This is a genomic window from Burkholderia mycopellens, assembly GCF_964265025.1.
Classification (GTDB): domain Bacteria; phylum Pseudomonadota; class Gammaproteobacteria; order Burkholderiales; family Burkholderiaceae; genus Burkholderia.
The window spans coordinates 341,317-451,617 of the sequence record NZ_OZ183802.1; the positions used below are offsets into that span (position 1 = coordinate 341,317).

Here is a 110,301-nt window from a genome sequence, read left to right on the forward strand (position 1 = left end):
GATCGTCGAAGACCAAAGCAAGTCGGAAGAAGAGCGCTACGAAGCACGCCTTGAGCTGCAGCAACTGCCCCGCAACGCAAACCCGACCCGCCAGCGTAACCGCTGCGCGATCACGGGCCGTCCGCGTGGCACGTTCCGTAAATTCGGCCTCGCGCGTAACAAGATTCGTGAAATCGCATTCCGTGGCGAGATTCCTGGCCTGACCAAGGCGAGCTGGTAATAGGAGAAACGTAAATGAGCATGAGTGATCCTATCGCCGATATGCTGACTCGCATCCGCAACGCGCAGATGGTCGAGAAGGTATCGGTTGCGATGCCCTCGTCGAAGGTCAAGGTTGCAATCGCGCAAGTCCTGAAGGACGAAGGTTACATCGACGATTTCGCTGTCAAGGCGGAAGGTGCGAAGTCCGAACTGAATATCGCGCTGAAGTACTACGCGGGCCGCCCGGTCATCGAACGCCTCGAGCGCGTGTCGAAGCCTGGTCTGCGCGTGTACCGTGGCCGTAACGACATTCCGCAGGTCATGAACGGCCTCGGTGTGGCAATCGTGTCGACGCCGAAGGGCGTGATGACCGACCGCAAGGCGCGCGCTACCGGCGTCGGCGGCGAAGTCATCTGCTACGTCGCTTAAAGCCGAGGAGAGAGAAACATGTCTCGAGTAGGTAAGAGCCCGATCGCGCTGCAAGGCGCGGAAGTCAAGCTGGCCGACGGTGCAATCACCGTCAAGGGCCCGCTGGGCACCATCACGCAAGCGATCAATCCGCTCGTGAACGTGGCGAACAACGACGGCACGCTGAATCTGTCGCCGGTCGACGAAAGCCGCGAAGCAAATGCACTGTCGGGCACGATGCGCGCGATCATCGCGAATGCCGTGCACGGCGTGACCAAGGGTTTCGAGCGCAAGCTGACGCTGGTTGGCGTCGGTTACCGTGCGCAAGCGCAAGGCGACAAGCTGAACCTGTCGCTGGGTTTCTCGCACCCGGTGGTGCACCAGATGCCGGAAGGCGTCAAGGCCGAAACCCCGACGCAAACCGAAATCGTGATCAAGGGGATCAACAAGCAACAAGTCGGTCAAGTAGCTGCGGAAGTGCGCGGTTACCGTCCGCCGGAGCCCTATAAGGGCAAGGGCGTGCGTTATTCCGACGAGGTTGTGATCCTCAAAGAAACGAAGAAGAAGTAAGGGTGCGCAATCATGGATAAGACTCAATCTCGCCTGCGCCGCGCTCGCCAGACGCGTATCAAGATCGCTGAGCTGCAGGTCGCGCGTCTCGCCGTGCATCGCACGAACACGCACATCTACGCTCAAGTGTTCTCGCCGTGCGGCACCAAGGTGCTCGCCAGCGCGTCGACGCTCGAGGCAGAAGTGCGTGCCGAGCTCGCCGACAAGTCGGGCAAGGGTGGCAACGTTAACGCCGCGACGCTGATCGGCAAGCGTATTGCCGAGAAGGCCAAGGCCGCCGGCATCGAATCCGTCGCCTTCGACCGCTCGGGCTTCCGCTACCACGGCCGCGTGAAAGCGCTGGCTGAGGCAGCTCGCGAAGCTGGGCTCAAGTTCTAAGGAAGGAATTCGTCATGGCAAAGATGCAAGCGAAAGTTCAGGCTGACGAGCGCGACGACGGCCTTCGTGAAAAGATGATTTCGGTCAACCGCGTGACCAAGGTCGTGAAGGGTGGCCGTATTCTCGGCTTCGCCGCACTGACCGTGGTTGGCGACGGCGATGGCCGCATCGGTATGGGCAAGGGCAAGGCGAAGGAAGTGCCGGTCGCTGTCCAGAAGGCAATGGAACAAGCTCGCCGCAACATGTTCAAGGTGCCGCTCAAGAACGGCACGCTGCAGCACGAAGTGCACGGCAAGCACGGCGCGTCCGCCGTCCTCCTCGCTCCGGCGAAGGCAGGTACGGGCGTGATCGCCGGCGGCCCGATGCGCGCAGTGTTCGACGTGATGGGCGTTCAGAACGTTGTGGCGAAGAGCCACGGTTCGACGAACCCGTACAACCTCGTTCGCGCCACGCTGGACGGTCTGCGCAAGCAGTCCACCCCGGCAGACATCGCGGCGAAGCGCGGCAAGTCCGTCGAAGAAATTTTGGGCTAAGCCCGGGTGGTCACCATGTCTGAAAAAACTGTCAAGGTTCAGCTCGTTAAGAGCCTGATCGGGACCCGCGAATCGCACCGCGCGACCGTGCGTGGCCTGGGCCTGCGCCGACTCAACTCGGTCAGCGAGCTTCAGGACACGCCGGCGGTCCGCGGCATGATCAACAAGGTCTCGTACCTCGTTAAGGTCATCGCGTAAGCGGCCCTACGGATCAAGGAGTTGATATGGAATTGAATAACCTGAAGCCGGCAGCTGGCGCCAAGCACGCCAAGCGTCGCGTCGGCCGTGGCATCGGTTCGGGCCTCGGCAAGACGGCTGGCCGTGGTCACAAGGGTCAGAAATCGCGTTCGGGCGGCTTCCACAAAGTCGGTTTCGAAGGCGGTCAGATGCCGCTGCAACGTCGTCTGCCGAAGCGCGGCTTCACGTCGCTGACGAAGGAATTCGTCGGTGAAGTGCGCCTGGGCGACCTCGAGAAGCTGCCGGTCGATGAGATCGATCTGCTCGCACTGAAGCAAGCCGGCCTGGTCGGCGAGCTGACGAAGAGCGCAAAGATCATCGCGACGGGCGAACTGAAGCGCAAGATCGTCGTGAAGGGTCTCGGTGCCACCAAGGGTGCGCGCGCTGCGATCGAAGCGGCTGGCGGTTCGTTCGCCGAGTGACACGCGTAGCGCGTCGTCACTTGCATTCATCGGAGAAGGTACTTGGCTAACAGCCCGAGTCTTGCAAAACCCGGTCGAAGCACGGCGAAATTCGGCGATCTGCGCCGGCGAGCAATGTTCTTGCTCCTGGCGCTGATCGTCTATCGCATCGGCGCGCACATCCCCGTGCCGGGCATCGATCCGGATCAACTGGCTAAGCTGTTCCAGAGCCAGGCGGGCGGCATCCTGGGCATGTTCAACATGTTCTCGGGTGGCGCGCTTTCCCGCTTCACGATCTTTGCGCTGGGGATCATGCCGTACATCTCGGCGTCGATCATCATGCAGTTGCTGGCGATCGTATCGCCGCAGCTCGAGGCGCTGAAGAAGGAAGGGCAGGCAGGGCAACGGAAGATCACGCAGTACACGCGGTATTTCACCGTGGTGCTCGCGACCTTCCAGGCGTTCGGTATCGCGGCTGCGCTGGAAAACCAGCCGGGCCTCGTCACCGATCCCGGCATGCTGTTCCGTCTGACGACGGTCGTGACGCTGGTTACCGGCACGATGTTCCTGATGTGGCTCGGCGAGCAGATTACCGAGCGTGGTCTGGGCAACGGTATCTCGATCATCATCTTCGGCGGGATCGCAGCAGGGTTCCCGAATGCCGTCGGTGGGTTGTTCGAGCTGGTGCGTACGGGTTCGATGAGCATCATTTCGGCGATCATCATCGTCGTTCTGATTGCCGCGGTGACTTACCTGGTCGTGTTCATCGAACGCGGTCAGCGCAAGATCCTCGTGAACTACGCGAAGCGCCAGGTCGGTAACAAGATCTACGGTGGGCAGTCGTCGCATCTGCCGCTGAAGCTGAACATGTCGGGTGTGATTCCGCCGATCTTCGCATCGTCGATCATTCTGTTCCCGGCAACGATTCTCGGCTGGTTCAGTACCGGTCAGCCGACGGGAAGCTGGATTTCCAATACGTTGCATAACGTTGCGGAAGCGCTGAAGCCGGGCCAGCCGGTCTATGTGCTGCTGTACACGCTGGCGATCGTGTTTTTCTGCTTCTTTTACACCGCACTGGTGTTCAACAGCAGGGAGACCGCAGATAACCTGAAGAAGAGCGGCGCGTTCGTTCCGGGTATCCGTCCGGGCGATCAGACCGCACGATATATCGACCGCATCCTCACGCGTCTGACGCTGGCTGGTGCGATCTACATCGTCTTCGTGTGTCTGCTGCCGGAGTTTCTGGTGCTGCGCTGGAACGTGCCGTTTTATTTTGGTGGAACGTCGCTGCTGATCATTGTCGTCGTCACGATGGACTTTATGGCGCAGGTGCAGTCGTACGTTATGTCGCAACAGTATGAGTCGCTGCTCAAGAAGGCTAACTTCAAGGGCGGCAACATCCCAACGCGTTAATAAGGACTATGGCCAAAGACGATGTAATCCAGATGCAAGGTGAGGTGATCGAAAACCTCCCGAATGCGACCTTCCGTGTGAAGCTGGAAAACGGCCATGTCGTGTTGGGGCATATCTCCGGAAAGATGCGGATGCACTACATCCGCATTCTCCCGGGCGACAAGGTGACGGTTGAATTGACGCCTTACGATCTGTCTCGTGCGCGGATCGTGTTCCGGGCGAAGTGATTTGAAAAAAGGGTATTATCATGAAAGTGATGGCATCGGTTAAGCGCATTTGCCGCAATTGCAAGATCATCAAGCGCAAAGGCGTCGTTCGCGTGATCTGCAGCTCGGATCCGCGCCACAAGCAGCGCCAAGGCTGACCGCGCGTTTGTTTGCGCTTTTTGTTTGAGGAAAAACAATGGCTCGTATCGCAGGGGTTAACATCCCGAATCACCAGCATACCGAGATCGGCCTGACGGCTATCTTTGGTATCGGCCGCACCCGTTCGCGCAGCATCTGCGTGGCAGCTGGCGTCGATTTTTCGAAGAAGGTCAAGGACTTGACCGACGCAGACTTGGAAAAGCTGCGTGAAGAAGTGGGCAAGTTTGTCGTCGAAGGCGATCTGCGCCGTGAAGTGACGATGAACATCAAGCGCCTGATGGACCTCGGTTGCTACCGTGGTGTTCGTCATCGCAAGGGCCTGCCGATGCGCGGTCAGCGTACGCGTACGAACGCACGTACTCGCAAGGGTCCGCGTCGTGCAGCGCAAGCGCTGAAGAAGTAAGCGGAACTGACAGTTACAGGAAAACGTAATGGCTAAGGCTTCGAACACCGCGGCGCAACGCGTTCGCAAGAAGGTTAAGAAGAACGTCGCTGAAGGCGTGGTTCACGTTCACGCGTCGTTCAACAATACGATCATCACGATCACCGATCGCCAAGGCAACGCTCTGGCATGGGCGACGTCGGGCGGTCAGGGCTTCAAGGGCTCGCGCAAATCGACGCCGTTCGCTGCCCAGGTCGCAGCCGAGTCGGCTGGTCGCGTCGCGATGGAATACGGCGTGAAGAATCTGGAAGTGCGGATCAAGGGCCCGGGCCCGGGTCGTGAGTCGGCAGTGCGCGCACTGCACGGCCTCGGCATCAAGATCACCGCGATTTCGGACGTCACCCCGATTCCGCACAACGGCTGCCGTCCGCCGAAGCGTCGTCGTATCTAAAGATGTGCTGGCACGTTCGTGCTAGCACATTGCCTGTCGCCGCTCAGCGTCGACGGGCGTTGCTTTTTTGATTGACTAAGCCCACCGTTCGCCCCAAAGGGAGCGGACTAGCGCGGATTTCGATCCGCGTGACTGATTGATAAAGGAATGCAAAGTGGCACGTTATATCGGCCCCAAAGCCAAGCTGTCCCGCCGTGAAGGCACCGACCTGTTCCTGAAGAGCGCACGCCGCTCGCTCGCCGACAAGTGCAAGCTCGACAGCAAGCCGGGTCAGCACGGCCGTACCTCGGGCGCACGTACGTCCGACTACGGTACGCAGCTGCGCGAAAAGCAGAAGGTCAAGCGTATCTACGGCGTGCTGGAGCGTCAGTTCCGCCGCTACTTCGCTGAAGCCGACCGCCGCAAGGGCAACACGGGTGAAAACCTGCTGCAACTGCTCGAGTCGCGCCTCGACAACGTCGTGTATCGCATGGGCTTCGGCTCGACCCGCGCGGAAGCGCGTCAGCTGGTGAGCCACAAGTCGATCACCGTGAACGGCGTCGTCGCGAACGTCCCGTCGCAGCAAGTGAAGGCAGGTGACGTCGTCGCGATCCGCGAAAAGGCGAAGAAGCAGGCGCGTATCGTCGAAGCGCTGTCGCTGGCCGAGCAAGGCGGCATGCCGAGCTGGGTTGCAGTCGATGCGAAGAAGTTTGAAGGCACGTTCAAGCAAATGCCGGAACGCGCTGAAATCGCAGGCGACATCAACGAAAGCCTGATCGTCGAATTGTATTCGCGTTAATCCGATTGACGGCCGAGGTACCCCGATTGCGTTGCGCAAGGAGGGGCCTCGGCTGTTTATTTTCTGGTTGTTACCGGTCAGCCTTATCGGTGTAACGAGCCGAGGGTATTGAAGAGGAAAGCCCATGCAAACCAGTTTGCTGAAACCCAAGATCATCGCCGTGGAATCGCTTGGCGAGAACCACGCGAGGGTGGTCATGGAACCGTTCGAACGCGGTTACGGCCACACCTTGGGCAATGCGCTTCGCCGCGTGCTGCTGTCGTCGATGGTTGGCTACGCGCCGACCGAAGTGACGATCGCGGGCGTGGTGCACGAGTACTCGACGCTGGATGGCGTGCAGGAAGACGTCGTCAACCTGCTGCTGAACCTGAAGGGCGTGGTGTTCAAGCTGCATAACCGCGACGAAGTGACGGTTACGCTGCGCAAGGAAGGTGAAGGCGTTGTCACGGCCGGCGATATCGAGCTGGCTCACGACTGCGAAGTCATCAACCCGAATCACGTGATTGCGCACCTGTCGAAGGGCGGCAAGCTCGACGTTCAGATCAAGATCGAAAAGGGTCGCGGCTACGTGCCCGGCAACGTCCGTCGCTACGGCGAAGACACGGCCAAGATCATCGGCCGCATCGTCCTCGACGCATCGTTCTCGCCGGTTCGCCGCGTGAGCTACGCTGTCGAAAGCGCACGGGTCGAGCAGCGTACCGACCTCGACAAGCTCGTGATGAACATCGAGACGAGCGGCGTGATCACGCCGGAAGAAGCGATCCGTCAATCGGCCCGCATCCTGGTCGACCAGCTGTCCGTGTTCGCGGCGCTGGAAGGCACGGAAACGGCAGCCGAAGCGCCGTCGCGTGCACCGCAGATCGATCCGATCCTGCTGCGTCCGGTGGACGATCTCGAGCTGACGGTTCGTTCGGCGAACTGCCTGAAGGCCGAGAACATCTACTACATCGGCGACCTGATCCAGCGCACGGAAAACGAGCTGCTGAAGACGCCGAACCTCGGTCGCAAGTCGCTCAACGAGATCAAGGAAGTGCTCGCTTCGCGCGGTCTCACGCTGGGCATGAAGCTCGAGAACTGGCCGCCGGCTGGTCTCGACAAGTAAGCCCGGTTGTTGCTGTAGTTGGCAAAGATGCGGATTTTCCTTTAAAATCCGCATCTTGCTTTTTTCGTTACCGGCCCGTGCACCCTTCGAGGTGCGATAGAAGAGCTGGATCAAAACTTTGAATCAAGGAAACTGAAATGCGCCATCGTCATGGTTTGCGGAAACTGAACCGCACGAGCAGCCACCGTCTGGCTATGCTCCGTAACATGTCCAACTCGCTGATCGAGCACGAAGTCATCAAGACGACGCTGCCGAAGGCGAAGGAACTCCGTAAAGTCGTCGAGCCGCTGATCACGCTCGGCAAGAAGCCGTCGCTGGCAAACCGTCGCCTGGCGTTTAACCGCCTGCGCGATCGTGACTCGGTGGCGAAGCTGTTCGACGTACTCGGTCCGCGTTTCGCGAACCGTCCGGGCGGCTACCTGCGCGTGCTGAAGTTCGGCTTCCGCGTGGGCGACAACGCACCGATGGCACTGGTCGAGCTGCTCGATCGTCCGGAAGTCGACGAAACGGAAAACGTGCAAGAAGCTGAGTAAGCTTCCGGTACGCAGCAGCATCTGAAAGGGGCCGAGCAATTGCTTGGCCCTTTTTGTTTTTCCGGCGCCGGCTGCGATCGATTGTCGCAGGGCGGTGCCGGCAGCGTTGCGCGGGCTGCGCTACGATACGGGGCAGCCGGCGCGCTCCCCAGGTGGGCAATCCGCGTCGGCAGGAGCCGATAGACCAGCCAGGAGGGCGCGGATGATAGTGGTGCTGATGCTGACGACGGTGCCTGATGCCGAGACCGCCAAGGTGCTCTCAGACGGTGCGCTCGATGCGCGGCTTGCCGCGTGCGTGTCGGAGCTCGGTGCGATCAAGTCGCGCTATCACTGGCAGGGCAAGGTCGAAACGGCCGACGAGATCCAGTTGCTGTTCAAGACGAGCCCCGTGCGGGCGCTCGAACTGGAGCGATTTATTCTCGCGCATCATCCTTACGAGACGCCCGAAATCGTCTCGTGGCAGACGACGGCATCGGCCGCGTACGGTCAGTGGGTGACGAGCGAAACTCAACGTCTATTTCATGTTTAACGGTATGACGCTTCCCGTGCGCGTGCGCGCGCTGCGGTTCCTCGCAGTCCTGTTGTCGTTCATGCTCGTGCTGGGCGGCATGTCGTTCGCGCGCGCGGCCGACGATTTCCTCGATCCGTCGGTTGCGTTCAAGTTCAGTGCGAGCGAATCGCCGGGACAGGTGGACGTCCGCTTCAAGGTTGCCAACGGCTATTACCTGTACCGCGAGCGGTTTGCGTTCGCGGTGAAGAACGGCCAGGCGACGCTCGGCGATCCGCAATTCCCGGCCGGCCACGTGAAGTTCGACCAGACGTTCCAGAAAAACGTCGAGACCTACCGTGACGAAGTCGTCGTGCACGTGCCCGTCAAGCAGGCGTCGGGCCCGTTCGAGCTCGCGGTGACGTCGCAGGGGTGCGCGGACGAAGGCATCTGCTATCCGCCGGCCGAGCACGTCGTGAAGGTCGATGGCGCCGCGCTGGGCGCCGCCTCGTCGTCCGGCGATACGGCTGCCGCGGGCAGCTGGTTCGACAAGGTCACGAGCGCCGATTTCGCACAGTCGCTGCTTGAAGGGCATGGTTTCTTCACGATCGTCGCACTGTACTTCGTCGCAGGCGTCGTGCTGAGCCTCCTGCCGTGTTCGTACCCGATGATCCCGATCGTGTCGGCGATCATCATCGGCCAAGGGACGCGCGCGACGCATGCCCGCGGCTTCGCACTGTCGCTGACCTATGTGGTCGGCATGGCGCTGGTCTACACGGTGCTCGGCATCGCCGCGGCGCTGGTCGGCCAGAGCCTTGGTGCGTGGCTACAGAACCCATGGGTGCTCGGCGCGTTCGGCGTGCTGCTGACAGCGTTCGCCGTCTCGCTGATTTCAGGCAAGGACATCGCGCTGCCCGCGCGCTGGCAGAACGGCGCGGCCGAGGCATCGAGCGCGCGCCAGGGCGGCCATTTCGTTGCGGTCGCTGCGATGGGTGCGCTGTCCGCGCTGGTCGTCGGCGCATGCATGACGGCGCCGTTGTTCGCGGTGCTCGCCTTCATCGCGCACACGGGCAATGCACTGCTCGGCGGCGCCGCGCTGTTCGCGATGGGGTTGGGGCTGGGCGTGCCACTGCTGGTCGTCGGCGTCGGCGCCGGGACGGTGCTGCCGCGCGCCGGTGCATGGATGGATGGCGTGAAGGTGTTTTTCGGCATCGTGCTGCTCGCTGCCGCGTTGTGGATCGTGTGGCCGGTGCTTGCCGGTGGCCTGAAGATGGTGCTCGCTGCGTTGTGGCTGCTGATCGCGGCGGCTGCGCTCGGGCTGTTTACGCCGAATGCCGGCGCCACGTCCATCTGGCGTCGCCTCGGCCGTGGCTTGGGCGCCGCGCTCGCGATCTGGGCGGCCACGCTGCTCGTCGGCCTGGCTGCGGGGTCGACCGATCCGGTGAAGCCGCTGGCGGTGCTGGCGGCACGCACGGTTGCGTCGGGCGGCGCTGCGGCGGCAGGTGCGGCTGCCGCGCAGGATGGCCCTGCATTCGCATCGGTGCGCTCGAGTGGCGAACTCGACGCGCTGTTGAAGACGTCGAGCCAGCCCGTGATGCTCGACTTCTATGCCGACTGGTGCGTGAGCTGCAAGGAGATGGAGCATCTGACGTTTACCGACGCGCGCGTGCAGGCGCGGCTCGCGCAGCTTCACCTCGTGCGCGCGGACGTCACCGCGAACAACCCGGACGACCAGGCGCTGCTGAAGCGTTTCAACCTGTTCGGGCCGCCGGGCATCATCTTCTTCGATCGCAACGGCAACGAGATCGGGCGCGTGGTTGGCTATCAGGCCGCTGAGACGTTCCTGCGCAGCCTCGACCGAGCTGCGGTCCCGACGGTATGACCCTGCGTAGGGTGCGTGTCGCGGTGGCGAACCGGTGTGCTTGCGTGGCATGAGCTGACGATCGACAAGGGCAGGCGGCCCCGATCGAAGGAAAAAAACGGCGGGACACCGAAGTGTCCCGCCGTTTTTCTTTCCGCCTGCCGGCGGGCAATCAGCGTTGCGCTTTCAACAGACGCGCCGCGTCGAGTGCGAAGTACGTGAGCACGCCGTCGGCGCCCGCCCGCTTGAACGCGAGCAGCGATTCCAGCACGACCTTGTCGTGGTCGAGCCAGCCATTCATCGCGGCGGCCTTCAGCATCGCGTATTCGCCGCTGACCTGGTACACGTAGGTCGGGAAGCGGAACTCGTCCTTCACGCGGCGCACGATGTCGAGGTAGGGCATGCCGGGCTTGACCATCACCATGTCGGCGCCTTCGTCGATGTCCAGGCGCACTTCTCGCAGCGCTTCGTCGCTGTTCGCCGGATCCATCTGGTAGGTCATCTTGTTGCCCTTGCCCAGGTTGGAGGCCGAGCCGACCGCGTCGCGGAACGGGCCGTAGAACGCCGACGCGAACTTGGCCGAATAGGCCATGATTCGCGTGTGGATATGGCCGTCGCTTTCCAGCATTTCGCGGATCGCGCCGATGCGGCCGTCCATCATGTCCGACGGCGCGACGATATCGACGCCGGCTTCCGCCTGCGCGCGCGCCTGGTCGATCAGGATCTCGATCGTGTCGTCGTTGATCACGTAGCCGTTCTCGTCGAGCACGCCGTCCTGGCCGTGGCTCGTGTACGGATCGAGTGCGACGTCGGTCAGCACGCCGAGTTCGGGAAAGCGCTTCTTCAGCTCGCGCACCGCGCGCGGGATCAGGCCTTCCGGATTGGCCGCCTCGCGGCCGTCGGGTGTTTTCACCGACGGCTCGATGGCCGGGAACAGCGACAGCACGGGCACGCCGAGTTCGACGCACTGCTCGGCGACCTGCATCAGCAGATCCACGGACACGCGTTCGACGCCGGGCATCGACGGCACCGGCTGCCGTTCGTTGGTGCCTTCGACGACGAACACCGGATAGATCAGGTCGTCGGTGGTCAGGCGGTTTTCGCGCATCAGGCGGCGGGAGAAGTCGTCGCGGCGCATCCGGCGCGGACGATGAAGCGGATGGAAGCTCATGGCGATTGGGTAGAAATCAGGGCAGTAAGACCTTACGGAACCCTTAGGTCATTTTCGGGAGCGTTGGTATATGATAGCGATCGAGCGGCACGCGTCGCGTGCAGCTCCCCGCTTCTCCTCCCTGAGCGGGTGCCTGTCGTTTTTCGATTAGGCTGTTTGACCCGCCGTTCAACGGCGGGTTTTTTTATGAGCCGGCCGAAACCGCAGGCGCCGTCAGGTACGCGCCGCCGATCCCGGCCGCGCGTTGCCCGATCATTGTGCTACAGGCTCGCTTTTTTCGTCGGCGGCGGACGGCCGCACCCAGCTCTCGATCAGCTCGTGCGCCTCGTCGAGCCCCGTGCGCTTCATTGCCGAGAACAGCTGAACCGTCAGCTTGCCCTGGACACCCTGGTCGCGATACGCATCGAGCCCCTTTTGCGTGGTCCGCAGCGCGTTGATGCTTTCCTGGCGTGTCAATTTGTCGCACTTCGTCAGCAGCGTGTGGATCGGCTTGCCGGTCGGCACGAACCACTCGATCATGCGGCGATCGAGGTCGGTCAACGGACGGCGCGAATCCATCATCAGGATCAGGCCGCAAAGCTGCGAGCGGGTCGCAAGGTAGGACGACAGCAGCATTTCCCAGTGCGCCTTGGCGGCACCGGGCACCTCCGCATAGCCGTAGCCGGGCAGGTCGACGAGATTCGCGACGGGCTCGGCGGCCGGGCCGACGGAGAAGTAGTTGATATGCTGCGTGCGGCCGGGCGTCTTCGACGCGAAGGCGAGCCGCTTCTGGTTGCACAGCACGTTGATCGCCGTCGACTTGCCGGCATTCGAGCGGCCCGCGAACGCGATTTCCGGCTGGACCGTCGGCGGCAGGTCGCGCAGATGGTTGACGGTCGTGTAGAAGCGGGCTTGATGGAGCAGAAAGGCCATGGGAACCGGAAGGACGGGCGGCGCGAGCCGCTTGGTGGAGGCGGGGTAGCCCCGATAGGCGCGGGAGCTTTCAACACGATATTGTACAATACGGCGGTTTTACCGAAGGCTACCGGGCGCCTGCCTCGCGCTTTTATGTAGCTTCTGCGGTAGACTGAACGCCGTCGTTTTTTGCAGAACCTCAAATTCCCACAAGACGAAACAGGGTGTGCGAATGAATCGACTGTGCAAGTCTCTGATGGTGCTTCAGGTTGCAGCAGGGTTCGTAGGTTTCGTAGCGGAGGCAAACGCGGCGGATGCGGCAAAGCCGGATCTCGACCGTGGCAAGGCAATTGCCGGGCAGGTTTGTGCGTCGTGTCACGGCGCCGACGGCAATAGCGCGTCGGGCAGTTTCCCGAAGCTTGCCGGCCAGCATCCCGAATATCTGGTCAAGCAGTTGAACGACTTCAAGACGCAGCCGGGCGCGAAGGGGCCGGCGCGGTCCAACGCGGTCATGGTCGGATTCGCGAGCGCGCTGAGCGCGGACGACATGCGTAACGTCGCCGCGTACTACGGGTCGCAGACGACGAAGCTCGGCACCGCACGCGATGCGGCAACCGTGCCGATCGGCCAGAAGATCTATCGCGGCGGCATCGCGGAGAAGGGCGTACCCGCCTGCGCGAGCTGCCACGGGCCGACAGGGCAGGGGATTCCGGTCCAGTACCCGCGCCTGTCGGGGCAATGGGCCGATTACACGGTCGCGCAGTTGACCGCGTTCCAGCAGGGTGCCGGCGCGCGCAACAACAACGAGGCGATGCATCAGATCGCATCGCGGCTGTCGGACAACGAGATCAAGGCCGTCGCGGATTACATCGCGGGCCTGCGTTGAGCGGTCAGCCGCGAATGGAATGACCGGGCGCCCGAAGGGCGGCCGGAGTCAGAACAAGAAAAGGGTGGGGCGCCGCACTGTTGCGGTCGCCTTGCCCTTTTTTGTTGTCAGCACTCGCCGGGCCGAGCCAAGCCGAGCCTGGACGACGAGGCATGCTGGAAATGGGGGGCTGCGCCCCCCAAAGCGAACATAGAGAGCGTTGGGGGCTGTTTCCCCTTAGTCGGAGTTTGAATGAGCGTTACCACGTCGGGGTTGCAGTCGAAGTCGGGTCAGGGTGTGTCGAAGCGTGCGGTTGAGCTGCTGAGCTCGATGCGCTTCGCGATTGCACTGCTGGTGGTGCTGTCGATTGCGAGCATCATCGGCACGGTCCTGACCCAGGATGACCCGTATCCGAACTACGTGAACCAGTTCGGGCCGTTCTGGGCGGACATCTTCCGCTCGCTCGGCCTGTACAGCGTGTACAGCGCGTGGTGGTTCATGCTGATCCTGATCTTCCTCGTCGTGTCGATCTCGCTGTGCGTGATCCGCAACGCGCCGAAGATGCTCGCCGATGCGAAGAGCTGGAAGGACAAGGTTCGCGAAGGCAGCCTGCGCGCGTTCCACCACAAGGCCGAATACACCGCTTCCGGCACCCGCGCGAGCGTCGCGGCGACGCTCGCCACGTTCGTCACCAAGGCCGGCTACAAGCACATCGTGCGCGAGAACGACGGCGCGACGCTGATCTCCGCGAAGCGCGGTGCGATGACCAAGTGGGGCTACATCTCCGCGCACCTGGCGATCGTCGTGATCTGTATCGGCGGCCTGCTCGACAGCAACCTGCCGATCAAATTCCAGATGTGGATGTTCGGCAAGAGCCCGGTCAACACGAGCGCGACGATTAGCGAGATCTCGCCCGACCATCGCCTGTCCGCGTCGAACCCGACGTTCCGCGGCTACGCGTGGGTGCCCGAGGGCCAATTCGTGTCGACCGCGATCCTGAACCAGCCGAGCGGCTCGCTGATCCAGGATCTGCCGTTCTCGATCCAGCTCAACAAGTTCATCGTCGACTACTACACGACGGGCATGCCGAAGCTGTTCGCGAGCGACATCGTCGTGATCGATCGCGAGACCGGCCGGAAGATCCCGGCGCGCGTCGAGGTCAACAAGCCGTTCACGTACAAGGGCGTGTCGATCTACCAGTCGAGCTTCCAGGACGGCGGCTCGCAGATGCAGATGACGGCCTATCCGATGACGGGCGGCAACGCGAAGACCTTCCCCGTGAAGGGGACGATTGGCAGTTCGGCGCCGCTGCAGATGCCGGGCAACGACGGCGACACGATCGAGTTCTCCGATTTCCGGGCGATCAACGTCGAGAACATGGCTGACGCGAACGGCAAGCCGGACGTGCGCGGTGTCGCGACGACGAGCTCGCTGAAGGAAGTGTTCGACGAACGCCTCGGCTCCGGCGCGAAAACGTCGAAGCCGACGCAGCTCCACAACATCGGCCCGTCCGTGCAATACAAGATCCGCGGCAAGGACGGCCAGGCGCGCGAATTCAACAACTACATGCTGCCCGTCGACATGAACGGCGAGCGCGTGTTCCTCGCCGGCGTGCGTGCGAGCCCGAACGACCCGTTCCGCTACATGCGGATTCCGGCCGACAGCCAGGATTCGATCGGCGAATGGATGCGCCTGCGCGCCGCGCTCGAGGATCCGTCCGTGCGCGCCGAAGCCGCCGCGCGCTTCGCGCAGCGTTCGCTGCCGGGCACGGACGCATCGCTGCGCAGCCGCCTGCAGGACAGCGCACTGAAGGTGCTGACCCTTTTTGCGGCGAGCGACGACAGCGTCGGCCGTGGCGCCGACGGCCAACCGATCGGCGGCTTCCAGGCCGTGGCGACGTTCATCGACCGCTCGGTGCCCAAGGCAGAGCAGGAGAAGGCAGCGAGCCTGCTGCTGCGCATGCTCGAAGGCTCGATGTGGGAGGTCTGGCAGATCGCGCGCGAGCGTACGGGCGAGCCGGCCGCGCAGCAGGGCGCTGACACGATCCGCTTCGTGCAGAACGCGATCAATGCGCTATCCGACAGCTTTTTGTATGGATCGCCGGTCTATTTGCAGCTTGACTCATTCAAGCAGGTGCAAGCTTCGGTATTTCAGTTGACGCGCGCACCCGGCAAGAATCTGGTGTATCTTGGCAGCCTGCTGCTGGTCGCCGGCATCTTCTCGATGTTCTACGTGCGCGAGCGGCGCCTCTGGTTCTGGCTGAAGGACGCCGGCTCGGGCGTCGATGTGGTGATGGCAATGTCCACGGCCCGCAAGACCTTCGATTTCGAGAAAGAATTCGTGCAGACGCGCGACGCGGCCGGTGCCGCCTTGCACGCCGCACCTCGCGACGCCGCGCCGGCCGGTGCGGCATCGACGGCCCGCCCGCCGGCCGGCGGCGGTTCCGATTCCGAGAATTCCACCCGGTAACATCATGGATCTCACGCAAGTTTCCTCTTCCCATCGGGCGTCGGCCCAGGCTCCGGTGACGGCGCCGCTGTTCGACGACCGTCCGTTCCTCGCGCGCCTGTCGTTGCTCGACTGGCTGTTCGCACTGGCGCTCGTGGTGGGCGCGGGCTATGCGCTCGTGCACTACAACGCGCACATGGATTACTACGACAAGGCGGTGATGATCGGCACCGTGCCGGCGCTCATCACACTTGGCTGGCGCTGGAAGCCCGCGCGGCTGATGATGGCGTCGATCGCCGTGCTGGCGCTGCTGTCGATCCAGATCTACCAGGGCGATCTGGCGCGCGCCGATTCGGCGTTCTTCCTCAAGTACTTCCTGTCGAGCCAGTCCGCGATCCTGTGGATGAGCGCGCTGTTCGTGCTCGCGACGACCTTCTACTGGATCGGCTTGCTCGCGCGCTCGGAGTCGGGCGCCGCGATCGGCCAGAAGCTCACGTGGGTCGCCGTGCTGATGGGCTTCACCGGCCTGATGGTGCGCTGGTACGAGTCCTACCTGATCGGGGCGGACGTCGGGCACATTCCGGTGTCGAACCTGTATGAAGTGTTCGTGCTGTTCAGCCTGATCACCGCGCTGCTCTATCTCTATTACGAAGGCCATTACGGCACGCGCGCGCTCGGCGCGTTCGTGCTGCTGGTGATCAGTGCGGCCGTCGGCTTCCTGATGTGGTACTCGGTCGCGCGCGATGCGCAGCAGATCCAGCCGCTCGTGCCGGCGCTGCAGAGCTGGTGGATGAAGATCCACGTGCCTGCGAACTTCATCGGCTACGGCAGCTTCGCGCTGTCGGCGATGGTGTCGGTCGCGTACCTGATGAAGGAACGCGGCGTGCTCGCCGATCGCCTGCCGACGCTCGAAGTGCTCGACGACGTGATGTACAAGTCGATCGCGGTCGGTTTCGCGTTCTTCACGATCGCGACGATCCTCGGCGCGCTGTGGGCCGCCGAAGCATGGGGCGGCTACTGGAGCTGGGACCCGAAGGAAACCTGGGCGCTGATCGTGTGGCTCAATTACGCGGCGTGGCTGCACATGCGCCTGATGAAGGGCCTGCGCGGCACGGTGGCCGCATGGTGGGCGCTCACGGGCCTGCTCGTGACGACCTTCGCGTTCCTCGGCGTCAACATGTTCCTGTCCGGGCTGCACAGCTACGGCAAGCTGTAAGATTTCCGCTGTTCGTCCGACTATGAGACCGCCGGCGCACTGCGTGCCCGGCGGTTTTCTTTTGTAACGGGCGGGCGATCCGGGCGTCGAACGGCGCAAGACGGGGCCGGTCGAACGCTCATGAAGCTGCGCGCGGCGCATGCAGGAGGAGCAGCACGATGTGGATCAAACGCCCTTTGCGGAACGTACTGACCGGCGGCGATATTGCGCCCGGAGAAATCACGCCGCGCGCGGTGTTCGAGAACCGGCGGCGCGTATTGCAGGCGGCCGGCCTTGCGGCGGCGGGCGGGCTGCTCGGCGGCAGCGGCGCGGCGCTTGCCGCCTATACGTCGCCCGACGCGCGGGCCGCGAAGCTCGCGGCGAAGACGAATCCGAAGTTCGTCGTGACCGACACGGTGACCCCGTTCAAGGACATTACCTCCTACAACAACTTCTACGAATTCGGCACCGACAAGCGTGACCCTGCGCAGAACGCCGGTACGCTGAGGCCTCGCCCGTGGCGCGTGAGCGTCGAGGGCGAGGTACTGCATCCGAAGGTGTTCGATCTCGACGAACTGCTGAAGCTCGCGCCGCTCGAGGAGCGCGTGTACCGGCTGCGCTGCGTCGAAGGATGGTCGATGGTGATCCCGTGGATCGGCGTGCCGCTGTCCGAGCTGATCAAGCGCGTGCAGCCGACCGGTAACGCGAAGTACGTGCAGTTCATCACGCTGGCCGATCCGTCGCAGATGCCCGGCCTCTCGACGCCCGTGCTCGACTGGCCGTACTCGGAAGGGCTGCGGATGGACGAAGCGATGAATCCGCTGACGCTGCTGACGATGGGCGTCTACGGGGAGGTGCTGCCGAACCAGAACGGCGCGCCGGTGCGGATCGTCGTGCCGTGGAAGTACGGCTTCAAGAGCGCGAAGTCGCTCGTGAAGATCCGCTTCGTCGACAAGCAGCCGAAGACGAGCTGGAACACGTATGCGTCGAACGAATACGGCTTTTATTCGAACGTGAACCCGAACGTCGATCATCCGCGCTGGAGCCAGGCAACCGAGCGGCGCATCGGCGAGGACGGCTTTTTCACGCCGAAGCGCAAGACGCTGATGTTCAATGGCTACGGCGACCTGGTCGCGTCGATGTATCAGGGCATGGACCTGAAGAAGAATTTTTGAGGGCGGCAATGAGAAACGACATGCCCCCTTCGACGCTGACCCAGGTGCCCACCGCCGGCGCGGGCCCGGCAGCACGTGCCGCACGGCGCGGCGCCGTCCGTCCCGCCGCCGCGCCGGGCTGGCTCGCACCGGCCAAGGTGCTGGTTTTCGCGGCCGGCCTTTATCCGCTCGCGCGTCTCGTGCTGTTCGGGCTGACCGACCGGCTCGGCGCGAATCCGATCGAGTTCATCACGCGCTCGACGGGCCTCTGGACGCTTGTGATGCTTTGCGTCACGCTCGCCGTCACGCCGCTTCGGCGCATGACGGGGTTCACTGCGCTGCTGCGCTTTCGCCGGATGATCGGGCTGTTCGCGTTCTTTTACGCGACGCTGCATTTCACGACCTACCTGTGGTTCGACAAGTGGTTTGACGTCGTCGCGATCCTGAAGGACGTCGGCAAGCGCCCGTTCATCACGGTCGGGTTCGCCGCATTCGTGCTGCTGATTCCGCTCGCGGCAACCTCGCCGCGTGCCATGGCGCGCCGGCTCGGCCGCCACTGGGCGACGTTGCACAGCGCGATCTATGCGATCGTGCTGTTCGGCCTGCTGCACTTCTGGTGGATGAGGGCCGGCAAGCACAATCTCGCGCAGCCGAGGCTTTATGCGGCAATCGTGGCCGCGCTGCTCGGCTGGCGGCTCATTGCATGGGGATGGCGGCGCGTGCGCGCATGATGGCGCAGCCTGAAAGAACAAAAGGCGATGACCGGGAAGTCATCGCCTTGTTTCGTGGGCCGTGCAGGCGGCGCGTCGTTACTTCGCGACGGCCGGGCTCGACGCCGGTGCGGGCAGGGTCGATGCCCCGCTCGACAATTCGGGTGACAGCGTGAGCGGCGTGCCGGACGAATCGGGCACACTGTCGGACGACGCGTTTTCATCGGTCGGCTTCACGTCCGACGGCGGCGTGTCCTGCTGCTGGAGTGGCTTGGGCATCGGAGGCACGGTGGGCAGATAGAGCGCGCCGCTTTGACCGCAGCCGGCAAGAATCGCCAAAGCCGCTACAATCGCGCTCATCCGGAAAACGACTCGCATGATCGTCCCTGAACAATTGAACCGATAGAGTTTAGCATGTCCGATACCGAATACCTGACCCGTGCCGAGGCCGTGCTGGCGGCCGTCGAGCGTACCGTCGACGACGCCAACGACGGCGATCACGACATCGATCTGGAGCGCAACGGCAGCGTCCTGACGCTGACGTTCGAGAATGGCTCGAAGATCATCGTCAACCTGCAGCCGCCGATGAAGGAAGTGTGGATTGCCGCGAAGGCGGGCGGTTTCCACTACCGTTTCATCGACGGCGAATGGCGCGATACACGCACGGGCACCGAGTTTTTCTCGGCCCTCACCGAATACGCGACGCAGCAGGCCGGCCTGCCGATTACGTTCAGCGCGCCGTAACAGCTCAGCTCGAAGCCGGGGCCGTGCCCCGATGCGTCGTACCAAAGAAAAAGCGCCCCGCAGGGCGCTTTTTTCATGTCCGGGCCGGCGGTCAGTGCGCGAACAGGTTCATGATGTCCTGCTTTTCCTGCTCGTCGACGTGCGGCACGGTGGCGTCGACGTTCTGCGCGGCCGGTGCCTGCGGCACGCCAACCGTCGACACGAAGCCGTGACCGGGCGTGAACTCGGTGAAGTACAACTCGCCGCCAAGCGACTCGACGCCGTCAGGCACCGCCGGCTTGAACTCGGGCACGCCCTTCAGCGCGGCGCCCATGTAGTCGATCCAGACCGGTAGCGACAGGCCGCCACCCGTTTCGCGATCGCCGAGGCTGCGCGGATTGTCGTAGCCGATCCACGCGATCGCGGCGAGCGTGTGCTGGTAGCCGGCGAACCACGCATCGTGCGAGTCGTTCGTCGTGCCGGTCTTGCCCGCGAGGTCGGTGCGCTTCAGCACGTTGGTCCGGGCGCCCGTGCCGCGCTGCGCGACGCTTTGCAGCAGGCTGTTCATCACATATGCGTTGCGCGCGTCGATCGCGCGCGGCGCATTCTGCTCGGCGACGAGCGGCTGCGCGCGCACGACGATCGCGCCGTTCGGATCGGTGACTTCGGCGATCAGGTATGGATTGACGCGGTAGCCGCCGTTCGCGAAGACGGAGTACGCTCCCGCCATCTGCAACGGCGTGACCTGGCCCGCGCCGAGTGCCATCGGCAGGTAGGCCGGATGACGTTCGGCGTCGAAGCCGAAGCGCGTGATGTACTGCTGCGCGTACTTCGTGCCGATGTGGTTCAGGATCCGGATCGACACGAGGTTGCGCGAGCGCTGCAGCGCGGTACGCATCGACATCGGGCCTTCGAAGCCGCCACCGTAGTTCTTCGGTTCCCACGGCTGGCCGCCCGTTTCGGCCGCGCTGAAATACAGCGGGCCGTCGTTGATCACGGTTGCCGGCCCGAGGCCCTTGTCGAGCGACGCCGAATAGATGAACGGCTTGAACGACGAACCCGGCTGCCGCCATGCCTGCGTGACGTGGTTGAACTTGTTCTTGTTGTAGTCGAAGCCGCCGACGAGCGAGCGGATCGCGCCGTCCTGCGGGACGATCGACAGGAACGCCCCCTCGACCTGCGGCAACTGCGTGATCGACCATGTGCCGGTGTCGTTCTTGACGACGCGGACGATCGCACCCGGGCGGATGCGACGATTCGGCTGCGCGTTGGCCGACAGCGCGCCCGACGCGAAGCGCAGGTTGTCGCCTTCGATCGTCGCATTGCTGCCGTCGATGAACGCAACCGTGATCTGGCGCGGACTGGCGGCCGTGACGACCGCGGCAATCAGCTCACCGTTGTCGGGGTGTTCCAGCAGCGCATCGTCGATCGCCTGTTCGCGGTCGTCGGCACCGGCCGGCAGCTCGATGAAGCCTTCCGGCCCCCGATAGCCGTGCCGGCGTTCGTAATCCATGATGCCCTTGCGCAGCGCGGTGTACGCGACCTGCTGGTCCGCGGAGTCGATCGTCGTGACGACGTTGAAGCCGCGTGTGTAGGTTTCCTCACGGTACTGCGCGTACATCATTTGCCGGACCATTTCCGCGACGTACTCTGCGTGCACGCTGAAATCGCGGCCCGGGCCCTTGACGACGAGCGGCTGTGCGACGGCCTCGTCGTACTGCTCGCGCGAGATGAAGTTCAGCTCGAGCATCCGTTGCAGGATGTATTCCTGGCGTACCTTCGCGCGCTTCGGGTTCACGACCGGGTTGTACGCGGACGGCGCCTTCGGCAGCCCCGCGAGCATCGCCGCTTCGGCGAGCGTGACGTCCTTCAGGTCCTTGCCGAAGTAGACCCGCGCGGCGCTCGCGAAGCCGTACGCGCGCTGGCCGAGATAGATCTGATTCATGTAGACCTCGAGAATCTGATCCTTCGTCAGCGCACGCTCGATCCGGTACGCGAGCAGCATTTCGTAGATCTTGCGCGTGTAGGTCTTCTCGCTCGACAGGAAGAAGTTGCGCGCGACCTGCATCGTGATCGTGCTCGCCCCCTGCGATGCATGGCCGTTCGTCAGCGCGACGAAGCCGGCGCGGACGATGCCGGTGAGGTCCACACCGCCGTGATCGTAGAAGCGCGCGTCTTCGATCGCCAGGATCGCTTTCTTCAGCGAGTCGGGCACGTCCTTGAAATGGACGACGTCGCGGCGTTCTTCACCGAATTCGCCGATCAGGACGTGATCGGACGTATAGATGCGCAGCGGCACCTTCGGCCGATAGTCGGTCAGCGCGTCGAGCGACGGCATGTTCGGCCACGCAACGACGAGCGCGTAGCCGAGCACGAGGCCGCCGGCCACGACGAGCGCCACGCACATCGTGGCGAATCCGAGCAGGACTTTTTGCCACCAGGGACGCTTCTTCGGCTCCGGGGCAGGAGGCGGGGACGTAGGAGTCGTGGATTGCATAGGCATACCGGAAAACAGTCCCGCGATTATAGCCGCCCGGTAAGACCGGTCCTGACGCGGGGGCCGCCCGCCGCGAAGACACGGCTTGGCGCACTTCCAGCATAGCCCGCGCGAGGCCGTCGCGAGCGGATGCTGGCCGTTAGGCCGACTGTCGGCCGCCCGCGCCGCTTTGCAGAATCAGGTCTCGGAAACGCGGCACGGGCCGCGACGATTTCGGGAGGCTGGGATGGCGGGACGATGGGGCGCGCGGCTTGCGCGGGGCGGGCACCGGTCGACGGGAATCGACGTCGGTGCGGACGAGGTGAGGGTGGCCGTGCTGAGCCGGCGCGGCCGGGGCGCTCAGGTGTACGTCGAGGGACTCGAACGGGAGCCGGTCGGGTTGGCGGGCGGGCCTGAGGATGCGCGCTGGGCGGCGGTCGCGCGTGCGCTGGCCGCGGCCGTGTCGAGACTGTCGGCGGCCGGCGTGCGGTGCGACACGCGTGGTGTGATGGCGTTGCACGATGACGAGATGCGCACCGCGACGCTGGATCTGGCCGGGCGGGACGACATCGAGGACGCCGCGCGGCAGGCGGCCGAACGCATCTCGGGGCTGGCGCCGGACGGGTTCGCGTTCGACTGGCGGCAGGATGGCGGAGTGGGGGCGGCCGAGATCGAGATTGCAGTGGCCCCGCTGGCGCTGCTCGAACGGCGGATCGACGTAGCCGCGCAGGCCGGTATCGACCTGACGGTGGTCGACGGCGAGTCGGCCGCGGCGCTGCGTGCGTTGCGCTATGCCGCGCAAATCGAACCCGACGCGCAGGCGGGGCCCTGCGCGGCACTCTGGTTTCATGACTCGGGCGTGCATGGCTGGCGCATCGACGGCCCGTTGGCCGTACCGGTGCTGACGCTGTCCGGCGCCGTGCCGGGGGCGATTTCCGATGCATTGCGCAGGCGGGCGCTCGGGGCCTTGTGTTGCGTACTCGTGGCCGGGGACGAGCGGTGCATCACCCGTTTCGATACGTCCATCGCCGAGATCGGCGACGTACTCGGCGCGGTTGCGGTGCCGTTCGACTGCACGGGCTGGAACGGGCAAGCGTGCCCGCCCGCCTGCACGCCGGGCGGCCCGGCATGGGCTGTCGCGTTCGGACTGGCATTGCGCGGGGCGTGGGAATGACGGTCCGTCATGCGGGGCCGGGGGGCTTCAACCTGCTGCCCTACCGCGAGCGGCTGGCGCAGGCGTTGCGACATCGTCGCGCCATGCAGTGCGGTGCGGCGATTCTGCTCGGCGTGCTCGGCGCCGGCCTGTGGACAGGCGCCGCCGCCGGGGCGCGGTGGCGTGTGGATACCGAGCGCGCAAGCGTGGAGGCGCGGCTGCGGCAGTTGCAGCCGCAGGTGGGCGCCGCGACGCGCGCTGCCAATGCAGCGGCCGTTGCCTCGCAGCGTGACGCGCAGGCGGACGCGCTTGCCGCTCCCTACCGGCACGTCGCGGGGCTGCTGGCCATGTTGGCGGAGGTGCGCGACGGCACCGTGCGGCTCGACGCGCTGCGCACGACGTCGGCCGGTGCCGTGCTCGATGCACGCGCCGCGAGCTACCGGGCGGCCGCGCGATGGCTCGCCGGGATGGCGCGCGAGCAGCGTGGCTGGCGGATCGACATCGATGCGTTGAAGCCTGCCTCGGATGCGCCTGTCGCGACGGGCGGGATGCCTTTCCGGTTCTCGGTTCAACTGCGCTGGCACGACGCGATGCCGCCTCGAAAAGCCCCGGGAGGTGGCGCATGACGACGGCGTTCGCGCATCGGCCCGCACGGCGTGGCGATGAATGGCTGGGGGGCATGCGGCGCGTGTCGCCGGCGGCGGCACACATCGCGGGCTGCATGCTCGCGTTCGCGGCCGTGCTGGCGGGTGGCATTCATCTGGCGAATGCCGCCGACTGGAGCGGGCTTGCGCACAGCCGCACGTTGCTGGCGGCGGCGCAGATGCGTGAGGCCGACGCGCAGCGTGTTCTGACGGCGGCTGTCCGGCAACGCGACGGGCATCCGGCGGCGGCACGCGGCGATCGCTCGTCGCATGCGCCGGAATGGGCCGCGTTGATGCTGGAACTGGCGGATCGCGCCGCGTCGAGCGGGCTGCTCGGCGTATCGATCGAGCCGTTGCGCGCCGATGGTGCGGGTCCGGACGGCCGGCGCACGGTGCGCATCGTCGCGGATGGCGGCTTTCGCGCATTGCTGCAGATGGTCGGCGGCCTGGCGCGTTTCCCGGTGCTGGCGGTGCCGACCGCGCTGCGCGTCGAACGGGGAAAGGAGGCCGCGCGCGTGGAAATGTCTGTCGACGTGTTTCCGGGGTTGCCGGCGGTAATGTCCACGGGCGGGGAGGCGCCGGTTCTGGCCGATGCGTCCGGTGCCGATCCGTTCGGCGAGGCTGATTCGTCTGATGTGGCGGGAGCGGCTGCTCGCCTGGCCGGCACGATCCGCGATGGGCGCACCGGTCTCGCATTGTTCGACGACGGTGACGGCGCGTTCACGGCCGTGGTGCCCGGCGAAACCCTCGGGGCAGCGCGAGTGGTGCGAGTCGATCCCGTCGCCGTGACGCTCGCGACGGCGGACGGCGCATACCGAGTCACCCTGAACGAACGGAGGCGGCCATGATGAAACCCGGATGTCGGGCACTTGCCGTCTGGGCCGGATTGAGCGCGGCCGGTGCAAGCGCCGCGTTGCCGCCGCTGCCGGCCGTCTGGCCCGCAGCATCGACGGATACGCCGGTGCCGGGCCTGCCGCTGCCGCAAGGTGCGGTGGACGGTGCGGACAACATCGTATCGACGGCAGCCGGCCAGCCGCCGTTCGACCAGGCGGCTCGCGCGGCGCTTCAGGCGGAGGCCGCCACCCCGGCACCCGGGCTGGAGGGGCCGCCGATCCCGTTGGCGCCGCCGGCCCGGATGGCCGACGCTGCTGCCCGACACCCGGGCGATGCGGACGACGCACGGCGGATCTCGCTGAATCTGCAGGGTGCGGGGCTCGCGGCCGCATTCGACGCGTTCGCCCGGTTCACCGGACTCAATATCGTCGTCGGCGAGCAGGTGCGTGGCACCGTCACGTTACGTCTGAACAATGTGCCTTGGCGCGATGCCTTTGACACGCTGATCGATACGCACGGGCTCGCGATGTCCCGGCGGGGCAACGTGATATGGGTCACGCCGGCGGCCGAGCTGGCCGCGCGCGAACGCGAGCGCTTCGAAATGCACGCGCGGGCCGCTGATCTGGAGCCGCTTGCGAGCCGTACGTTCGCGCTGCACTACCCGCGCGCGCAGGACGTGCAACGGCTGCTGGCCGGCGCGACCGGCCAGCGCCTGCTGTCGAAGCGCGGCGCCGCGGCGGCCGATCCGCGCACGAACCTGCTGTTCGTCACCGATCTCGCGCCGCGTCTCGGCCAGATCGCGAGCCTGATCGATGCGATCGACCGGCCGTCGCGGCAGGTCCGGATCGAGGCCCGCATTGTCGAGGGCGAGCAGGGTTTTTCGCGCAATTTAGGCGCACGCGTCGCGCTGCGGGCGCAGGAGCGGCCGCCGTCGGGCGAGAGCGGCACATTCACGACCGGCGCGCGCAACGCGCTCGACCTTGCCGCGCGGCCGCTCGGCGGCTTCGAAGCGGCAACCGCCGGCTTCACGCTGTTCGCCGCGCCGCTCAGCCGCGTGCTCGATGTCGAACTGAGCGCGCTCGAGGCGCAGGGGCGGGGCCAGATCGTTTCGAGCCCGCGCGTGGTGACCGCCGATCGCGTCAAGGCCATCGTGGAACAGGGTTCGGAGCTGCCGTACCAGGCGAAGGTCGGCAACGGCGTGAGCGGCGTGCAGTTCCGCCGGGCGACGCTCAAGCTCGAGGTCGAGCCGCAGATCACGCCGGACGGGCGCGTGGTGCTCGACCTGGACGTGACGAAGGACAGCATCGGCGAGCCGACGGCGGCCGGTCCGGCGATTCATACAAAGCACGTCCAGACGCGCGTCGAGGTTGAGAACGGCGGGACGGTCGCGATCGGCGGGATCTATGAGCAGCTGAACCGGAACGATGTGACGCGCGTGCCGCTCTTGGGCAAAATACCGTTTTTGGGCGCGCTTTTCCGGCATCGCGCGCAGCGCGACCAGCGCAGCGAACTGGTCGTCTTCATCACACCGACCGTCGTCGATGCGCGCTGCGATGCGCGCGGCGCGGGCGGCGCGGATGTCGAAAAAACGGGGCCGGAAGCCGCCGGCGCAGGCTCGACAAGGCAGCCGCTTTGCCAGTAAGCTGCGCCACACACCAGCAAGATTGAAGCAGAGGAAGCCGTTGCAAGCGCGGGACCCACATGCAAACGTATTTTTCGTCGGCCTTATGGGAGCGGGTAAGACCACCGTGGGCCGTGCGGTCGCGCGTCGTCTCGACAGGACGTTCTTCGACTCCGACCACGAAATCGAGGCCCGCACGGGCGCACGCATTCCGGTGATCTTCGAGCTGGAGGGCGAGGCCGGGTTTCGCGATCGCGAAACGCAGGTGATCGCCGATCTCACGCAGCGCGAGAACATCGTGCTCGCGACGGGCGGCGGCGCGGTGCTGCGCCCGGAAAACCGCGACTGCCTGAAAAGCCACGGCATCGTCGTCTACCTGCGCGCCAATCCGCACGATCTGTGGCTGCGCACGCGCAAGGACAAGAACCGCCCGTTGCTGCAAACCGAAGATCCGAAAGGGCGTCTCGAAGCGCTCTACGAGGTACGCGATCCGCTGTACCGCGAATGCGCGGATTTCGTCATCGAGACCGGCCGTCCGTCGGTCAACGGTCTCGTCAACATGGTGTTGATGCAACTCGAACTGGCGGGCGTCATCGCCAAGCCGCTACAAGCATGATTACTGTCAACGTCGATCTGGGCGACCGCGCCTATCCGATTCACATTGGCGCCGGCCTGATCGGCCGCGCCGAACTGTTCGCGCCTCATATCAAGGGCTCGTCCGTCACGATCGTCACGAACACGACGGTCGATCCGCTCTACGGCGACGCGCTGCGCGCGGCGCTCGCGCCGCTCGGCAAGCGCGTATCGACGGTCGTGCTGCCGGACGGCGAGGCGTACAAGAACTGGGAAACGCTGAACCTGATCTTCGACGGCCTGCTGACCGACCGCGCGGACCGCAAGACGACGCTCGTCGCGCTTGGCGGCGGCGTGATCGGCGACATGACGGGCTTTGCGGCCGCGTGCTACATGCGCGGCGTGCCGTTCATCCAGGTGCCGACGACGCTGCTGTCGCAGGTCGACTCGTCGGTCGGCGGCAAGACGGGCATCAACCACCCGCTCGGCAAGAACATGATCGGCGCGTTCTACCAGCCGCAGGCCGTGATCGCGGACATTGGCGCGCTGACGACCCTGCCCGATCGCGAACTGGCGGCCGGCGTCGCCGAGATCATCAAGACCGGCGCGATTGCCGATGCTGAATTCTTCGACTGGATCGAGGCGAACGTCGACGCGCTCAACCGTCGCGACCCGGCTGCGCTCGCACATGCGGTGAAGCGCTCGTGCGAGATCAAGGCGAGCGTGGTGGCGGCCGACGAACGCGAAGGCGGCCTGCGCGCGATCCTGAACTTCGGCCACACGTTCGGCCACGCGATCGAGGCTGGGCTCGGCTACGGCGAGTGGCTGCACGGCGAGGCGGTCGGCTGCGGGATGGTGATGGCGGGTGACCTGTCGGTGCGGCTCGGCCTGCTCGACGAAGCGTCGCGGCAGCGCCTCGACGCGGTGATCGCGGCCGCGCACCTGCCGACCCGCGGGCCCGCGCTCGGCGACGCGCGCTACATGGACCTGATGCGCGTCGACAAGAAGGCCGAGGCCGGTGCGATCAAGTTCATCCTGCTGAAGCGATTCGGCGATACGCTGATCACGCAGGCGCCGGACGAAGCCGTGTCCGCTACACTGGCACAGACGACCCGCTAACGGCCGCCCGGATGCCCCGGCGCCCCTGACCTGGAGGAGACGTGAGCGAGACATCCAGCAGCACACTGCCCGAAGCCGGCCGCGCATCCGCTGCGCCGGTGGCCGAGCCGCCGACGCTGGCGGCGCTGGAAGCCCATCTCGCTCCGTATGCCGCACACGCGTCGCAGTCGCGCGGCCGCCGCCATCCGGAAACACCGCCGGCGGCGCGCACCGAATTCCAGCGCGACCGCGACCGCATCGTTCATTCGACCGCGTTTCGCCGTCTCGAATACAAGACGCAGGTCTTCGTCAATCACGAAGGCGACCTGTTTCGCACCCGCCTCACACACAGTCTCGAAGTCGCGCAGATCGCGCGCTCGGTCGCGCGCAACCTGCGCCTGAACGAGGATCTCGTCGAGGCGATCTCGCTCGCGCACGATCTCGGCCATACGCCGTTCGGCCATGCCGGGCAGGACGCACTGAATGCCTGCATGCGCGAGCATGGCGGTTTCGAGCACAACCTGCAGAGCCTGGCAGTCGTCGACGAGCTCGAGGAGCACTACGGCGCGTTCAACGGGCTGAACCTGTGCTTCGAAACGCGCGAAGGCATCCTGAAGCACTGCTCGCGCGAGAATGCGCGCAAGCTCGGCGCGCTCGGCGAGCGCTTCCTGCAGGGCCGCCAGCCGTCGCTCGAAGCGCAGCTCGCCAACATCGCGGACGAGATCGCGTACAACAACCACGATGTCGACGACGGCCTGCGTTCCGGCCTGATCACGATCGAGCAACTCGCGGAAGTCGAACTGTGGCAGCGCCACTACGAGGCGGCGCTCTCCGAATTCCCGCACCTCGAAGGCCGCCGTCTCGTGCACGAGACGGTGCGCCGGATCATCAACACGCTGATCGTCGACCTGATCGACGAGACGACGCGCAATCTCGTGCGCGTCGCGCCCGCGTCGCTCGATGACGTGCGCGCCGCGCCGCCGCTCGTGTCGCACAGCGAGACGGTTGCTGCGCAGGCGGCCGCCCTCAAGCGTTTCCTCTTCAAGAACCTCTATCGCCACTACAAGGTCATGCGCATGGCGAGCAAGGCGCAGCGCGTCGTCACCGGGCTGTTCGATGCATTCATCGACGATCCGCGCCTGCTGCCGCCGCCTTACCAGTCCGACGACACCGCGCAGCAGCCGCGCCTCGTCGCGCACTACATCGCCGGCATGACCGACCGCTTCGCGCTGAAGGAGTATCAGCGCCTGTTCGTCATCAACGACAACTGACTGTCACAAACGATCACTAGACTTCGCCGGTTCAATGGCGACGGGAATGTTGCACACGCTGTTGGTAACGTTTTCATAGGAGAGAGGTCGATGAAGAAGAAGCCTGCGGGGACACTGGTTCGTTCTATCGCGCTCGGCGGCGCGCTGATGTTCGGGGTGCAGCACGTGGCGCTCGCCGCGACGGAAATCCAGTTCTGGCACGCGATGGAAGCCGCGCTCGGCGAGCGGGTCAACGCGATTGCCGACCAGTTCAATGCGTCGCAGAGCGACTACAAGATCGTGCCGGTCTTCAAGGGCACCTACGACCAGGCGCTCGCGGCCGGCATCGCCGCCTATCGGAGCGGCAACGCGCCGGCGATCCTCCAGGTCTATGAAGTCGGCACGGCCACGATGATGCAGGCGAAGAAGGCCGTCGTGCCTGTCTACGACGTGTTCAAGCAGGCCGGCGTGCCGCTCGACGAAAAGGGGTTCGTGCCGACCATCGCGAGCTACTACAGCGACGCGAAGACGGGCCACCTCGTATCGATGCCGTTCAACAGCTCGACGCCGGTGCTGTACTACAACAAGGACGCGTTCAGGAAGGCCGGCCTCGACCCGAACCAGCCGCCGAAGACGTGGGCCGACGTGAAGGCCGACGCCGAGAAGCTGCGCAAGTCGGGGATGGCATGCGGCTTCACGACCGGCTGGCAGGGCTGGATTCAGCTCGAGAACTACAGTGCCTGGCACGGGCTGCCGTTCGCGAGCCGCAACAACGGCTTCGACGGCACCGACGCGGTGCTCGAATTCAACAAGCCGCAGCAGATCGCGCACATCTCGTTCCTGCAGCAGATGGCGAAGGACGGCACGTTCACTTACGCGGGCCGCAAGGATGAAGCGTCGGCGAAGTTCTACAGCGGCGACTGCGGGATCATGACGACGTCGTCGGGCGCGCTCGCGAACGTGCAGAAGTTCGCGAAGTTCAGCTACGGCACGGGCATGATGCCGTACGATGCGAACGTGAAGGGCGCGCCGCAGAATGCGATCATCGGCGGTGCGAGCCTGTGGGTGCTGGCCGGCAAGGATCCGGCGACCTACAAGGGCGTCGCGAAATTCCTCGCGTACCTGGCCTCTCCGGCGGTCGCCGCGAAGTGGCACCAGGACACGGGCTACCTGCCGGTGACGACCGCGGCGTACGACCTCACGCGCCAGCAGGGCTTCTACGCGAAGAACCCGAGCGCCGAAACCGCGATCAAGCAGATGCTGAACAAGCCGCCGCTGCCGTACACGAAGGGGCTGCGCCTGGGCAACATGCCGCAGATCCGCACGGTGGTCGACGAGGAGTTCGAACAGGTCTGGGCGCAGAAGAAGTCGCCGAAGGACGCGCTCGATTCGGCCGCGTCGCGCGGCGACGAACTGCTGCGCCGCTTCGAGAAGTCGGGCGGCTGAGCCCGCATCGCACCGTGCCGCCGGCCGCGTCGCATCCTGTACGGATGCGCGCGCCGGCCGGCGGCACAGCCCCTTTCCGTTGCGCCTGACCGGATATCCGCGATGCAATCCCGTTCCCGTTTCGGTACGAGCCTGTTGCCGTACCTGCTGATCGCGCCGCAGCTCGCGATCACCGCCGTGTTCTTCCTGTGGCCGGCTGGCGTTGCGCTGTGGCAGTCGACGCAGATGCAGGATGCGTTCGGCACGTCGAGCGAATTCGTCGGCCTCGCGAACTTCACGCACCTGTTCGCCGATCCGCTGTATCTCGATTCGTTCCGCACGACGCTCGTGTTCAGTTCGCTCGTCACGGTGAGCGGGCTCGTCGTGTCGCTGATCCTCGCCGCGTGCGCCGATCGCGTGATCCGCGGCGCGCGCGTGTATCGCACGCTGCTGATCTGGCCGTACGCGGTCGCCCCGACGATCGCCGCCGTGCTGTGGGCGTTCCTGTTCAACCCGAGCATCGGCCTGATCACCTATGCGCTCGCGAAGAGCGGCATCGTGTGGAACCACGCGCTGAACGGCGGCCAGGCGATGTTCCTGGTCGTGCTCGCGTCGGTATGGAAACAGGTGAGCTACAACTTCCTGTTCTTCTACGCGGGCCTGCAGGCGATCCCGCGCTCGCTGATCGAGGCGGCGGCGATCGACGGCGCCGGGCCGGTGCGGCGCTTCTTCAACATCGTGCTGCCGCTGCTGTCGCCCACCAGCTTTTTCCTGCTGGTCGTGAACCTCGTCTACGCGTTCTTCGACACGTTCCCGGTGATCGACGCCGCCACCGGCGGCGGCCCGGCGCAGAGCACGAAGACGCTGATCTACAAGATCTTCGCGGAGGGCTTCCAGGGGCTCGATATCGGCAGCTCGGGCGCGCAGTCGGTCGTGCTGATGATCATCGTCGTCGGGCTCACGGTGATCCAGTTCCGCTTCGTCGAACGCAGGGTGCAATACGCATGATCGAAAATCGCAAGGGCTTCGACCTGTTTTGCCACGCGGTGCTGATCGCGGGCGTCGTGCTGGTCGTGTTTCCCGTGTACGTCGCATTCTGCGCGGCGACGATGAACGCGCAGGAAGTGTTCACGGTGCCGCTGTCGCTCGTGCCGAGCACGCACCTGTTCGAGAACGTCGCGTACATCTGGGGGCACGGCAGCGGCGGCACGACGGCGCCGTTCGGTCGCCTGCTCGTGAACAGCTTCGCGATGGCACTCGGCATCGCGGTGGGCAAGATCGCGGTGTCGATCCTGTCCGCGTACGCGATCGTCTATTTCCGCTTCCCGTTCCGCAACACGGCGTTCTGGCTGATCTTCGTCACGCTGATGCTTCCGGTGGAAGTGCGGATCTTCCCGACCGTGCAGGTCGTGTCGACGCTGCACCTGACGAACACCTACGCAGGGCTCACGCTGCCGCTGATCGCATCGGCGACCGCGACGTTCCTGTTCCGCCAGTTCTTCATGACGCTGCCCGACGAGCTGATGGACGCCGCGCGCATCGACGGTGCGGGGCCGCTGCGGTTCTTCTGGGACGTCGTGCTGCCGCTGTCGAAGACGAGCATCGCGGCACTGTTCGTGATCACGTTCATCTACGGCTGGAACCAGTATCTGTGGCCGATCCTGATCACGACGGAGGCATCGCTGTCGACGGCGGTGGTGGGCATCAAGACGATGATCGCGAGCGGCGACGCCGCGACCGAATGGCAATACGTGATGGCGGCGACGCTGCTCGGGATGATCCCGCCGCTCGTCGTCGTGCTGGCGATGCAGCGCTGGTTCGTGCGCGGCCTCGTCGATTCCGAGAAATAAATGACGGACGGCAACCGGGAGAAAGACCAAGAATGGCTGCGCTGAGCTTGAAGGGCGTCAGGAAATCCTACGACGGCAAGCAGCACGTGCTGCATGGCATCGACGTGGAGATCGCCGACGGTGAATTCATCGTGCTGGTCGGCCCGTCGGGCTGCGGCAAGTCGACGTTGCTGCGGATGATCGCGGGGCTCGAGAGCGTGACGGACGGCAAGATCGCGATCGGCGAGCGCGTCGTCAACGCGCTGGAGCCGAAGGATCGCGACATCGCGATGGTGTTCCAGAACTATGCGCTGTACCCGCACATGACGGTCGCGCAGAACATGGGCTACGGGCTGAAGATCCGCGGAATCGAGCGAGCGACGATCGATTCGCGGGTGGCGGCGGCCGCGAAGATCCTCGAACTCGAGCCGCTGCTCGCGCGGCGGCCGCGCGAGTTGTCGGGCGGCCAGCGGCAGCGTGTCGCGATGGGTCGCGCGATCGTGCGCGAGCCGTCGGTGTTCCTGTTCGACGAGCCGTTGTCGAACCTCGACGCGAAGTTGCGCGTACAAATGCGGCTCGAGATCCAGCGGTTGCATGCGCGGCTCGCGACGACGAGCGTCTACGTGACGCACGACCAGATCGAGGCGATGACGCTCGCGCAGCGCGTGATCGTGATGAATCGCGGCTACGCGGAACAGATCGGTGCGCCGGTCGACGTGTACGAGAAGCCGGCGACGGTGTTCGTCGCCGGCTTCATCGGCTCGCCCGCGATGAACCTGATGCACGGCCGGCTGTCGGACGACGGCGCGACGTTTACGGTCGCGGGTGGCGGCCCCGCGCTGCCGGTCGCCGGCGCCCCCGGCATCGGCACGACGATCGCCACCGGGCGCGACTGGGTGCTCGGCGTGCGTCCCGAGCACATGACGCCGCAGCCGGGCGTCGCGCAGGCGACGCTGCCGGTCGACTCGTGCGAACTGCTCGGCGCGGACAATCTCGCGCACGGCCGCTGGGGCAATCACGATGTCGCGGTGCGCCTGCCGCACGCGGATCGTCCCGCGCGCGGCTCGGCGCTGGCGGCGGCGCTGCCCGCGCACCGGCTGCATTTCTTCGATCCCGAGACCGGCAAGCGTGCCGGTTGAACCTGCTGACCTTGGCGAGAGACCGACGATGACGACCCGTACCGACTGGTGGCCCTATCCGCGCGTCGTCGCCCATCGTGGCGGCGGCACGCTCGCACCGGAGAACACGCTCGCCGCGCTCGACGAGGGCGCGCGCCGCGGCCACCGGATGGTCGAGTTCGACGCGAAGCTGTCGGCCGACGACGTGACGTTCCTGCTGCACGACGACACGGTCGACCGCACGTCGAACGGTCACGGCGCGGCGGCGGGCATGCGTTATGCGGCGCTGGCCGCGCTCGACGCGGGTGCGTGGCTCGACGCGCGCTTCGCCGGCGAGCGGATGCCGACGCTCGAGGCGGCGGCGGCGCGCTGCCTTGCCCACGGGCTGGCAGCGAATGTCGAGATCAAGCCGTGCCCGGGGCGCGAGCGCGAGACGGGGCAGCGCGTGGCGGCCGACGCGGCCGCGTACTGGCGTGATGCCGCGGTCCCGCCGCTCCTGTCGTCGTTCTCGTTCGAGGCGCTGCAACAGGCGCGCGCGACGGCGCCTGCGCTGCCGCGCGGGATGCTCTACGAGGCGGTGCCGGACGACTGGCATGCGCAAGTCGTCGGCGCGCTCGGCTGCGTTTCGTTGCATGCAGACCACAAGCAGCTCGACGAAGCGCTCGTGCGCGTGATCAAGGCGGCCGGGCTGCGCATCCTGGTGTACACGGTGAACGACCTCGAACGGGCGCGAGAACTCGCGCGCTGGGGTGTCGACGCGGTCTGCACGGACCGGATCGACCTCATCGCCCCCGATGCGCTGGACGATATCGCGTAGCGGCCGGTCCCGCGCGATGGTGGATGCGGGAAGACCCTGAGACAAAAAAACGACGCCCCGACGGGAATCCGCCGGGGCGTTTTGCATCGTGGAGACGTTACGTCACGAAAATTCCGCTACAAATTGCAGCAGGATTAACCATTCCCCAAATATTCGACTACGCTTAGAAGCGGTAACCGACGTTCAGGTACGTGACGATCGGGTTCAGCGAGATGTGGGCCTTCGACGTTTCCGTCAGCGTACCGACCGGCGTCCGGCGGGCCGTCGTGAAGGTCGCGGTCACGCTGACCGGGATGTACGACATCGAGAAGCCGGCGAACCAGTGTTTCGTGAAGTTGTACGTGAAGCCGGCGTTGAACACGGGCGCCCACTGGTTGCTGGTCTGCGCGCTGGTCGGGCCGCCGAGCACGCCGTTCTCGAACGCGCTGTTCGTGATCTTCGCGCCGGTGAACCAGATATACGTCGCGCCGACGCCGACATACGGACGGAACTTCGCGTTGGCGTCGTTGAAGTAGTACTTGAGGAGGAGCGCGGGGCTCCATTGGTACGCGCGGCCAAGCGTACCAAAATTCGAGAACTGGCCCTTGCCGGTGATGTCGAACTTCGGCGGAATGCCGGCGATGAACTCCGTGGCGATGTGGTCGGTCACGAAGTAACCGGTCGCCAGCGCAAGCGTGTCGGCGTCGCTGATGCCGGCGCCCGTGTTGGGTACCGATTGGTTGATGGGTGTGCCGCCGACGCCGTAGAGGAACAGCGGGTCGCTGCTGTCCTGCGGCGCAAGGTGCAGCCAGCCGGCGCTGACGTAGAAATCACCTGCGGATTGTGCATGTGCCGTACCGCCCGCAAACGTGAATGCGAGCGCTGCGGCCCCCGTAATGGCCAGTTTTCGTTTCATTGTGTCTCCTCCGATCTAAGGCGTGCTCATTATGACGACTGCGTTTAAAACCAAACAAGCTCGTAAGTTAGAGTTTTCACCCTAGGATTAGTACGACCGTACGCATTCGCGCACCGATAGGACGGGCATTCTACGTAGGTGCGCACTTTCGGACCTCCGGGTATTTCCTAACGCGTTCAAACGGACATTCAGCATGGCACGGTTAGCACGACTCTACGTTCCCGACCAGCCGCAGCACGTGATACTGCGCGGCCTGGATCAGCAACCCGCGTTCGTCGACGACCAGGACTACGAACTCTTCATCGACTGCCTGAAGGCCGCCGCGCGCGATCACCACCTGTCGGTGCATGCCTACGTGCTGCTGCCGCGCCAGGTGCAACTCCTCGTGACGCCGAGCGACGAGGCGAGCCTGCCGAAGGCGATGCAGGCCGTCGGTCGCCGCTACGTTGCGCATTTCAACCGGCGCTATTCGCGGCGCGGCACCCTGTGGGAAGGCCGCTATCGCGCGACCGTGATCGAAGGCGAGCGCTATTTCCTGCTCGCGAGTCGCGTGGTCGAGATGAGCCCGGTGCGCTCGCAGCTCGTCGCGACGCCCGAGGCCTATCGCTGGTCGAGCTACCGGCATCACGTCGGGCTCACCGTCGACAGCCTGATCACCGACCATCCGCTCTACTGGGCGCTCGGCAACACGCCGTTCGACCGCCAGCGTGCGTACAAGGAGCTGTGCGAGCAGCCGCTCGACGAGCGGCAAGCCGACCAGTTGCAGCAGGCGACGCTCAAGGGCTGGGTACTCGGCGGCGAGAACTACCGCGAGTGGGCGGCGCGCACCGCGAACCGGCGCGTATCGCCGCTGCCGCGCGGACGCCCCAGAAAGGTGCGTGAAAACACGCCGCCGATCCAGCAGTAACGCCGGAACGACGGCTCGGGAGGCGGCGCTGCGAGCGCCGCTTCTTTTTGCACCAAAACGATACGACCCCAATAAAACGGCACCAGATAGAAGCATCCATTTAATTGGGGTTCGATCGAGCGGTTTTTGTTGCTATTCCTTTGATTCGTCGCGTATATTCCGAATTCCGGTGGCCCGGGCGAAGCATGCCCATCCACCGTCGGCCGCGCCGTCTCCCGTCGGGAGCGGGATCGACGGCAACAAGAAAATGGTTCAACGGCCTCCAGGCCCCCTTTACGACGGTGTCCCCATGAACGACCACCAGCAGCCGCTCGCCGCGGTGCCCGCCGCACAAGGTCTGTATGACCCGCAAAACGAACACGACGCCTGTGGCGTCGGCTTCGTCGCTCACATCAAGGGCAAGAAGAGCCACGAGATCATTCAGCAGGGTCTGAAGATCCTCGAGAACCTCGATCACCGTGGCGCGGTCGGCGCCGATCCGCTGATGGGCGACGGCGCGGGCATCCTGATCCAGATTCCGGACGCGTTCTATCGCGAGGAAATGGCGAAGCAGGGCGTGATGCTGCCGCCGGCCGGCGAATATGGGGTCGGCATGATCTTCCTGCCGAAGGAAAACGCGTCGCGTCTCGCGTGCGAGCAGGAGCTCGAGCGCACGGTGAAGGCCGAAGGCCAGGTCGTGCTCGGCTGGCGCGACGTGCCGGTCGACCATGCGATGCCGATTTCGCCGACCGTGAAGGCGAGCGAGCCGTTGATCCGCCAGATCTTTATCGGCCGCGGCAAGGACATCATGGTGACGGACGCGCTCGAGCGGAAGCTGTACGTGATCCGCAAGACGGCGAGCCACCGCATCCAGGCGCTGAAGCTCAAGCACGGCAAGGAATACTTCGTGCCGTCGATGTCGGCGCGCACGATCGTCTACAAGGGGCTGCTGCTTGCGGGCCAGGTCGGCGTGTATTACCGCGACCTGCAGGACACGCGTGTCGTATCGGCGCTCGCGCTCGTGCACCAGCGCTTCTCGACCAATACGTTCCCGGCGTGGGAGCTGGCTCACCCGTACCGGATGATCGCGCACAACGGCGAGATCAACACCGTGAAGGGCAACGTGAACTGGCTGAACGCGCGTACCGGCGCGATCGCGTCGCACGTACTCGCCGACGATCTGCCGAAGCTGTGGCCGCTGATCTACCCGGGCCAGTCGGACACCGCATCGTTCGACAACTGTCTCGAGCTGCTGGTGATGGCCGGCTACCCGCTCGTGCACGCGGTGATGATGATGATTCCGGAAGCGTGGGAACAGCACACGCTGATGGACGAGAACCGCCGCGCGTTCTACGAATACCACGCCGCGATGATGGAGCCGTGGGATGGTCCGGCCGCGATCGCGTTCACCGACGGCCGCCAGATCGGCGCGACGCTCGACCGCAACGGCCTGCGCCCGGCCCGCTACATCGTCACCGACGACGACCTCGTCATCATGGCGTCGGAAGCCGGCACGCTGCCGATCCCCGAATCGAAGATCGTCAAGAAGTGGCGCCTGCAGCCGGGCAAGATGTTCCTGATCGACATGGAACACGGCCGCATCATCGACGACAAGGAACTGAAGGACAACCTCGCGAACGCGAAGCCGTACAAGAGCTGGATCGACGCCGTGCGCATCAAGCTCGACGAGATCGAGCCGAAGGCCGAGGACGTCGCGGCCGGCCGCACGCAGGGCGCCGCGCTGCTCGATCGCCAGCAGGCGTTCGGCTATACGCAGGAAGACCTGAAGTTCCTGATGGCGCCGATGGCGCAGCAGGGTGAAGAGGCCGTCGGTTCGATGGGCAACGACTCGCCGCTCGCGGTGATGTCGAACAAGAACAAGACGCTCTATCACTACTTCAAGCAGCTGTTCGCGCAGGTCACGAACCCGCCGATCGACCCGATCCGCGAGAACATGGTCATGTCGCTCGTGTCGTTCATCGGCCCGAAGCCGAACCTGCTCGACACGAACAACATCAACCCGCCGATGCGTCTCGAAGTGTCGCAGCCGGTGCTCGACTTCAAGGACATCGCGAAGATCCGCGCGATCGACCAGTACACGGGCGGCAAGTTCAGCGCGTACGAGCTGAACATCTGCTATCCGGTGGCCTGGGGCAAGGAAGGCATCGAGGCGCGCCTCGCGTCGCTGTGCGCGGAAGCCGTCGACGCGGTGAAGTCGGGCTACAACATGCTGATCGTGTCGGACCGCAAGACGGACGCCGAGCATGTCGCGATTCCGGCGCTGCTCGCCACGTCGGCGATCCACACGCACCTCGTCCAGCAAGGGCTGCGCACGAGCACGGGCCTCGTCGTCGAGACGGGCTCCGCGCGTGAAACGCACCACTTCGCGCTGCTCGCGGGCTACGGCGCGGAAGCCGTGCACCCGTATCTCGCGATGGAAACGCTCGCGAAGATGGCCGAAGGCCTGCCGGGCGACCTGTCGCCGGAGAAGGCTGTCTACAACTTCACGAAGGCAGTCGGCAAGGGCCTGCAGAAGGTGATGTCGAAGATGGGCATCTCGACGTACATGTCGTACACGGGCGCGCAGATCTTCGAAGCGCTCGGCCTGTCGAGCGACCTCGTCGAGAAGTACTTCAAGGGCACGGCGTCGAAGGTCGGCGGCATCGGCCTGTTCGAAGTGGCGGAAGAGGCGATCCGTCTGCACCGCGACGCGTTCGGCGACAGCCCGGTCCTGCGCGACATGCTCGACGCGGGCGGCGAGTACGCGTACCGCGTGCGCGGCGAAGACCACATGTGGACGCCGGATTCGATCGCGAAGCTGCAGCACGCGACGCGCAGCAACTCGTATCAGACGTACAAGGAATACGCGCACCTGATCAACGACCAGACCAAGCGTCACATGACGTTCCGCGGCCTGTTCGAGTTCAAGGTCGAGCCAACCAAGGCGATCCCGATCGACGACGTCGAGCCGGCGAAGGACATCGTCAAGCGCTTCGCGACGGGCGCGATGTCGCTCGGTTCGATCAGCACCGAAGCGCACGCAACGCTCGCGATCGCGATGAACCGGATCGGCGGCAAGTCGAACACCGGCGAGGGCGGCGAGGACGAGAAGCGTTATCGCAACGAACTGCGCGGCATTCCGATCAAGTCGGGCGAGACGCTGAAGTCGGTGATCGGCGACGAGATCGTCAGCGACATTGCGCTGAAGGACGGCGATTCGCTGCGCTCGAAGATCAAGCAGGTCGCATCGGGCCGCTTCGGCGTCACCGCCGAGTACCTCGCGTCGGCCGACCAGATCCAGATCAAGATGGCGCAGGGCGCGAAGCCGGGTGAAGGCGGCCAGCTGCCGGGCCACAAGGTGTCCGAATACATCGGCAAGCTGCGTTACTCGGTGCCGGGCGTCGGCCTGATCTCGCCGCCGCCGCACCACGACATCTACTCGATCGAGGATCTGGCGCAGCTGATCCACGACCTGAAGAACGTGAACCCGAGCGCGAGCATCTCCGTGAAGCTCGTGTCGGAAGTGGGCGTCGGCACGGTCGCGGCCGGTGTCGCGAAGGCGAAGGCCGATCACGTCGTGATCGCCGGCCATGACGGCGGCACGGGTGCGTCGCCGCTGTCGTCGGTCAAGCACGCGGGCACGCCGTGGGAACTCGGCCTCGCCGAAACGCAGCAGACGCTGGTGCTGAACCGCCTGCGCGGCCGTATCCGCGTGCAGGCCGACGGCCAGATGAAGACGGGCCGCGACGTCGTGATCGGCGCGCTGCTCGGTGCGGACGAATTCGGCTTTGCGACGGCGCCGCTCGTCGTCGAAGGCTGCATCATGATGCGCAAGTGCCACCTGAACACGTGCCCGGTCGGCGTCGCGACGCAGGACCCGGTGCTGCGTGCGAAGTTCAAGGGCCAGCCCGAGCACGTCGTGAACTACTTCTTCTTCGTCGCCGAGGAAGTGCGCGAGATCATGGCGCAGCTCGGCATCGCGAAGTTCGACGACCTGATCGGCCGCGCCGACCTGCTCGATACGCGCAAGGGCGTCGAGCACTGGAAGGCGAAGGGCCTCGACTTCTCGCGCGTGTTCTACCAGCCGGAAGAGTGCGAGGACGTCGCGCCGCGTCACGTCGACGTGCAGGATCACGGCCTCGAGCGCGCGCTCGACCACGTGTTGATCGAGAAGGCGAAGGCCGCGATCGAGAACGGCGAGCATGTGTCGTTCATCCAGCCGGTGCGCAACGTGAACCGGACGGTCGGCGCGATGCTGTCGGGCGTGATCGCGAAGAAGCACGGCCATGAAGGCCTGGCCGACGACGCGGTGCACATCCAGCTGAAGGGCACGGCCGGCCAGAGCTTCGGCGCGTTCCTCGCGAAGGGCGTGACGCTCGACCTCGTCGGCGACGGCAACGACTACGTCGGCAAGGGCCTGTCGGGCGGCCGGATCATCATCCGACCGACCAACGACTTCCGCGGCAAGTCCGAGGAAAACATCATCTGCGGCAACACGGTGATGTACGGCGCGATCGAAGGCGAAGCCTTCTTCCGCGGCGTCGCGGGCGAGCGCTTCTGCGTGCGCAACTCGGGCGCGACGGCGGTCGTCGAAGGCACGGGCGACCACGGCTGCGAATACATGACGGGCGGCACGGTCGTCGTGCTCGGCGAGACCGGGCGCAACTTCGCGGCCGGCATGTCGGGCGGTCTCGCGTACATCTACGATCCGGAAGGCACGTTCGCGGCGAAGTGCAACAAGTCGATGGTCGCGCTCGAGCCGGTGCTGCAGCAGGCCGAGCAGGAGCGCACGGTCGACCGCGCACTCTGGCATGCGGGCACGACGGACGAAGCGCTGCTCAAGGGGCTCGTCGAGCGTCATTTCCAGTTCACGGGTTCGCCGCGCGCGAAGTCGCTGCTGGAAAACTGGGACGCGGCGCGCCGCCAGTTCGTGAAGGTGTTCCCGCACGAATACAAGCGCGCGCTCGGCGAGATCGGTGCGAAGAAGGCGGCGAAGGAAGAACTGGCCGCCTGAGCGACGAACGACATAGCGACTGCCGCGCGCGCATGACTGCCGCGCGCGGCTCCCCCACTCGATATACCGAACAGAAGAGCACCTTATGGGCAAGGCAACCGGTTTTCTGGAGTTCGAACGCCGCCACGAGGCGTACGAAGCACCGCTCACGCGCGTGAAGCACTACAAGGAATTCGTCGCGGCACTGACCGACGCGGACGCGAAGGTCCAGGGCGCGCGCTGCATGGATTGCGGCATTCCGTTCTGCAACAACGGCTGCCCGGTCAACAACATCATTCCGGACTTCAACGATCTCGTTTACCGCCAGGACTGGCAGCAGGCGATCGAAGTCCTGCATTCGACCAACAACTTCCCGGAATTCACGGGCCGCATCTGCCCGGCGCCGTGCGAAGCGGCGTGCACGCTCGGGATCAACGACGACCCGGTCGGCATCAAGTCGATCGAGCACGCGATCATCGACAAGGCCTGGGCGGAAGGCTGGGTGAAGCCGCTGCCGGCCGAGCACAAGACGGGCAAGAAGGTTGCCGTCGTCGGCTCGGGCCCCGCAGGCCTCGCCGCCGCGCAGCAGCTCGCGCGTGCGGGCCACGACGTGACGGTGTTCGAGAAGAACGACCGCGTCGGCGGCCTGCTGCGCTACGGCATTCCCGACTTCAAGCTCGAGAAGTGGCTGATCGACCGCCGCATGCGCCAGATGGAAGCGGAAGGCGTGACGTTCCGCACCAGCGTGTTCATCGGCAAGGATCCGCTGCCCGAGTCGATCGGCAGCCTTGCGAAGGAAACCATTTCGCCGGACACGCTGAAGGAAGAATTCGACGCGGTCGTGATCGCCGGCGGGTCGGAAACGCCGCGCGACCTGCCGGTGCCGGGCCGCGAGCTCGCGGGCGTCCATTTCGCGATGGATTTCCTGCCGCAGCAGAACCGCGTGAACGCGGGCGACAAGCTCGTCGACCAGTTGCTCGCGAAGGGCAAGCACGTGATCGTGATCGGCGGTGGCGACACGGGTTCGGACTGCGTCGGCACGTCGAACCGCCACGGCGCGAAGCAGGTCACGCAGTTCGAGCTGCTGCCGCAGCCGCCGGAAGAGGAAAACAAGCCGCTCGTGTGGCCGTACTGGCCCATCAAGCTGCGCACGTCGTCGTCGCACGAGGAAGGCTGCGAGCGCGACTGGGCAGTCGCGACGAAGCGTCTCGAAGGCAAGAACGGCAAGGTCGAGAAGCTGATCGCGGTGCGCGTCGAGTGGAAGGACGGCAAGATGCAGGAAGTGCCGGGCTCCGAATTCGAAATGAAGGCCGACCTCGTCCTGCTCGCGATGGGTTTCACGCAGCCGGCCGCACCCGTGCTCGAGGCATTCGGTGTCGCGAAGGATGCGCGCGGCAACGCGCGTGCGGCGACCGAAGGCGATCGTTCGTACTACACGTCGGTCGACAAGGTGTTCGCGGCGGGCGACATGCGCCGCGGCCAGTCGCTCGTGGTGTGGGCGATCCGCGAAGGCCGCCAGTGCGCGCGCTCGGTCGATGCGTACCTGATGGGGCATTCGGAGCTGCCGCGCTGAGTTGAATAGCGCGAGCGGGTTTCGATGAAAGCCGGGCGTCCGAAAGGGCGCCCGGTTTTTTTCATTGCCGACAATGCTCACATGCGGACAGCATGTTCGCTGTCACCGCAGCGCCTCGCCATTTTCCCGAACCGTCGCCTAACCTGATCGCATCGGATATCGATTTTCCGCGATCCTGCTTTCCTTTCGTTTTGTAATGATCCTTGCAAACTGTCATATCATATGGCCCCTTCGACCGCGTGCGCGCGGCTGCCTCATATGACCGACCCCATTTACAAGGACTCTGGATGGAAGCATTCGTGCAAGGGCTGATCGACGCCGTCAACGGCGTGCTGTGGAACTACGTGCTGATCGCGCTGCTGCTCGGCGTGGGCGCGTGGTTCACGCTGCGGTTCCGGATGATCCAGCTGAAGGCGCTGTTGCTCAGCATCAAGCTGGTCGGCAGCAAGGGCGAGCCGGGCAGCATCTCGTCGTTCCAGGCATTCGCGACCGGGCTCGCAAGCCGCGTCGGCACCGGCAACATCGCCGGCGTCGCGGTCGCGCTGACCGTCGGCGGGCCAGGCGCGATCTTCTGGATGTGGATGACGGCGCTCGTCGGGATGTCGTCCGCGTTTGTCGAGGCGACGCTCGCGCAGATCTTCAAGGTGTCGCATCCGGACGGCAGCTATCGCGGCGGCCCCGCGTACTACATCCAGACGGGCCTGCGTTCGCGCGGCTTCGGCGTGCTGTTCTCGCTGTCGCTGATCCTCGCGTTCGGCTTCGTGTTCAATGCGGTGCAGGCCAACGCGATCGCCGATGCGTTCGACACGTCGTTCGGCTGGAGCCGCGCGACGGTAGGTCTCGGGCTCGTGCTGCTGACCGCGCCGATCATCTTCGGCGGGATTCGCCGGATCGCGGCAGTTGCGCAGGTGATCGTGCCGCTGATGGCGATCGGCTATCTCGCGCTCGCGGTCTACGCGGTCGCGACGCATATCGCGCTGGTGCCGGGCGTGATCGCGCTGATCGTGAAGAGCGCGTTTGGTCTCGAGCAGGCGGCGGGTGGCCTGACGGGCTATGCGGTCAGCCAGGCAGTCGCGATGGGCGTGAAGCGCGGGCTGTTCTCGAACGAGGCCGGCATGGGCAGCGCGCCGAATGCGGCGGCCACCGCCAGCACGCGGCATCCGGTCGTGCAGGGGCTGATCCAGATGCTCGGCGTGTTCGTCGACACGATCGTGATCTGCAGCGCCACCGCCTTCGTGATCCTGCTGTCGGGCCAGTACGAACTGGGCACCGGCATGGAAGGCGCGGCGCTCACCCAGCGCTCGATCGCGAGCCACGTCGGCGATTGGGGCGGCATCTACATGGCATTCGCGATCTTCTTCTTCGCGTATTCGTCGGTGATCGGCAACTACGCGTATGCGGAGGGCAACGTCGAGTTCATCACGAGGCGGCGCGGCGTGCTGCCGCTGTTCCGCGTCGCGGTGCTCGCGATGGTGATGTTCGGCAGCGTCGGGCAACTGCCGCTCGTGTGGGCGATGGCCGATACGAGCATGGGGCTGATGGCGATCATCAACCTGATCGCGATCCTCGCGCTGGGCAAGTACGCGCACGCGGCATGGCGCGACTATCGCCGTCAGCGCGCGGCAGGCGTTGCCGATCCGGTGTTCACGCGCAACACGATTCCGGCACTCGCGAACGTGCTGCCGGCCGACGTGTGGGGCGAGCATGGCCCGCTGCCGCAGCGTCCGGCCGCGGCCGATGCCGCGAGCGTGCCTCGCGCGGTGGTGCGCGAGTCATGAACGGCGACCGGCTGCGCGTGTTCGTCGCGCTGATGCCCGATGCGGCATCGCGCGACGCGCTGCACGCGTTGCCGGTTGCACGTGGCGCGCGGCGTTCGCTGCCCGCGCAACTGCATGTGACGCTCGCGTTCGTTGGCGCGATCGAGCGGGTGTGCTGCGACGAGCTGGCCGCATGCCTGCCGGCGCTCGCGGCCGCGCATGCATTGCCGTTGATGCCGGTCGAACGGATCGCGTGGTGGCCGAGCCTGCCGCGCGCGCGGCTGATCGTCGCGGAACTGGCCGCCGAGCCGGCGTGTGCGGCGTTGAATGTCGCGCTGTCGGCGAAGCTGCGCGCGCTCGGCGTGCCGGCTGACCGGCGGCCGTTCCGCCCGCACGTGACACTCGCGCGGCTGCCGCACGATGCGGTCGGGCAGCCGGCGCACGGCGGTGCGGTGAAGCGGCCGGTCGCGCTGCGGTTCGATGCGCTTACGCTGTTTGAAAGCCGGTTGTCGCACGAAGGCGTGTCGCATCGGCCGATCGTGTCGGCGCCGATTGCGCAGGCGGGCGGCGAAGCGGCGGATTGAGCCGTTCCGGGGAGGCCTGGCAAAGGCCGGCCGCCGTCGTTGCCATGCCGCGTGCGGGCTGCCGCTGCATCGCTGCGGCGACGTCGCGCAGCCTCCAGCCTGCTATCCGTAGCGCGCGAGCGTCAGTCCCGACAGATCGATTTCCGGTTCTCGCCCTGTAACGAGATCCGCCACCACCTTCCCCGATCCCATCGACATTGCCCAGCCGGTCGAGCCGTGGCCGACGTTGAGCCAGAGCCCGTCGATCCCGCTCGCGCCGAGCAGCGGCGGCCCGTCAGGCGTCATCGGCCGGCGGCCGACCCAGAAGCGCGCCGACGTGCGATCGGCCGCGTGCGGGAACCAGTCGTCGAGCACCTTCATCAGCGTATCGAGCGCCTGCTGTCGCAGCGCTGCGCGCCGGTTGCCGAGTTCCGCGGTACCCGCGACGCGCAACGTCGGGCCGAAACGCGTGATCGCCGTCTTCAGCGATTCGTCCATCAGCGCGGCACGCGGTGCCTTCTCGTCGTCGACGACGGTGAGCGTCGCCGAGTAGCCCTTCACCGGATACAGCGGCACATCGATGCCGTGCGGCCGCAGCAGGCCGGCGCTGTCGACGCCGAGCGCGACGACGATCGCGTCGGCGGCGAGCCGCGCGCCGCGGTGCTTGCCGCCGGGGTTTGATGCGCGCGGATTCGGCCCGTCATCCCCGTCGCCGTGACCAACGATCCGCACGCCGCGCACCCGGCCGGCTTCAACGTCGAGCGCCTGCACCTGCGTGCGAAAGCTGAACGCCACGCCGTTTGCTTCGCACAGCGCCCGCAATTCGCGCGTGAAGCGTGCGCAATCGCCGGCTTCGTCGTCGGGCAGGTAGATGCCGCCGACGGGCGCCTGCCGCGCCCAGCGCAGGCCCGGTTCGATCGCCGTGCAGCCGGCCGCGTCGAGCTCGCGAAACGCGATGCCCGCGTCGCGCAGTACCTTCAGCGCGGGCTGCACCATCTCGACGTCGAATGCGCCGCGCAGCAGTTGCAGGTAGCCGCGGCTCGCGCCGTAGTCGAACGGATGGCGGTCGCGAAACGCGTGCAGGCACGCGCGGCTGTAATACGCGATGCGCTGCATCCGCTGCTTGTTCACGCGGAACCGCTCGAACTCGCATTCGCGCAGCCAGCGCGCGATCCAGCGCCACTGCGCGGTGTCGAGCGTGGGCCTGAAGATCAGCGGCGACGCGGGCTTGAACAGGTACTTGAGGATCTTGCCGGGCATGCCGGGCGCGGCCCACGGCATTACGTAGCCGGGGGCGATCACGCCCGCGTTGCCGAGGCTCGTCGCCTGGGCAACGTCGTCCTCGCGCTCGATCACGGTGACGTCGCAGCCTGCTTCGCGCAGGTGCCAGGCGGTGGTGACGCCGATCACGCCGGCGCCGAGAACGATCACGTGCATGCGGTTTTCCGGGCGAAGAGGGGCTCAGGACGCGACGGCCGGATCGTCGGCGAGCGACCTGCCGCGCGTTTCCGGGAGCACGAGCGCGGCGACGATCACGAGCAGGTAGCCGCCGCCCGCGACGAGGCCGATCGCCTTCACGAGCGACATCGACTGCGACAGCGAGCCGACGAGGATCGGGAAGAACGAGCCGAGTCCGCGCCCGAGGTTGTAGCAGAAGCCCTGGCCGGAACCGCGGATCGCACCGGGATACAGCTCCGACAGGTACGCGCCGATGCCCGCGAAGATCCCCTGCACGACGATGCCGAGCGGGAAGCCGAGCAGCAGCATCGCGGTGTCGGTGATCGGCAGCATCGTGTACGCCATGCCGAGCGAGAACGAGCCGATCGCGAACAGGATGAACGACGCGCGGCGGCCGAGCCGGTCGGACAGGATCGCGCCGACCACGTAGCCGACGAACGAGCCGACGATCAGCACGACGAGATAGCTGCTCGTGTTGAACACCGACAGGTGGCGGACGGTTTTCAGGTAGGTGGGCAGCCACGTCGTGATCGCGTAGTAGCCGCCGAGCATCCCGGTGCACAGCGCGCTGCCGAACAGCGTCGCGCGCAGGTGCGCTGGCGAGAAGATCTCGAGGAAGTGGCCCGACACGCGGCCTTCGTCGCGTGCACGGCGGGTGGCCGTGTAGATGTCGGGATCGCTGACGTTGCGGCGGATGTACAGGATCCACAGCGCGGGCACGATGCCGATCCAGAAGCACGCGCGCCACGCGACCTGCTCGGGCAGCAGCGCGAAGAACGCCCAGTAGAGGATCGCGGCCGCGCCCCAGCCGAACGACCAGCTGCTCTGCACGGTGCCGACCGCTTTCCCGCGATGCTCGGGCGAGCGGATCGTCTCGGCCATCATGATCGTCACGACCGACCATTCGCCGCCGAAGCCGAAGCCCTGCAGCGTGCGCGTCGCGAGCAGTTGCCAGAACGAGTGGGTGAAGCCGGACAGGCACGTGAACAGCGCGAACGTCGCGATCGTCCACTGCAGCACGCGTACGCGGCCGTAGCGATCGGCAAGGATGCCGGCGACCCAGCCGCCGAGCGCCGACGAGATCAGCGAACTCGTCGCGATCATCCCGGCCTCGCTCTTCGTCATGCCCCAGGTGGCGATCAGCGTCGGAATCAGGAACGAATAGATCATGAAGTCGAACGCGTCGACCGCGTAGCCGCCGAAGCCGGCGTACAGCGTCCTGCGCTCGCGCGTCGACAGTTCGTTGAACCACTGGAATGCCTGCATGCTTGCCGCCCCCTCGTTTGTCTCGTCCCGCGCTGCCGTACGGCGGCTATTTTACGGGCGGGATGCGGGGTGCCAAAAAGGTGAGTGCAGGTGCGTGGCGGTGCGGCGAACGGTGAGGGCGGCGTTCGTTCGGGGAAGGCGTGACGGCCGATCGCGCCTGGGCGCCATGCCGGCACTTGCTTCAGAGCGTCAGGCCGCCGTCGACGTGAATGACCTGACCGGTAATTTGCCGCGCGGCGTCCGACAACAGGAACGCGATCAGTGCGGCCACATCGTCGGGTTCGGCGATCCGGCCGAGGGGTGTCGCCTGTTCGGCGTGCGCCCACGCAGTCGCATTGCCGGCGCTCGGCCCGTGGTCCTTGCGCGTGAAGCCCGGCGCGACGGCATTGACGGTGATGCCGCGCGCGGCGAATTCGGCGGCGGCGGTGCGCACGAGCGATTCGAGCGCGGCCTTGGCGGCGGCGGTGGCCGCGAACGGTGCGTCGGCGCGGTAGCGGTGCGCGACGAACGAGCTGACCGCGACGATCCGTGGCGCGGCCGACGCTTCGAGCAGCGGTCGCGCGCGGCCCACGAGCGAGGAGAACGCGCCGGGCATCGCCGCGAAGGCGGACGCGAGCGCGTCCGCGGAAAGATCGGACAAGGATTGCCGTGCGGCGAAGCCCGCGTTGGCGACGAGCTGATCGAGCCCGCCGAAGCGCGTGGCGGCTGCATCGACGAGCGAAGCGGCGACGCCCGGCTCACCGAGATCGCCGGTGAGCGTGATGCACGCCGCGCCGGCCCCCGTGCACGCATGCGCGACTTCGGCGAGGCGGGCGCGCGCTGCGCCGTCCGCGCCGCGCGCATGCAGCGCCAGTGCGATGCCGGGTGCCGCGAGCCGTCGCGCGAGTGCCGCGCCGATCCCCGAACCGGCGCCGGTGATCAGCGTGATCCGGACGATGTGCGCGGCCCGTTCGGTCACGCCGCGACCTTGTCGCTGTCGTTCACGCGCTCGACGTTGATCGTGCCGACGTGGAACGCGGCCAGCGACTCGCGGTGCGCGATGCTGACGATCGCGGCCTTCGGCAGCCGTTCGGCGAACAGGTGGTACAGGCGTGCTTCGTTGTCGGCGTCGAGCGCGCTGGTCGCCTCGTCGAGGAACAGGAAGTCGGGCTTGTGCAGCAGCACGCGCGCGCCGGCCAGGCGCTGCTGTTCGCCCGGCGACAGCACGCGGGTCCAGTGCGCGTTCTCGTCGAGGCGGTCGACGTAATCCTCGAGGCGGCATGCGCGCAGCGCGTCGCGGCAGGCTTCGTCGCTGAACGCGTCGGGTGTCGCCGGATAGGTGAGTGCTGCCTTCAGCGTGCCGATCGGCAAGTAGCTCGTCTGCGGCACGAACATCATCCGCGCGCCGACCGGCGCATCGATCGCGCCGTCGCCGAACGGCCACAGGCCCGCGAGCGCGCGCATGAACGTGCTCTTGCCGGAACCCGACTTGCCGATCACGAGCCAGCGCGAGCCGGGCTCGATCGTGACGCTGCCGATGTTTGCGAGCGCCTCGCCGTTCGGCAGCGCGAGCTTGAGCGACGACGTCGACAGCCTCGCCGCATCGACATAGTGCAGGTTGATGCCGCCGTGCTCGGTCGCGGGCGACAGGCTTTCCTTCAGGTGGGACGTCCCCATCACGCGCTTGAATTCGCGCAGACGGTTGACGGTGGCGCGCCATTCGACGAGGGTCGAGTAACTGTTGATGAACCACGAGAACGAATCGCTGACGGTGCCGAACGCGGACGAGATCTGCATCAGCACGCCGAACGAGAACGCGCCCGCGAAATAGCGCGGCGCGGCGACGACCAGCGGGAAGATGATCGCGATCTGCCCGTAGAAGCTCAGCACGAACGTGAGCCGCTTCGTGTACTTCATCACGCGCCACCAGTTGTCGCGGATGCGCATGAAGAGGGTCTGCGCGTTGCCGGTCTCGGTCTTCTCGCCGTCGTAGAACGCGATCTGCTCGGCATTCTCGCGCACGCGGATCAGCCCGAAGCGGAAGTCGGCCTCGACACGCTGCTGCTGGTAGTTGATCGACACGAGCGGATGGCCGACCTTCTGGATGATCAGCGAGCCGACCACCGCGTACAGCGCGGCCGCCCACACCATGTAACCGGGGATCGCGATCGGCGTCGCGCCGAGCGAAATCGTCAGCGCGCCGGCGAGCGACCACAGGATCGTGATGAACGACACGAGCGTGACGACCGTCGACAGCAGGTCGAGCGACAGCGCGAGCGTGGTCGTCGCGAACGACTGGAGATCGTCGGTAATCCGCTGGTCGGGGTTGTCGGCGAGGCGGTCACGCTCGATCCGGTAGAACGCGCGATCGCCGAGCCACTGGCCGAGAAAGCGGTCGGTGAGCCACTGGCGCCAGCGGAAGCCGAGCATCTGCCGCAGGTAGCGGCCGTACACGGCGAGGATGATGAACGCGAACGCGAGCGCGGAGAACTGCATCAGCAGGTTCGGGAAGTCGTGGACGTCCTTCGACTGCAGCGCGTTGTAGAACTCCGCGTTCCACTTGTTCAGCCGGACGTTGATCCAGACCACGCAGAGGTTGATCGCGATGATCGCGACCAGCAGGCCCCACGCGATTTTCCATTCGGACGATACCCAGTAGGGCTTGATGAGGCTCCATGCGGATACCGGGCGCTCGTCCTGCGGCGCGTCGGAGGCGGCGGAGCGGACGGGATCGATCGATTGGGTCATGTGCTTCCTGATGAGTAGCCGGCGCGCGGGCCGGGCGAAGCCGGGCGCGCGCCGCGATACGGCATGCCGGGACGCGGCGCCGACTGACGGCGGGCGTCCGGATGGTCGCCCGCGTGTCTTAAACGGCGCTTAAGGCCGGCGGTGACGCGGCAACCGGCCGCTCACGCGGCCGGCCTGCGGGCATTGTGCCAGAGCGGCGCGGCACGACGGCGAATTTGCCGCAAGGGGACAGTTTGCGGCGCTTTCCGCTTTTATGGTCTAATGGCCGACGACGAAACAGGGGTGCTTCGTGGCGTGGCCGGCAGATGTTCCGGGCAGCGCGATGAGGCTGAGAAAGACCCTTCGCACCCGATCCGGGTAATACCGGCGAGGGAAGTTTCTGATCCCGCCGGGTCGCGCTGGCTGCCATCCCACATGGTCAGCGCCCTTGTCCCGCCCGGCCGGCCTTTGCTGCCGGTTTCGTCCTTTTGGGTACGCGCCTTGCGCGTTACGGAAGGAATGATGACCGCACAATCTTCAGTCTTTTGCATGGTTCCCGGCCCGATGTCGCGTGCGTTCGCACGGGGCGGCGCGTGCACGTCGACGCTCGTCGCGCGTGCTCGCGCGGCTCGCGAGGAGCGTGTGCGATGAACGTCCAGGATTCCCGGCCCGATTTCGCGGTGCTCGGCGGCGGCCTCGTCGGCCGCCTGATCGCATGGCGGCTCGCGGGCGACGGTCATCGCGTCGCGCTCTACGAGCGCGGCGGCCCGGACGGCGAGCAGTCGGCCGCATGGGTCGCGGCCGCGATGCTCGCGCCGCTCGCGGAAGCCGCGAGCGCGGAACTGCTGATCACCGAGCTCGGCGCAGCTTCCCTCGCGCGCTGGCCGCAGTGGCTCGCGGAACTGCCCGAACCCGTCTTCTTCCAGCATCACGGCACGCTCGTCGTCTGGCATCACGCGGACCGCGCGGAGGCGCCGCTGTTCGAGCGGCGCGTGCGCGCGAACGCGCCTGCCGACCTGTTCGACAACGGTTTCGTGACGCTCGCCGGCGCGCAGGTCGATGCGGCCGAGCCGGTGCTCGCGGGCCGCTTCGCGCGCGGCCTGCTGCTGCCGAACGAAGGCCAGCTCGACAACCGCCAGGCGCTGCACGCGCTCGCGGCGGGCCTCGTCGAGCGTGGCGTCGACCTGCACTGGCACGTCACGATCGACGATGCGAACCTGCCCGCCGCGCATGTCACGATCGATTGCCGCGGGCTCGGCGCGAAACCCGCGCTGCCGGCGTTGCGCGGCATCCGCGGCGAAGTCGCGCGCGTGCGCGCGCCCGGCATCGGGCTTACCCGGCCCGTGCGGCTGCTGCATCCGCGCTACCCGCTGTACATCGCGCCGAAGCAGGACGATCTCTATGTGATTGGCGCGACCGAGGTGGAGGGCGAGGACATGTCGCCCGTCAGCGTGCGCTCCGCGCTTGAATTGCTGAGCGCGGCGTTCTCCGTGCATCCGGCGTTCGGCGAGGCGCGCATCCTCGAACTCAACGCGCAGTGCCGGCCGACGCTGCCCGATCATCGCCCGGCGGTGATCTGGGACGGCGCATCGACGCTCGCCGTCAACGGCCTGTACCGGCACGGCTTCATGATCGCGCCGGAAGTCGCGCACGCGGCGGTTGCGGTCGCCGAAGCCGCGCTCGGCGGCGCGTTCGGCGATGCCGATGCGTTCGCCGCGTGGCGCGACGCCGAGCGCTGGCCGACGCTCCTTCATCATCGCCACGACGCGCGCCAGCCGGCCTGACGCGCGCTGCCGACCGAATTCGACGAAGCCTCATGGATATCCAGATCAACCAACAGAACCTGACGTTGCCCGACGGCGCAACGGTGGCCGACGCGCTCGCCGCGTACGGCGCGCGTCCGCCGTATGCGGTCGCGCTGAACGGCAACTTCGTCGCGCGCACGCAGCACGCGGCGCGCGCACTCGCGGCGGGCGACAAGCTCGACGTCGTGCACCCGGTCGCGGGCGGCTGAGCGCCGCCGGTTCGTCCCCGCTCTTCCAGGAAAACGACATGACGTCCCCCACCTCCGCCGACGCGCTGACGCTGTACGGCGAAACCTTTGCAAGCCGCGTGCTGCTCGGCACGTCGCGCTACCCGTCGCTGCAGTCGCTGTCCGATTCGATCGCCGCGTCGCGCCCCGGGATGGTGACGGTCGCGCTGCGCCGCCAGATGACGGGCGGCACGGCCGAAGCCGGCTTCTTCGAGCTGCTCAAGCGCCACGCGGTGCCGCTGCTGCCGAACACGGCCGGCTGCCAGACCGTCGCCGAAGCCGTGACGACCGCTCATATGGCGCGCGAGGTCTTCGGCACCGACTGGATCAAGCTCGAACTGATCGGCGACGACTACACGCTGCAGCCGGATCCGGTCGGGCTGATCGAGGCGGCCGCGCAACTGGTGAAGGACGGTTTCAAGGTGTTGCCGTACTGCACCGAGGATCTCGTGATCGGCCGGCGCCTGCTCGATGTCGGCTGCGAGGCGCTGATGCCGTGGGGCGCGCCGATCGGCACGGGCAAGGGCGTCGTGAACCCGTACGGCTTGCGCGTGCTGCGCGAGCGGCTGCCCGACGTGCCGCTGATCGTCGACGCGGGGCTCGGCGTGCCGTCGCACGCGTGCCAGGTGATGGAGTGGGGTTTCGACGGCGTGTTGCTGAACACCGCCGTATCGCAGGCCACGCACCCGGAGATCATGGCGCGCGCGTTTGCGCAGGGCGTCGAGGCCGGCCGCGCCGCGTATCTCGCCGGGCCGATGGATGCGCGCGAGACCGCGCATGCGAGCACCCCGGTCGTCGGGATGCCGTTCTGGCACCAGGACGGAGGCGGCGCATGAGCGCGCGTTTCGCCGATGCATTCTGGCCGCCGGCCGACGAACTGGCCGAAGCGGCCGAACGGATTCGCGCGCGGCTCGGCGACTGGCCGGGCGGTGCGGCGCCGTGGCGCCTCTGCGTTGCGGTGCCCGATGTGCCGGCCGACGGCGACGTGCTGATCGTCTCGGCCGGCGACCGCGCCGCGCAGGCGCGCGCGTCGGCTGCGTCGCGGCCCGCGGCACCGGGCGCGGTCGCGATCGAATTCGACGAGCAGGGCGCGGTGCTGCACGCGGCGGGTGCACGCTACGCGCTCGACGCCGCGCATCCGCTCGGGGACGACTGGATCGCCGCGCTCGCCGCGTTCCTCGATTGCGGCTTTGCGCCGGTCGACGCGCTGGTGCTGGCGCTGGCCTGGCGCGACGGCGACGAGACGCGCGCGGCAGACGCGTGGCCGGTCGACGCCGCACGGTTCCCGCGCGTCGCCGGGCTGCCGGCCGCGCCCGAGCCCGCGTTCGCGCCATGCCCCGCGCAGCTCGGCCTCTATCCGGTCGTGCCGGATGCCGAATGGGTCGAGCGCGTGCTCGATTGCGGTGTGCGGACCGTGCAGTTGCGCGTGAAAGGCGCGACGCCGGACGCGTTGCGCCGGGAAATCGCGCGTGCGGTCGCGGCGGGGTGCCGCTATCCAGATGCACGCGTGTTCATCAACGATCACTGGCAGATCGCAGCAGATGAAGGCGCGTATGGCGTTCATCTCGGCCAGGAAGACCTCGAGACGGCCGACCTGGCGGCAATCGCGCGCGCGGGCCTGCGGCTCGGACTGTCGAGCCACGGTTATTACGAAATGTTGCGGGCGCTGCACGAGCGCCCGAGCTACCTCGCGCTCGGCCCCGTGTACGCGACCGCGACCAAGGCCGTTGCGGCGCCGCCGCAGGGCCTCGCGCGGATCACCCGCTATGCGCGCTTCGCGGGCACGCAGGCGCCGCTCGTCGCGATCGGCGGGGTGGGCCTCGACACGCTGCCGGCCGTGCTGGCAACCGGCGTCGGCAGCGTCGCGGTGGTCAGTGCGGTCACGGGCGCAGCCGACTATCGGACTGCGCTTATTGCGCTGCAGCAATGTTTTCCCGGACAATTTGACAATCATTGACCGCAGGGCCCGGAACGGCGTCACGACATCATTCCAATGCAGGCCCTATAATTCGGCGTTCTGCGTAAAAGGACTGTCCGCTCCGTGAGCCCCACTCCTCCCGAGACATTGCTGGAACTTCGCGACGTCGACTTTGGCTACGGCGACCGCCTCGTCCTGTCCAACCTGAACCTGCGCTTCGGGCGTGGGCAGGTCGTTGCGGTCATGGGCGGGTCGGGTTGCGGCAAGACGACCGTGCTGCGCCTGATCGGCGGCCTCGTGCGCGCGCGCCGCGGCCAGGTGCTGTTCGACGGCGCCGATGTCGGCGCGCAATCGCGCGACGGCCTGTACGCGCTGCGCCGCAAGATGGGCATGCTGTTCCAGTTCGGCGCGTTGTTCACCGACATGTCGGTGTTCGAGAACGTCGCGTTCGCGCTGCGCGAGCACACCGACTTGCCCGACGACCTGATCCGCGACCTCGTGCTGATGAAGCTCAACGCGGTCGGGCTGCGCGGTGCGCGCGACCTGATGCCGTCCGAGGTGTCGGGCGGGATGGCGCGCCGCATCGCGCTGGCACGCGCGATCGCGCTCGATCCGCAGCTCATCATGTACGACGAGCCGTTCGCGGGCCTCGATCCGATCTCGCTCGGCATCACCGCGAACCTGATCCGCACGCTGAACCAGGCGCTGGGCGCCACGTCGATCCTCGTCACGCACGACGTGCCGGAATCGTTCGCGATCGCCGACTACGTGTATTTCCTGGCCAACGGCGGCGTGCTTGCGCAGGGTACGCCCGACGAGCTACGCGCATCGACCGATCCGAGCGTGCGGCAGTTCATCGACGGCGCGCCGGACGGCCCGTTCAAATTTCATTACACGAGCCCGCCGCTTGCCGCGGATTTCGGGCTCGGCGGAGGGCGCGCATGATCAGCGCGATCGGACGTTACGTCATCGGCGGCCTCGAGCGCACGGGCTACGGCACGCGCCTGTTCGTGCGCCTCGTGCTGGAATTCTTCCCGCTGCTGCGCCGGCCGCGGCTGGTCACGAAGCAGATCCACTTCCTCGGCAACTATTCGTTCGTGATCATTGCCGTGTCGGGGCTGTTCGTCGGCTTCGTGCTCGGCCTGCAGGGGTATTACACGCTGAACCGCTACGGTTCCGAGCAGGCGCTCGGCCTGCTGGTCGCACTGTCGCTCGTGCGTGAGCTCGGGCCGGTCGTCACCGCGCTGCTGTTCGCGGGCCGCGCGGGCACGTCGCTCACGGCCGAGATCGGTCTGATGAAAGCCGGCGAACAGCTCACCGCGCTCGAGATGATGGCGGTGGACCCGATCAAGAACGTGATCGCGCCGCGCATGTGGGCGGGCATCATCGCGATGCCGCTCCTCGCCGCGATCTTCAACGCGGTCGGCGTGCTCGGCGGCTACTTCGTCGGCGTCGTGCTGATCGGCGTCGATCCGGGCGCGTTCTGGTCGCAGATGCAGGGCGGCGTGCAGGTCTGGGCCGACGTCGGCAACGGCGTGCTGAAGAGCATCGTGTTCGGGTTCGCCGTGACCTTCATTGCACTGTATCAAGGGTATGAAGCCAAGCCCACGCCCGAGGGCGTGTCGCGCGCGACCACCAAGACGGTCGTGTTCGCGTCGCTTGCCGTACTCGGCCTCGATTTCCTGCTGACCGCGCTGATGTTCAGCTAAGCCTCAGCCAAGCCAAATTTTGGGATGACGATGAAAAAGACTGCTCTCGACTTCTGGGTCGGCCTGTTCGTGGTGGTGGGCTTCCTTGCGGTGCTGTTCCTGGCGCTGAAGGTCGGCAACATGAGCTCGCTGTCGTTTCAGCCGACCTATTCGGTGAAGATGAAATTCGACAATATCGGCGGGCTGAAGCCGCGCGCGGCCGTGAAGAGCGCGGGCGTCGTGGTCGGCCGCGTGAAGACGATCGGCTTCGACACGAACACGTACCAGGCACTTGTCACGATCGATATCGATGGCCAGTACCCGTTCCCGAAGGATTCGTCGGCGAAGATCCTGACGTCGGGCCTGCTCGGCGAGCAATATGTCGGCCTCGATCCGGGCGGCGACACCGAAATGCTGAAGTCGGGCGATACGATCACGATGACGCAATCGGCGATCGTGCTCGAGAACCTGATCGGCCAGTTCCTGTACAGCAAGGCTGCCGATGCGGGCGGGGCGAAACCCGCAGCCGGTGCGCCGGCCGCACCGGCGCCGGTGGCGGTGCCGGCGTCGGCGGTGTCCGCCGCGTCCGGTTCGGCGGCCCAATAACCACACGAGAGAAAACAAGAGGGTAATGACCATGCAGACGATCCGCATCAGGCAGGCCGCGCTGGCGGTGGCGGCAGTCGCCGCGTTGAGCGGCTGCGCGACCGTGCAGACGCCGACCAAGGGCGATCCGCTCGAAGGCTTCAACCGGACGATGTACAAGTTCAACGACACGGTCGACACGTATGCGCTGAAGCCGGTCGCGAAGGGCTACCAGTACGTGGTGCCGCAGCCGGTGCGTGACAGCGTGACGAACTTCTTCTCGAACATCGGCGACGTCTACATCGCGGCGAACAACATCGTGCAGCTGCGGATCGCGGACGGCGTCGGCGACATCATGCGGGTCGTGATCAACACGGTGTTCGGCGTCGGCGGCCTGTTCGACGTCGCGACGATCGCGAAGCTGCCGAAGCACACGGCCGACTTCGGGATCACGATGGGCCGCTACGGCGTGCCGTCGGGCCCGTATCTCGTGCTGCCGCTGCTCGGCCCGAGCACGCTGCGCGACACGGCCGGCCTGGGCGTCGACTACGTCGGCAACCCGCTCACCTACGTGAAGCCGGATGGCGTGAGCTGGGGCCTGTTCGGCGTCAACCTCGTCAACACGCGTTCGAACCTGCTCGGCGCAGGCGACGTGCTGGATGCCGCGGCCCTCGACAAGTATTCGTTCGTGCGTAACGCGTACCTGCAGCGTCGCCAGATGCTGATCAGCAACGCCCGCGGCGAGGCGGCCGCGACGTCGGGCAACGACGCGCTGCCGAAGTACGACCTGCCGGAAGACGGCGCGGCGCCGGCGGCAGCCGGTACGGCGGGCGGTGCAACGGCGCCGGCGGGCGCATCGGGCGCGGCGGTGGCCGCACCGGCTTCGGGCACGGCCGAATCGCCGAACCCGGCCAGCGAAACGAACGTGCCGGCGATGCAGGTGGCGCCGCCGTCGCCGGGCGGCTTCCGCTTCCCGAGCATCCGGCTGCACTGACGCATTTACATTCGTTACAGCCGGAAACGATTCAGTCGGTAGCGTGCGCGAACTTGCGCGTAAGCTACCTGCTCCAACCTCCGCATCGACTCATTCATGCAGGTCACTATGATGAAAAAACTGTTCCTGATCCCCGTTTTCGCGGCGCTGTTCTCGTTCGGCAGCGCAGCCCACGCGCAAGTCGACCAGTCGAACCCGCAAGCGCTGATCAAGACGGCGACGCAGCAGGTGCTCGACGAAGTCAAGCAGCAGACGATCAAGCAGGGCGACACCAACCGCATCATTACGATCGTCAACAAGGACATCCTGCCGTACACCGATTTCCGCCGCACCACGCAGCTCGCGATGGGGCGCAACTGGCGCACGGCCACGGTCGAGCAGCAGCAGCAGGTCCAGGAGCAGTTCAAGCTGCTGCTGATCCGCACGTATTCGGGTGCGCTGGCGCAGCTGAAGCCGGACCAGCAGATCCAGTACCCGCCGTTCCGTGCCGATCCGGCCGATACCGATGTCGTGGTCAAAACGGTCGCGATGAACAACGGCCAGCCGGTCCAGATCGATTACCGCCTGTACAAGACGGCGAACGGCTGGAAGGTGTATGACCTGAACGTGCTCGGCGCGTGGCTGATCCAGACGTACCAGCAGCAGTTCAACGAGAAGATCCAGCAGAGCGGCGTGGACGGCCTGATCCAGTTCCTCACGCAGCGCAACCAGCAACTTGCCGCCGGCAAGCAAGCGTCGTGAGCGGCTTCGAAGCCGGCTCCTCGCTGACCGTCGCGAGCGCGAAGTCCGCGCTCGCGGACGGTCTTGCGCGCATCGGCGCGGGCGCGACCGCCGTCGATTGCGCGGCGCTGACGCAGTTCGACTCGTCCGCGCTCGCCGTGCTGCTCGCATGGCAACGTGCCGCCAAAGCGCGCGGCGCGACCCTCGACATCCTCAATCTCCCCCCGAAGCTCGCCAGCCTCGCGCGCGCCTACGGCGTCGACGCGCTCATCGAGGGCACCGGGCGACATTGACCCTGTCCGACCGGAGCCTGCCGCGCCGCCCGGCGCGCGCACGCTCCAGGCCGCGTGCCTCCGGCACCGGCTCCACCAGCCGGTTTGCCCTATAATCAAGCGTTTTGCGGGGCAGCCAATCGGCGTCCGGCCCCCATTTTCTTTCGCAGCAAGCACAGAATAGGCGTCGCGGCCCTGGCGTCGCGCACAGTCATGTCAGCCATAGAAATCCGTCACGTCAAGAAGCGCTACAAGTCGCTTCAGGCGCTCAAGGGCGTCAGCCTGTCGGTCGAGGAAGGCGAGTTTTTCGGTCTGCTCGGCCCCAACGGCGCAGGCAAGACCACGCTCATCAGTATCCTCGCCGGGCTGGCCCGGGCCGACGAAGGCAGCATCTCGGTGCGCGGCCACGACGTCGTCAAGGACTTCCGTGGTGCGCGCCGCGCACTCGGCGTCGTACCGCAGGAGCTCGTTTTCGATCCGTTCTTCACCGTCCGCGAGACGCTGCGGATCCAGTCCGGCTATTTCGGGCTGCGCCGCAACGACGACTGGATCGACGAAGTGATGGCCAATCTCGACCTCACCGAGAAAGCCGACGCGAACATGCGCGCGCTGTCGGGCGGGATGAAGCGCCGCGTGCTGGTCGCGCAGGCGCTCGTGCACCGGCCGCCCGTGATCGTGCTCGACGAACCGACCGCCGGCGTCGACGTCGAATTGCGCCAGACGCTGTGGAAATTCATCTCGCGCCTGAACCGCGAAGGCCACACGATCGTGCTGACCACGCACTACCTCGAGGAAGCCGAGTCGCTGTGCGACCGCATCGCGATGCTGCGTCGCGGCGAAGTGGTCGCGCTCGACCGCACCGACGCGCTGCTGCGCCGCTTCGCCGGGCTGCAGCTCTACCTGCGCCTCGCGGCCGGCGCCCTGCCGTCCGAGTTGCGCGGGCTGGAGTCCGACCCGGCCGCCCGCGCGCCGGGCGAGCACCTGCTGCGCCTCACGAGCTATGACGATGTCGAGCGGATCCTCGCACAATGCCGCGCGGCGGGCTGTACGTTCGACGAGATCGAGGTCCGCAAGGCCGACCTCGAGGATGTGTTCGTCCAGGTGATGAACGGGGCCGAGGTGATCGAGGGTCTGGCATGAGCGGGTTTCAAACGCTGTTCTACAAGGAATTGCTGCGCTTCTGGAAGGTGTCGTTCCAGACGGTGCTTGCGCCCATCGTGACGGCGCTGCTGTACCTGACGATCTTCGGCCACGCGCTGTCGGGCCGCGTCGAGGTCTATCCGGGTGTCGAGTACGTGAGCTTTCTCGTACCGGGCCTCGTGATGATGAGCGTGCTGCAGAACGCGTTCGCGAACAGTTCGTCGTCGCTGATCCAGTCGAAGATCACCGGCAACCTCGTATTCGTGCTGCTGCCGCCGCTGTCGTACCGCGACATGTTCGGCGCGTACGTGCTCGCATCCGTGGTGCGCGGCCTCGCGGTCGGTGCGGGCGTGTTCGTCGTGACGATCTGGTTTGTCCCGATGCATTTCGCGGCGCCGCTGTTCATCATGGCGTTCGCGCTGCTCGGCTCGGCGATCCTCGGCACGCTCGGCCTGATCGCCGGGATCTGGGCCGAGAAGTTCGACCAGCTCGCCGCGTTCCAGAACTTCCTGATCATGCCGCTGACGTTCCTGTCCGGCGTGTTCTATTCGACGCACTCGCTGCCGCCCGTGTGGCGCGAGATCTCGCGTCTCAACCCGTTTTTCTACATGATCGACGGCTTCCGATTCGGGTTCTTCGGCGCGTCCGACATCAACCCGTTCGCGAGCCTCGCGATCGTCACCGGTTTCTTCGTGCTGCTCGCGCTGATCGCGATGCGGCTGCTCGCGACCGGCTACAAACTGCGTCATTGATATCGACAGGCAGCGGCCGCCATTCGGGCGGCGCGCGCCGACAGGAGCCTTACACCATGTTGCCGACTCCCGAACAGGTCAAGCAATACATCGCCGGCGGTCTCGCCTGCACGCATCTGGAAGTCGAAGGCGACGGCCAGCATTTCTTCGCGACGATCGTGTCGGCGGCCTTCGAAGGCAAGCGGCCGATCCAGCGGCACCAGCTCGTCTACGCGGCGCTCGGCGATCGCATGAAGCAGGAAATTCACGCGCTCAGCATGAAGACGCTGACGCCCGCCGAATGGCAGAACGCATAAACGGAAATCACTGAGTGCAAGTCACCGTCAACGAGCGCGACGCTGTCCAGAGCGTCGCCACGGCACACCCGGCCGCCAACGGGGAATCGCATGGCCATGGGATGGACAAGCTCGTGATCGAAGGCGGCCACCGCCTGTCGGGCGAGATCGTCGTGTCGGGCGCGAAGAATGCCGCGCTGCCGATCCTGTGCGCGGGGCTGCTCACCGGCGATCCGGTCGATCTCCACAACGTGCCGAATCTCAAGGACGTGCGCACCACGCTGAAGGTGCTGAACCAGATGGGCGTGAAGAGCGAGACCGACGGCTGCCGCGTGCAGCTCGACGCGTCGCGCGTCGACAACCTCGTCGCGCCGTACGAGCTCGTGAAGACGATGCGCGCGTCGATCCTCGTGCTCGGGCCGCTGCTCGCGCGTTTCGGCGAGGCGAAGGTGTCGCTGCCGGGCGGATGCGCGATCGGTGCGCGTCCGGTCGACCAGCACATCAAGGGCCTGCAGGCGATGGGCGCCGAGATCAGCATCGAGCACGGCTTCATCGAAGCCCGCGCGAAGCGCCTGAAGGGCGCGCGCATCGTGACCGACATGATCACGGTGACCGGCACGGAAAACCTGTTGATGGCCGCGACGCTCGCCGACGGCGAGACGGTGATCGAAAACGCCGCGCGCGAGCCGGAAGTGAGCGATCTCGCACACTTGCTGGTCGCGATGGGCGCGAAAATCGACGGCATCGGCACCGACCGCCTCGTGATCCAGGGCGTCGAGCGGCTGCACGGTGCGCGCCATTCGGTGATCCCCGACCGCATCGAGGCCGGCACGTTCCTGTGCGCGGTCGCGGCGGCCGGCGGCGACGTGATGCTGACGGGCGTGCGCCCGCACATCCTCGACGCTGTGATCGACAAGCTGCGCGAAGCTGGCGTGTCGATCGAGGAAGGTGACAGCTGGCTGCGCGTGAAGATGGACCGCCGGCCGTCGGCGGTGACGATCCGCACGTCGGAATACCCGGCGTTCCCGACCGACATGCAGGCGCAGTTCATGGCCCTCAATACGGTCGCGACGGGCACCGCGCAGGTCGTCGAAACCATTTTCGAGAACCGTTTCATGCACGTGCAGGAGCTGAACCGGCTCGGCGCGAACATCACGATCGACGGCAACACCGCGCTCGTGACGGGCGTCGAGAAGCTGTCGGGCGCGAACGTGATGGCGACCGACCTGCGCGCGTCGGCGAGCCTCGTGATTGCCGGGCTGCGTGCCGACGGCGAAACGCTGGTCGACCGCATCTATCATCTGGACCGCGGCTACGACCGCATGGAAGCCAAACTGACCGCCGTCGGCGCGAACGTGCGCCGCCTCTCCGGGAGCCAAGCATGAGCGCGCCGCTGACCCTTGCCCTGTCGAAGGGCCGGATTTTCGAGGAAACCCTGCCGCTGCTGGCCGCGGCGGGCGTGCAGGTCACCGAGGATCCGGAAACGTCGCGCAAGCTGATTCTGCCGACGACGAACCCCGACCTGCGCGTGATCATCGTGCGCGCAAGCGACGTGCCGACCTATGTCGAGTACGGCGCGGCCGATTTCGGCGTGGCCGGCAAGGACGTGCTGGTCGAGCACGGCGGTTCGGGCCTGTACCAGCCGATCGATCTGAACATTGCGCGCTGCCGGATGTCGGTGGCCGTGTCGGCCGGTTTCGACTATGCGAGCGCCGTGCGCCAGGGCGCGCGGCTGCGCGTCGCGACGAAGTACGTCGAAACGGCGCGCGAACACTTTGCCGCGAAGGGCGTGCACGTCGACCTGATCAAGCTGTACGGCTCGATGGAACTTGCGCCGCTGGTCGGGCTGGCCGACGCGATCGTCGACCTCGTCAGCTCAGGCGGCACGCTGAAGGCGAACAATCTGGTCGAGGTCGAGGAGATCATGGCGATCTCGTCGCGCCTTGTCGTGAACCAGGCTGCGCTGAAATTGAAGCGCACGGCACTCAAGCCGATCCTCGACGCGTTCGAACGCGCGTCGCAGAATGGCGGTTGAGCGCATCACCGTAACGGAACTCCCATGTCCATCACCATCCGCAAGCTTGATTCGACGAGCGAAGGCTTCGGCGCCGAGCTGCGCGCGCTGCTCGCATTCGAGGCGAGCGAAGACGCGGCGATCGAGCAATCGGTCGCGCAGATCCTCACCGACGTGAAATCGCGCGGCGACGCCGCGGTGCTCGAGTACACGAACCGCTTCGACCGGCTGAGCGCGAACAGCGTCGCCGCGCTGGAGTTGCCGCAGGACGCGCTGCAGACGGCGCTCGACGGCCTCGCGCCGAAGGCGCGCGCGGCGCTGGAAGCGGCTGCCGCGCGAGTGCGCGCGTACCACGAGAAGCAGAAGATCGAGTGCGGCACGCATAGCTGGCAGTACACGGAAAGCGACGGCACGGTGCTCGGCCAGAAGGTCACGCCGCTCGACCGCGTCGGCCTGTACGTGCCGGGCGGCAAGGCCGCGTACCCGTCGTCGGTGCTGATGAACGCGATTCCCGCGCGCGTCGCGGGCGTCGGCGAGATCGTGATGGTCGTGCCGACGCCGGATGGCGTGAAGAACGACCTCGTGCTCGCCGCGGCGCTGCTCGGCGGCGTGGATCGCGTGTTCACGATCGGCGGTGCGCAGGCGGTCGGCGCGCTCGCATACGGCACGGCGACGGTGCCGGCCGTCGACAAGATCTGCGGCCCCGGCAACGCTTACGTCGCATCGGCGAAGCGCCGCGTGTTCGGCACGGTCGGCATCGACATGATCGCCGGGCCGTCGGAAATCCTCGTGCTGTGCGACGGTACGACCGATCCGAACTGGGTCGCGATGGACCTGTTCTCGCAGGCCGAGCACGACGAACTCGCGCAATCGATCCTGCTGTGCCCGGACGGTGCGTTCCTCGAGCGGGTCGAAAAGGCGATCCACGAGCTGCTGCCGTCGATGCCGCGCCAGGACGTGATCCGCGCGTCGCTCGAAGGCCGCGGCGCGCTGATCAAGGTGCGCGACATGGCCGAAGCCTGCCGGATCGCGAACGACATCGCGCCCGAGCACCTGGAAATTTCCGCGCTGGAGCCGCAGCAATGGGGCCAGCAGATCCGCCATGCGGGCGCGATCTTCCTCGGCCGCTACACGAGCGAGAGCCTGGGTGACTACTGCGCGGGGCCGAACCACGTGCTGCCGACGTCGCGCACCGCACGTTTCTCGTCGCCGCTCGGCGTGTACGACTTCATCAAGCGCTCGAGCCTGATCGAGGTCAGCGCGGAAGGCGCGCAGACGCTCGGCGAGATCGCATCCGAGCTCGCGTACGGCGAAGGGCTGCAGGCGCACGCGAAGAGCGCCGAGTTCCGGATGAAGAACTGACCACACGTTGTGCGGGGCCGCGGCTGGCGCCGATGCGCCGCCCGGCCTGCCCCGGAAGGCCGGGGCTGGAGACACCTGTGCAGGGCGGCAGCCGCCGCTCTGCCGACCCATTGACGCCGGCGCGACGCACGCCGGCTTGAGACCATGACGACGCCACAAGACATCATCCGCCGCGACGTACTCGCGATGACGAGCTACCCGGTGCCGGACGCGAGCGGGTTCGTGAAACTCGACGCGATGGAGAACCCGTACCCGCTGCCCGAACCGCTCGCCGCGGCGCTCGGCGAGCGTCTCGCGCAGGTCGCGCTGAACCGCTACCCGGCGCCGCGCCCGGCCGCGCTGCTCGACAAGCTGCGTCACGCGATGGGCGTGCCGGCCGGCTGCGACGTGCTGCTCGGCAACGGCTCGGACGAAATCATCAGCATGATGTCGGTGGCCTGCGCGAAGCCGGGCGCGAAGGTGCTCGCGCCGGTGCCTGGCTTCGTGATGTACGAGCTGTCCGCGAAGCTCGCGCAGCTCGAATTCGTCGGCGTGCCGCTGAGGGCCGACCTGACGCTCGACGTCGACGCGATGCTCGCGGCGATCGCCGAGCATCGTCCGGCGATCGTCTATCTCGCGTACCCGAACAATCCGACCGGCACGCTGTACGACGATGCCGACATCGAACGGATCGTCGCGGCCGCGCGGCACAGCCTGATCGTGATCGACGAGGCGTACCAGCCGTTCGCCGTTCGCTCGTGGCTGCCGCGCGCCGCCGAATTCGACAATGTCGTCGTGATGCGCACGGTATCGAAGCTGGGCCTCGCGGGCATCCGCCTCGGCTACCTGGTCGGTTCGCCCGCGTGGCTGACCGAATTCGACAAGGTGCGCCCGCCGTACAACATCAACGTGCTGACCCAGGCGACCGCCGATTTCCTGCTCGACCACCTCGACGTGCTCGACGCGCAGGCGGCCGATCTGCGTGCGGAGCGCACGCGTCTCGCACAGGAAGTGGCCGCGCTGCCGGGCGCGACGGTGTTCCCGAGCGCCGGCAATTTCCTGCTGGTGCGCGTGCCGGACGCGGCTGCCGTGTTCGACGCGCTGCTCACCGAGCGGGTTTTGATCAAAAACGTGAGTAAAATGCATCCGTTGCTGGCTGAATGCGTGCGGCTGACTGTCGGTTCTCCCGACGAAAACGCGCGCCTGCTGGCCGCTTTGAAACTCGCGCTGCCCGGTTGAGCCTCTGGGTGCCGCAGCGCGAACGATCAATCCCCATTTACATCGACTCAGTCAAGGAATTGCCATGCGTGTGGCGGAAGTCGTTCGCAATACCAGCGAAACGCAGATCCGTGTGAAGCTCAATCTCGACGGCACGGGCCAGCAGAAGCTGGCCACCGGCGTGCCGTTCCTCGACCATATGCTCGACCAGATCGCTCGACACGGTCTGGTCGATCTCGAGGTTGAAGCGCATGGCGATACGCATATCGACGACCACCACACGGTCGAGGATGTCGGCATCACGCTCGGGCAGGCCGTCGCGAAGGCGATCGGCGACCGCAAGGGCATCCGCCGCTACGGCCATTCGTACGTGCCGCTCGACGAGGCGCTGTCGCGCGTCGTGATCGACTTCTCGGGCCGGCCGGGCCTCGAATTCCACGTGCCGTTCACGCGGGCGCGGATCGGCACGTTCGACGTCGACCTGTCGATCGAATTCTTCCGCGGTTTCGTGAACCACGCGGGCGTCACGCTGCACATCGACAACCTGCGCGGGATCAACGCGCACCATCAGCTTGAAACGGTGTTCAAGGCCTTCGGCCGTGCGCTGCGCGCGGCGGTGGAACTGGACGAGCGTGCGGCGGGGCAGATCCCGTCGACGAAGGGCAGTCTCTGAACCTGAACTGACCGGACGGAGCGTCAAGGACAACCTCACGGCTTCGGCGCGCGGCGCCGGCTTGCGATGGATCTGCTCAAATCGTTCATTTCGCTGCTCGCGCTGATCAACCCGGTCGGTGCCGTGCCGTTCTTCCTGAGCCTGACGGCGCAGCAGACGGATGTCGAGCGGCGGCGCACGATCCGGATCGCGTCGGTGTCGGTGTTCTGCGTGATCACGGTGACGACGCTGCTCGGGCAGCAGATCATCAGCTTCTTCGGCATTTCGGTCGGGTCGCTCGAAGTGGGCGGCGGGATCATCATGCTGCTGATGGCGATCAACATGCTGAACGCGCAGATCGGCAACACGCGATCGACGCCGGAGGAGCGCCACGAGGCCGAGCTGAAGGACAACATCGCGGTCGTGCCGCTGGCGATTCCGCTGCTCACGGGCCCTGGCTCGATCAGCACGGTGATCATCTATGCGGCGAACTCGCATCACTGGTATGAGCGGGCCGGGCTGGTCGCGATCGGCGCGGCCCTGGCTTTTCTGTGTTTCGTCGCGATGCGGCTCGCCGAGCCGATCGCGGCCTGGATTGGCCGCACGGGCATCAACATCGCCACGCGGCTGATGGGTCTGATGCTGTCGGCGCTGGCGGTGGAATTCATCGTCAATGGACTGAGGGCGCTACTGCCTGCACTGAGATGAAAACTTCGATTGCGATTGTGGATTATGGGATGGGCAACCTGCGCTCGGTCGCGCAGGCGCTCAAGAAGGCCGAACCGGCCGCCGACGTGGCGATCGTCGATACGCCGGCCGCGATCCGCGCGGCCGACCGGGTCGTGCTGCCCGGCCAGGGCGCGATGCCCGACTGCATGCGCTGCCTCGGCGAATCGGGCCTGCAGGAGGCCGTGATCGAGGCCTCGCGCACGAAGCCGCTGCTCGGCGTGTGCGTCGGCGAGCAGATGCTGTTCGACTGGAGCGCGGAAGGCGACACGAAAGGCCTCGGCCTGTTGCCCGGCAAGGTCGTGCGTTTCGAGCTCGACGGCCGCCTGCAGGACGACGGCTCGCGCTTCAAGGTGCCGCAGATGGGCTGGAACCGCGTGCGCCAGTCGCAGCCGCACCCGCTGTGGGACGGCGTGCCCGACGACGCGTATTTCTACTTCGTTCACAGCTATTACGTGACGCCGGACAACCCGGCGCATACGGTTGGCGAAACGGCCTACGGTGCGCCGTTTACGTCCGCGGTCGCGCGGGACAACCTCTTCGCGACCCAGTTCCACCCCGAGAAAAGCGCGGAGGTCGGGTTGCGTCTGTATCGCAACTTCGTACACTGGAAGCCGTGAACGTCGCGTGCGTGCCACAGTCGGCGGGCCGCAGAGGCCCGTCTTGCGCGGCTGGCGCGCCTAGGCGCCGAAAGAGTTGTACTAAACTAGCGAGACGGCGCGGTACCGGGTTGGCCGGTACGCGCCGGATTCTTTTCTTCTTCCACGACGATACCCGATTGCTATGTTGCTGATTCCGGCCATCGATCTCAAAGACGGTCAGTGTGTGCGCCTCAAACAGGGCGACATGGACCAGGCCACGATTTTCTCCGAGGACCCCGCGGCGATGGCTCGCAAGTGGGTCGATCTCGGCGCCCGGCGGCTCCATCTGGTCGACCTGAACGGCGCGTTCGCCGGCAAGCCGAAGAATCTCGAGGCGATCGAAGCGATCCTCGACGAAGTCGGCGATGAAATCCCCGTACAGCTCGGCGGCGGCATCCGCAGCCTCGAGACGATCGAGAAGTATCTCGACGCGGGCCTGTCCTACGTGATCATCGGCACGGCGGCCGTGAAGAACCCGGGCTTCCTGCAGGACGCGTGCACCGCGTTCGCCGGCAACATCATCGTCGGGCTGGACGCGAAGGACGGCAAGGTCGCGACCGACGGCTGGAGCAAGCTGACCGGCCACGAAGTGATCGATCTCGCGCGCAAGTTCGAGGACTACGGCGTCGAGTCGATCGTCTACACGGACATCGGCCGCGACGGGATGCTGCAGGGCATCAACATCGAGGCGACCGTGAAGCTCGCGCAGGCGGTCGGGATCCCGGTGATCGCGAGCGGCGGCCTGTCGAACCTCACGGACATCGAGAATCTGTGCGAAGTGGAAGAGCACGGCGTCGAGGGCGTGATCTGCGGCCGTGCGATCTACTCCGGCGATCTCGATTTCGCGGCCGCGCAAAAACTCGCGGACGAACTGAACGGCGAACTCGACAACGCGTAAGCGCGGTTGTCCCGTTCGCCGGGGCTGCCTGCAGGCGGCCCCGACCGGAAGCCTCGCGCGAGGTTTCCGCAACCGGCCGTCCCAGCGCGGCATTTGGCGCAACATCATGGCTCTAGCTAAACGCATCATCCCCTGCCTGGACGTGACCGCCGGGCGTGTCGTCAAGGGCGTCAATTTCGTCGAGCTGCGCGACGCGGGCGACCCCGTCGAAATCGCCCGCCGTTACGACGACCAGGGTGCCGACGAACTGACGTTCCTCGACATCACCGCGACGTCCGACCAGCGTGACCTGATCCTGCCGATCATCGAAGCCGTCGCGTCGCAGGTCTTCATTCCGCTCACCGTCGGCGGCGGCGTGCGCGCCGTCGAGGACGTGCGGCGCCTGCTGAACGCGGGCGCGGACAAGGTCAGCATGAATTCGTCGGCGGTCGCGAACCCGCAGCTCGTGCGCGACGCGGCCGACAAGTACGGCTCGCAGTGCATCGTCGTCGCGATCGACGCGAAGCGCGTGTCGGCCGACGGCGAGACGCCGCGCTGGGAAGTCTTCACGCACGGTGGCCGCAAGGGCACGGGCCTCGACGCGATCGAATGGGCGCGCAAGATGGCCGAGCTCGGCGCGGGCGAGATCCTGCTCACGAGCATGGACCGCGACGGCACCAAGTCGGGCTTCGACCTCGCGCTCACGCGCGGCGTGTCGGACGCGGTGCCGGTGCCGGTGATCGCATCGGGCGGTGTCGGCTCGCTGCAGCACCTGGCTGACGGCATCAAGGACGGCCGCGCCGATGCGGTGCTGGCCGCGAGTATCTTCCACTACGGCGAGCACACGGTTGGCGAGGCGAAGCGCTTCATGGCCGACCAAGGCATCCCGGTGAGGCTGTGATGAATACGGAAACGAATGCATTGCCCGCGTGGCTCGACAAGGTCCGCTGGGACGACAACGGCCTCGTGCCGGTGATCGCGCAGGAAGCGTCGACGAACGACGTGCTGATGTTCGCGTGGATGAACCGCGAGGCGCTGGCGAAGACGATCGAGACGCAGCGCGCGGTCTACTATTCGCGCTCGCGCAAGCGCCTGTGGTTCAAGGGCGAGGAGTCGGGCCACGTGCAGCACGTGCACGAGGTGCGGCTCGATTGCGACGAGGATGTCGTGCTGCTGAAGGTCGAGCAGGTGTCGGGCATCGCGTGCCACACCGGCCGGCATTCGTGCTTCTTCCAGAAATTCGAAGGCACCGTGGAGAGCGGCGACTGGGTCACGGTCGAACCGGTGCTGAAAGATCCCGAACACATCTACAAATGACGCAATCGACCGAAGACACGCTGCTGCGCCTCGCGGCCGTGATCGACAGCCGCAAGGGCGGCGATCCCGATCAATCGTACGTATCGCGCCTGTTCCACAAGGGCGACGACGCGGTGCTGAAGAAGATCGGCGAAGAGGCGACGGAAGTCGTGCTGGCCGCGAAGGACGTGCGCCAGGGCGGCGCGCCGACCGCGCTCGTCGGCGAGGTGGCCGATCTGTGGTTCCACTGCCTCGTGATGCTGTCGCATTTCGACTTGAGCCCGGCCGACGTGATCGCCGAGCTCGAGCGCCGCGAAGGGCTGTCGGGCATCGAAGAGAAGGCTCTGCGCAAGCGTCGCGAGCGCGAGGAAAACGGCGGGTGACAGGCCCTTGTCGCGGGATGGCCACAGTGCGGTAAGCTGTAAGAATTGTCATCTAACGGGGGTAGCATCATGACCGATACGCCAAGCCAGTTTCCGCCGCCGTCGGTGCCGGGGGCCGCGGACGCCGAGCGCCTGAACGGGCTGCGCACGCTGACTCACGTGCTCTATGGCCTCTATGCGTTTCATTGGCTCACGGGCGGCGTCACGGGCATCATCGCGATCATCATCAACTACGTGAAGCGCGACGATGTGGCCGGCACGCCGTATGCGGCCCACTTCGAGTGGCAGATCCGCACGTTCTGGCGCGCGCTGATCGCGTACGTGATCGGGTTCGCGCTGATGTTCGTGGTGATCGGATTCGCAGTGATGTTTGTCACATGGATCTGGACGCTGTACCGTATCATCAAGGGTTGGCTGTACCTGAACGACAACAAGCCGCTCGATCCGCAAGCCTGGTTCTGACCGGCCGCGGGCGGGCGTGTGCAGGAGCAACATGAGTCACGATCCGAATTGCCTGTTCTGCAAGATCGCGGCAGGCGAGATCCCGAGCACGAAGGTGCACGAGGACGACGAATTCGTCGCGTTCCGCGACATCCGCCCGGCGGCCGAGACGCACGTGCTCGTGATTCCGCGCCAGCATCTGCCGACGCTGTCGGCGGCGAGCGACGCCGATGCACCGATGCTCGGCCGGCTGATGCTGCTCGTGTCGCGTCTCGCCAACCAGCTCGGCGTCGCGTACACGGGGGGCGAAACCGGTTTCCGTACGGTGATCAACACGGGCCCGGGCGGCGGGCAGGAGGTCTACCACCTGCACGCACATATCCTGGCCGGCCCGCGCCCGTGGCAGCGGATGGGTTGACGGCGCGGGGCGTTTCCCCGCATCGATAGTCGAAGCCGGCGCGTTGCCGGCGATTTGCGCCGCGTAGCGGCGTGGTTGAGGAGAGGTTTCATCATGGGTGGATTGAGCATTTGGCACTGGCTGATCGTGCTGCTGATCGTCGCGCTGGTTTTCGGTACGAAGAAGCTGCGCAACATCGGCAACGATCTCGGCAGCGCCGTGAAGGGTTTCAAGGACGGCATGAAGGAAGGCGAAGCACCAGCGGACGCGCAGCAACTGCCGCGCTCGGGCTCGGTCGACGTCAACGCGAAGGAAACGACGCGTTCCGACTCGAACAAGGCGTAACGCCGGCACGCTGACAGGCATTCGCGATGCTGGATCTCGGTCTTTCGAAGATGGCGCTGATCGGCGTCGTCGCGCTCGTGGTGCTCGGCCCCGAGCGCTTGCCGCGCGTTGCGCGCACGGCAGGCGCGCTGTTCGGCCGTGCGCAGCGGTACATCAACGACGTGAAGGCCGAGGTCTCGCGCGAAATCGAACTCGACGCGCTGCGGACGATGAAGACCGATTTCGAGGCGGCCGCGCGCAATGTCGAGACGACGATTCACGACAACCTGCGTGAGCACGAGAAGGAACTGAACGACACGTGGCATTCCGCGGTCGGCGGTCTTGACGAAGCGGCGGGCGGCGCCGGTTCGTACGGTTCCGACACGCCCGCCGCGCCGTCGTGGCGCGGCAGTACGGCCGCGCTCGCGCCGAAGCGCCGCAACTGGCGCGTCAAGCAGGCGGCTGCGCCTGTCTGGTACAAGCGCGCGACCACCCGCCGTACGCACGTGCAGTCGGGCGCCGCCCGTGTCGCGCGCCACCAGCCGGCCAGCCTGCGCCGGCCGACGCGCTTCTTCTGAGCCGAGCGCATGCTCGCTCGTCAATCCTACCGAGGGCCGGTGTGAGCGACCCCCAGCAGAACCCGGGCGACGCCCCGGAAGAAACTTTCATTTCCCATCTCGTCGAGCTTCGCGATCGCATCATTCGCGCGGGGGCGGCCGTGATCGTCGTGTTCCTCGGGCTCGTCTACTGGGCGCCCGACATCTTCCGGCTGCTCGCGCGGCCGCTGATGCAGAACCTGCCGAAGGACGGCAAGATGATCGTCACCGATGTCACCGGCTCGTTCTTCGTGCCGATGAAGGTCACGATGCTCGTCGCGCTCGTGATCGCGCTGCCGATCGTGCTGTACCAGATCTGGGCGTTCGTCGCGCCGGGGCTGTACCAGCACGAGAAGAAGCTCGTCGCGCCGCTCGTCGGCAGCAGCTACGTGCTGTTCCTGTGCGGGATGGCGTTCGCGTATTTCCTCGTATTCCCGACGATCTTCCGCGTGATGGCGCACTACAACGCGCCGCTCGGAGCGGAAATGACAACCGACATCGATAATTACCTGAGCTTTGTGCTCGGGATGTTCATCGCGTTCGGGGTGACGTTCGAAGTGCCGATCGTCGTCGTGCTGCTCGTCCGGATGGGCGTGTTGTCGCTGAAGAAGCTGAAGGAGATGCGGCCGTACGTGATCGTCGGCGCGTTTGTCGTCGCAGCGGTCGTCACGCCGCCGGACGTGTTCTCGCAACTGATGCTCGCATTGCCGCTGGTCGTGCTGTTCGAGATCGGGCTGCTGGCTGCGCGGTTCTTCGTGCCGAAGAAGCCGGCCGAGGAAGGCGAAGCGGGGAACGGCGAAGCCGCCAGTTGAAGGCTGCACGCCGGGCGGTGTGCCGGCCCCGGGCTTCCGGCCGTACCTGAGCGGTGGCGTAACCGGGCGGCAAGCGGATGGCGAGGCCATCTTCCCGGCAACGAGGGTCTTTCGATACAAAGCAAAAGGGCAGCCAGCCGGCTGCCCTTTTTCATTTCCGACGGTGTCCGGCATGGCGGCTGTGCGCCGCTCGCCTGACGTCATTCGGTATCGCTGTCCTGCTCGTCGAGCGTCTGCTTCGGCGGCGGCGGCCGCTTGCCGATCACGACGTTCACGTCGAACTCCTTGCCCTTGCGCACGACGTGCACCTTGGTCGGTGTGCCCGGCTTGATCTGCGCGACGGTGTTCAGCAGCTTCGTGGTGTCGGTGATCTCGTCGCCGTTGACCGAGACCAGGATGTCGCCCGGCTTGATGCCGGCCTTGTCCGCCGGGCCGCCCTGCAGCACGCCGGCGACGATTGCCCCCGATTTCTGCGAGAGCCCGAACGATTCGGCGATCTCCGGCGTGACGTCCTGCGGCTCGACACCGATCCAGCCGCGCGTGACGGAGCCCGTCGTGATGATGCTTTCCAGCACCGTGCGCGCGGTCGACACGGGGATCGCGAAGCCGATGCCGAGCGAGCCGCCCGAACGCGAGTAGATCGCCGTGTTGATGCCGAGCAGGTTGCCGTTGACGTCGACCAGCGCGCCGCCCGAGTTGCCGGGGTTGATCGGCGCGTCGGTCTGGATGAAGTTCTCGAACGTGTTGATGCCGAGGTGGTTGCGGCCCAGCGCGCTGATGATCCCCATCGTGACCGTCTGGCCGACGCCGAACGGGTTGCCGATCGCGAGCACGACGTCGCCGACCCGCGATTGGTCGGAGCGGCCGAGCGTAATCGTCGGCAGGTTCGTCATGTTGATTTTCAGCACGGCGAGATCGGTTTCGGGATCGCTGCCGATCACCTTCGCGGTGGCCGTGCGGCCGTCGGCGAGCGCGACTTCGATCTGGTCGGCGCCGTCCACGACGTGCTGGTTCGTTAGAATGTAACCTTCAGGGCTCACGATAACGCCCGAGCCAAGGTTGGCGGCCGGTTCGTCCTGCTGCTTGCGGGCGTTGCGGTCGCCGAAGAAGTAGCGGAACAGCGGATCTTTCGCGCGTGGGTCGGGGGGCAGCGTGCCGTCCTTGCTGGAGAAGACGTTGACGACGGCCGGCATCGCCTTCTGCGCGGCTTCGGCGTACGACGTGGTCGCCGGCGCGCCGCCGATGCCCGGCGCGACTTCCCGCAGCGCAACGATCGGCGTGGCGAGCTGCTTGCCGAGCTGTCCTTGCCGTTGCAGCCATTGCGGCTTGAGCGTCACGACGATGAACATCAGCGCGAGCAGCACGGTAACCGCCTGCGCGAAGAACAGCCAGAAGCGTCTAAGCATCTGAATGGATTAGAGGTTTATATGGATCGGATCGAACTTGAATTGTACTTGAACAATACCCTTGAAACCGCGCGCTTCAAGGACTATTGCCCGAATGGCCTCCAAGTCGAGGGGCGTCGCAAGATCGAGAAGATCGCCACCGGCGTAACGGCGTCGGTCGCGTTCCTCGAAGCCGCGCTCGAATGGGGGGCCGATGCCGTGCTCGTCCATCACGGCTATTTCTGGCGCAACGAGGCGCCGCAGATCACGGGCCGCAAGTACCAGCGCCTGAAGCTGCTGCTCGCGAACGACCTGAACCTGTTCGCGTTCCACCTGCCACTCGACGCGCATCCCGAATTCGGCAACAACGCGCAGCTCGGCGAGCGGCTCGGCCTGATCGGCGAGCAGCGCTTCGGCGAAGGCGACCTCGGCTGGATGGCGACGTTGCCGATGCCCGTCACGCTCGAGCACTTCGTTGCGAAGGTCGAGCGCACGCTCGGCCGCACGCCGCTCGTGCTCGGCGATCCGGACATGCAGCTGCGCCGCATCGCGTGGTGCACCGGCGCCGCGCAAAGCTATTTCGATGCGGCGATCGAGGCCGGGGCGGACGTGTTCCTGACCGGAGAGGTGTCCGAATACGTGACGCACACGGCCGCCGAGAGCGGCGTCGCGTTCGTTGCGGCAGGGCACCATGCAACCGAGCGCTACGGAATCCAGGCACTTGGCGTCCACTTGTCCGAAGAATTCGATATCGAACACCTTTTTATCGATATCCATAATCCCGTCTGAATGCCGGATTTGCGGCAGCGCATCGAAATTTCGCAATGTAGCGAATGCTTAAAAGTGAAATGATTCAATCGCTCCGATAGTGGGGGAAAACCCTTAACTATCAAACACTTCGAAGGGATTTTCATCTCCGGGCCTTGTAAATGACGACTCCATTCGAGCAAACTAGCGGCGGAATGGAAAGTCGTGACGGAAAATCCAACTCAGAAGTGGGGCGTGTGATGCGAGACAAGGAAGAGAAACGCGTCGACAGCGGCCGCCGTACCTGGCTGATTGCGACATCCGTAGCAGGTGGCGTGGGAGGCGTAGCCACCGTCATACCTTTCGCGGCGTCGCTTGCGCCGTCCGCGAAAGCGAAAGCGGCCGGAGCACCGGTCGAAGTCGACATCAGCGGGCTGAAGCCTGGGGAAATGGTGACCGTGCCGTGGCGCGGCAAACCGGTGTGGATCCTGAACCGCACCGACGCGATGCTCGCCGACGTGGTCAAGGCCGACAAGGAAGTGGCCGATCCGACCACCGAAAAGCCCTATACGATGCCGTTGCCCGCGTATTGCGCGAACGAATATCGCTCGCGGGCCGATCGCAAGAACATTCTCGTCGTGATGGCCGTGTGTACGCACCTCGGCTGCACGCCAAGCCAACGCTTCACGCCGGGTCCGCAGCCGAACCTGCCGGACGACTGGCCGGGCGGTTTCCTCTGCCCGTGCCATGGTTCGACCTACGACCTCGCCGGCCGTGTGTTCAAGAACAAGCCGGCGCCTCAGAATCTCGACATCCCGCCCTACATGTTCACGTCGGCAACGACCCTCGTGATCGGCAAGGACGAGAAAGGAGAAGCGTGATGGCCGACAACAAGGATGTCTCCACGACAGGTCTCACCGGCTGGATCGATCAGCGCTTCCCGCTCACGTCCACCTGGAAGAAGCACGTTTCCGAGTACTACGCGCCGAAGAACTTCAACTTCTGGTACTTCTTCGGCTCCCTCGCGCTGCTGGTGCTCGTCAACCAGATCGTCACGGGCATCTTCCTGACGATGAACTACAAGCCCGACTCGACGCTCGCGTTCGCGTCGGTCGAGTACATCATGCGCGAGGTGCCGTGGGGCTGGCTGATCCGCTACATGCACTCCACGGGCGCGTCGATGTTCTTCGTGGTCGTCTACCTGCACATGTTCCGCGGGCTGCTCTACGGCTCGTACCGAAAGCCGCGCGAACTCGTGTGGATCTTCGGCTGCGCGATCTTCCTGTGCCTGATGGCCGAGGCGTTCTTCGGCTACCTGCTCCCGTGGGGCCAGATGTCGTTCTGGGGCGCGCAGGTGATCGTGAACCTGTTCTCGGCAATCCCGTTCGTCGGCCCCGACCTGTCGCTGTGGATTCGCGGCGACTACGTCGTGTCGGACGTCACACTGAATCGCTTCTTCGCGTTCCACGTGATCGCGATTCCGCTCGTGCTGGTCGGCCTGGTGATCGCGCACCTCGTCGCGCTGCACGAAGTGGGCTCGAACAACCCGGACGGTATCGAGATCAAGGCGAAGAAGGACGAGAACGGCATTCCGCTCGACGGCATCCCGTTCCATCCGTACTACTCGGTGCACGATTTCCTCGGCGTGTGCGGCTTCCTGATGGTGTTCGCGCTGATCGTGTTCTTCTCGCCGGAGATGGGCGGCTACTTCCTCGAGGCGAACAACTTCGTCCCGGCGAACCCGCTGCAGACGCCGCCCGAGATCGCGCCGGTCTGGTACTTCACCGCGTTCTACGCGATGCTGCGCGCGACCACCGACCCGTTCAAGATCGTGCTGATGATCGTGATCGCGCTGCTCGGCGTGCTCGCGCTGATCCGCGCCCGCGGCAAGTGGAAGGCAGGCCTGCCGGTGCTGGCCGCGGCGATCGTCGTGTTCATGTACCTGACGGAGTCGAAGTTCTGGGGCGTCGTCGTGATGGGGTCGGCGGTGATCACGCTGTTCTTCCTGCCGTGGCTCGACCGCAGCCCGGTGAAGTCGATCCGCTACCGGCCGTTGTTCCACAAGGTGTTCCTCGGGATCTTCGTCGTAGCGTTCCTGACCCTTGGCTTCCTCGGCACGCGGCCACCCTCCCCGGCCTCGACGCTGATCGCGCAGGCCTGCGCGCTGATCTACTTCGCGTTCTTCCTCGGCATGCCCGTCTGGACGCCGCTTGGCACGTTCAAGCAGCCGCCGGAGCGGGTGCGCTTCAAGCCCCATTAACGTGAGCGAGGAGAGAACGACATGAAGAAACTGCTTTCGACACTCGCGCTGATCGGGGCGACCGCGTGTGCGCTGCTGGTGGCGCCGGCGGTTCGGGCGGAAGGTAATTTTCCGCTCGACCGGGCGCCCGATAACACGGAAAATCTCGTTTCGCTTCAGCACGGCGCGCAATTGTTTGTAAACTATTGCCTGAACTGCCACAGCGCGAACCTGATGCGCTACAACCGCCTGACGGATCTGGGCATATCCCAGAAGGAGATCGAAAAGAATCTCCTGTTCACGACCGACAAGGTCGGTAACACGATGTCCGTCGCGATGCGGCCCGAAGACGCGAAGAACTGGCTCGGCACCTCGCCGCCCGACCTGTCGGTCGAGGAGCGTGCACGCGGCCGAGACTGGCTGTACACGTATTTGCGGAGCTTCTACCGCGACGATACGCGGCCGACCGGATGGAACAACGCGGTGTTCGAGAACGTCGGCATGCCCCATGTACTGTGGCAGCTGCAGGGGCAGCGCACCGCCAAATTCGAAGACAAGACAGACGAGGAGACGGGCGAGAAGGTCCATACGCTCGTCGGCTTCCAGCAGGTCACACCGGGGACATTGTCCGCGGTGGATTATGATGCTGCGGTTGCCGACCTGGTGGCGTACATGACCTGGATGTCCGAGCCGGCTCAGCAGACTCGCAAACGCCTCGGCGTATGGGTGCTGATCTTTCTCGGTGTCCTGACTTTCCTGGCCTGGCGGCTCAATGCCGCGTACTGGAAAGATATCAAGTAATCACGCCTGACCGGCGTGGGGCCGGCGCAAGGTGGAACCCCGGAAGGAGTTCGCCGCGTGCCGGCCCTCGGCTTTTTTGAGGAAACGCAAACATGATGGTTCTGTATTCCGGCACAACTTGCCCGTTCTCCCAGCGTTGCCGGCTGGTGCTGTTCGAGAAGGGCATGGACTTCGAAATCCGTGACGTCGACCTGTTCAACAAGCCGGAAGACATTTCGGTGATGAACCCGTACGGTCAGGTGCCGATCCTGGTCGAGCGCGACCTGATCCTGTACGAATCGAACATCATCAACGAGTACATCGACGAGCGCTTCCCGCATCCGCAACTGATGCCGGCCGACCCCGTGCAGCGCGCACGTGCACGCCTGTTCCTGCTCAACTTCGAGAAGGAACTGTTCGTCCACGTCAGCACGCTCGAGAACGAGAAGGGCAAGGCAGCGGAGAAGAACCACGAGAAGGCACGCCTCGCGATCCGCGATCGCCTGACGCAGCTCGCGCCGATCTTCGTGAAGAACAAGTACATGCTCGGCGAGGAATTCTCGATGCTCGACGTCGCGATCGCGCCGCTGCTGTGGCGTCTGGATCACTACGGCATCGAGCTGTCGAAGAACGCGGCGCCGCTGATGAAGTACGCCGAGCGGATCTTCAGCCGTCCGGCCTATATCGAAGCACTGACGCCGTCCGAAAAGGTCATGCGTCGTTGATGGTGCAATGAGTGCATGACGGAGAGGGCGGCGCGGCGTGCCGCGCCCCCGCTCCGGGTTCGAGGATTGTGATGCAAGAGATTTCAACGAAGCCTTATCTGCTGCGCGCGCTGTACGAGTGGTGCACCGATAACGGTTACACACCGCATATCGCGGTGAGGGTCGACAACTCGACGCGCGTGCCGCGTCAGTTCGTGCGTGACGGCGAGATCGTGCTCAACATCAGCTTCGAGGCGACGAGCCAGTTGCAGATGGGCAACGAGTGGATCGAGTTCACGGCCCGGTTCTCCGGGAAGGCGCACAAGATCGAGATTCCGGTTGCCAACGTGCTCGCGATCTATGCGCGCGAGAACGGGCAGGGCATGGCGTTCCAGGTCGATGCGGTCGCGGGTGAAGGCGCGGATTCGGGCGCGTTCGACGAAGATGCGGCGCAGACGGATGATGCGCAGCGCGACGAGTCGCCTGCTGCGTTGACGCCGGTGGCCGACAGCGGTGCGAACGAGGAGCCTTCCGAAGGCGCCGACGAACCGCCGAAAACCGACGGCGATGGCGACGGTTCAAAAGGTGGCAGCAGACCTCGCCTCAAGATCGTGAAATGAGGTAGAATCTCGCGCTACGCCGGCTTAGCTCATCTGGTAGAGCAGTTGATTTGTAATCATCAGGTGGCGGGTTCGAGTCCTGCAGCCGGCACCAATACCGAAGCGGGTCCCAGAGATGGGGCCCGCTTTTTTTGTTCTACAAATCCAGTCCTGTTCTACAAAAAGCGGTGTTGCGGACGTTACGGAAAACGAAAACGGCCCCGAAGGGCCGTCTCAGATAGCTAGCGCATGCGAGCGCAGAGCCAGATACCGGGTCACGCCATGTGAGCAATCGTCTCAAGAATGCTCTTGTGCAGCGACGCATTCTCGGCGCGGTCCTTCTGGCGTCTGAAGGAGCTCAAGCAGACCACCTGCACTTCGGCTTGAGTGGATCGTTCGTGAACCAGCGACGTGAAAGCGACACCCGCTACGTCAGCATCCGTAGCTTCATAAAACTCAAAGCTCAGCTGGAGGGGAGGGCGGTTGGACGTCATCAGATTTCTCAGTAGTTGGCAGCAGATTTTTGCCCTGCAGCGATTTTACTACGAGTGATTCCAGAACCGGAAACGCCTCCATGCTCTTTTCGAGACGCGGCGACGCGTCCTGAAGTCCGATCCTGATCAGTTTTCCGTTCTTTTTCCGCGAGTCTTGCGGCACCTTGAACAGTCCAAGGTAGCGTCCAGGTGCGACTCCATCATAGGCTAGGATCCTGACTTTCTCAACGTCACCTTCTTTTTCCGACATCGCATCGCCATGCAGCTTGATTGCAAGGCTCTTCCGGTAGGGTTCGATGTAGTACACCTCTCGGATGCCAGCAGCGACGATATGTCGCGCACAAGAGTGGCATGGATAAGTTGTTACAAACAGCTTTCCATCTCTCATGCGTCCGCCTGCGGCTTGGCCGGCGTTGATGATCGCGTGCATCTCCGCATGGATAGCACGAGAGAACTCGATCAAACCACGAAGCTTCGACGATCCCTTTATCGCGGTTCTAGCAGCGTCCATCCGTTCCTGCGGGACGACGTCACCAAGAGCGCGAACGATCTCGTCGGCAAGGCGATCCTTCTCTTCGTCATTGAAGCATTTCCCGCCGTCACGGTTGAAGCAACGTTGATCTTTGTCACCGTTGGGATCGCTCTCGGGATCGGCCGCGTACAAGCCACCGCGAAAACGCGGAACATCGTTCCATCCGACGCTTAGAAGAGCCCCGTCCTGATCCGTCACCGCGGCACCAACCTGTCGTGATAGGCACGCTGAGTTCGTCGCTGCCATCGCGGCAGCGTACATTGCAGACTCCTGTGCCGTCGGCGTAATGACTTTCGTGCCAAGGATCAAATGCAGAAATCGTTCGACTCGTCGTTGGAGATTCGCATCTGTCCCGTTATCGATGCGTAGGAAAAAGTCGGCATTGGGAAATGTCTCTCGAACTGTTTGCCCACCCTCAGACTCTTCCCCCGAATCGCGATCAATCAGCCTGTACACGTTCCCAACAGCGACATCCTTTGCTTTTAGGTTTGCTTCTCTGAGCTCCAAGGGGGCGAAGACGCCAACAACATAGAGCATTTCGCGGTACACAAGCCGTAAAAGCGCGAGTTCTTCCTTATTCTTAATCGAATCAATGATGTGACAAACACGTCGCGACTCATACCTCGAGTGTTCGTTTTCGACCTTGTAGCGCTCGCGATCTAGTCGAATTTCGTTGATTGCGAGCTCGGCGAGTATTCCAGCCCCGTGCTTCTCGCGAAGTTTGTTTCCAGCGTCAATTTGGCTGGTGATTCGCTCGAAACCATCAGTATAGGAGGGAGGAATGGTTACGCCAATCGCAGGGGCGTGCTCGGAGATGAAGTCGCTCAACTTGATCAGTTTGCACTCGTCGTAGCCAAACGAAGTGGTTAGGGCATCTTTGAGCGCATTACTAACCTGATGCAGCGGGGAGCCGATCGGTCCACACAGCGCAATGACCAGCTCGTCGGTGTGCGTGGCACCAATCATTTCGGTTGTATTCGTGCTATCGAATAGCCCTAGCGTTCTTTCTGGAGTAGCTCGCTCAGATTTCGCAGCTTTCAATGCAGTCATGCCGTGCCCCGTGGAGACGTGTTTAAAATTTTCGTTGTTAGCGGCGCGTTAGCGACCGGTCTGAAATATTAATCCTTTGTCAACTTAAACGCTATCAAGTGAAATCATTAGCCGAAGCGTGAGGGGGGCATAGCTTCACAGACTGGCTGTTGGCAGAAAACAGCACGACAGTGCAACGTTACTGCAGTGCCGCTCTCCAGCGAACCGAGAATTAACTAGCGCGTTGCTCCAGGTCAGCGTATAGACGTAACGCTTCAACAAAATCACCACCGAGTGCTTTCCACCGTCGCGGCTTCCATCGAAGATCGTCGACGAGCGCGAAGGGCAGTTCTATCTCAGCGTCGGAGGTAAGGTATGAAGACGTTGATTGCGACTGGCCCGCGACGTGTCGCTGTCGCACTAATGGTGGGGGTGATAGCCGCTGGCTTGATGGGAATACTGACTGTCCAGATGGGGCAGGCGCGGCCGGTTCCACTTGATACGGGAGATTGGATGAAACGACTAGTATTGATACCCGGGCTGCTTGCACTCGCCGCGCTGCTCTTGACGACGGCAACAACGCGGTCTGCTGAGGCGGCGCCTGTGACGAAATCGAATGTCGTGGCCGCAGCAGCAGACAACCCAGCCGTGCCTTTTACGGCTCAGGTTGTTGGTCTGATTTGGTTGAATCCATTGCAGCGTAAGGACTACCCGACTGAATGGCAGACATTGTGGACGCTCGGGTTGGCGCAGCCGAATAAGAACGACGACATGGTTCGGACCGATCCGAAATCGTTTAAGACGTTGCAATCGATAGGCGCTTTAGTTTACGGAAATAAGGGAACTGAGACGTTCAAAGGGTACTTTCACAAGTATGCGTTCGAATTCCCCCGTCTACTACGAACGCCGTATGCAACCAATGCTAAGTATTTCTATACAGTGAAGCCAGAGAACACCCATGATTGGCGCGAGCTAGCGGGGATTCACGTCGAAATCGCGATTCCCCAGCGGCTCGACATGGATGAGGCTCGGAACTACTTAGCCAACACGATCAAGGAAGCTTTCTTGATCGGTAATCCGTATTTCAAGACGGTGTGGAGCCGCGATACGCCGCCGGACGTGCATGTCACGCAAGGCGGTGCGAATGCCGGCTTCACTTCGCTGAACGAGGGGCTGGCCTATCTCCAAGCTAATCCGGACAAGAGCGTGTGGGTGATGAACTGGGACGCACCGAGCTTTCCTCCGAAGGACGGGCAGATCAACGAGAATCTCGTGGCGCTGTTTCTTGCTGGCCCGAACTTCAATACCGAGCGTGAGCCACTTGCATGGATCGGAAAGGCAGCGACCGGCAACACGCAGGATTTCACGCCGAAGGTCGGTGCACCGCGCTCGGTTCAAGCGTGGAAGGCGACGATCGAGCAAGCAGCCAAGAATGTCGGGATCGGTGCGACTGACCTTCAATACGTCGTTCACGATGCAGGGCACGGCGGCGACGCAGCGTCGGCGCGATTGGCTGCGCTTTCGCAATCGTTGACGGAGACACTGCCGGAATATGACCACATGAAGCAGACGTTCAATACGGCGGCGCTACTCGGTGATATGGGAACGGGTGGTGCGCTGACCGATGTCGTATTGGCGATTGGTCGTATCAACCACTTCGGCGGCAATGCGCTTGTCGCCGGTACAACCGATTCGCAGCATCCGGTCGCTGTTGTCGTCCGCCCGCCATCGAAACTCACTGCAATCGATCCGAACAAGGACTGGTTCCGAGCCCGTGGCGAGAACAATGCCTATCTTCCGTGGTGGGGGCGTCGGCACGATACCGATTATGGGATGCAAGGCTATTCGTGGTAATCCAATTCGCGAGAAGCACGTATGCGCGGAATCATTCGAGTTGGTGACGTACACAGTCACGGCGGAGTCGTTCAAACTGGCGCGCCCAACAGTAAGGTCATGGGGCGCGCCGTGGGGCGTATCGGGGACCACTGTGTCTGTCCGATGCACGGAGACGTTGTGATTGTCGAGGGTGATCCGGAGATGAAGGTTGAGGGGGCTGACGCTGCTTTCCACGGCCATAAAACTTCGTGCGGAGCCGTTCTGTTTTCCAGCCTGCCAACATCGGGGCGACCCTGACTTGAGGTGAGGGTACACGGTCGTACTTTATGTGCAGTGAGACGGACTCGGTGCATCGTTGAGCGGACGCTGTACTAGACGTATGCATGGCACGTGCTGAACGTGGAGAGATGAGGGCGCTGGTTGACGATGAGGCATCCGATGTCGAGCGAGTGTTGGGTGCACATGACGAACAACTGGCAGCGATCCCGAAGCGTCGCTATCTGGAAGCTTGGGATCGGCTGCAACGCTTTGTGAACGGTACCGTACGGTCGCCAATCCAGTTGGGTGGTGCTGGTCACCTGTGACTAAAGACTATCAATGGTCACGGTATGAGGTTTTCGAGAAACGGCCACGCGTCCGCCGTTGTCCTGCGCGGTACAATGACCGCCAGCGGTGCTGCTACGAATAGCAACAGATGGGCGCAGGGGGCACTTCTGGGGGCATGAGTTGATGTTGAGGCTGAGGTGACCCTTGTATGGTAATGGTTTCGTGGATTTTCCGTTCCTGCAGCCACACCATATCTGACAAGGGGTTACGCGATGTTTGCGTAGCCCCTTCGCGTTTCCAACTACCCCTCACGTTTCCAATGCGCGTCAGCGCGACGGTTTCACGGGCCGCGTGCCGCGCACGTAGCGCGCCGTCATCCCGGGTCCGCTGTGTCCTGCCAGGCGCTGCCCTGCTTCCAGCCCTTCGTCGATCGTCTTGTGCGTGACGCCGCGCGCGGAGGTCGCGGAACTGAAATTTCGCCTTGTCGATGCCGGCCAGCTCGCGTGCCTTGTCGAAGCGCGAACGCAGCTTGCCCCTTGTGAGCGGATAGCCTTGCTCGTCGCGCAGCAGGTAGGGCGAGACGTCGACCTTTGTTCCGCGCCAGGCGAGTAACCGATCGATCAACGCAGCGAGGTCGCCTGTGATCTGGATGGTGACGAATGCCCCTGTCTTGCGGGTGCGGAAGATCAGGTTCGGTGACGTGGAGAAGGCGGCCGGGGTGTTCAATGGCCTCGAGATCGAGCCGCTGAAGGCGCGGCGGCCATACCCGGCGAACACCACACCGGTGGTAGGTATCATGTGCAGCTTAAGTGTTTTCGCCGGGCATACGCCTCTTGGTGAATTGAGCGCGGGAGATTGGATGAAGCGACTGTTGATAGTGCCATCCTTGGTAGCGATTCTGACGTTTGTGGCGTCGACCATCATGATGGTGACGCCCGCGCAAGCGGTTACCATGAAGCAGAAGGATGCCGCTGTGCTGAATGCGGGCGAAAGTGCCGCGCCGTTCGTAGCGCAGGTGGTCGGACTGGAATGGCTGAACCCGTTGCAGCGGCGCGACTACCCAACGGAATGGCAGGTTTTGTGGACCATGGGGCTTGTAAAACCCAACAAAAACGACGACATGGTCCGTACGGATCCGAAGTCGTTTACGACACTTCAATCGGTCGCAGGGGTGGCCTATGGCAATCAAGGAACTGAGACGTTCAAAGGCTTTTATCACAAATACGTCAGTAAATTGCTTGGCCTGTTCGGTGATCGCTATGTGATGAACGCCAAATATTTCTATACGGTCAAGTCAAAGAGTAGGAGTGACTGGCGTGAACTGGCTGGAATGCGTGTCGAGTTCGCCATCCCGGAGCGACTTGATCCGGTGGAGGCGAAGACATACTTCCAAGGCGAATTCGTCGACAACTATGAGATTGGAAATTCCTCAGCCAAGGATCTCTGGAGCCGTGATACCCCCCCCGACGTCCACGTCAACCAAGGCGGAGCGAACGCAGGCTTCACGTCGCTGAACCGCGCGCTGGATTACCTGCAGGCGAACCCGGACAAGAGCGCATGGGTCATGAACTGGGACGCGCCGAGCTTCCCGCCGAAGGACGCGCAGATCAACGAGAACATGGTGGTGCTGTTTCTGGTCGGGCCGAATTTCAAGACGGAGCGTGAGCCGCTTGCATGGATCGGTCGCGCGGCGACGGGCAACGTCAGGGACTTCGAGGCGAAGGCCGGCACCACGCGCACGGTGCAGGCATGGAAAGCCGCCATCGACAGTGCTGCCCGCAATGCGGGTGTGACAGTGCCGTCGTTGAATTTCGTGGTGCATGACGCTGGGCGCGGCGGTGAGGCGGCGTCGGAACGGATCGGTGCACTGTCGCAGACGTTGACCGAAGTGCTGCCGGATTACAATTTCAGCAAGCAGACGTTCAATACACCGGCGTTGCTGGGCCCGATGGGAGCGGGTACGGCGTTGACCGACGTGGTGCTGGCGATCGGGCGTGCGAATCACCTTGGCGAGAAGGTGCTGGTGGCGGGGACGACGGACGCGCAGCACCCGATGGCCGTAGTGATCGTGCCGCCGTCGAAAATCACGCCGATCGATCCGGACAAGGACTGGTTCCGCGCCCGGGGCGAGAACAACGCCTATCTGCCGTGGTGGGGCCGTCGTCACGACACGGACTACGGCATGCAGGGCTATTCCTACTGATCGGATGGCCGACCATGCGAGGGATCATTCGAGTGGGCGACGTCCATAGTCACGGTGGCTATGTCGAGACGGGCGCGGCAAACAGCGATGTCATGGGGCGCGCGCCTGCGCGTGTCGGTGACCGCTGCACGTGTCCGTTACATGGTCCGTGCGTTGTCGTCGAGGGGGATGGGCAGTTCGACATCGAGGGTGCGCATGCGGCATTTGAAGGCCACAAGACTTCATGCGGCGCTGTTTTGATTTCTTCGTTGACGACGTCAGGGCGCTCGTAAAACTCGTAGTGTCCGGACAATCGCGCTGCGGTGACGGAGGGTTCGGGGCTGGTACCCGCCACGCTGTCCAACGAAGGGCTAGGCGATGTTTGCGTAGCCCTTTGTCGTTTCCAGACCGGTTTTCAGTCGGCCGGTTGAGCGGGCGTCCCCGTCCCGATCTGCACCACATGCGCCGCACGCAACGTATCGCCAAACATCTTCCCCATCGCCGCACCGCACTTCTTCGCGAGACTGTCCGAATCGAGACACGTCTCCCCGTCGGCGCGCGCCTTGTAGATCGGCTTGATCGTGTAGCGGGTACCGCCCGGCTTGTCGCCGGTCGCCGGGACGAGGGTCGTTGTCACATTCGATACCTCCATTTGCCACGTCGCGCTGATCGGCGTGCCGTAACGCGCCATCTCGGACTCCGTGAACAGGCGGATCGTGTGACTCGGCCCCATGGCCCGCAGTGCCGCCGGTACCGGATTCACGAACTTCATCTCGTCCAGTTCGACGACTTTCGTCGGCACACCGGCCAGTGCAGCCAGGATGCCTTCGCCCAGTCCGGCGAGATACGCGCGACCTTCGCTGCCGAACGCAGGCCCGTCGAATGCCTTGCCGTCCACGACGACCAGGATTGCGGTCGCTTCAGTCGGCGCGATGCCCGCGGTGTTTTCGCCGATGAGATTGGGCGTGGCGACGCAGCCGCTGACGAGCGCTGCAACCACACATGTTGTCAATCCACGCAGTGTTTTCATTGTTTTCATGGCCGGCCTTTGGGAGAACGTCGTGCCGACTCGAGGCTATGCAGTCGAGCGCCACGTGATCGCGTGATTGTGTTGGATGCGGCGCGGTTTGCCAGCGCCTCGCCCACCCTCTGCCAGAGCGCAATCGTGTCCCCCGGGGCGGGCGCAAACATCATCACATCTGCCTGAACAACCCCGCATACGCCCGACTCACCGGCAGCGTCTCCCGCTGCCCGCGCACGCGAATCCGCAACCTGCCCAGCAGATCGCGCTCGACGCGATCGATCGCTGCGTACGCAACGATCACGCCGCGATGCACCTGCGCGAACCGCTCCGGATCGAGCCGCTGCATCAACTCCTTCAGCGGCGTGCGAATCACGAGCCGTTCACCGGCCGTGACGATTTCCGTGTACTTCTCCGACGCCTGGAAATACAGCACGTCGTCGACCGACACGAGCCGCGTCGCATCCTTCACGCCAACCGTCAGCCAGCGGATCGGTGCCGCCTCTCTCGCTTGCGCCGCCGGCGCCAGCGCATCGGCTTGCGCGGGCGCCGGCCCGCCGCGCTGCAGCTTCGCGATACAGCGCAGCAGCCGCTCGTCCGTTACCGGCTTCAGCAGGTAGTCGACCACTGCCCGATCGAACGCGTCGACCGCATATTCGTCGTAGGCCGTGACGAACACGACATGCACGTCGGGCACCAGCGCAGCGAGCTTCAACCCGTCGATGCCGGGCATCCGGATGTCGAGGAACGCGATGTCCGGGCGCGGCGACGCGTTCAGCGCGGCCAGTGTTTCGACGCCGTTGCGCGGCATCGCGACGATCTCCAGTTCGGGCCAAAGCTGGCCCAGCCGCTGCGCGAGCGACGCGGACAGGTTCGGTTCATCGTCGGCAATGAGGGCAGTCGGCATGTCAGTCGATCGGAATCAGCAGGGTAGCGGTGACGCCATGCGCGGCGGCGGCGTTCGTTTCGACGCAGACGCGGCCGCGCTCGCCGTGCAGCGTCCGGATGCGCGCCGCGACGTTGGCGAGCCCGATGCCGCCATGCAGGCGCGTGTCGCCTTTGCCGAGGCCGACGCCCGTATCGATCACGTTCAGTTCGAGGCTGTCGCCCCGCATCCTGCCGCGAATCACGACCACGCCGCCGTCGATCGACGGCTCGATGCCGTGCAGCAGCGCATTCTCGACGAGCGGTTGCAGCAGCAGCGGCGAGAACGGCAGCGCGTGCAGATCCGTCGGCACGTCGATCGCATACGAGAGCCGCTCGCCGAGCCGGATCGACGCGATCTTCAGCAACGCGTCGACGAGCTCGAGTTCTTCACCGAGCGTCGACGTCGCATCGCGCGTGCGTCGCAGGCTCGCACGCAGGTAGCGGTTCAGGCTGTCGAGCATCGTCGACGCGCGAGCCGGATCGCGCTCGATCAGGCTCTGCACGTTCGCGAGCGTATTGAACAGGAAGTGCGGCTCGATCTGCGCCTGCAGCAGCGCCAGGCGGGCGGCCGTCTCGGCCTGGCGCGCTTCGGCGGCTTCGCGGCGCTCGGTCTCGAGCGTCGCACGCATGCGCATGGACTGCAGGAACAGCGACACGCACACGAACAGGATCGCCGAGATGAGAAACGACGGCCCGTAGTTGTCCCACGTGCCGATGCGGGCGCGTCCGAACACGTGCGGCACGTTTCCGCCGACGATCGTCGCCGAGATCTCGAAGCCGATGAGCACGCTGGCCGGTGCGATCACGATGGCTTTCAGCACGAGCCCCGGCTTGCGCGGCAACAGCCGGTCGGCGGCATAGCTGAACAGCAGCGCGCAGAAACCGATCGCGTTGGAGACGACGAGGTAGGACAGCAGCGGTTCCTGGAAATGGAGCGCCCAGAAACCCAGGCCGACGACCGAGTTGAAGCACGCGAACGCAAGCAGTGCGGCCGGATCGCGCAACAGCCGCGGCGAGGTGCCGGCGGGTGGCGGCGGAATCGGCGAAGGGTCGGACGTGGCTCGCATGGTGTCGGGTGAGGGTATGGGCGCGCGATGCACCGATGGCCTGACCTTACTGCCGGCCGGGACGGCTGCGTGCGCGTTGCGACGAACCGCACGCGGCTTCGACGAAGCGCTTCGGCTGCCGACGATTGGCCGGTTTCCGTCACGAGTGTAGTGGAAGGGGCCGCGGATGGACACGGGGCATTGCAGGTTGCGCGTCGAACACGACGCGCCGAGCGGCCGGGTGAAGACGGCTCTTTCGGTTCAGCAGTCGCCTGCGGCCGGATTCGTGGGTGCATCGGCCTTCCCGATCCGCCGAGCGATCGTCGCCTCGACGCGCAACTCATCCGCGAATTCCGGCGTCCCGTCGCAAGTCGCGCCGCCTGCCGGGACCAGGCAGTAAGGTGTTGCCGTGTCCACTCCGATCAGGCGAGCCCGACCATGTCCGCGATCTTTCACCTGAAGCCTTACGTCTACGTCATGTTCTGCGTGCTGCTCTATATCGGCATCAAGCGCTGTTTTCCGCGCGAGGTGCCGGCGGCACGACCGCTGATCTCGCCGGTCGCGTTCGGGATGCTCGGCATCGCCAGCCTGAACGGACTCTTTCCGCATGCGGGTGTCGACGCGAATGCGATCGCGCTGGCGGCCGTCCTGGGCGGCGCGACGCTGGGCTGGCTGCACGCGGGCCGGTGGCGGCTCGAGTACCGTCCGGCCTCGTCGGGTTTGCGTGTGCGCTTGCCCGGCGACGCGAGCCTGCTCGTCACGTTGATGCTGACGTTCGTCGCCGAAACCGGCATCCATTACGCGGTCGCCGTGCGCGCGCCGTGGGCGGCGACGAGCGGCTTCGTGATGCTGTCGTTCGCGGTATGGGGCGTGCTCGTCGGGATGACACTCGGGCGCGCGGTAAACGTGGTCGTGCGCGGCATACGCCATGCGAGCGGATCGGGGCGTGCGGGCTTCCCGTATTCGGTTGATCCGCGATGAAGGGGGCGCAACAGCCGGCCAATGGGGCAACTGACGGCCAGGCATGCGATGCGGTCCGTCTTCGTCAATCGCAAGGGTATTGAACCGAAACGGTGTGTAACGAGCGCCATTCCGCACCCCGTTCTCCTGTCACGGTCACGTCACGGTGCGCTCATAACGTTGCACGTTCCCGTCGCGGCGGCACCGCCGGACCGGGAACGTGCGCAATCCTCTCGCGACGACGTGCCCGCGTCGCAGGCGGCCCGACCGGGATCTCGCTCCCGGCGGCGCGGTGGTCACGCATCGCGCCATTTCATTCGAAAATACGATCGACGACGGTTCGAACCGGATCGCGGACGATCAGGAGACAGGGACCATGCTGAGTCCGCATGAATTCTCGTTGCTGTTGTGCATCGCGCGTGGGCTGGACAGCGTCGATCCGTCGAATCCCGCGTTCGCCGTGCTGGTCGAGAAGCGGCTGGTGGACGATACGCAGGTGCGCCTGAACGCCGTGGCCGCGCGCCCGGCGCTGACACCGATCGGCCGGATGCTGCTGGCGCGCTTCGATCAAGCGGCCTGAAGGAGCGCGTCACGCCTTCGTCGAGACGAAGTACGTGACGCGTTGAAGCGCCGAGCCGCTTACTGCGCGACCGGCACGGTCACGTCGCTGCCGAACCAGTGCATCGAAATCTTCTTCAGCGTGCCGTCCTTGCGCAGCGAATCGAGCGCGTCGTTGATCGCCTTCTCGAACTTCGGGTTGCCCTTGCGGAACGGGATCGCCATTTCCTGCTTGCCACCGTTCAGCACCGCGCCCGCGCGCAGCGGCAGGTTCGACGTCTTGATCATGTACGGCAGCATCAGGCGGTCGTCGAGCGTCGCCTCGATCCGGCCCGCGGCGAGGTCGCGCAGCTTCTCCGGCGCGCCCGGATACGTCTGCACCTCGATGCCCGGCACGGTGCGTGCCATCTGGTCATAGTTGGTACCGAGCGTCACGCCGAGCTTCTTGCCCTTGAAGTCGTCGAGCGACTTGAAGTTGCGCGTGTCGTCCTTGCGCTGGATCAGTTGCGCGGCCGAGTACGTGTACGGCTCGCTGAAGTCGAGCGCTTCCTTGCGCTGCGGCGTGATCGTGACCTGGTTGACGATCACGTCGAACTTGCCGGCCTGCAGGCCCGCGATGATGCCGCTCCATTCGGTCGGGATGAACTGCGTCTTCACGCCGAGCTTGCCGGCAACGGCGTTCGCGACGTCGACGTCGAAACCCTCGAGTTGGCCCGACGTGCCGCGCGAGTTGAACGGCGGATACGTGCCTTCGAGGCCGACGCGCAGCACGCCGGCTTTCTTGACCGAATCGAGCAGGTCGTCCGCGTGCGCGGCGACGGCCGTGAAGCCGAGGGCCGACGCGAGCAGCAGGCCCGACAGCAGGAACTTCGAACGTTTCATTGCAGATCTCCAGTGGTCAGCGTGGTGTGATGAGCGCCGGGCGCCGGTCGGGCGCGGCGGGCCGCAATACGGGCAGGTAGACACTACTCGCAACCCGGGCGCACCGGAAGTCGAATTGGCCCTGATTGAAAGCGATTTCATGGGGGCGCTGCGGACGACAAACAGGCGATGGGATCGTCACGCGCAGGGCCGGGCCGGTATCGATTGTCGAGAAAATGTTCTTTTAAATCAGGTCATTTTTCAAAATCGTGCCGTAATTTCTCTGTAAAATCGCGCGTGAGAAATCGAACACTGCGCCATCCGAGGGCGCGTCAAAAGAAGAAAAGGCCGTAGCCATGAACATGCAGAACACAATCGCCGCATTGCGCGGCGGGTTGCTTCAGCAGGATCGGTTGCTGAAGCTCGATACGCCATTGGGGGCCAACGTCCTGACCGTTCAGCGGGCAGTCGGTCGTTCACGTATCGGGCGCGCGTACGAGTTCACGCTGGACGTGCTGTCGACCGACAGTGATGTGGAACTTAAAAAGCTGATCGCACAGCCCGTCACGTTGTGGATCCAGCAGGGCGATCTCCGTTACCGGCCGATCAACGGGTACGTGCATACAGCGCGCCGGCTCGGCGCCGACGGCGGGCTCACGACCTATCAGCTCGCATTCGCCGATTTCACCCACTTCCTGAAATTCCGTCGCGATCAGCGGCTCTGGAACGACACGACCGTCGACCAGATCATCAGCGACGTGCTGAACCAGCATCCGCAGGCGAAGGGCCATTTCCGCTTTGCGCTGTCGAAGCCGTTGCCGAATCGCTCGTACACGCGCCAGCACGACACCGACTGGCATTTCGTACATCGGCTGATGGAGGACGAGGGACTCTACTGCGCGTGGCAGCAGGCCGACGACGGCAAGTCGCACACGCTCGTGATTACCGACAACTTGCAGGCGTTCGCGCCGCTGTCGCCGCAGACCGTGCGCTTCTATCGTGGCGGTGCGGCGAGCGAAGCCGATGCGTTCACGCAATGGTCGGGCACGCGCACGCTGCAGAGCGTCACGCGATCGACGCGCACGTTCGACTGCAGCGGCAAGCAGGCGGAGGAACGTACGCCGCAGAGCGCAGAATCGGTTACAAGACAATTCGGCGAGCCGGTCTTTCCGCCCTGGAGGCGAGATGTCAATTTGCCATGCATGTTGACCCATATTTCGAAAAACTTGGGTTCACCGGGGACTCGCCAAGGCGGACCGTGAAGAATCGGCGATAGGAGGTGGCATGGAACGTAAGTTGATGGATTACCCGATGTATGCACCGCTGGTGAAATATATCTATGACGAGATGAGGCAGGGTCGTTTTGATAATCTAGTACGCCAAGGTCTCGCTGGGCCGAGCTCCGCGTCAGAGTACGGTGCTGCGCTGGAGGCTTGCTTAGGTAATGAAGTGATGGGGCCGATTCCTGATGAAGCTCTAATGGATGGATACGTATTTGAGATTGGTGGGCATAAATCGGACCGGTTATCTATCGAAGTACCGGTCTTTGCGGAAGATGGACGTTCGGATGCTTTTGCGGTTTTTCGGGTGAAGACAGATGAGTCTGCGAGGCCAATGCTGCACCTGTACGACATATTGGTGCCTTGACAGGTGACCCGAGAAAGCAGGGCCGCACTATAACCGTCTATCAGTACGCGTCGAATCCGACGCGGTGGATCGACCCGCTCGGCCTTGCAAGGTGTCCGTGTGAGGATGATTGCGCGAAGAATCTCGCTGATGAAGGTGTCGTAACGGGTGGGCACGGTGATCTAAGAAAAATTGGTGGCTTGCAAGATTCGCATCACATTGACCAAGATGCATCGGTAAACGAATTGCCGGGCTGTGACTACGATGTGGCTCCAGCGATCAGCCTGCAAGGTAGAAGTGCCGACGGCACGACGCGCGGCACCACACATTAGGCGGAAAATCATGCTCAAGATAGAGCGTCAGTGGCCGGTACGCTTGGCAGTGAGACGGGCGTCGCATTTAACTCGCAAAAGGAAGCTGGGTCGCGTCAGAAGGCTGCAAAATGCGCGGTGCTAAACGCGAGAGGTTATTTCTCTGGAATCGGGGCTGGTGCTGGAAGTAGCATAAAGACCTCCTCGAAGAGAGGATGAGATGGACAAGAAATTTAATGCAGAAGCGTACGCCCTGATATCCGAATTTATGAATTCGGTGAACGTTCTGGATAAAGCAACTCTTCAGGCGAGATTTGGTGTCACCGAGCCTGTCTTGGAGGAGATATGCGAGTGCCTGAATGACTATTTTGGGAAGAAGCCCGACATAGCCTTGGCACCCGAAGATACGGCGTTCTCAGGCAAGATCGGCTCAAGGCCCTACGTTGACTTGTATGAAATGAATGACGCCAACACATGGGGGGTGGAATGCGTTATTTGGGTTGAGGGCAAGGCGGCCGAGCCGATCCTTCACGTCGAATTATTTAGCGAAAATAACAATCTCGGTTTGCGGTATAGGTACATCGGCTCATGACGGTCCTATGAGAATAATCACGTCCGGGAACCTGGTGCGCAAATGCACGCCGGCGGGCGAGCAGGAATACGAGTGGGACGAATTCAATCACCTGCAGTCGGCACGGGTCGCTGAGGCGTCGAGGCCGAGCCGGTCGAGCGAATCGAGACGCCGGAGCGGACGAGTACCGACCGGTATGTGCCGGAGGAAGACCCGCTGCAGAAGGTGCCGGAACGGCGGATTGACAGCGAAGCTGTTCTATTACCACTGTGACCAGGTCGGCACGCCGCAGCTTGTCACGGATGACTATGGGGATGTGGTGTGAGAGGCGTCGTACAAAGCGTGGGGGGAAGGGCGGGAGGTTATTGCCCGGGCCTCGACGGCGGCGGGAATCGTGGCGAAGAATTCGCTACGGTTTCAGGGGCGGCTGGTTGATGAGAGTCGGGACTCGCTTCGATCGACATGCAGCGCGCACCCCGCATGTCTGCATCGGAAGCCTGCCAATCGCGCTCGCTTAAAATTGGCATAATCACGGCCTGCCGTGAGGTTCTCGCGGCCGAATCAACGCAATCATTCGGATACCACCGCATTACCCATGTCGATCGACTCCCCGACCGAAGTGTCCCTGCAACATATTCTCGAGCACCCCGGCGATTTCTCTGGATGGCTCTATCTTCCGCCGATGCCGTGGACGCCCGATACCAAGGGGGCGTTTTTCGAAGACGTCGATGACGCGGAAGCAGACGTTGCGACTGCCATCGCGACCCGACCCGGCTGGAAAGTCACGCTGGACAGCGCGACGATCGAGGACATCGTGATCAACGCGCACGATCAGGTCGACGAACCGAGCGTCGCACAATTGCTGGACGCGTTTGTCTTTTACGTCGAGAACGACGCATTTGTCCTGTTCTGATGACACGCTGTCGAATGCGAACGACGAAAGTGATCGAGGAAACCATCATCAGCAACCGTTCGCACGTGACGGAAGCGCCGTGCGATGACCTCGCGCAAGCGATCGCGGCCGTCGAACGACTGAACGGCCGCGATCGCTCGACCGTCGCATTCGACGCGAACGACGCCACGATGGCCGATATGTCGTCTTCATCGCATCGGAGATCGACGCCGCGTTGCTGAACCTGACGACGCCCGATTCACCAGCAGACGAAACGATCGAACTCGTGGCAGGCGGCCAGCGAGGCAGCTATCCGGCGCGACAGTGCGTGGACCGCGCGACGGCGACGCAGGCGGCAGCCTATTTCGTATCGACCGGCGGCGCCGATCCACGTTTATGCTGGCAACTTGGCTGACTCGCTGCCCGACAGGAAGGAAATGAACATGGCCGACGATCCGGCAGCGTTGCGCGGGCAACAGGAAGCCGTTTGTGCACGTTACGGGCTGCATGCCGTCGTGCCCGAAGAGATGGTCGCGGTCGCGATGTCGACGCTCGGGCGCATGCCGGTCTACGGCACGCGCATCGCGCTGTCTGACGGCGACAACGTCGGCTGGTTCTTCCACTGCGGTGAATATTCCGACGCCGCCGATTTCTACCAGCCGCTGCATGCCGCGCACCTGTCGACCTATCTGCCATCGGTTCTGCCATATCTACGGTTGCCGGCCGGCGCACGCTTCATCATCGACGATGCCGGCTACGAAGACGTCTGGATCGCGTGACGCGTCGGCACGTCATCGATCTTTTTCAGTTGTCCGGAGGAAGTGGGCAAAAGCAAAAAAGGACCGCCAAGCGGTCCTTTTCTCATCGAGCGTTGCCCAAACCACCAACACCCCTCAAGGCAACGAAATCGTCAAATTCGCCGACTCCGGTCCGACCTTGATCACCTGCGAGTAAGGCGCCAGCGCCTGCAGCGTCTTGTCCTTCAGATACGTGTTGAGCCCGAGATACCCGAGCAGCGCGACCAGCGCGAACACGGCCCCGATCGCCCAAACCGGCACTTCGCGCTTGAGTCGGTGCGCGATCTGATCCGGCAACGGCCAATGCGGCGCGAACGGCGCCCGCTTGCCCTTCATATGCGCGATCTCGTCCCCCAGCCGCGCGGTAAGGTAAGCCAGCTTCTCCGGCCCTTCGAGCAGATACTTGCCCTGGAACCCGAGCAGCAGGCACATGTGAAACACCTCGAGCGACTGCAGCCGCGCCGCGCCCTGCGCGCGGCAATCCTCGAGATACTGGAAGAACTTCTCGCCCGCGAGCTGCTCGCCGAACAGCACGAGCTGCAGCGGCCGGCGCTCCCAGTCCGTGCGGATCTTGAACTGCGACGACAGCACCATCTCGTCGATCGCCGCGCAGAACGCGAACTTCGCGCCGTACACGTCTTCAGCCGCGATATTCAGCTTCTTCGCGCCGCGCTCGAAGTCCGACAGGAACTCCTGGATCCGCGTGCTGAACTCGCCCGCGCTCTCCGGCTCCCGCCCGTTCTTGAGCAGGAACAGCATGAAGAACCCGTCGTACAGCAGGTCGAGCAGCGAACGGGCCTGGAACGAGGCGTCCGTCGACGCCGGGGTATGCAGGGGTGCCGGCGCGTTGTCGCCGAACAGGGAAGGCGCGTAGCTCATGATGTGACCGCGATCAGTTCGAATTTCAGGTCATTGATGCCAGTCGGCGCGTAGATCATCGCGGACTGGGCCTGCAGCATGCGCTCGTACAGCGGGCTACGCGAATCGAGCGCGAAGTAGCATGCGCCGGGGCGGACCGGAATCGCGGGCGGCACCTGCGGCGTGTACGACAGCCGCACGCCGGGCATCGCCGACAGCACGAGCTTGTCGACGTCGTCGGGGGCGCCGACCTTGAAGCGGGCCGGTACCGCGTCGACGAGCTCGACGCTCGGCATGTCCGCGGACACGGCCAGGTAGAACTCGGTCTTGTCGTCGATCTTGCCGGAATCGAGGCGGCCGAGGTGGAACGACGGGCGCACCTCGTCCAGCGTGATCGCGAAGTAGCGCGTCGAGATCACGGTGTCGAGCAGCTCGCGCAGCATCAGGTCGAGCCGCGCAAAGCTCGGGCCCGGATCGTCGTGGCGGTACACCGGCAGGTCGGCGAGCGTGTAGCCCTTCGAGAACGTCATCAGCTGGCCCGCGAGGCGCAGCAGTTCCTGGAACAGCCGCTCCGGATGCAGCGCGGAGTGCTGGTGCAGGTGCGCGAGCGTCGCGAACGCGGCATTCGCGGTGTGCAGCAGCCAGAACGACGCGATGTCGCCCGAGCGGAACTCGATGATGTTCTTCGACGGCTCGCGGTGGAAGCCGTACAGCGCGTTCACCTTCGCCTGCAGCGCGTCGACGAGCTGGCGCAGCCGCTGGTGCAGGATCGGCGACGCGTCGATCGCGAGGCACGGCGGCACGAAGCTGTCGTCGAGCTCGAAACCGGACGTCGCGGTGCGGCGCACGCGCACGAGCGGCACCGACAGCAGCTGGTCGCGCGGCTCGCTGTGCGCGATCAGCTTGACCTGCGTCTTCAGGAACGTGATGTCGGCTTCGGCCGCGTCGGTGAAGTTGTCGCCGACGCTCGTCTGCTCGCTGACGAAACGCGTCATGAAGCCGGCGGACGGATCGTCGCTGTAGTTGGTGCCGTTCTCGCGCAGCGGGTGCAGCGCAAGATAGAACACGAATTCGTTGATGCCGTCAGGCAGCGTGTCCAGCGCGATCGGCGGCGGCAGGTCGTCGGCCTGCGGCGCGGCATACAGCGCGCCGTCCGGGAACACGAGCGCGAGCTCGGCCACCCGCAGCACGTTGCTGCCGAGCGCGTCCCGGTCGATGCGCACCGAGCGCACGCCCCAGTTGTACGGCTGGATCGCCTGGATCGATTCGAACAGGCGCGCTTCGTGGTACGCGTCCTGTCGCTGAAAGTGTTGAGGCCGGAGGAACAGCCCTTCCCCCCACAGCACCTTGGCCGAATAACTCATGTCAAATCCGGTTAATGTCGCGTTGCGATGTAATCGATTTGTTCGTGCCCGAATTAAATCGCCAATTGTTAACTCTTGTTAATTGACATTCGTGCGTCATTGTTTAACCGCAGGAGACCGAAGAAAGCAAATTCAGCGGTTGCGAAGGCGCACCCTGTTGCGGTGCGATGACAGTGCCGTCGGTGACCGTCATCGCGCAATTATGCAGGCCGATGATTATGCCGGATTTCTCCGACTTCACCGGGTCGAACGTCAGTTTCCATCGTTGCAGTGCGGGATCGCGGAACAGCGCGACGATGCCGAATGCCTGCGCTTCGCGCGAAACCTTCTCGGTCGCCGTATAGCGCTGGCCCGGAATCAACGTGATTTCGCGCACGTTCAGCAAATCCGCGCCCAGCGCGGCCTTTTCCTTGGTCGGATCCGTAAATGCGTCGAACGGCGCCTGCTGGAACGATGTCGGGTCTTTCAGCGTGTAGAGCCGCACGACGAGCGCGAGCGGTTTGTTGTCGGTCGCGGCGTTCAGGTTCGGCGCGGCGGCGAGCGTGATGCCGAGGTTGCGCGGCGGCTTCTGCGCGTCGGGCACCTCGGGCTTGCCGATACCGGCCGCGGACATCACGGCGCTCGCGGCCGAGCCGAGCAACGGGGCGGCCGCGCATCCGGCCAGGAGCGCGCAGGCAACCAGCGGCAGCGCGTAGCGAATCATCAACGATCTCATCGTATATCCGGCGTGCCGCCTTTATCCCTGTCAAATCTGCCGGGTATTTCCGCGTTCGCTGCGTATCCCCGGCATTGCACTGTTCAATTATTAAGCACGCCCGCATCGTGGCAGGCGCCCGGAAAATTTTGCCGCCACCCCGGCGGCGCGTCGCGGAACCAGTAAAACTTGCCCATTTCCGGCCGAAGGAAAAATCGCTGCGAGCCCGCCGCGATAGGCCATTGGAGGGGGTAGCGCCCGGTTTTAAAAGGAATTACTCTTCACACGACGATTGAATTATGAAAAATTGATCGGTACTATACCCGCGCGCTTCTTGCAAAGCAAAAGAACCAGATTCTCAACGATTTAAAACTCACGCGCCGGTGGATATAACGATGAAAGACCGTCTCTTCGCAAAACTGTCTGGGGTAGTAGTGGCTTGCGGCGTGATCGCCGGCTGTGCGAGCCAGCCTCCCGCACCGCCGACTGCCGAGGTGTTCAACAAGTCGCTGGCGGACGCGGACGCAGTTGCGAAGGCGGGGGACCAGGACAAGGCCCTCGGCCTGTATCAGCAGCTCGCGAAGTCGGATCCGACGCGCGAGGAGCCGTGGTCGCGCATCGCGCAAATCCAGTTCGCGCAGAACCACTACGGTCAGGCAATCGTTGCCGCGCAGGAAGCCCTGCAGCGCGACGCGACCGACCGTCAGGCGAAGAGCGTGCTGGCCGTGGCCGGCCTGCGGATCGCAACGCAGTCGCTCGGCGAGCTGCGTCAGGATTCCTCGCTCGCGGGTGACGCGAAGTCCGACGCACAGGCGCTCGCGAAGCAGCTGCGCGATACGCTGGGCGAATCGGCGCTGTTCCCGCCGGAGCAGAAGACGCAACCGAAGAAGTATTCCGGCCGCCGTCCGGTTCATCGTCCGAAGGTCGCGGCCGCACCGACGGCCGAGGCGGCCGCCACTACGCCGACGCCGCCCACCACGCCGCAGAAGGGCAGCGCGGATCCGTTCGGCGCACTGCGCAACTGACCGCAAACTGACGCGATAACCACAACTAACCTGGGAGCCGTCGAGATGGCCAAGAAAGAAAGCATCCAGAAAAGCTTGCAGAAAATACGGCCGCCGCGCGTCCAACTGACCTACGAGGTCGAGAAGGGCGATGCGATCGAGGTGAAGGAACTGCCGTTCGTCGTCGGGGTCGTCGGCGATCTGGCGGGCCAGTCCGAAATCGAGCAGCCGAAGCTGCGCGACCGTAAATTCGTCAACATCGATCGCGACAATTTCGACGACGTGATGAAGGCGATCGAGCCGCGTGCCGCGTTTCAGGTGGAAAACCGCCTGAGCCCGGAAGGCGGCAAGTTCGCGGTCGACCTGAAGTTCCGTTCGCTGTCGGATTTCAGCCCGGACGAAGTCGTCGAACAGGTCGAGCCGCTGCGCCGCCTGCTCGAGGCGCGCTCGAAGCTTGCCGACCTGCGCAACAAGCTCGCCGGCAACGACAAGCTCGAGGATCTGCTGTCCGAGGTGCTGAAGAACACGCAGCAGCTGCAGGAGCTCGCGAAGGGCACGGGCGGCGACAAAGACGGCGAATGACGACGGAGTGTTGAGATGAACCAGCAAACGGCTGCGGCCCAAGCGAGCGGCGCGGATTACGCCGCCGGGACTTCGCTGCTCGACGACATCGTCGAGAAGAGCAAGGTCGCGAAATCCGATTCCGAGCACGCGCGTGCGAAGGACCTGATCGGCGAACTCGTGCACCAGGTGCTCGACGGCACGGTGATCGTGTCGGACAACCTGTCGGCCACGATCGACGCGCGCGTCGCGGAACTCGACCGCCTGATTTCCACGCAGCTTTCCGCAGTGATGCACGCGCCGGAATTCCAGCGCCTCGAAAGCACGTGGCGCGGGATGGATTACCTGGTCAAGGAAAGTAATACGGGCCAGACGATCAAGATCAAGGCGCTGCACGCACCGAAGCGCGACCTCGTGCGCGACTTCAAGGGCGCGAGCGAGTTCGACCAGAGCGCGCTGTTCAAGAAGGTCTACGAAGAAGAGTTCGGCACGTTCGGCGGCTCGCCGTTCGGTGCGCTGATCGGCGATTACGAGATCTCGCGCCAGCCGGAAGACATGTACTTCATCGAGCAGATGTCGCACGTCGCGGCGGCCGCGCATGCGCCGTTCATCGCGTCGGCGTCGCCCGAGCTGCTCGGCCTCGAGTCGTTCTCCGACCTCGGCAAGCCGCGCGACCTCGGCAAGGTGTTCGATACGGTCGAATATGCGAAGTGGAAGTCGTTCCGCGACGCCGAAGATTCGCGCTACGTCGGCCTGACGCTGCCGCGCTTCCTCGGCCGCCTGCCGTTCAATCCGAAGGACGGCCAGACCGCGGAGAACTTCAACTTCGTCGAGGACGTCGACGGCACCGACCACGACAAGTACCTGTGGTGCAACGCCGCGTGGGCGTTCGCCGCGCGCCTGACGGCTGCATTCGACGACTTCGGCTGGTGCGCGGCGATCCGCGGCGTCGAAGGCGGCGGCCTCGTCGAGGATCTGCCGACCCACACGTTCAAGACCGACGACGGTGAAGTCGCGCTGAAGTGCCCGACCGAAATCGCGATCACGGATCGCCGCGAGAAGGAGCTGAGCGACCTCGGCTTCATCCCGCTCGTCCATTGCAAGAATTCAGATTACGCCGCGTTCTTCGCTGCGCAGTCGGTGCAGAAGCCCAAGAAATACAGCACCGACAGCGCGAATGCGAACGCCGTCCTGTCCGCCCAGCTTCAGTACATCTTCTCGGTATCGCGCGTTGCGCACTACCTGAAGGCGATGATGCGGGACAAGATCGGCAGCTTCGCATCGGCGCAGAACGTGGAGACTTTCCTCAACCGGTGGATTTCGCAGTACGTCCTGCTCGACGACAACGCCTCGCAGGAACAGAAAGCGCAATTTCCGCTGCGCGAGGCATCCATACAAGTGTCGGAGATTCCGGGCAAGCCGGGCTCGTATCGTTCGGTCGCGTTCCTGCGCCCGCACTTTCAGCTCGACGAACTCTCGATTTCTCTGCGACTTGTCGCTGATCTGCCCAAACCGGCAAATTCATAAGCGAGTAAATCGCCCGGGCGGGCCGCCTGGGTAGGACGTTAAAACCACCTCTTTGGGGAGTCGAAGGGCCATGTTACATATGCACTTGCAGTTTGGTAGTCCCGCGGTGAAGGGCGAGTCCGCGGACAAGGACCACCAGGGCTGGATCGAACTGAAATCATGGGATCACTCGATCGTTCAGCCGCGTTCGGCAACCGCATCGACCGCTGGCGGTCACACGATGACGCGTTGCGAGCACGGCGACATGATTTTCACGAAGGAAATCGATTCGTCGAGCCCGCTGCTGTACCAACACGCTTCGGGCGGTACCACGTTCGACGAGGTGACGGTCCATTTCTCGCGCGCTGACGGTGAAGGCAAGCGCGTGCAGTATCTGGAAGTCAAGCTCAAGTACGTGATCATCTCGAGCATCGCCCCGAGCGTTCGCGAAGAAGGTCTGCCGCTCGAGACGTTCTCGCTGAAGTACGCAGCTGTGCAGTGGAAGCAAACCCAGCAGAAGATCGGCGGCAACCAGGGCGGCAACACGCAAGGCGCCTGGAGTCTGACGAAGAACGACAAGACCTACGCGGTCTAAGGTCGGTTGCGGCAACGGGGCGCACGGCGTCCCGTTGCCGTTTTCGCAGTTGATGCCGGCCGATGAAACGATTCGAACCCAGTTTTCTCGACAAGCTGTTCGACGACGAACCGCACCTGCCGGCCTCGGCAGCGATGCGGCAATTGTCGCTGGACGAGCTCAAGAACACGGTCGCCCGCGACGTCGAGGCGATCCTCAACACCCGTATCGCGCACACCGAGAACGAGCTGGCCGCGCTGCCGGAATGCCAGAAATCGGTGCTGACCTACGGGCTGAACGATTTCGCGGGGCTGAGCCTCGCGAGTCATTACGACCGCGCGTTCATCTGCAAGTCGATCCAGCAGGCGATCGCGCGTCATGAGCCGCGCCTGCAGCAGGTTCAGGTGACGTTCGAGCTGAACGAGCAGGCAACCAACGCGCTCTATTTCGCGATCCAGGCGCTGCTCGTCGTGCACCCGGCCGAAGAGCCGGTGAGTTTCGACGCGATGCTGCAGCCGTCGACGCTCCAGTATTCGGTCACGCGCGCACGCGCGGCCAGAATGCAGTAAATCAAGCCGCCGAGCGGGCCGGACCGCCCGGTGGTGGACCAGGTCCGGCAGGAAATATTGAGGTTCGGGGTCGTCGATGGAAGAATTGCTGCCGTATTACGAGCGCGAATTATCGTTTTTGCGGCGCTATTCGCGAGATTTCGCCGAACGCTATCCGAAGATCGCGGCGCGGCTCGCGCTGTCCGGCGAGCATTGCGAGGATCCGCACGTCGAGCGGATGATCGAGTCGTTCGCGCTGCTTGGCGCACGCATCAACAAGAAGCTCGACGACGATTACCCCGAATTCACCGAAGCGCTGCTGGAAGTGCTGTATCCGCACTACCTGCGGCCGTTCCCGTCGTGCTCGATCGCGCAGTTCACGCCGGCGTCACCCGGCCAGCAGACCGAACCGGTCGTGATCGATCGCGGCACCGAGCTGAAGAGCCGCCCGATCCGCGGCGTGCAGTGCCGGTTCCGCACCGCCTATGACGTGACGCTCGCGCCGATCCGCATCTCGGAAGCGCGCTACACGCCGGTTGCGCTCGCGCCGAGCGCGACCGTGCTGCCGTCCAATGCGACCGGCGTGATCTCGATCACGTTCGAATCGCTCGCCGCGCAGCTCGATCTCGGAGCGCTGAAGCTGCCGACGCTGCGCGCGCACCTGCACGGCGAGCAGTCGTTCGTCGCCGCGCTGACCGACTGCCTGTTCGTCAACGTGCTCGGCGCGTATGTCGAGCCCGAGCGCAACGGCCGCTGGACGGCGCTGCGCAAGCTGCCGATCGCGCACGCCGGCTTCGACGAGGACGACGCGCTGATCGACTACCCGGCGAAATCGCATCCCGCGTATCGCCTGCTCACCGAATACTTCGCGTTCCCCGACAAGTTCGATTTCGTCGACTTCGACATCGCGGCGATCGCGCGCGCGAGCGGCCGCTGCCAGCGCGCGACGCTGCATCTCGTGCTGCAGGACGTGCGCAGCGATTCGCATGTCGCGCGGCTGCTCGAACTGCTGACGGCGAGCCACTTCCGGCTGTTCTGCACGCCGATCGTCAACCTGTTCCGCCAGCACGGCGAGCCGATCCGCATCACGCACCGCGCGGTGTCCTACCCGGTGATCGCCGAGGCGCGGCGCGCGTTCGCGTACGAGGTGTATTCGATCGATTCGGTGAAACTCGTCAGGCAGCAGGCGCACGAGGAATCGGTGATCGAGTTCCGGCCGTTCTATTCGCTGCATCACGGCGAATCGGCGCGGATCGGCCATTACTGGTTCGCGCGCCGCAATGACTGGGTCGCGCAGAAGAGCCCCGGCTATGAAACCGAGATCTCGATCGTCGACATCGATTTCGAGCCGACCTCGCCGCAGACCGACACGCTGAGCCTCGACCTCACCTGCACGAACCGCGACCTGCCGTCGATGCTCGCGTTCGGGCTTGAAGGCGGCGACCTGTTCCAGGAAGGCGGCGCGCAGACGAGCGGCATTTCGCTGTTGCGCCGCCCGACGCAGAGCGTGCGCTTCGAGCGCGGCCGCGCCGCGCACTGGCGGCTCGTGTCGCACCTCGCGCTCAATCACGTATCGCTGGTCGCGCACGGGCTCGCGCCGCTGAAGGAAATGCTGACGCTGTACGACCTGCGGCGCACCGCCGTGTCGATGCGCCAGATCGACGGCCTCGCCGGCGTCGAGCAGCGCGGCGCCGTGCAGTGGCTGCCCGGCAAGCCGTTCGCCACCTTTGTGCGCGGCATCGAGATCCGCCTGACGATCGACGAGGAGCACTTCGTCGGCGCGAGCCTTGCGTCGTTCGTGCGCGTGCTCGACAGCTTCTTCGGCCTGTACGTGCACCTCAACAGTTTCGTTCAATTAGTCGTGGTGTCGAAGCGCACCGGCGAGGAGATCATCCGATGCAAGCCCCGAACCGGCGAATCGATCCTGGCGTAGTCGACGCGCTGCTCGACGAGCCGCACCGCTTCGAGTTCTTCCAGGCCGTGCGCGTGCTCGAAGGGCTGTTCGCGCGGCAGGCGTCGGATGCGCCCGGCGCATGGCGGCAGGGCGACGTCGTCGCGCAGCGCATCGAATTCCGCAACACGCTGTCGCTCGGCTTTCCGCCGAGCGAGATCGAAGGCGCGCGCTCGTTCGACGGCGACGGCACGCAGCTCAAGACGGGCGAGGCACGCGGCGCGGCGCTCGCGGCCGGCGAGCTCGGCCACGTCGAGCTGACGCCCGCGTTCTTCGGGCTGCTCGGCGGGCAGGGCGCGCTGCCGCTGCATTACACCGAGCAGATCATTGCGCGCGAGCACCTGAAGCGCGACCATGCGGCGCGCGCATTCTTCGACGTGTTCTCGAACCGCGCGACCGCGCTGTTCTATGCGGCGTGGAAGAAATACCGGCTGCCGTTCCACTATGAGCTCGACCGCGACGAGCGCTATCTGCCGCTGCTGCTCGCGATCGCGGGCGTGCCAAGCGACGAGGTGCGCGACAGCCTTGCGGCCGGTGTGGGCGGCGTGCTCGACGAGGCCGTTGCCGGCTATGCGCTGGCCGCGCGGCACCGGCCGATGTCGGCCGCGTACCTGCAGCGCACGCTGTCCGACTATTTCCGCGTGCCGGTGAAGATCGACCAGTTCGTCGGCAAGTGGTACGACGTGCCGCCCGACCAACTGAGCGTGCTCGGCGAAGTCAACGTGGTGCTCGGCGCGACGGCGCTCGTCGGTGAACGCGTCTGGCAGCGCGACATGCGCGCGCGGATCGTCGTCGGCCCGCTGTCGAAGCGCGACTACGAGGCGTTCCTGCCCGGCGGCGCGCACGCCGTCGCGCTGGAGCGGATGCTGACGCTGCTCGCCGGCGTCACGCTCGAATACGAGGTGAAGCTCGTGCTCAAGCGCACCGAGGTTGGCGCGAGCGTGCTCGGCGCGGGCTCGCGGCTCGGCTGGGACGCGTTCCTGTGCACGCGCGAAGCGCATGAGGATCGCACCGACGCCCGCTACGAACTGCACGTGATTCACTGATACCGAACGACAACAAACACGCAACGAACCTGAGATCGACGCCATGAGCACGCCTCTGAAGACCCTGATCACGAAACTGAACCCGCTGTGCCGTCACGCGACCGAGCGTGCGGCAAGCGCGTGCCTGGCGCGCGGCCATTACGAGGTCGATCTGGAGCACCTGTTCCTCGCGTTGCTCGAGGAGCCGGCGGGCGACCTGCCGCTCGCGCTGCGCGCAAGCCGCGTCGATCCGCATGCGCTGCGCGCCGATCTGGAGCGCGAGCTGACGCGCCTGAAGACGGGCAACACGCGCACGCCGGTGTTTTCCGTGCACCTCATCGCGCTGTTCGAGCAGGCGTGGCTGATCGCGTCGCTCGATTCGCAGCTCGGCCGCATTCGCTCCGGCCACCTGCTGCTCGCACTGCTGATCGCGCCGGATCTCGCGCAGTTCGCGCAGCGGATGTCGTCGCAGTTCGCGGAAGTGAACGTGACGGACCTGAAGCACAAGTTCGACGAGATCGTGGCCGGGTCGAGCGAGGCCGAGCCGCGCCAGGCCGAGGCGGACGACAACGGCATGACGCCGGCGGCTGACGGCGCGGCACCCGCGGCCGGCCCGTCGAAGACGCCGGCGCTCGACACGTACACGACCAACCTCACGCAGCGCGCACGCGACGGCAAGATCGACCCGGTGATCGGCCGCGAAGCCGAGATCCGCCAGGCGATCGACATCCTGATGCGCCGCCGCCAGAACAACCCGATCATGACCGGCGAGGCCGGCGTCGGCAAAACGGCGGTCGTCGAGGGCCTCGCGCTGCGCATCGCGGCCGACGACGTGCCGCCGCCGCTGCGCGGCGTCGCGCTGCACGTGCTCGACATGGGGCTGCTGCAGGCCGGCGCGAGCGTGAAGGGCGAGTTCGAGAACCGCCTGAAGAGCGTGATCGACGAGGTGAAGAAGAGCGCGCACCCGATCATCCTGTTCATCGACGAGGCGCACACGATCATCGGCGCGGGCGGCCAGGCCGGCCAGAACGACGCGGCGAACCTGCTGAAGCCGGCGCTCGCGCGCGGCGAGCTGCGCACGATCGCCGCGACGACGTGGAGCGAATACAAGAAGTACTTCGAGAAGGATGCGGCGCTCGCGCGCCGCTTCCAGGTCGTGAAGGTCGAGGAGCCGAGCGAGCCGCTCGCGGCCGCGATGCTGCGCGGGATGTCCGGCCTGATGGAGAAGCACTTCAACGTGCGGATCCTCGACGACGCGATCACCGAGGCCGTGCGCCTGTCGCACCGCTACATCAGCGGCCGCCAGCTGCCGGACAAGGCGATCAGCGTGCTCGACACCGCGTGCGCGAAGGTTGCGCTGGCGCACAGCGCGACGCCGGCGGCGATCGACGACACGAAGAAGCGCATCGAGCGGATCGATGCCGAAATCGCGTCGCTGGAGCGCGAGGCGGCCGGCGGCGCGTCGCACGACGAGCGGCTCGGCGAACTGCGCGGCACGCGCGACACGGCGCTCGAACAGCTCGCGAAGGACGAAGCGCGCTATGAAGCCGAGCGCGCGATCGTCGCCGAGATCACCGCGTTGCGCGAAGCGCTCGACAAGGCACGCGGCCCGTCGGAAGACGGTCAGCCGGTCGACGTGCAGGTGACCCGCGACAAGCTCGCCGAGCGCGTCGCGGCGCTGCACGCGCTGCAGGGCGGCGAGCCGATGGTGCCGCTGCAGGTCGACGGCCACGTGGTGGCCGAGATCGTCGCCGCGTGGACGGGCATTCCGCTCGGCCGGATGGTGAAGGACGAGATCGACACGGTGCTGAACCTGCAGCCGCTGCTTGCCGCGCGCGTGATCGGCCAGGACCATGCGCTCGACGCGATTGCGCAGCGCGTGCGCACCGCGACCGCGAATCTCGAGGATCCGAACAAGCCGCGCGGCGTGTTCATGTTCGTCGGGCCGTCGGGCGTCGGCAAGACCGAGACGGCGCTCGCGCTGGCCGACATCCTGTACGGCGGCGAGCGCAAGATGGTCACGATCAACATGAGCGAGTACCAGGAGGCGCACAGCGTGTCGGGCCTGAAGGGCTCGCCGCCGGGCTACGTCGGCTACGGCGAAGGCGGCGTGCTGACCGAGGCCGTGCGCCGCAATCCTTATTCCGTCGTGCTGCTCGACGAGGTCGAGAAGGCGCACCCCGACGTGCTCGAGATGTTCTTCCAGGTGTTCGACAAGGGCGCGATGGACGACGCGGAAGGGCGCGAGATCGACTTCCGCAACACGCTGATCATCCTGACGTCGAACGTCGGCTCCGCCGCGGTGATGCAGGCGTGCCTGAACAAGCCGGCCGAGGAACTGCCGGATCCGGACGCGCTCGCCGAGACGCTGCGCCCGCAGCTGTACAAGACCTTCAAGCCCGCGTTCCTCGGGCGGATGAAGGTCGTGCCGTACTACCCGATTTCCGACGACGTGCTGGCCGAGATCATCGAGCTGAAGCTCGAGCGGATCCGCCGCCGGATCGAGACGAACCACAAGGCGGCGTTCGAATGGGACGAATCGCTCGTCGATGCGGTGCTCGCGCGCTGCACCGAGGTCGACTCGGGCGCTCGCAACGTCGACCACATTCTCAACGGTACGCTGCTGCCGGAGATCGCGGGCCACGTGCTTGGCCGGATCGCTGACGGCGAGGCCATCGCGCGCATCGCGGTGCGCGCGGACGAGGCCGGCGAATTCACGTACACCGTCGAATGATCGCGGCCGTGCAACGCAAGCATTTGATGAACTGACCGAACCATGCCGATCAATCTCCCCGAGCTGCTGACGCCGATCAGCGATGCGTCGCCCAGCGGCGACGACCTGCTGTTTTCGAACGAATTCGACGCGATCCAGGATGCGCGACGCTACGACGATCCGACGCTCGACCAGGGCGAATGGGTGACCGAGATCAAGGAGGCCGACTGGGGCTTCGTGGTCGACCATGCGGGCGAACTGCTGCGCACGCGCACGAAGGACCTGCGGCTCGCCGTGTGGCTGACCGAGGCGCTCGCGCTCGAGGACGGCATCACCGGCCTCACCGAAGGCTATGCGCTGCTCGAGGGCCTGTGCCGCGACTTCTGGGACACCGTGCACCCGCTGCCCGAGGACGACGACACCGAGCACCGGCTCGGCAATGTCGCGTGGCTGTCCGGCCGCACGGCCGAGCTGCTGCGCGCGGTGCCGATGACGGACGGCGCATCGAACGCGTTCAGCACGCTCGACTGGGAAGTGGCGCAGCACGTCGCACAGGCCATCAAGCGCGACCCCGAACACGCGGACGAGATCGCACGCGGCAAGCCGTCGATCGAGCAGATCGACTCGTCGCGGCGCGTGACGTCGATCGCGTTCTACACGGCGTTGCTCGCAAACTTGAAGGCGTTCGAATTCGCGCTCGATGCGTTCGAGGACCGGCTCGTCGAGCGCGCCGGCGATTCCGCGCCGAGCTTCCGGCAGGCGCGCGACGCGTTCGAGACCGTGTACCGGCTCGCCGAGCGCTTTGCGCGCGAGCAGGGTTATACGGGCAGCGCGCCGCATACGCAGTCGGCGCCGCAGGCGCAGCCCGAGCGCATCGAGCCGGTGTTCGGCAATCCGATTCAGACCGAGGAGACTCATGTGCAGCCGCAGCCCGTTCCGCGCGCCCCGGTGCCGCAGATGATCGCCGGTATCCAGAACCGTGCGCAGGCCGTCGACCAGTTGCGCGCGGTCGCCCGCTATTTCCGCCAGACCGAGCCGCACAGCCCGGTTGCGTATCTTGCCGACAAGGCCGCCGAATGGGCCGACATGCCGCTGCACAAGTGGCTCGAGAGCGTCGTGAAGGACGACGGCTCGCTGTCGCATATTCGCGAGCTGCTGGGTGTGAGGCCGGACGAGCAGTCGTAAACGCAACACGGGCGGCGCATCGCTGCGGCCGCCCGTCGTGTGCCGTGCCGCTTCGCATGGAAGCGGCCGGTCGATTCCCCGTTACTGCCCCACCCGGAACTCGATCCGCCGATTCCTCGCCCGCCCGTCCGCCGTATCGTTCGGCGCGATCGGCTGATCCGGCCCGACGCCCGTCGTCGTCATCTGCTGCGGCGGAATGTTCTTCGTGATCAGGTAGCCCTTCACCGCATCCGCGCGCGCCTGGCTCAGCGCGATGTTCGACGTGCGGTTCCCCGAGTTGTCGGTGTGGCCGATGATGTCGACGGTGCGGTTCTGCATCTTCGCGAGCGCGGCCGCCATCTGGTCGAGAATCAGCTTGCCCTGCGGCGTGAGCGTCGCGCTGCCGGTCTCGAACTCGATCGTGCGGTTCGCGAGCGTCTGGTCGAGCACGCCCTGTTCGGACGCCGATACGCGCAGCCCGTTCCTGATCGTATACGTCGGGTTCAGCGTGTTCGCCATGTCGCTCGCGAGCTGCTGGCGTTGCGCTTCGTTGTGCACCTCGCCCTTCATCTCGATCTGCGTGCCGTTGATCTTCAACTGCCCCTTGCTGATCTGCTTGAGCTGCGCGCCGAGCAGTTTCTGCACGTTCGCGCTCCAGTTCGGCGGCGTTGCGACGTCACCCACCTCGATCTGGTCGACGACGTTCGTCGCGCCGTAGGTATCGCGCAGCTTCTGCAGCACGGCGGCCTTGGTCGCCTCGTCGGGCACCTTGCCGCCGACGACCACCTGGCCGGGCGTCGCGTTAGCGGGCGGCGGCGTGACGGTGCTCGCGGTGCCGGCCGTGCCGTGCACGACGGCGCTGGAGGCCGTCCCCGGTGAGGCACCGGTGTTCGCGGGCAGCGCGGTGGTCGCGACCGTGCCGTTGCCGACCGGCGTGACGGTCGCGCCCGTGTTCTGCGCGAAGGCCGCGCCGCTGGCGAACAGCCCGGCGGCGAGGAGGGCGGCGACGGCGGGCGAGAAGGCGGCCGAAAAGCGTGCGCGCCGGACGTGAATCGTGCGATGCATCCCGTCAGCCTCCGATGAACGCTTCGCGGAACGCGTCGATGGCGACGCGCAGCGAGAGTTGCGGTTGGTCGAGGTAGCTGACGAGTTTGCTGATCTGGTGATCGTTTTGCGCATGGGCGTCGATCCACTCGGGATCGTCGATGTCGATGTTGTGGGCGGCGTAGGTCTGCGGGTCGACGACGCTCAGCAGGGTTTTTGCCGACGCGCCGTTGAAGCCGATGATGAGCCGTTCGCGCTCGGCGATCGTGCCGATGAAGATCGCGAGCTCGAAGTCGGCCTGCGCGACGAACGGCGCGATCAGTTCGAGCCAGAACGCGGCGACGAGGCTGCGGTAGAACGGAT

Annotated in this window: 117 protein-coding genes, 1 tRNA gene, 2 pseudogenes and 1 riboswitch (2 of these 121 cut by a window edge); of the genes and pseudogenes, 99 read left to right on the forward strand and 21 right to left on the reverse strand. The window is 65.1% G+C overall.

The features are described 5' to 3' along the window. The 17 genes from rpsN to dsbD all read left to right on the forward strand — a co-directional run. Positions 1–220, forward strand: partial view of a 30S ribosomal protein S14 gene (gene rpsN, locus ACPTTC_RS01610; protein ID WP_011350676.1) — the 3' portion only. The gene continues 86 nt to the left of window position 1, outside the view; 220 of the gene's 306 nt are visible here — the last part of the coding sequence; its start codon lies off the left edge, out of view; the stop codon is at positions 218–220. Between the two features lie 14 nt (positions 221–234). Next, positions 235–630, forward strand: coding sequence for a 30S ribosomal protein S8 (gene rpsH, locus ACPTTC_RS01615; RefSeq protein ID WP_006477185.1), 396 nt, complete (start codon positions 235–237; stop codon positions 628–630). 18 nt (positions 631–648) lie between these two features. After that, a complete protein-coding gene (gene rplF / locus ACPTTC_RS01620) occupies positions 649–1,179 on the forward strand; it encodes a 50S ribosomal protein L6 (RefSeq protein WP_006758786.1) in 531 nt (176 codons plus the stop codon). 12 nt (positions 1,180–1,191) lie between these two features. Further along, positions 1,192–1,557: a 50S ribosomal protein L18 gene (gene rplR, locus ACPTTC_RS01625; RefSeq protein ID WP_006477183.1), complete on the forward strand. Its 366-nt coding sequence runs from the start codon at positions 1,192–1,194 to the stop codon at positions 1,555–1,557. A gap of 14 nt (positions 1,558–1,571) precedes the next feature. Then, positions 1,572–2,090 carry a 30S ribosomal protein S5 gene (gene rpsE, locus ACPTTC_RS01630; RefSeq protein ID WP_006482895.1) on the forward strand — a complete coding sequence of 173 codons (519 nt, stop codon included), beginning with the start codon at positions 1,572–1,574 and terminating at the stop codon, positions 2,088–2,090. Between the two features lie 15 nt (positions 2,091–2,105). Beyond that, on the forward strand, positions 2,106–2,288 hold the full coding sequence (rpmD, locus tag ACPTTC_RS01635) for a 50S ribosomal protein L30 (protein ID WP_006400644.1): 183 nt from the start codon (positions 2,106–2,108) through the stop codon (positions 2,286–2,288). A gap of 26 nt (positions 2,289–2,314) precedes the next feature. Further along, entirely contained in the window at positions 2,315–2,749 is a 435-nt protein-coding gene (gene rplO / locus ACPTTC_RS01640) for a 50S ribosomal protein L15 (RefSeq protein ID WP_006482880.1), read from the forward strand. A 42-nt stretch (positions 2,750–2,791) separates the two neighbouring features. Then, entirely contained in the window at positions 2,792–4,141 is a 1,350-nt protein-coding gene (secY, locus tag ACPTTC_RS01645) for a preprotein translocase subunit SecY (protein WP_072443819.1), read from the forward strand. Between the two features lie 8 nt (positions 4,142–4,149). Continuing rightward, complete coding sequence (gene infA / locus ACPTTC_RS01650; protein ID WP_004521905.1) at positions 4,150–4,368, forward strand: translation initiation factor IF-1; 219 nt, start codon at positions 4,150–4,152, stop codon at positions 4,366–4,368. A gap of 20 nt (positions 4,369–4,388) precedes the next feature. Further along, on the forward strand, positions 4,389–4,505 hold the full coding sequence (gene rpmJ, locus ACPTTC_RS01655; protein WP_004199844.1) for a 50S ribosomal protein L36: 117 nt from the start codon (positions 4,389–4,391) through the stop codon (positions 4,503–4,505). 38 nt (positions 4,506–4,543) lie between these two features. After that, entirely contained in the window at positions 4,544–4,909 is a 366-nt protein-coding gene (gene rpsM, locus ACPTTC_RS01660; protein ID WP_006400641.1) for a 30S ribosomal protein S13, read from the forward strand. A 28-nt stretch (positions 4,910–4,937) separates the two neighbouring features. After that, positions 4,938–5,339 (forward strand): 30S ribosomal protein S11, encoded by a 402-nt coding sequence (gene rpsK, locus ACPTTC_RS01665; protein ID WP_004197937.1) that lies wholly within the window; start codon positions 4,938–4,940, stop codon positions 5,337–5,339. 154 nt (positions 5,340–5,493) lie between these two features. Next, entirely contained in the window at positions 5,494–6,117 is a 624-nt protein-coding gene (gene rpsD, locus ACPTTC_RS01670) for a 30S ribosomal protein S4 (protein ID WP_006477177.1), read from the forward strand. 124 nt (positions 6,118–6,241) lie between these two features. Further along, positions 6,242–7,219: a DNA-directed RNA polymerase subunit alpha gene (locus tag ACPTTC_RS01675; protein WP_006477176.1), complete on the forward strand. Its 978-nt coding sequence runs from the start codon at positions 6,242–6,244 to the stop codon at positions 7,217–7,219. Between the two features lie 137 nt (positions 7,220–7,356). Continuing rightward, positions 7,357–7,752: a 50S ribosomal protein L17 gene (gene rplQ / locus ACPTTC_RS01680; protein ID WP_006477175.1), complete on the forward strand. Its 396-nt coding sequence runs from the start codon at positions 7,357–7,359 to the stop codon at positions 7,750–7,752. Between the two features lie 202 nt (positions 7,753–7,954). Next, positions 7,955–8,281, forward strand: coding sequence for a divalent-cation tolerance protein CutA (cutA, locus tag ACPTTC_RS01685; RefSeq protein WP_011350680.1), 327 nt, complete (start codon positions 7,955–7,957; stop codon positions 8,279–8,281). Further along, the gene (gene dsbD, locus ACPTTC_RS01690; RefSeq protein WP_423391359.1) at positions 8,274–10,121 is read left to right on the forward strand and encodes a protein-disulfide reductase DsbD; all 1,848 of its coding nucleotides are present in this window, start codon (positions 8,274–8,276) and stop codon (positions 10,119–10,121) included. The genes cutA and dsbD overlap by 8 nt, the downstream gene beginning before the upstream one ends. Positions 10,122–10,272: 151 nt before the next feature. On the opposite strand, the gene hemB is transcribed toward dsbD, so the two are convergent. Both hemB and yihA read right to left on the reverse strand, forming a co-directional pair. Next, positions 10,273–11,271, reverse strand: a complete 999-nt coding sequence (gene hemB, locus ACPTTC_RS01695; protein WP_089424302.1) for a porphobilinogen synthase — start codon at positions 11,269–11,271, stop codon at positions 10,273–10,275. 252 nt (positions 11,272–11,523) lie between these two features. Continuing rightward, positions 11,524–12,183, reverse strand: coding sequence for a ribosome biogenesis GTP-binding protein YihA/YsxC (gene yihA / locus ACPTTC_RS01700; protein WP_021161737.1), 660 nt, complete (start codon positions 12,181–12,183; stop codon positions 11,524–11,526). Between the two features lie 214 nt (positions 12,184–12,397). Here yihA and ACPTTC_RS01705 point away from each other — a divergent pair, with 214 nt between their 5' ends. From ACPTTC_RS01705 to msrQ, 5 genes are all read left to right on the forward strand, one after another. Continuing rightward, the gene (locus ACPTTC_RS01705) at positions 12,398–13,051 is read left to right on the forward strand and encodes a c-type cytochrome (protein ID WP_423393304.1); all 654 of its coding nucleotides are present in this window, start codon (positions 12,398–12,400) and stop codon (positions 13,049–13,051) included. 231 nt (positions 13,052–13,282) lie between these two features. Continuing rightward, entirely contained in the window at positions 13,283–15,499 is a 2,217-nt protein-coding gene (locus ACPTTC_RS01710) for a cytochrome c biogenesis protein ResB (protein WP_423391360.1), read from the forward strand. A 4-nt stretch (positions 15,500–15,503) separates the two neighbouring features. Beyond that, the gene (gene ccsB / locus ACPTTC_RS01715) at positions 15,504–16,694 is read left to right on the forward strand and encodes a c-type cytochrome biogenesis protein CcsB (RefSeq protein ID WP_423391361.1); all 1,191 of its coding nucleotides are present in this window, start codon (positions 15,504–15,506) and stop codon (positions 16,692–16,694) included. 158 nt (positions 16,695–16,852) lie between these two features. Continuing rightward, positions 16,853–17,848 carry a protein-methionine-sulfoxide reductase catalytic subunit MsrP gene (msrP, locus tag ACPTTC_RS01720; RefSeq protein WP_423391362.1) on the forward strand — a complete coding sequence of 332 codons (996 nt, stop codon included), beginning with the start codon at positions 16,853–16,855 and terminating at the stop codon, positions 17,846–17,848. Positions 17,849–17,868: 20 nt separating this feature from the next. Next, positions 17,869–18,558: a protein-methionine-sulfoxide reductase heme-binding subunit MsrQ gene (msrQ, locus tag ACPTTC_RS01725; RefSeq protein ID WP_423391363.1), complete on the forward strand. Its 690-nt coding sequence runs from the start codon at positions 17,869–17,871 to the stop codon at positions 18,556–18,558. 78 nt (positions 18,559–18,636) lie between these two features. On the opposite strand, the gene lptM is transcribed toward msrQ, so the two are convergent. Further along, positions 18,637–18,915 carry an LPS translocon maturation chaperone LptM gene (lptM, locus tag ACPTTC_RS01730; RefSeq protein ID WP_175957905.1) on the reverse strand — a complete coding sequence of 93 codons (279 nt, stop codon included), beginning with the start codon at positions 18,913–18,915 and terminating at the stop codon, positions 18,637–18,639. 36 nt (positions 18,916–18,951) lie between these two features. Between lptM and cyaY the strand changes: the two genes are divergently transcribed. Next, positions 18,952–19,281: an iron donor protein CyaY gene (gene cyaY / locus ACPTTC_RS01735; protein ID WP_039366759.1), complete on the forward strand. Its 330-nt coding sequence runs from the start codon at positions 18,952–18,954 to the stop codon at positions 19,279–19,281. 91 nt (positions 19,282–19,372) lie between these two features. Here the strand turns inward: cyaY and ACPTTC_RS01740 are convergent, their stop codons facing one another. Beyond that, complete coding sequence (locus ACPTTC_RS01740; RefSeq protein WP_423391364.1) at positions 19,373–21,763, reverse strand: penicillin-binding protein 1A; 2,391 nt, start codon at positions 21,761–21,763, stop codon at positions 19,373–19,375. 220 nt (positions 21,764–21,983) lie between these two features. Here ACPTTC_RS01740 and ACPTTC_RS01745 point away from each other — a divergent pair, with 220 nt between their 5' ends. The 12 genes from ACPTTC_RS01745 to ugpQ all read left to right on the forward strand — a co-directional run bounded on the left by ACPTTC_RS01745 (position 21,984) and on the right by ugpQ (position 34,098). Next, positions 21,984–22,910, forward strand: a complete 927-nt coding sequence (locus ACPTTC_RS01745) for a competence protein ComA (RefSeq protein ID WP_423393305.1) — start codon at positions 21,984–21,986, stop codon at positions 22,908–22,910. Then, the gene (locus tag ACPTTC_RS01750; protein WP_423391365.1) at positions 22,907–23,515 is read left to right on the forward strand and encodes a fimbrial protein; all 609 of its coding nucleotides are present in this window, start codon (positions 22,907–22,909) and stop codon (positions 23,513–23,515) included. Before ACPTTC_RS01745 ends, ACPTTC_RS01750 begins: the two co-directional genes overlap by 4 nt. Then, positions 23,512–24,381, forward strand: coding sequence for a pilus assembly protein (locus tag ACPTTC_RS01755; RefSeq protein WP_423391366.1), 870 nt, complete (start codon positions 23,512–23,514; stop codon positions 24,379–24,381). The genes ACPTTC_RS01750 and ACPTTC_RS01755 overlap by 4 nt, the downstream gene beginning before the upstream one ends. Further along, on the forward strand, positions 24,378–26,009 hold the full coding sequence (locus ACPTTC_RS01760) for a type IV pilus secretin PilQ (protein WP_423391367.1): 1,632 nt from the start codon (positions 24,378–24,380) through the stop codon (positions 26,007–26,009). The genes ACPTTC_RS01755 and ACPTTC_RS01760 overlap by 4 nt, the downstream gene beginning before the upstream one ends. 40 nt (positions 26,010–26,049) lie before the next feature. Further along, positions 26,050–26,604, forward strand: a complete 555-nt coding sequence (aroK, locus tag ACPTTC_RS01765; protein ID WP_175957917.1) for a shikimate kinase AroK — start codon at positions 26,050–26,052, stop codon at positions 26,602–26,604. Beyond that, a complete protein-coding gene (aroB, locus tag ACPTTC_RS01770; RefSeq protein WP_423391368.1) occupies positions 26,601–27,680 on the forward strand; it encodes a 3-dehydroquinate synthase in 1,080 nt (359 codons plus the stop codon). Before aroK ends, aroB begins: the two co-directional genes overlap by 4 nt. Positions 27,681–27,721: 41 nt before the next feature. Beyond that, positions 27,722–28,930 (forward strand): deoxyguanosinetriphosphate triphosphohydrolase, encoded by a 1,209-nt coding sequence (locus ACPTTC_RS01775; protein WP_423391369.1) that lies wholly within the window; start codon positions 27,722–27,724, stop codon positions 28,928–28,930. Between the two features lie 90 nt (positions 28,931–29,020). Next, entirely contained in the window at positions 29,021–30,355 is a 1,335-nt protein-coding gene (gene ugpB / locus ACPTTC_RS01780; RefSeq protein WP_423391370.1) for a sn-glycerol-3-phosphate ABC transporter substrate-binding protein UgpB, read from the forward strand. 102 nt (positions 30,356–30,457) lie between these two features. Further along, entirely contained in the window at positions 30,458–31,342 is an 885-nt protein-coding gene (ugpA, locus tag ACPTTC_RS01785) for a sn-glycerol-3-phosphate ABC transporter permease UgpA (protein ID WP_039366730.1), read from the forward strand. Continuing rightward, on the forward strand, positions 31,339–32,184 hold the full coding sequence (ugpE, locus tag ACPTTC_RS01790; protein ID WP_226200890.1) for a sn-glycerol-3-phosphate ABC transporter permease UgpE: 846 nt from the start codon (positions 31,339–31,341) through the stop codon (positions 32,182–32,184). Before ugpA ends, ugpE begins: the two co-directional genes overlap by 4 nt. Positions 32,185–32,216: 32 nt before the next feature. Beyond that, positions 32,217–33,302: a sn-glycerol-3-phosphate import ATP-binding protein UgpC gene (locus tag ACPTTC_RS01795; protein WP_423391371.1), complete on the forward strand. Its 1,086-nt coding sequence runs from the start codon at positions 32,217–32,219 to the stop codon at positions 33,300–33,302. A 28-nt stretch (positions 33,303–33,330) separates the two neighbouring features. Next, on the forward strand, positions 33,331–34,098 hold the full coding sequence (gene ugpQ / locus ACPTTC_RS01800) for a glycerophosphodiester phosphodiesterase (protein ID WP_423391372.1): 768 nt from the start codon (positions 33,331–33,333) through the stop codon (positions 34,096–34,098). Between the two features lie 163 nt (positions 34,099–34,261). Here ugpQ and ACPTTC_RS01805 read toward each other — a convergent pair whose 3' ends face one another. Further along, entirely contained in the window at positions 34,262–34,993 is a 732-nt protein-coding gene (locus ACPTTC_RS01805; RefSeq protein ID WP_423391373.1) for an OmpW/AlkL family protein, read from the reverse strand. A gap of 193 nt (positions 34,994–35,186) precedes the next feature. Between ACPTTC_RS01805 and ACPTTC_RS01810 the strand changes: the two genes are divergently transcribed. From ACPTTC_RS01810 to thpR, 5 genes are all read left to right on the forward strand, one after another. Next, positions 35,187–35,900 carry a transposase gene (locus ACPTTC_RS01810; RefSeq protein ID WP_027783329.1) on the forward strand — a complete coding sequence of 238 codons (714 nt, stop codon included), beginning with the start codon at positions 35,187–35,189 and terminating at the stop codon, positions 35,898–35,900. A gap of 289 nt (positions 35,901–36,189) precedes the next feature. Beyond that, complete coding sequence (locus ACPTTC_RS01815) at positions 36,190–40,893, forward strand: glutamate synthase-related protein (RefSeq protein WP_423391374.1); 4,704 nt, start codon at positions 36,190–36,192, stop codon at positions 40,891–40,893. Positions 40,894–40,978: 85 nt separating this feature from the next. Further along, positions 40,979–42,445 carry a glutamate synthase subunit beta gene (locus ACPTTC_RS01820; RefSeq protein WP_423391375.1) on the forward strand — a complete coding sequence of 489 codons (1,467 nt, stop codon included), beginning with the start codon at positions 40,979–40,981 and terminating at the stop codon, positions 42,443–42,445. Between the two features lie 287 nt (positions 42,446–42,732). Next, complete coding sequence (locus ACPTTC_RS01825) at positions 42,733–44,223, forward strand: alanine/glycine:cation symporter family protein (protein ID WP_226200895.1); 1,491 nt, start codon at positions 42,733–42,735, stop codon at positions 44,221–44,223. Continuing rightward, entirely contained in the window at positions 44,220–44,786 is a 567-nt protein-coding gene (gene thpR, locus ACPTTC_RS01830; protein WP_423391376.1) for an RNA 2',3'-cyclic phosphodiesterase, read from the forward strand. The genes ACPTTC_RS01825 and thpR overlap by 4 nt, the downstream gene beginning before the upstream one ends. Before the next feature lie 102 nt (positions 44,787–44,888). Here the strand turns inward: thpR and ACPTTC_RS01835 are convergent, their stop codons facing one another. The 4 genes from ACPTTC_RS01835 to ACPTTC_RS01850 all read right to left on the reverse strand — a co-directional run bounded on the left by ACPTTC_RS01835 (position 44,889) and on the right by ACPTTC_RS01850 (position 50,216). Further along, a complete protein-coding gene (locus ACPTTC_RS01835) occupies positions 44,889–46,202 on the reverse strand; it encodes a D-amino acid dehydrogenase (protein WP_423391377.1) in 1,314 nt (437 codons plus the stop codon). Between the two features lie 24 nt (positions 46,203–46,226). Further along, positions 46,227–47,489, reverse strand: coding sequence for an MFS transporter (locus tag ACPTTC_RS01840; protein ID WP_423391378.1), 1,263 nt, complete (start codon positions 47,487–47,489; stop codon positions 46,227–46,229). Positions 47,490–47,670: 181 nt separating this feature from the next. Beyond that, on the reverse strand, positions 47,671–48,447 hold the full coding sequence (locus ACPTTC_RS01845) for an SDR family oxidoreductase (RefSeq protein ID WP_423391379.1): 777 nt from the start codon (positions 48,445–48,447) through the stop codon (positions 47,671–47,673). Continuing rightward, positions 48,444–50,216, reverse strand: coding sequence for an ABC transporter ATP-binding protein/permease (locus ACPTTC_RS01850; protein WP_226200899.1), 1,773 nt, complete (start codon positions 50,214–50,216; stop codon positions 48,444–48,446). The genes ACPTTC_RS01845 and ACPTTC_RS01850 overlap by 4 nt, the downstream gene beginning before the upstream one ends. Positions 50,217–50,484: 268 nt before the next feature. Beyond that, positions 50,485–50,608: riboswitch (TPP riboswitch) on the forward strand. A 234-nt stretch (positions 50,609–50,842) separates the two neighbouring features. Between ACPTTC_RS01850 and ACPTTC_RS01855 the strand changes: the two genes are divergently transcribed. From ACPTTC_RS01855 to tatC, 29 genes are all read left to right on the forward strand, one after another. Further along, the gene (locus ACPTTC_RS01855) at positions 50,843–51,979 is read left to right on the forward strand and encodes an FAD-dependent oxidoreductase (RefSeq protein ID WP_423391380.1); all 1,137 of its coding nucleotides are present in this window, start codon (positions 50,843–50,845) and stop codon (positions 51,977–51,979) included. Between the two features lie 32 nt (positions 51,980–52,011). Continuing rightward, the gene (gene thiS / locus ACPTTC_RS01860) at positions 52,012–52,209 is read left to right on the forward strand and encodes a sulfur carrier protein ThiS (RefSeq protein ID WP_011350713.1); all 198 of its coding nucleotides are present in this window, start codon (positions 52,012–52,014) and stop codon (positions 52,207–52,209) included. Positions 52,210–52,247: 38 nt separating this feature from the next. Next, positions 52,248–53,063 carry a thiazole synthase gene (locus tag ACPTTC_RS01865; RefSeq protein ID WP_175957881.1) on the forward strand — a complete coding sequence of 272 codons (816 nt, stop codon included), beginning with the start codon at positions 52,248–52,250 and terminating at the stop codon, positions 53,061–53,063. Beyond that, a complete protein-coding gene (gene thiE / locus ACPTTC_RS01870) occupies positions 53,060–54,184 on the forward strand; it encodes a thiamine phosphate synthase (RefSeq protein ID WP_423391381.1) in 1,125 nt (374 codons plus the stop codon). Before ACPTTC_RS01865 ends, thiE begins: the two co-directional genes overlap by 4 nt. A gap of 84 nt (positions 54,185–54,268) precedes the next feature. Then, the gene (locus ACPTTC_RS01875) at positions 54,269–55,090 is read left to right on the forward strand and encodes an ABC transporter ATP-binding protein (protein ID WP_226200902.1); all 822 of its coding nucleotides are present in this window, start codon (positions 54,269–54,271) and stop codon (positions 55,088–55,090) included. Beyond that, positions 55,087–55,854 carry a lipid asymmetry maintenance ABC transporter permease subunit MlaE gene (gene mlaE, locus ACPTTC_RS01880; RefSeq protein WP_011350717.1) on the forward strand — a complete coding sequence of 256 codons (768 nt, stop codon included), beginning with the start codon at positions 55,087–55,089 and terminating at the stop codon, positions 55,852–55,854. The genes ACPTTC_RS01875 and mlaE overlap by 4 nt, the downstream gene beginning before the upstream one ends. 24 nt (positions 55,855–55,878) lie before the next feature. Beyond that, complete coding sequence (mlaD, locus tag ACPTTC_RS01885; RefSeq protein WP_423391382.1) at positions 55,879–56,439, forward strand: outer membrane lipid asymmetry maintenance protein MlaD; 561 nt, start codon at positions 55,879–55,881, stop codon at positions 56,437–56,439. A gap of 31 nt (positions 56,440–56,470) precedes the next feature. Then, positions 56,471–57,412: an MlaA family lipoprotein gene (locus ACPTTC_RS01890; protein ID WP_226200984.1), complete on the forward strand. Its 942-nt coding sequence runs from the start codon at positions 56,471–56,473 to the stop codon at positions 57,410–57,412. Between the two features lie 111 nt (positions 57,413–57,523). After that, entirely contained in the window at positions 57,524–58,153 is a 630-nt protein-coding gene (locus ACPTTC_RS01895) for an MlaC/ttg2D family ABC transporter substrate-binding protein (RefSeq protein WP_226200904.1), read from the forward strand. Further along, positions 58,150–58,425 carry an STAS domain-containing protein gene (locus ACPTTC_RS01900; RefSeq protein WP_027788544.1) on the forward strand — a complete coding sequence of 92 codons (276 nt, stop codon included), beginning with the start codon at positions 58,150–58,152 and terminating at the stop codon, positions 58,423–58,425. The genes ACPTTC_RS01895 and ACPTTC_RS01900 overlap by 4 nt, the downstream gene beginning before the upstream one ends. Positions 58,426–58,617: 192 nt before the next feature. Beyond that, entirely contained in the window at positions 58,618–59,544 is a 927-nt protein-coding gene (locus ACPTTC_RS01905; RefSeq protein ID WP_175241006.1) for an ABC transporter ATP-binding protein, read from the forward strand. Beyond that, the gene (locus ACPTTC_RS01910) at positions 59,541–60,296 is read left to right on the forward strand and encodes an ABC transporter permease (RefSeq protein WP_175971974.1); all 756 of its coding nucleotides are present in this window, start codon (positions 59,541–59,543) and stop codon (positions 60,294–60,296) included. The genes ACPTTC_RS01905 and ACPTTC_RS01910 overlap by 4 nt, the downstream gene beginning before the upstream one ends. Before the next feature lie 56 nt (positions 60,297–60,352). After that, positions 60,353–60,592, forward strand: a complete 240-nt coding sequence (locus tag ACPTTC_RS01915) for a BolA family protein (protein ID WP_006477131.1) — start codon at positions 60,353–60,355, stop codon at positions 60,590–60,592. A gap of 14 nt (positions 60,593–60,606) precedes the next feature. Next, on the forward strand, positions 60,607–61,956 hold the full coding sequence (gene murA, locus ACPTTC_RS01920; protein WP_175957874.1) for a UDP-N-acetylglucosamine 1-carboxyvinyltransferase: 1,350 nt from the start codon (positions 60,607–60,609) through the stop codon (positions 61,954–61,956). After that, positions 61,953–62,606 (forward strand): ATP phosphoribosyltransferase, encoded by a 654-nt coding sequence (hisG, locus tag ACPTTC_RS01925; RefSeq protein WP_175957873.1) that lies wholly within the window; start codon positions 61,953–61,955, stop codon positions 62,604–62,606. The genes murA and hisG overlap by 4 nt, the downstream gene beginning before the upstream one ends. Before the next feature lie 24 nt (positions 62,607–62,630). Then, positions 62,631–63,947 (forward strand): histidinol dehydrogenase, encoded by a 1,317-nt coding sequence (gene hisD, locus ACPTTC_RS01930; RefSeq protein ID WP_423391383.1) that lies wholly within the window; start codon positions 62,631–62,633, stop codon positions 63,945–63,947. Between the two features lie 144 nt (positions 63,948–64,091). Further along, positions 64,092–65,165, forward strand: a complete 1,074-nt coding sequence (hisC, locus tag ACPTTC_RS01935) for a histidinol-phosphate transaminase (RefSeq protein WP_423391384.1) — start codon at positions 64,092–64,094, stop codon at positions 65,163–65,165. Between the two features lie 64 nt (positions 65,166–65,229). Beyond that, a complete protein-coding gene (gene hisB / locus ACPTTC_RS01940; protein WP_011350728.1) occupies positions 65,230–65,817 on the forward strand; it encodes an imidazoleglycerol-phosphate dehydratase HisB in 588 nt (195 codons plus the stop codon). A 66-nt stretch (positions 65,818–65,883) separates the two neighbouring features. After that, entirely contained in the window at positions 65,884–66,504 is a 621-nt protein-coding gene (locus tag ACPTTC_RS01945) for a MarC family protein (protein ID WP_226200908.1), read from the forward strand. Then, positions 66,501–67,142 (forward strand): imidazole glycerol phosphate synthase subunit HisH, encoded by a 642-nt coding sequence (hisH, locus tag ACPTTC_RS01950; RefSeq protein WP_014898304.1) that lies wholly within the window; start codon positions 66,501–66,503, stop codon positions 67,140–67,142. The genes ACPTTC_RS01945 and hisH overlap by 4 nt, the downstream gene beginning before the upstream one ends. Positions 67,143–67,305: 163 nt before the next feature. Continuing rightward, entirely contained in the window at positions 67,306–68,061 is a 756-nt protein-coding gene (gene hisA / locus ACPTTC_RS01955; protein ID WP_175957869.1) for a 1-(5-phosphoribosyl)-5-[(5-phosphoribosylamino)methylideneamino]imidazole-4-carboxamide isomerase, read from the forward strand. A 106-nt stretch (positions 68,062–68,167) separates the two neighbouring features. Next, complete coding sequence (hisF, locus tag ACPTTC_RS01960) at positions 68,168–68,941, forward strand: imidazole glycerol phosphate synthase subunit HisF (protein ID WP_047899625.1); 774 nt, start codon at positions 68,168–68,170, stop codon at positions 68,939–68,941. Then, the gene (gene hisI / locus ACPTTC_RS01965) at positions 68,941–69,357 is read left to right on the forward strand and encodes a phosphoribosyl-AMP cyclohydrolase (RefSeq protein ID WP_069255583.1); all 417 of its coding nucleotides are present in this window, start codon (positions 68,941–68,943) and stop codon (positions 69,355–69,357) included. Before hisF ends, hisI begins: the two co-directional genes overlap by 1 nt. Continuing rightward, entirely contained in the window at positions 69,354–69,719 is a 366-nt protein-coding gene (locus ACPTTC_RS01970) for a phosphoribosyl-ATP diphosphatase (protein ID WP_006485344.1), read from the forward strand. Before hisI ends, ACPTTC_RS01970 begins: the two co-directional genes overlap by 4 nt. Positions 69,720–69,788: 69 nt before the next feature. Then, entirely contained in the window at positions 69,789–70,181 is a 393-nt protein-coding gene (locus ACPTTC_RS01975; protein WP_011350734.1) for a DUF4870 family protein, read from the forward strand. Between the two features lie 31 nt (positions 70,182–70,212). Further along, on the forward strand, positions 70,213–70,578 hold the full coding sequence (locus ACPTTC_RS01980; protein ID WP_175971968.1) for a histidine triad nucleotide-binding protein: 366 nt from the start codon (positions 70,213–70,215) through the stop codon (positions 70,576–70,578). Between the two features lie 93 nt (positions 70,579–70,671). Then, on the forward strand, positions 70,672–70,902 hold the full coding sequence (gene tatA, locus ACPTTC_RS01985) for a Sec-independent protein translocase subunit TatA (protein ID WP_011350736.1): 231 nt from the start codon (positions 70,672–70,674) through the stop codon (positions 70,900–70,902). Positions 70,903–70,928: 26 nt separating this feature from the next. Beyond that, positions 70,929–71,459: a Sec-independent protein translocase protein TatB gene (tatB, locus tag ACPTTC_RS01990; RefSeq protein WP_175971967.1), complete on the forward strand. Its 531-nt coding sequence runs from the start codon at positions 70,929–70,931 to the stop codon at positions 71,457–71,459. 41 nt (positions 71,460–71,500) lie between these two features. Further along, positions 71,501–72,289, forward strand: a complete 789-nt coding sequence (gene tatC / locus ACPTTC_RS01995; protein ID WP_423391385.1) for a twin-arginine translocase subunit TatC — start codon at positions 71,501–71,503, stop codon at positions 72,287–72,289. Positions 72,290–72,489: 200 nt separating this feature from the next. On the opposite strand, the gene ACPTTC_RS02000 is transcribed toward tatC, so the two are convergent. Next, entirely contained in the window at positions 72,490–73,695 is a 1,206-nt protein-coding gene (locus ACPTTC_RS02000) for a Do family serine endopeptidase (protein WP_226200911.1), read from the reverse strand. Positions 73,696–73,716: 21 nt separating this feature from the next. On the opposite strand from ACPTTC_RS02000, the gene ACPTTC_RS02005 reads away from it, so the two are divergent. The 7 genes from ACPTTC_RS02005 to ACPTTC_RS02035 all read left to right on the forward strand — a co-directional run bounded on the left by ACPTTC_RS02005 (position 73,717) and on the right by ACPTTC_RS02035 (position 78,858). After that, on the forward strand, positions 73,717–74,463 hold the full coding sequence (locus ACPTTC_RS02005) for a Nif3-like dinuclear metal center hexameric protein (protein WP_423391386.1): 747 nt from the start codon (positions 73,717–73,719) through the stop codon (positions 74,461–74,463). 218 nt (positions 74,464–74,681) lie between these two features. Next, the gene (petA, locus tag ACPTTC_RS02010; RefSeq protein WP_011350741.1) at positions 74,682–75,302 is read left to right on the forward strand and encodes a ubiquinol-cytochrome c reductase iron-sulfur subunit; all 621 of its coding nucleotides are present in this window, start codon (positions 74,682–74,684) and stop codon (positions 75,300–75,302) included. Continuing rightward, positions 75,299–76,681, forward strand: a complete 1,383-nt coding sequence (locus ACPTTC_RS02015; protein WP_175957860.1) for a cytochrome b — start codon at positions 75,299–75,301, stop codon at positions 76,679–76,681. The genes petA and ACPTTC_RS02015 overlap by 4 nt, the downstream gene beginning before the upstream one ends. Positions 76,682–76,702: 21 nt before the next feature. After that, positions 76,703–77,461, forward strand: a complete 759-nt coding sequence (locus ACPTTC_RS02020; protein WP_021161843.1) for a cytochrome c1 — start codon at positions 76,703–76,705, stop codon at positions 77,459–77,461. 92 nt (positions 77,462–77,553) lie between these two features. After that, positions 77,554–78,165 carry a glutathione S-transferase N-terminal domain-containing protein gene (locus ACPTTC_RS02025; protein WP_006400565.1) on the forward strand — a complete coding sequence of 204 codons (612 nt, stop codon included), beginning with the start codon at positions 77,554–77,556 and terminating at the stop codon, positions 78,163–78,165. A gap of 71 nt (positions 78,166–78,236) precedes the next feature. Beyond that, positions 78,237–78,764: a ClpXP protease specificity-enhancing factor gene (locus ACPTTC_RS02030; protein ID WP_423391387.1), complete on the forward strand. Its 528-nt coding sequence runs from the start codon at positions 78,237–78,239 to the stop codon at positions 78,762–78,764. 18 nt (positions 78,765–78,782) lie between these two features. Continuing rightward, positions 78,783–78,858, forward strand: a tRNA-Thr gene (locus ACPTTC_RS02035). A gap of 341 nt (positions 78,859–79,199) precedes the next feature. Here the strand turns inward: ACPTTC_RS02035 and ACPTTC_RS02040 are convergent. Beyond that, positions 79,200–80,819, reverse strand: coding sequence for an anti-phage dCTP deaminase (locus tag ACPTTC_RS02040; protein WP_423391388.1), 1,620 nt, complete (start codon positions 80,817–80,819; stop codon positions 79,200–79,202). A gap of 354 nt (positions 80,820–81,173) precedes the next feature. Here ACPTTC_RS02040 and ACPTTC_RS02045 point away from each other — a divergent pair, with 354 nt between their 5' ends. Together ACPTTC_RS02045 and ACPTTC_RS02050 are read left to right on the forward strand one after the other, a co-directional pair. Next, complete coding sequence (locus tag ACPTTC_RS02045) at positions 81,174–82,652, forward strand: virulence factor (protein ID WP_423391389.1); 1,479 nt, start codon at positions 81,174–81,176, stop codon at positions 82,650–82,652. A 21-nt stretch (positions 82,653–82,673) separates the two neighbouring features. Then, positions 82,674–82,931, forward strand: coding sequence for a PAAR domain-containing protein (locus tag ACPTTC_RS02050; RefSeq protein WP_423391390.1), 258 nt, complete (start codon positions 82,674–82,676; stop codon positions 82,929–82,931). A gap of 381 nt (positions 82,932–83,312) precedes the next feature. On the opposite strand, the gene ACPTTC_RS02055 is transcribed toward ACPTTC_RS02050, so the two are convergent. Next, positions 83,313–84,104: a hypothetical protein gene (locus ACPTTC_RS02055; protein WP_423393377.1), complete on the reverse strand. Its 792-nt coding sequence runs from the start codon at positions 84,102–84,104 to the stop codon at positions 83,313–83,315. Here ACPTTC_RS02055 and ACPTTC_RS02060 point away from each other — a divergent pair. Together ACPTTC_RS02060 and ACPTTC_RS02065 are read left to right on the forward strand one after the other, a co-directional pair. After that, entirely contained in the window at positions 84,040–85,383 is a 1,344-nt protein-coding gene (locus ACPTTC_RS02060) for a virulence factor (protein WP_423391391.1), read from the forward strand. The genes ACPTTC_RS02055 and ACPTTC_RS02060 overlap by 65 nt on opposite strands. Before the next feature lie 14 nt (positions 85,384–85,397). Continuing rightward, positions 85,398–85,655 carry a PAAR domain-containing protein gene (locus ACPTTC_RS02065; protein WP_175971646.1) on the forward strand — a complete coding sequence of 86 codons (258 nt, stop codon included), beginning with the start codon at positions 85,398–85,400 and terminating at the stop codon, positions 85,653–85,655. Positions 85,656–85,777: 122 nt separating this feature from the next. On the opposite strand, the gene ACPTTC_RS02070 is transcribed toward ACPTTC_RS02065, so the two are convergent. The 3 genes from ACPTTC_RS02070 to ACPTTC_RS02080 all read right to left on the reverse strand — a co-directional run bounded on the left by ACPTTC_RS02070 (position 85,778) and on the right by ACPTTC_RS02080 (position 88,377). Next, positions 85,778–86,362, reverse strand: a complete 585-nt coding sequence (locus ACPTTC_RS02070) for a hypothetical protein (RefSeq protein ID WP_423391392.1) — start codon at positions 86,360–86,362, stop codon at positions 85,778–85,780. 193 nt (positions 86,363–86,555) lie between these two features. Continuing rightward, positions 86,556–87,290, reverse strand: coding sequence for a LytR/AlgR family response regulator transcription factor (locus tag ACPTTC_RS02075; protein WP_423391393.1), 735 nt, complete (start codon positions 87,288–87,290; stop codon positions 86,556–86,558). 1 nt (position 87,291) lies between these two features. Continuing rightward, a complete protein-coding gene (locus ACPTTC_RS02080; protein ID WP_423391394.1) occupies positions 87,292–88,377 on the reverse strand; it encodes a sensor histidine kinase in 1,086 nt (361 codons plus the stop codon). Between the two features lie 417 nt (positions 88,378–88,794). Here ACPTTC_RS02080 and ACPTTC_RS02085 point away from each other — a divergent pair, with 417 nt between their 5' ends. Together ACPTTC_RS02085 and ACPTTC_RS02090 are read left to right on the forward strand one after the other, a co-directional pair. Then, the gene (locus tag ACPTTC_RS02085) at positions 88,795–89,337 is read left to right on the forward strand and encodes a hypothetical protein (RefSeq protein WP_423391395.1); all 543 of its coding nucleotides are present in this window, start codon (positions 88,795–88,797) and stop codon (positions 89,335–89,337) included. Positions 89,338–89,692: 355 nt separating this feature from the next. Beyond that, positions 89,693–89,896, forward strand: coding sequence for a hypothetical protein (locus ACPTTC_RS02090; RefSeq protein ID WP_423391396.1), 204 nt, complete (start codon positions 89,693–89,695; stop codon positions 89,894–89,896). Positions 89,897–89,955: 59 nt separating this feature from the next. Here the strand turns inward: ACPTTC_RS02090 and ACPTTC_RS02095 are convergent, their stop codons facing one another. Beyond that, positions 89,956–90,756 (reverse strand): transporter substrate-binding domain-containing protein, encoded by an 801-nt coding sequence (locus ACPTTC_RS02095; protein ID WP_011350749.1) that lies wholly within the window; start codon positions 90,754–90,756, stop codon positions 89,956–89,958. A 335-nt stretch (positions 90,757–91,091) separates the two neighbouring features. On the opposite strand from ACPTTC_RS02095, the pseudogene ACPTTC_RS02100 reads away from it, so the two are divergent. The 8 genes and pseudogenes from ACPTTC_RS02100 to ACPTTC_RS02135 form a co-directional block, all read left to right on the forward strand. Then, a pseudogene (locus ACPTTC_RS02100) lies at positions 91,092–91,826 on the forward strand (type VI secretion system Vgr family protein); the annotation flags it as partial. A 193-nt stretch (positions 91,827–92,019) separates the two neighbouring features. Further along, complete coding sequence (locus ACPTTC_RS02105; RefSeq protein ID WP_423391397.1) at positions 92,020–92,382, forward strand: hypothetical protein; 363 nt, start codon at positions 92,020–92,022, stop codon at positions 92,380–92,382. A 510-nt stretch (positions 92,383–92,892) separates the two neighbouring features. Further along, a complete protein-coding gene (locus ACPTTC_RS02110; RefSeq protein WP_423391398.1) occupies positions 92,893–93,264 on the forward strand; it encodes a hypothetical protein in 372 nt (123 codons plus the stop codon). 25 nt (positions 93,265–93,289) lie between these two features. Then, a pseudogene (locus ACPTTC_RS02115) lies at positions 93,290–93,682 on the forward strand (RHS domain-containing protein); the annotation flags it as partial. 156 nt (positions 93,683–93,838) lie between these two features. After that, a complete protein-coding gene (locus tag ACPTTC_RS02120) occupies positions 93,839–94,156 on the forward strand; it encodes a DUF7716 domain-containing protein (RefSeq protein ID WP_423391399.1) in 318 nt (105 codons plus the stop codon). Positions 94,157–94,170: 14 nt separating this feature from the next. Continuing rightward, positions 94,171–94,377: a hypothetical protein gene (locus ACPTTC_RS02125; protein ID WP_423391400.1), complete on the forward strand. Its 207-nt coding sequence runs from the start codon at positions 94,171–94,173 to the stop codon at positions 94,375–94,377. Continuing rightward, the gene (locus tag ACPTTC_RS02130; RefSeq protein WP_423391401.1) at positions 94,371–94,550 is read left to right on the forward strand and encodes an Imm1 family immunity protein; all 180 of its coding nucleotides are present in this window, start codon (positions 94,371–94,373) and stop codon (positions 94,548–94,550) included. Before ACPTTC_RS02125 ends, ACPTTC_RS02130 begins: the two co-directional genes overlap by 7 nt. A 28-nt stretch (positions 94,551–94,578) precedes the next feature. Beyond that, entirely contained in the window at positions 94,579–94,914 is a 336-nt protein-coding gene (locus tag ACPTTC_RS02135; RefSeq protein ID WP_423391402.1) for an immunity protein Imm33 domain-containing protein, read from the forward strand. A gap of 114 nt (positions 94,915–95,028) precedes the next feature. Here the strand turns inward: ACPTTC_RS02135 and icmH are convergent, their stop codons facing one another. The 3 genes from icmH to tssJ all read right to left on the reverse strand — a co-directional run bounded on the left by icmH (position 95,029) and on the right by tssJ (position 97,869). Continuing rightward, positions 95,029–95,811 (reverse strand): type IVB secretion system protein IcmH/DotU, encoded by a 783-nt coding sequence (gene icmH / locus ACPTTC_RS02140; RefSeq protein ID WP_175971652.1) that lies wholly within the window; start codon positions 95,809–95,811, stop codon positions 95,029–95,031. Beyond that, on the reverse strand, positions 95,808–97,154 hold the full coding sequence (tssK, locus tag ACPTTC_RS02145; protein ID WP_423391403.1) for a type VI secretion system baseplate subunit TssK: 1,347 nt from the start codon (positions 97,152–97,154) through the stop codon (positions 95,808–95,810). The genes icmH and tssK overlap by 4 nt, the downstream gene beginning before the upstream one ends. 103 nt (positions 97,155–97,257) lie before the next feature. Continuing rightward, positions 97,258–97,869, reverse strand: a complete 612-nt coding sequence (gene tssJ, locus ACPTTC_RS02150; RefSeq protein WP_011350757.1) for a type VI secretion system lipoprotein TssJ — start codon at positions 97,867–97,869, stop codon at positions 97,258–97,260. 374 nt (positions 97,870–98,243) lie between these two features. On the opposite strand from tssJ, the gene ACPTTC_RS02155 reads away from it, so the two are divergent. The 9 genes from ACPTTC_RS02155 to tssA all read left to right on the forward strand — a co-directional run bounded on the left by ACPTTC_RS02155 (position 98,244) and on the right by tssA (position 108,915). Continuing rightward, positions 98,244–98,873, forward strand: coding sequence for a tetratricopeptide repeat protein (locus ACPTTC_RS02155; RefSeq protein ID WP_226200922.1), 630 nt, complete (start codon positions 98,244–98,246; stop codon positions 98,871–98,873). A 45-nt stretch (positions 98,874–98,918) separates the two neighbouring features. Next, positions 98,919–99,434: a type VI secretion system contractile sheath small subunit gene (tssB, locus tag ACPTTC_RS02160; RefSeq protein WP_006484395.1), complete on the forward strand. Its 516-nt coding sequence runs from the start codon at positions 98,919–98,921 to the stop codon at positions 99,432–99,434. 15 nt (positions 99,435–99,449) lie between these two features. After that, the gene (gene tssC / locus ACPTTC_RS02165) at positions 99,450–100,940 is read left to right on the forward strand and encodes a type VI secretion system contractile sheath large subunit (protein ID WP_011350759.1); all 1,491 of its coding nucleotides are present in this window, start codon (positions 99,450–99,452) and stop codon (positions 100,938–100,940) included. Between the two features lie 70 nt (positions 100,941–101,010). Next, complete coding sequence (locus tag ACPTTC_RS02170) at positions 101,011–101,514, forward strand: Hcp family type VI secretion system effector (RefSeq protein WP_006477093.1); 504 nt, start codon at positions 101,011–101,013, stop codon at positions 101,512–101,514. Between the two features lie 62 nt (positions 101,515–101,576). Next, on the forward strand, positions 101,577–102,062 hold the full coding sequence (gene tssE / locus ACPTTC_RS02175; protein WP_006477092.1) for a type VI secretion system baseplate subunit TssE: 486 nt from the start codon (positions 101,577–101,579) through the stop codon (positions 102,060–102,062). Positions 102,063–102,138: 76 nt separating this feature from the next. After that, on the forward strand, positions 102,139–103,974 hold the full coding sequence (tssF, locus tag ACPTTC_RS02180; RefSeq protein ID WP_423391404.1) for a type VI secretion system baseplate subunit TssF: 1,836 nt from the start codon (positions 102,139–102,141) through the stop codon (positions 103,972–103,974). Next, the gene (tssG, locus tag ACPTTC_RS02185) at positions 103,938–105,038 is read left to right on the forward strand and encodes a type VI secretion system baseplate subunit TssG (RefSeq protein WP_423391405.1); all 1,101 of its coding nucleotides are present in this window, start codon (positions 103,938–103,940) and stop codon (positions 105,036–105,038) included. The genes tssF and tssG overlap by 37 nt, the downstream gene beginning before the upstream one ends. Before the next feature lie 43 nt (positions 105,039–105,081). Next, on the forward strand, positions 105,082–107,751 hold the full coding sequence (tssH, locus tag ACPTTC_RS02190) for a type VI secretion system ATPase TssH (protein WP_423391406.1): 2,670 nt from the start codon (positions 105,082–105,084) through the stop codon (positions 107,749–107,751). Between the two features lie 42 nt (positions 107,752–107,793). After that, positions 107,794–108,915, forward strand: a complete 1,122-nt coding sequence (tssA, locus tag ACPTTC_RS02195; protein WP_226200925.1) for a type VI secretion system protein TssA — start codon at positions 107,794–107,796, stop codon at positions 108,913–108,915. A gap of 81 nt (positions 108,916–108,996) precedes the next feature. Here tssA and ACPTTC_RS02200 read toward each other — a convergent pair whose 3' ends face one another. After that, positions 108,997–109,959 carry an OmpA family protein gene (locus ACPTTC_RS02200; RefSeq protein WP_423391407.1) on the reverse strand — a complete coding sequence of 321 codons (963 nt, stop codon included), beginning with the start codon at positions 109,957–109,959 and terminating at the stop codon, positions 108,997–108,999. Positions 109,960–109,963: 4 nt separating this feature from the next. Then, positions 109,964–110,301 carry the final stretch of a type VI secretion system-associated protein TagF gene (gene tagF / locus ACPTTC_RS02205; RefSeq protein ID WP_175957678.1) on the reverse strand. 652 nt of this gene lie beyond the right edge of the window, so the window shows 338 of its 990 coding nt (coding positions 653–990); its start codon lies beyond the right edge, outside the window; the stop codon is at positions 109,964–109,966.

Excerpts from the sequence above, each read along its gene's own strand:
- rpsH (WP_006477185.1), top strand. The coding sequence starts at position 235 with ATGAGCATGAGTGATCCTATCGCCGATATGCTGACTCGCATCCGCAAC.
- rplF (WP_006758786.1), top strand. The coding sequence starts at position 649 with ATGTCTCGAGTAGGTAAGAGCCCGATCGCGCTGCAAGGCGCGGAAGTC.
- rplR (WP_006477183.1), top strand. The coding sequence starts at position 1,192 with ATGGATAAGACTCAATCTCGCCTGCGCCGCGCTCGCCAGACGCGTATC.
- rpsE (WP_006482895.1), top strand. The coding sequence starts at position 1,572 with ATGGCAAAGATGCAAGCGAAAGTTCAGGCTGACGAGCGCGACGACGGC.
- rpmD (WP_006400644.1), top strand. The coding sequence starts at position 2,106 with ATGTCTGAAAAAACTGTCAAGGTTCAGCTCGTTAAGAGCCTGATCGGG.
- rplO (WP_006482880.1), top strand. The coding sequence starts at position 2,315 with ATGGAATTGAATAACCTGAAGCCGGCAGCTGGCGCCAAGCACGCCAAG.
- infA (WP_004521905.1), top strand. The coding sequence starts at position 4,150 with ATGGCCAAAGACGATGTAATCCAGATGCAAGGTGAGGTGATCGAAAAC.
- rpmJ (WP_004199844.1), top strand. The coding sequence starts at position 4,389 with ATGAAAGTGATGGCATCGGTTAAGCGCATTTGCCGCAATTGCAAGATC.
- rpsM (WP_006400641.1), top strand. The coding sequence starts at position 4,544 with ATGGCTCGTATCGCAGGGGTTAACATCCCGAATCACCAGCATACCGAG.
- rpsK (WP_004197937.1), top strand. The coding sequence starts at position 4,938 with ATGGCTAAGGCTTCGAACACCGCGGCGCAACGCGTTCGCAAGAAGGTT.
- ACPTTC_RS01675 (WP_006477176.1), top strand. The coding sequence starts at position 6,242 with ATGCAAACCAGTTTGCTGAAACCCAAGATCATCGCCGTGGAATCGCTT.
- rplQ (WP_006477175.1), top strand. The coding sequence starts at position 7,357 with ATGCGCCATCGTCATGGTTTGCGGAAACTGAACCGCACGAGCAGCCAC.
- cutA (WP_011350680.1), top strand. The coding sequence starts at position 7,955 with ATGATAGTGGTGCTGATGCTGACGACGGTGCCTGATGCCGAGACCGCC.
- dsbD (WP_423391359.1), top strand. The coding sequence starts at position 8,274 with ATGTTTAACGGTATGACGCTTCCCGTGCGCGTGCGCGCGCTGCGGTTC.
- hemB (WP_089424302.1), bottom strand. The coding sequence starts at position 11,271 with ATGAGCTTCCATCCGCTTCATCGTCCGCGCCGGATGCGCCGCGACGAC.
- yihA (WP_021161737.1), bottom strand. The coding sequence starts at position 12,183 with ATGGCCTTTCTGCTCCATCAAGCCCGCTTCTACACGACCGTCAACCAT.
- ACPTTC_RS01705 (WP_423393304.1), top strand. The coding sequence starts at position 12,398 with ATGAATCGACTGTGCAAGTCTCTGATGGTGCTTCAGGTTGCAGCAGGG.
- ACPTTC_RS01710 (WP_423391360.1), top strand. The coding sequence starts at position 13,283 with ATGAGCGTTACCACGTCGGGGTTGCAGTCGAAGTCGGGTCAGGGTGTG.
- ccsB (WP_423391361.1), top strand. The coding sequence starts at position 15,504 with ATGGATCTCACGCAAGTTTCCTCTTCCCATCGGGCGTCGGCCCAGGCT.
- msrP (WP_423391362.1), top strand. The coding sequence starts at position 16,853 with ATGTGGATCAAACGCCCTTTGCGGAACGTACTGACCGGCGGCGATATT.
- msrQ (WP_423391363.1), top strand. The coding sequence starts at position 17,869 with ATGCCCCCTTCGACGCTGACCCAGGTGCCCACCGCCGGCGCGGGCCCG.
- lptM (WP_175957905.1), bottom strand. The coding sequence starts at position 18,915 with ATGCGAGTCGTTTTCCGGATGAGCGCGATTGTAGCGGCTTTGGCGATT.
- cyaY (WP_039366759.1), top strand. The coding sequence starts at position 18,952 with ATGTCCGATACCGAATACCTGACCCGTGCCGAGGCCGTGCTGGCGGCC.
- ACPTTC_RS01740 (WP_423391364.1), bottom strand. The coding sequence starts at position 21,763 with ATGCCTATGCAATCCACGACTCCTACGTCCCCGCCTCCTGCCCCGGAG.
- ACPTTC_RS01745 (WP_423393305.1), top strand. The coding sequence starts at position 21,984 with ATGGCGGGACGATGGGGCGCGCGGCTTGCGCGGGGCGGGCACCGGTCG.
- ACPTTC_RS01750 (WP_423391365.1), top strand. The coding sequence starts at position 22,907 with ATGACGGTCCGTCATGCGGGGCCGGGGGGCTTCAACCTGCTGCCCTAC.
- ACPTTC_RS01755 (WP_423391366.1), top strand. The coding sequence starts at position 23,512 with ATGACGACGGCGTTCGCGCATCGGCCCGCACGGCGTGGCGATGAATGG.
- ACPTTC_RS01760 (WP_423391367.1), top strand. The coding sequence starts at position 24,378 with ATGATGAAACCCGGATGTCGGGCACTTGCCGTCTGGGCCGGATTGAGC.
- aroB (WP_423391368.1), top strand. The coding sequence starts at position 26,601 with ATGATTACTGTCAACGTCGATCTGGGCGACCGCGCCTATCCGATTCAC.
- ugpB (WP_423391370.1), top strand. The coding sequence starts at position 29,021 with ATGAAGAAGAAGCCTGCGGGGACACTGGTTCGTTCTATCGCGCTCGGC.
- ugpA (WP_039366730.1), top strand. The coding sequence starts at position 30,458 with ATGCAATCCCGTTCCCGTTTCGGTACGAGCCTGTTGCCGTACCTGCTG.
- ugpE (WP_226200890.1), top strand. The coding sequence starts at position 31,339 with ATGATCGAAAATCGCAAGGGCTTCGACCTGTTTTGCCACGCGGTGCTG.
- ACPTTC_RS01795 (WP_423391371.1), top strand. The coding sequence starts at position 32,217 with ATGGCTGCGCTGAGCTTGAAGGGCGTCAGGAAATCCTACGACGGCAAG.
- ugpQ (WP_423391372.1), top strand. The coding sequence starts at position 33,331 with ATGACGACCCGTACCGACTGGTGGCCCTATCCGCGCGTCGTCGCCCAT.
- ACPTTC_RS01805 (WP_423391373.1), bottom strand. The coding sequence starts at position 34,993 with ATGAAACGAAAACTGGCCATTACGGGGGCCGCAGCGCTCGCATTCACG.
- ACPTTC_RS01810 (WP_027783329.1), top strand. The coding sequence starts at position 35,187 with ATGGCACGGTTAGCACGACTCTACGTTCCCGACCAGCCGCAGCACGTG.
- ACPTTC_RS01815 (WP_423391374.1), top strand. The coding sequence starts at position 36,190 with ATGAACGACCACCAGCAGCCGCTCGCCGCGGTGCCCGCCGCACAAGGT.
- ACPTTC_RS01820 (WP_423391375.1), top strand. The coding sequence starts at position 40,979 with ATGGGCAAGGCAACCGGTTTTCTGGAGTTCGAACGCCGCCACGAGGCG.
- ACPTTC_RS01825 (WP_226200895.1), top strand. The coding sequence starts at position 42,733 with ATGGAAGCATTCGTGCAAGGGCTGATCGACGCCGTCAACGGCGTGCTG.
- thpR (WP_423391376.1), top strand. The coding sequence starts at position 44,220 with ATGAACGGCGACCGGCTGCGCGTGTTCGTCGCGCTGATGCCCGATGCG.
- ACPTTC_RS01835 (WP_423391377.1), bottom strand. The coding sequence starts at position 46,202 with ATGCACGTGATCGTTCTCGGCGCCGGCGTGATCGGCGTCACCACCGCC.
- ACPTTC_RS01840 (WP_423391378.1), bottom strand. The coding sequence starts at position 47,489 with ATGCAGGCATTCCAGTGGTTCAACGAACTGTCGACGCGCGAGCGCAGG.
- ACPTTC_RS01850 (WP_226200899.1), bottom strand. The coding sequence starts at position 50,216 with ATGACCCAATCGATCGATCCCGTCCGCTCCGCCGCCTCCGACGCGCCG.
- ACPTTC_RS01855 (WP_423391380.1), top strand. The coding sequence starts at position 50,843 with ATGAACGTCCAGGATTCCCGGCCCGATTTCGCGGTGCTCGGCGGCGGC.
- thiS (WP_011350713.1), top strand. The coding sequence starts at position 52,012 with ATGGATATCCAGATCAACCAACAGAACCTGACGTTGCCCGACGGCGCA.
- ACPTTC_RS01865 (WP_175957881.1), top strand. The coding sequence starts at position 52,248 with ATGACGTCCCCCACCTCCGCCGACGCGCTGACGCTGTACGGCGAAACC.
- thiE (WP_423391381.1), top strand. The coding sequence starts at position 53,060 with ATGAGCGCGCGTTTCGCCGATGCATTCTGGCCGCCGGCCGACGAACTG.
- mlaE (WP_011350717.1), top strand. The coding sequence starts at position 55,087 with ATGATCAGCGCGATCGGACGTTACGTCATCGGCGGCCTCGAGCGCACG.
- mlaD (WP_423391382.1), top strand. The coding sequence starts at position 55,879 with ATGACGATGAAAAAGACTGCTCTCGACTTCTGGGTCGGCCTGTTCGTG.
- ACPTTC_RS01890 (WP_226200984.1), top strand. The coding sequence starts at position 56,471 with ATGCAGACGATCCGCATCAGGCAGGCCGCGCTGGCGGTGGCGGCAGTC.
- ACPTTC_RS01895 (WP_226200904.1), top strand. The coding sequence starts at position 57,524 with ATGAAAAAACTGTTCCTGATCCCCGTTTTCGCGGCGCTGTTCTCGTTC.
- ACPTTC_RS01905 (WP_175241006.1), top strand. The coding sequence starts at position 58,618 with ATGTCAGCCATAGAAATCCGTCACGTCAAGAAGCGCTACAAGTCGCTT.
- ACPTTC_RS01910 (WP_175971974.1), top strand. The coding sequence starts at position 59,541 with ATGAGCGGGTTTCAAACGCTGTTCTACAAGGAATTGCTGCGCTTCTGG.
- ACPTTC_RS01915 (WP_006477131.1), top strand. The coding sequence starts at position 60,353 with ATGTTGCCGACTCCCGAACAGGTCAAGCAATACATCGCCGGCGGTCTC.
- hisG (WP_175957873.1), top strand. The coding sequence starts at position 61,953 with ATGAGCGCGCCGCTGACCCTTGCCCTGTCGAAGGGCCGGATTTTCGAG.
- hisD (WP_423391383.1), top strand. The coding sequence starts at position 62,631 with ATGTCCATCACCATCCGCAAGCTTGATTCGACGAGCGAAGGCTTCGGC.
- hisC (WP_423391384.1), top strand. The coding sequence starts at position 64,092 with ATGACGACGCCACAAGACATCATCCGCCGCGACGTACTCGCGATGACG.
- hisB (WP_011350728.1), top strand. The coding sequence starts at position 65,230 with ATGCGTGTGGCGGAAGTCGTTCGCAATACCAGCGAAACGCAGATCCGT.
- ACPTTC_RS01945 (WP_226200908.1), top strand. The coding sequence starts at position 65,884 with ATGGATCTGCTCAAATCGTTCATTTCGCTGCTCGCGCTGATCAACCCG.
- hisH (WP_014898304.1), top strand. The coding sequence starts at position 66,501 with ATGAAAACTTCGATTGCGATTGTGGATTATGGGATGGGCAACCTGCGC.
- hisA (WP_175957869.1), top strand. The coding sequence starts at position 67,306 with ATGTTGCTGATTCCGGCCATCGATCTCAAAGACGGTCAGTGTGTGCGC.
- hisF (WP_047899625.1), top strand. The coding sequence starts at position 68,168 with ATGGCTCTAGCTAAACGCATCATCCCCTGCCTGGACGTGACCGCCGGG.
- hisI (WP_069255583.1), top strand. The coding sequence starts at position 68,941 with ATGAATACGGAAACGAATGCATTGCCCGCGTGGCTCGACAAGGTCCGC.
- ACPTTC_RS01970 (WP_006485344.1), top strand. The coding sequence starts at position 69,354 with ATGACGCAATCGACCGAAGACACGCTGCTGCGCCTCGCGGCCGTGATC.
- ACPTTC_RS01975 (WP_011350734.1), top strand. The coding sequence starts at position 69,789 with ATGACCGATACGCCAAGCCAGTTTCCGCCGCCGTCGGTGCCGGGGGCC.
- ACPTTC_RS01980 (WP_175971968.1), top strand. The coding sequence starts at position 70,213 with ATGAGTCACGATCCGAATTGCCTGTTCTGCAAGATCGCGGCAGGCGAG.
- tatA (WP_011350736.1), top strand. The coding sequence starts at position 70,672 with ATGGGTGGATTGAGCATTTGGCACTGGCTGATCGTGCTGCTGATCGTC.
- tatB (WP_175971967.1), top strand. The coding sequence starts at position 70,929 with ATGCTGGATCTCGGTCTTTCGAAGATGGCGCTGATCGGCGTCGTCGCG.
- ACPTTC_RS02000 (WP_226200911.1), bottom strand. The coding sequence starts at position 73,695 with ATGCTTAGACGCTTCTGGCTGTTCTTCGCGCAGGCGGTTACCGTGCTG.
- ACPTTC_RS02005 (WP_423391386.1), top strand. The coding sequence starts at position 73,717 with ATGGATCGGATCGAACTTGAATTGTACTTGAACAATACCCTTGAAACC.
- petA (WP_011350741.1), top strand. The coding sequence starts at position 74,682 with ATGCGAGACAAGGAAGAGAAACGCGTCGACAGCGGCCGCCGTACCTGG.
- ACPTTC_RS02020 (WP_021161843.1), top strand. The coding sequence starts at position 76,703 with ATGAAGAAACTGCTTTCGACACTCGCGCTGATCGGGGCGACCGCGTGT.
- ACPTTC_RS02025 (WP_006400565.1), top strand. The coding sequence starts at position 77,554 with ATGATGGTTCTGTATTCCGGCACAACTTGCCCGTTCTCCCAGCGTTGC.
- ACPTTC_RS02030 (WP_423391387.1), top strand. The coding sequence starts at position 78,237 with ATGCAAGAGATTTCAACGAAGCCTTATCTGCTGCGCGCGCTGTACGAG.
- ACPTTC_RS02040 (WP_423391388.1), bottom strand. The coding sequence starts at position 80,819 with ATGACTGCATTGAAAGCTGCGAAATCTGAGCGAGCTACTCCAGAAAGA.
- ACPTTC_RS02045 (WP_423391389.1), top strand. The coding sequence starts at position 81,174 with ATGAAGACGTTGATTGCGACTGGCCCGCGACGTGTCGCTGTCGCACTA.
- ACPTTC_RS02050 (WP_423391390.1), top strand. The coding sequence starts at position 82,674 with ATGCGCGGAATCATTCGAGTTGGTGACGTACACAGTCACGGCGGAGTC.
- ACPTTC_RS02060 (WP_423391391.1), top strand. The coding sequence starts at position 84,040 with ATGAAGCGACTGTTGATAGTGCCATCCTTGGTAGCGATTCTGACGTTT.
- ACPTTC_RS02055 (WP_423393377.1), bottom strand. The coding sequence starts at position 84,104 with ATGATGGTCGACGCCACAAACGTCAGAATCGCTACCAAGGATGGCACT.
- ACPTTC_RS02065 (WP_175971646.1), top strand. The coding sequence starts at position 85,398 with ATGCGAGGGATCATTCGAGTGGGCGACGTCCATAGTCACGGTGGCTAT.
- ACPTTC_RS02075 (WP_423391393.1), bottom strand. The coding sequence starts at position 87,290 with ATGCCGACTGCCCTCATTGCCGACGATGAACCGAACCTGTCCGCGTCG.
- ACPTTC_RS02080 (WP_423391394.1), bottom strand. The coding sequence starts at position 88,377 with ATGCGAGCCACGTCCGACCCTTCGCCGATTCCGCCGCCACCCGCCGGC.
- ACPTTC_RS02085 (WP_423391395.1), top strand. The coding sequence starts at position 88,795 with ATGTCCGCGATCTTTCACCTGAAGCCTTACGTCTACGTCATGTTCTGC.
- ACPTTC_RS02090 (WP_423391396.1), top strand. The coding sequence starts at position 89,693 with ATGCTGAGTCCGCATGAATTCTCGTTGCTGTTGTGCATCGCGCGTGGG.
- ACPTTC_RS02095 (WP_011350749.1), bottom strand. The coding sequence starts at position 90,756 with ATGAAACGTTCGAAGTTCCTGCTGTCGGGCCTGCTGCTCGCGTCGGCC.
- ACPTTC_RS02105 (WP_423391397.1), top strand. The coding sequence starts at position 92,020 with ATGGAACGTAAGTTGATGGATTACCCGATGTATGCACCGCTGGTGAAA.
- ACPTTC_RS02110 (WP_423391398.1), top strand. The coding sequence starts at position 92,893 with ATGGACAAGAAATTTAATGCAGAAGCGTACGCCCTGATATCCGAATTT.
- ACPTTC_RS02120 (WP_423391399.1), top strand. The coding sequence starts at position 93,839 with ATGTCGATCGACTCCCCGACCGAAGTGTCCCTGCAACATATTCTCGAG.
- ACPTTC_RS02125 (WP_423391400.1), top strand. The coding sequence starts at position 94,171 with ATGCGAACGACGAAAGTGATCGAGGAAACCATCATCAGCAACCGTTCG.
- ACPTTC_RS02135 (WP_423391402.1), top strand. The coding sequence starts at position 94,579 with ATGGCCGACGATCCGGCAGCGTTGCGCGGGCAACAGGAAGCCGTTTGT.
- icmH (WP_175971652.1), bottom strand. The coding sequence starts at position 95,811 with ATGAGCTACGCGCCTTCCCTGTTCGGCGACAACGCGCCGGCACCCCTG.
- tssK (WP_423391403.1), bottom strand. The coding sequence starts at position 97,154 with ATGAGTTATTCGGCCAAGGTGCTGTGGGGGGAAGGGCTGTTCCTCCGG.
- tssJ (WP_011350757.1), bottom strand. The coding sequence starts at position 97,869 with ATGAGATCGTTGATGATTCGCTACGCGCTGCCGCTGGTTGCCTGCGCG.
- ACPTTC_RS02155 (WP_226200922.1), top strand. The coding sequence starts at position 98,244 with ATGAAAGACCGTCTCTTCGCAAAACTGTCTGGGGTAGTAGTGGCTTGC.
- tssB (WP_006484395.1), top strand. The coding sequence starts at position 98,919 with ATGGCCAAGAAAGAAAGCATCCAGAAAAGCTTGCAGAAAATACGGCCG.
- tssC (WP_011350759.1), top strand. The coding sequence starts at position 99,450 with ATGAACCAGCAAACGGCTGCGGCCCAAGCGAGCGGCGCGGATTACGCC.
- ACPTTC_RS02170 (WP_006477093.1), top strand. The coding sequence starts at position 101,011 with ATGTTACATATGCACTTGCAGTTTGGTAGTCCCGCGGTGAAGGGCGAG.
- tssE (WP_006477092.1), top strand. The coding sequence starts at position 101,577 with ATGAAACGATTCGAACCCAGTTTTCTCGACAAGCTGTTCGACGACGAA.
- tssF (WP_423391404.1), top strand. The coding sequence starts at position 102,139 with ATGGAAGAATTGCTGCCGTATTACGAGCGCGAATTATCGTTTTTGCGG.
- tssG (WP_423391405.1), top strand. The coding sequence starts at position 103,938 with ATGCAAGCCCCGAACCGGCGAATCGATCCTGGCGTAGTCGACGCGCTG.
- tssH (WP_423391406.1), top strand. The coding sequence starts at position 105,082 with ATGAGCACGCCTCTGAAGACCCTGATCACGAAACTGAACCCGCTGTGC.
- tssA (WP_226200925.1), top strand. The coding sequence starts at position 107,794 with ATGCCGATCAATCTCCCCGAGCTGCTGACGCCGATCAGCGATGCGTCG.
- ACPTTC_RS02200 (WP_423391407.1), bottom strand. The coding sequence starts at position 109,959 with ATGCATCGCACGATTCACGTCCGGCGCGCACGCTTTTCGGCCGCCTTC.